At 68.7% G+C, this 113,767-nt stretch carries 99 protein-coding genes (2 of these 99 cut by a window edge); 55 read left to right on the top strand and 44 right to left on the bottom strand.

Annotated features, from left to right (window positions below; translation table 11 throughout):
• Positions 1-1,726 carry the 3' portion of a glycoside hydrolase family 15 protein gene (locus tag AC1RAA_RS23425; RefSeq protein ID WP_492732225.1) on the top strand. The gene continues 197 nt to the left of window position 1, outside the view, so only the last 1,726 of its 1,923 coding nucleotides appear in the window; its start codon lies off the left edge, out of view; its stop codon occupies positions 1,724-1,726.
• Positions 1,723-3,108, top strand: coding sequence for an alpha,alpha-trehalose-phosphate synthase (UDP-forming) (gene otsA / locus AC1RAA_RS23430; protein ID WP_307583131.1), 1,386 nt, complete (start codon positions 1,723-1,725; stop codon positions 3,106-3,108). Before AC1RAA_RS23425 ends, otsA begins: the two co-directional genes overlap by 4 nt.
• Positions 3,109-3,126: 18 nt before the next feature.
• Here the strand turns inward: otsA and AC1RAA_RS23435 are convergent, their stop codons facing one another.
• Complete coding sequence (locus AC1RAA_RS23435) at positions 3,127-3,609, bottom strand: Lrp/AsnC family transcriptional regulator (protein WP_492732223.1); 483 nt, start codon at positions 3,607-3,609, stop codon at positions 3,127-3,129.
• Positions 3,610-3,750: 141 nt separating this feature from the next.
• On the opposite strand from AC1RAA_RS23435, the gene glmS reads away from it, so the two are divergent.
• Positions 3,751-5,631, top strand: a complete 1,881-nt coding sequence (glmS, locus tag AC1RAA_RS23440; RefSeq protein ID WP_062481190.1) for a glutamine--fructose-6-phosphate transaminase (isomerizing) — start codon at positions 3,751-3,753, stop codon at positions 5,629-5,631.
• A gap of 245 nt (positions 5,632-5,876) precedes the next feature.
• Here the strand turns inward: glmS and AC1RAA_RS23445 are convergent, their stop codons facing one another.
• Entirely contained in the window at positions 5,877-6,683 is an 807-nt protein-coding gene (locus AC1RAA_RS23445) for a DUF1266 domain-containing protein (protein ID WP_492732222.1), read from the bottom strand.
• A 3-nt stretch (positions 6,684-6,686) separates the two neighbouring features.
• Complete coding sequence (locus tag AC1RAA_RS23450; protein ID WP_492732221.1) at positions 6,687-7,208, bottom strand: hypothetical protein; 522 nt, start codon at positions 7,206-7,208, stop codon at positions 6,687-6,689.
• Positions 7,209-7,523: 315 nt separating this feature from the next.
• Between AC1RAA_RS23450 and AC1RAA_RS23455 the strand changes: the two genes are divergently transcribed.
• From AC1RAA_RS23455 to AC1RAA_RS23475, 5 genes are all read left to right on the top strand, one after another.
• Complete coding sequence (locus tag AC1RAA_RS23455) at positions 7,524-7,910, top strand: hypothetical protein (RefSeq protein ID WP_492732220.1); 387 nt, start codon at positions 7,524-7,526, stop codon at positions 7,908-7,910.
• A 235-nt stretch (positions 7,911-8,145) separates the two neighbouring features.
• On the top strand, positions 8,146-8,829 hold the full coding sequence (locus AC1RAA_RS23460; RefSeq protein WP_159274070.1) for a response regulator transcription factor: 684 nt from the start codon (positions 8,146-8,148) through the stop codon (positions 8,827-8,829).
• The gene (locus tag AC1RAA_RS23465) at positions 8,826-10,199 is read left to right on the top strand and encodes a sensor histidine kinase (RefSeq protein ID WP_492732219.1); all 1,374 of its coding nucleotides are present in this window, start codon (positions 8,826-8,828) and stop codon (positions 10,197-10,199) included. Before AC1RAA_RS23460 ends, AC1RAA_RS23465 begins: the two co-directional genes overlap by 4 nt.
• A gap of 138 nt (positions 10,200-10,337) precedes the next feature.
• Complete coding sequence (locus AC1RAA_RS23470) at positions 10,338-10,826, top strand: tripartite tricarboxylate transporter TctB family protein (protein WP_062481184.1); 489 nt, start codon at positions 10,338-10,340, stop codon at positions 10,824-10,826.
• 33 nt (positions 10,827-10,859) lie between these two features.
• Positions 10,860-12,371 (top strand): tripartite tricarboxylate transporter permease, encoded by a 1,512-nt coding sequence (locus tag AC1RAA_RS23475; protein WP_492732217.1) that lies wholly within the window; start codon positions 10,860-10,862, stop codon positions 12,369-12,371.
• 29 nt (positions 12,372-12,400) lie between these two features.
• Here the strand turns inward: AC1RAA_RS23475 and AC1RAA_RS23480 are convergent, their stop codons facing one another.
• On the bottom strand, positions 12,401-12,913 hold the full coding sequence (locus tag AC1RAA_RS23480) for a bacteriohemerythrin (RefSeq protein ID WP_307695548.1): 513 nt from the start codon (positions 12,911-12,913) through the stop codon (positions 12,401-12,403).
• A 118-nt stretch (positions 12,914-13,031) separates the two neighbouring features.
• Here AC1RAA_RS23480 and AC1RAA_RS23485 point away from each other — a divergent pair, with 118 nt between their 5' ends.
• On the top strand, positions 13,032-13,463 hold the full coding sequence (locus AC1RAA_RS23485; RefSeq protein WP_370869682.1) for a YbaN family protein: 432 nt from the start codon (positions 13,032-13,034) through the stop codon (positions 13,461-13,463).
• On the opposite strand, the gene AC1RAA_RS23490 is transcribed toward AC1RAA_RS23485, so the two are convergent.
• Complete coding sequence (locus AC1RAA_RS23490) at positions 13,464-13,871, bottom strand: outer membrane protein assembly factor BamE (protein WP_159273917.1); 408 nt, start codon at positions 13,869-13,871, stop codon at positions 13,464-13,466. It lies immediately after the preceding gene.
• Between the two features lie 53 nt (positions 13,872-13,924).
• The gene (locus tag AC1RAA_RS23495; protein ID WP_492732215.1) at positions 13,925-15,394 is read right to left on the bottom strand and encodes a YadA family autotransporter adhesin; all 1,470 of its coding nucleotides are present in this window, start codon (positions 15,392-15,394) and stop codon (positions 13,925-13,927) included.
• A gap of 166 nt (positions 15,395-15,560) precedes the next feature.
• On the opposite strand from AC1RAA_RS23495, the gene AC1RAA_RS23500 reads away from it, so the two are divergent.
• Complete coding sequence (locus AC1RAA_RS23500) at positions 15,561-15,953, top strand: carboxymuconolactone decarboxylase family protein (RefSeq protein ID WP_062481171.1); 393 nt, start codon at positions 15,561-15,563, stop codon at positions 15,951-15,953.
• A gap of 6 nt (positions 15,954-15,959) precedes the next feature.
• Here AC1RAA_RS23500 and putA read toward each other — a convergent pair whose 3' ends face one another.
• Complete coding sequence (gene putA / locus AC1RAA_RS23505; protein WP_492732213.1) at positions 15,960-19,700, bottom strand: trifunctional transcriptional regulator/proline dehydrogenase/L-glutamate gamma-semialdehyde dehydrogenase; 3,741 nt, start codon at positions 19,698-19,700, stop codon at positions 15,960-15,962.
• A gap of 159 nt (positions 19,701-19,859) precedes the next feature.
• Between putA and AC1RAA_RS23510 the strand changes: the two genes are divergently transcribed.
• The 3 genes from AC1RAA_RS23510 to AC1RAA_RS23520 are packed head-to-tail and all read left to right on the top strand — an operon-like array spanning position 19,860 to position 21,425.
• Positions 19,860-20,462: a helix-turn-helix domain-containing protein gene (locus AC1RAA_RS23510; RefSeq protein WP_492732211.1), complete on the top strand. Its 603-nt coding sequence runs from the start codon at positions 19,860-19,862 to the stop codon at positions 20,460-20,462.
• Positions 20,463-20,464: 2 nt separating this feature from the next.
• Positions 20,465-20,995 (top strand): GNAT family N-acetyltransferase, encoded by a 531-nt coding sequence (locus AC1RAA_RS23515; RefSeq protein ID WP_235944231.1) that lies wholly within the window; start codon positions 20,465-20,467, stop codon positions 20,993-20,995.
• Between the two features lie 46 nt (positions 20,996-21,041).
• On the top strand, positions 21,042-21,425 hold the full coding sequence (locus AC1RAA_RS23520; protein ID WP_095743667.1) for a PaaI family thioesterase: 384 nt from the start codon (positions 21,042-21,044) through the stop codon (positions 21,423-21,425).
• Positions 21,426-21,428: 3 nt separating this feature from the next.
• On the opposite strand, the gene AC1RAA_RS23525 is transcribed toward AC1RAA_RS23520, so the two are convergent.
• Complete coding sequence (locus AC1RAA_RS23525; protein WP_492732209.1) at positions 21,429-22,403, bottom strand: DMT family transporter; 975 nt, start codon at positions 22,401-22,403, stop codon at positions 21,429-21,431.
• Positions 22,404-22,545: 142 nt separating this feature from the next.
• Here AC1RAA_RS23525 and AC1RAA_RS23530 point away from each other — a divergent pair, with 142 nt between their 5' ends.
• The 4 genes from AC1RAA_RS23530 (at position 22,546) to AC1RAA_RS23545 (ending at position 30,289) form a co-directional block, all read left to right on the top strand.
• A complete protein-coding gene (locus AC1RAA_RS23530) occupies positions 22,546-23,424 on the top strand; it encodes a LysR family transcriptional regulator (protein WP_492732207.1) in 879 nt (292 codons plus the stop codon).
• A gap of 81 nt (positions 23,425-23,505) precedes the next feature.
• Entirely contained in the window at positions 23,506-28,293 is a 4,788-nt protein-coding gene (locus AC1RAA_RS23535; RefSeq protein WP_492732205.1) for a CapA family protein, read from the top strand.
• On the top strand, positions 28,290-29,240 hold the full coding sequence (locus AC1RAA_RS23540) for an alpha/beta hydrolase family protein (protein WP_492686252.1): 951 nt from the start codon (positions 28,290-28,292) through the stop codon (positions 29,238-29,240). Before AC1RAA_RS23535 ends, AC1RAA_RS23540 begins: the two co-directional genes overlap by 4 nt.
• Positions 29,237-30,289 carry an aldose epimerase family protein gene (locus AC1RAA_RS23545; RefSeq protein WP_492732203.1) on the top strand — a complete coding sequence of 351 codons (1,053 nt, stop codon included), beginning with the start codon at positions 29,237-29,239 and terminating at the stop codon, positions 30,287-30,289. Before AC1RAA_RS23540 ends, AC1RAA_RS23545 begins: the two co-directional genes overlap by 4 nt.
• 7 nt (positions 30,290-30,296) lie before the next feature.
• On the opposite strand, the gene AC1RAA_RS23550 is transcribed toward AC1RAA_RS23545, so the two are convergent.
• Together AC1RAA_RS23550 and AC1RAA_RS23555 are read right to left on the bottom strand one after the other, a co-directional pair.
• Positions 30,297-30,542, bottom strand: a complete 246-nt coding sequence (locus AC1RAA_RS23550; RefSeq protein ID WP_487848034.1) for a DUF2798 domain-containing protein — start codon at positions 30,540-30,542, stop codon at positions 30,297-30,299.
• A complete protein-coding gene (locus AC1RAA_RS23555) occupies positions 30,539-30,664 on the bottom strand; it encodes a hypothetical protein (protein WP_492732201.1) in 126 nt (41 codons plus the stop codon). The genes AC1RAA_RS23550 and AC1RAA_RS23555 overlap by 4 nt, the downstream gene beginning before the upstream one ends.
• 124 nt (positions 30,665-30,788) lie before the next feature.
• On the opposite strand from AC1RAA_RS23555, the gene AC1RAA_RS23560 reads away from it, so the two are divergent.
• Positions 30,789-31,694 carry a LysR family transcriptional regulator gene (locus AC1RAA_RS23560; RefSeq protein ID WP_307583164.1) on the top strand — a complete coding sequence of 302 codons (906 nt, stop codon included), beginning with the start codon at positions 30,789-30,791 and terminating at the stop codon, positions 31,692-31,694.
• Here AC1RAA_RS23560 and AC1RAA_RS23565 read toward each other — a convergent pair.
• Positions 31,691-32,635 carry an SMP-30/gluconolactonase/LRE family protein gene (locus tag AC1RAA_RS23565; protein WP_492732199.1) on the bottom strand — a complete coding sequence of 315 codons (945 nt, stop codon included), beginning with the start codon at positions 32,633-32,635 and terminating at the stop codon, positions 31,691-31,693. The two genes, AC1RAA_RS23560 and AC1RAA_RS23565, sit on opposite strands and share 4 nt — an antisense overlap.
• A 108-nt stretch (positions 32,636-32,743) precedes the next feature.
• On the opposite strand from AC1RAA_RS23565, the gene AC1RAA_RS23570 reads away from it, so the two are divergent.
• Positions 32,744-33,544, top strand: a complete 801-nt coding sequence (locus AC1RAA_RS23570; protein ID WP_492732197.1) for an SDR family NAD(P)-dependent oxidoreductase — start codon at positions 32,744-32,746, stop codon at positions 33,542-33,544.
• On the opposite strand, the gene AC1RAA_RS23575 is transcribed toward AC1RAA_RS23570, so the two are convergent.
• Positions 33,545-34,504, bottom strand: a complete 960-nt coding sequence (locus AC1RAA_RS23575; RefSeq protein WP_062480583.1) for a LysR family transcriptional regulator — start codon at positions 34,502-34,504, stop codon at positions 33,545-33,547.
• Between the two features lie 147 nt (positions 34,505-34,651).
• On the opposite strand from AC1RAA_RS23575, the gene AC1RAA_RS23580 reads away from it, so the two are divergent.
• From AC1RAA_RS23580 to AC1RAA_RS23625, 10 genes are read left to right on the top strand one after another with little or no spacing between them, the layout of a single operon-like run.
• Positions 34,652-36,106, top strand: a complete 1,455-nt coding sequence (locus tag AC1RAA_RS23580) for an aldehyde dehydrogenase family protein (protein ID WP_492732195.1) — start codon at positions 34,652-34,654, stop codon at positions 36,104-36,106.
• 37 nt (positions 36,107-36,143) lie between these two features.
• Entirely contained in the window at positions 36,144-37,109 is a 966-nt protein-coding gene (locus AC1RAA_RS23585; protein ID WP_492732193.1) for an ABC transporter substrate-binding protein, read from the top strand.
• A 12-nt stretch (positions 37,110-37,121) separates the two neighbouring features.
• Positions 37,122-38,192, top strand: a complete 1,071-nt coding sequence (gene chvE, locus AC1RAA_RS23590) for a multiple monosaccharide ABC transporter substrate-binding protein (protein ID WP_095743676.1) — start codon at positions 37,122-37,124, stop codon at positions 38,190-38,192.
• A 32-nt stretch (positions 38,193-38,224) separates the two neighbouring features.
• Entirely contained in the window at positions 38,225-39,751 is a 1,527-nt protein-coding gene (gene mmsA, locus AC1RAA_RS23595; protein WP_492732252.1) for a multiple monosaccharide ABC transporter ATP-binding protein, read from the top strand.
• Complete coding sequence (mmsB, locus tag AC1RAA_RS23600; protein WP_492732191.1) at positions 39,738-40,946, top strand: multiple monosaccharide ABC transporter permease; 1,209 nt, start codon at positions 39,738-39,740, stop codon at positions 40,944-40,946. Before mmsA ends, mmsB begins: the two co-directional genes overlap by 14 nt.
• Before the next feature lie 4 nt (positions 40,947-40,950).
• Positions 40,951-42,471 carry a sugar ABC transporter ATP-binding protein gene (locus tag AC1RAA_RS23605; RefSeq protein WP_492697970.1) on the top strand — a complete coding sequence of 507 codons (1,521 nt, stop codon included), beginning with the start codon at positions 40,951-40,953 and terminating at the stop codon, positions 42,469-42,471.
• Complete coding sequence (locus AC1RAA_RS23610) at positions 42,468-43,502, top strand: ABC transporter permease (protein ID WP_492732189.1); 1,035 nt, start codon at positions 42,468-42,470, stop codon at positions 43,500-43,502. The genes AC1RAA_RS23605 and AC1RAA_RS23610 overlap by 4 nt, the downstream gene beginning before the upstream one ends.
• Positions 43,499-44,521: a galactofuranose ABC transporter, permease protein YjfF gene (gene yjfF / locus AC1RAA_RS23615; protein WP_492732187.1), complete on the top strand. Its 1,023-nt coding sequence runs from the start codon at positions 43,499-43,501 to the stop codon at positions 44,519-44,521. The genes AC1RAA_RS23610 and yjfF overlap by 4 nt, the downstream gene beginning before the upstream one ends.
• A gap of 10 nt (positions 44,522-44,531) precedes the next feature.
• Complete coding sequence (locus AC1RAA_RS23620; RefSeq protein ID WP_492732185.1) at positions 44,532-46,268, top strand: IlvD/Edd family dehydratase; 1,737 nt, start codon at positions 44,532-44,534, stop codon at positions 46,266-46,268.
• A 9-nt stretch (positions 46,269-46,277) separates the two neighbouring features.
• Positions 46,278-47,195 (top strand): dihydrodipicolinate synthase family protein, encoded by a 918-nt coding sequence (locus AC1RAA_RS23625; protein WP_369631308.1) that lies wholly within the window; start codon positions 46,278-46,280, stop codon positions 47,193-47,195.
• A gap of 38 nt (positions 47,196-47,233) precedes the next feature.
• Here AC1RAA_RS23625 and AC1RAA_RS23630 read toward each other — a convergent pair whose 3' ends face one another.
• The 5 genes from AC1RAA_RS23630 to AC1RAA_RS23650 form a co-directional block, all read right to left on the bottom strand.
• A complete protein-coding gene (locus AC1RAA_RS23630; protein ID WP_062480564.1) occupies positions 47,234-47,503 on the bottom strand; it encodes a hypothetical protein in 270 nt (89 codons plus the stop codon).
• A gap of 148 nt (positions 47,504-47,651) precedes the next feature.
• Complete coding sequence (locus AC1RAA_RS23635; RefSeq protein ID WP_307583190.1) at positions 47,652-48,140, bottom strand: hypothetical protein; 489 nt, start codon at positions 48,138-48,140, stop codon at positions 47,652-47,654.
• A gap of 47 nt (positions 48,141-48,187) precedes the next feature.
• The gene (locus tag AC1RAA_RS23640; protein ID WP_492732182.1) at positions 48,188-48,604 is read right to left on the bottom strand and encodes a hypothetical protein; all 417 of its coding nucleotides are present in this window, start codon (positions 48,602-48,604) and stop codon (positions 48,188-48,190) included.
• A 207-nt stretch (positions 48,605-48,811) separates the two neighbouring features.
• Entirely contained in the window at positions 48,812-51,379 is a 2,568-nt protein-coding gene (gene cphA / locus AC1RAA_RS23645) for a cyanophycin synthetase (protein WP_159273939.1), read from the bottom strand.
• A 119-nt stretch (positions 51,380-51,498) separates the two neighbouring features.
• Positions 51,499-53,742, bottom strand: a complete 2,244-nt coding sequence (locus AC1RAA_RS23650; RefSeq protein ID WP_235944232.1) for a cyanophycin synthetase — start codon at positions 53,740-53,742, stop codon at positions 51,499-51,501.
• 139 nt (positions 53,743-53,881) lie between these two features.
• Between AC1RAA_RS23650 and AC1RAA_RS23655 the strand changes: the two genes are divergently transcribed.
• The 3 genes from AC1RAA_RS23655 (at position 53,882) to queC (ending at position 57,446) form a co-directional block, all read left to right on the top strand.
• Complete coding sequence (locus tag AC1RAA_RS23655; RefSeq protein ID WP_492732180.1) at positions 53,882-56,170, top strand: cyanophycin metabolism-associated ABC transporter; 2,289 nt, start codon at positions 53,882-53,884, stop codon at positions 56,168-56,170.
• Positions 56,170-56,655, top strand: coding sequence for a cyanophycin metabolism-associated DUF1854 family protein (locus AC1RAA_RS23660; RefSeq protein ID WP_492732178.1), 486 nt, complete (start codon positions 56,170-56,172; stop codon positions 56,653-56,655). Before AC1RAA_RS23655 ends, AC1RAA_RS23660 begins: the two co-directional genes overlap by 1 nt.
• A gap of 86 nt (positions 56,656-56,741) precedes the next feature.
• Complete coding sequence (gene queC / locus AC1RAA_RS23665; protein ID WP_095743689.1) at positions 56,742-57,446, top strand: 7-cyano-7-deazaguanine synthase QueC; 705 nt, start codon at positions 56,742-56,744, stop codon at positions 57,444-57,446.
• On the opposite strand, the gene AC1RAA_RS23670 is transcribed toward queC, so the two are convergent.
• Complete coding sequence (locus AC1RAA_RS23670; RefSeq protein WP_492732176.1) at positions 57,428-59,239, bottom strand: ABC transporter ATP-binding protein/permease; 1,812 nt, start codon at positions 59,237-59,239, stop codon at positions 57,428-57,430. The two genes, queC and AC1RAA_RS23670, sit on opposite strands and share 19 nt — an antisense overlap.
• 97 nt (positions 59,240-59,336) lie before the next feature.
• Positions 59,337-59,897, bottom strand: coding sequence for a phosphonate degradation HD-domain oxygenase (locus tag AC1RAA_RS23675; RefSeq protein WP_447741256.1), 561 nt, complete (start codon positions 59,895-59,897; stop codon positions 59,337-59,339).
• 206 nt (positions 59,898-60,103) lie between these two features.
• Here AC1RAA_RS23675 and AC1RAA_RS23680 point away from each other — a divergent pair, with 206 nt between their 5' ends.
• The 6 genes from AC1RAA_RS23680 to AC1RAA_RS23705 all read left to right on the top strand — a co-directional run bounded on the left by AC1RAA_RS23680 (position 60,104) and on the right by AC1RAA_RS23705 (position 66,605).
• Positions 60,104-61,138 (top strand): putative 2-aminoethylphosphonate ABC transporter substrate-binding protein, encoded by a 1,035-nt coding sequence (locus AC1RAA_RS23680; protein WP_062481319.1) that lies wholly within the window; start codon positions 60,104-60,106, stop codon positions 61,136-61,138.
• Between the two features lie 118 nt (positions 61,139-61,256).
• Positions 61,257-62,330 (top strand): ABC transporter ATP-binding protein, encoded by a 1,074-nt coding sequence (locus AC1RAA_RS23685; protein WP_492732174.1) that lies wholly within the window; start codon positions 61,257-61,259, stop codon positions 62,328-62,330.
• Positions 62,331-62,657: 327 nt separating this feature from the next.
• Entirely contained in the window at positions 62,658-64,367 is a 1,710-nt protein-coding gene (locus AC1RAA_RS23690; protein ID WP_492732172.1) for a putative 2-aminoethylphosphonate ABC transporter permease subunit, read from the top strand.
• Positions 64,367-65,500 carry a TIGR03364 family FAD-dependent oxidoreductase gene (locus tag AC1RAA_RS23695; protein ID WP_492732170.1) on the top strand — a complete coding sequence of 378 codons (1,134 nt, stop codon included), beginning with the start codon at positions 64,367-64,369 and terminating at the stop codon, positions 65,498-65,500. Before AC1RAA_RS23690 ends, AC1RAA_RS23695 begins: the two co-directional genes overlap by 1 nt.
• A gap of 40 nt (positions 65,501-65,540) precedes the next feature.
• Entirely contained in the window at positions 65,541-66,374 is an 834-nt protein-coding gene (gene phnX / locus AC1RAA_RS23700) for a phosphonoacetaldehyde hydrolase (RefSeq protein WP_492732168.1), read from the top strand.
• A gap of 81 nt (positions 66,375-66,455) precedes the next feature.
• The gene (locus tag AC1RAA_RS23705; RefSeq protein ID WP_492732166.1) at positions 66,456-66,605 is read left to right on the top strand and encodes a hypothetical protein; all 150 of its coding nucleotides are present in this window, start codon (positions 66,456-66,458) and stop codon (positions 66,603-66,605) included.
• 40 nt (positions 66,606-66,645) lie between these two features.
• On the opposite strand, the gene AC1RAA_RS23710 is transcribed toward AC1RAA_RS23705, so the two are convergent.
• Entirely contained in the window at positions 66,646-67,098 is a 453-nt protein-coding gene (locus AC1RAA_RS23710) for a GNAT family N-acetyltransferase (protein WP_492732164.1), read from the bottom strand.
• Between the two features lie 95 nt (positions 67,099-67,193).
• Here AC1RAA_RS23710 and AC1RAA_RS23715 point away from each other — a divergent pair, with 95 nt between their 5' ends.
• Positions 67,194-68,459 carry an MFS transporter gene (locus AC1RAA_RS23715; protein ID WP_492732162.1) on the top strand — a complete coding sequence of 422 codons (1,266 nt, stop codon included), beginning with the start codon at positions 67,194-67,196 and terminating at the stop codon, positions 68,457-68,459.
• A 354-nt stretch (positions 68,460-68,813) separates the two neighbouring features.
• Here the strand turns inward: AC1RAA_RS23715 and AC1RAA_RS23720 are convergent, their stop codons facing one another.
• Positions 68,814-69,203, bottom strand: coding sequence for an energy transducer TonB (locus tag AC1RAA_RS23720; protein WP_492732159.1), 390 nt, complete (start codon positions 69,201-69,203; stop codon positions 68,814-68,816).
• Between the two features lie 224 nt (positions 69,204-69,427).
• Between AC1RAA_RS23720 and AC1RAA_RS23725 the strand changes: the two genes are divergently transcribed.
• Positions 69,428-69,850, top strand: a complete 423-nt coding sequence (locus tag AC1RAA_RS23725) for a tripartite tricarboxylate transporter TctB family protein (RefSeq protein WP_354345540.1) — start codon at positions 69,428-69,430, stop codon at positions 69,848-69,850.
• Between the two features lie 10 nt (positions 69,851-69,860).
• Complete coding sequence (locus AC1RAA_RS23730; protein ID WP_492732157.1) at positions 69,861-71,384, top strand: tripartite tricarboxylate transporter permease; 1,524 nt, start codon at positions 69,861-69,863, stop codon at positions 71,382-71,384.
• A 51-nt stretch (positions 71,385-71,435) separates the two neighbouring features.
• Here AC1RAA_RS23730 and AC1RAA_RS23735 read toward each other — a convergent pair whose 3' ends face one another.
• The gene (locus AC1RAA_RS23735) at positions 71,436-72,854 is read right to left on the bottom strand and encodes an aminotransferase-like domain-containing protein (RefSeq protein WP_492732155.1); all 1,419 of its coding nucleotides are present in this window, start codon (positions 72,852-72,854) and stop codon (positions 71,436-71,438) included.
• 99 nt (positions 72,855-72,953) lie between these two features.
• Between AC1RAA_RS23735 and AC1RAA_RS23740 the strand changes: the two genes are divergently transcribed.
• From AC1RAA_RS23740 to AC1RAA_RS23750, 3 genes are read left to right on the top strand one after another with little or no spacing between them, the layout of a single operon-like run.
• Complete coding sequence (locus AC1RAA_RS23740; protein WP_056573062.1) at positions 72,954-73,142, top strand: DUF2970 domain-containing protein; 189 nt, start codon at positions 72,954-72,956, stop codon at positions 73,140-73,142.
• A complete protein-coding gene (locus tag AC1RAA_RS23745) occupies positions 73,142-73,867 on the top strand; it encodes a c-type cytochrome (RefSeq protein WP_492732153.1) in 726 nt (241 codons plus the stop codon). The genes AC1RAA_RS23740 and AC1RAA_RS23745 overlap by 1 nt, the downstream gene beginning before the upstream one ends.
• Before the next feature lie 7 nt (positions 73,868-73,874).
• The gene (locus AC1RAA_RS23750; protein WP_492732151.1) at positions 73,875-75,173 is read left to right on the top strand and encodes a c-type cytochrome; all 1,299 of its coding nucleotides are present in this window, start codon (positions 73,875-73,877) and stop codon (positions 75,171-75,173) included.
• A 21-nt stretch (positions 75,174-75,194) separates the two neighbouring features.
• Here AC1RAA_RS23750 and AC1RAA_RS23755 read toward each other — a convergent pair whose 3' ends face one another.
• From AC1RAA_RS23755 to gspG, 19 genes are all read right to left on the bottom strand, one after another.
• Positions 75,195-76,631: an 8-oxoguanine deaminase gene (locus tag AC1RAA_RS23755; protein ID WP_492732150.1), complete on the bottom strand. Its 1,437-nt coding sequence runs from the start codon at positions 76,629-76,631 to the stop codon at positions 75,195-75,197.
• On the bottom strand, positions 76,628-78,043 hold the full coding sequence (locus tag AC1RAA_RS23760; RefSeq protein ID WP_492732148.1) for a nucleobase:cation symporter-2 family protein: 1,416 nt from the start codon (positions 78,041-78,043) through the stop codon (positions 76,628-76,630). The genes AC1RAA_RS23755 and AC1RAA_RS23760 overlap by 4 nt, the downstream gene beginning before the upstream one ends.
• A 118-nt stretch (positions 78,044-78,161) precedes the next feature.
• Entirely contained in the window at positions 78,162-79,064 is a 903-nt protein-coding gene (locus AC1RAA_RS23765) for a LysR substrate-binding domain-containing protein (RefSeq protein WP_492732146.1), read from the bottom strand.
• A 48-nt stretch (positions 79,065-79,112) separates the two neighbouring features.
• Entirely contained in the window at positions 79,113-81,356 is a 2,244-nt protein-coding gene (locus AC1RAA_RS23770; protein WP_492732144.1) for a phosphocholine-specific phospholipase C, read from the bottom strand.
• A 15-nt stretch (positions 81,357-81,371) separates the two neighbouring features.
• Positions 81,372-83,591: a phosphocholine-specific phospholipase C gene (locus tag AC1RAA_RS23775; RefSeq protein ID WP_492732251.1), complete on the bottom strand. Its 2,220-nt coding sequence runs from the start codon at positions 83,589-83,591 to the stop codon at positions 81,372-81,374.
• Positions 83,592-83,623: 32 nt separating this feature from the next.
• On the bottom strand, positions 83,624-83,800 hold the full coding sequence (locus AC1RAA_RS23780) for a hypothetical protein (RefSeq protein ID WP_492732142.1): 177 nt from the start codon (positions 83,798-83,800) through the stop codon (positions 83,624-83,626).
• Positions 83,801-83,850: 50 nt separating this feature from the next.
• Entirely contained in the window at positions 83,851-85,908 is a 2,058-nt protein-coding gene (locus AC1RAA_RS23785; RefSeq protein ID WP_492732140.1) for a LamG-like jellyroll fold domain-containing protein, read from the bottom strand.
• A 456-nt stretch (positions 85,909-86,364) separates the two neighbouring features.
• Positions 86,365-87,264, bottom strand: a complete 900-nt coding sequence (locus AC1RAA_RS23790; RefSeq protein WP_070060017.1) for a 5'-nucleotidase — start codon at positions 87,262-87,264, stop codon at positions 86,365-86,367.
• Between the two features lie 22 nt (positions 87,265-87,286).
• Positions 87,287-88,531, bottom strand: a complete 1,245-nt coding sequence (gene gspF / locus AC1RAA_RS23795; RefSeq protein WP_159278472.1) for a type II secretion system inner membrane protein GspF — start codon at positions 88,529-88,531, stop codon at positions 87,287-87,289.
• Positions 88,532-88,540: 9 nt separating this feature from the next.
• Positions 88,541-89,932: a GspE/PulE family protein gene (locus tag AC1RAA_RS23800; RefSeq protein WP_062472610.1), complete on the bottom strand. Its 1,392-nt coding sequence runs from the start codon at positions 89,930-89,932 to the stop codon at positions 88,541-88,543.
• A gap of 27 nt (positions 89,933-89,959) precedes the next feature.
• Complete coding sequence (gene gspD / locus AC1RAA_RS23805; RefSeq protein ID WP_492732138.1) at positions 89,960-92,293, bottom strand: type II secretion system secretin GspD; 2,334 nt, start codon at positions 92,291-92,293, stop codon at positions 89,960-89,962.
• 7 nt (positions 92,294-92,300) lie between these two features.
• On the bottom strand, positions 92,301-93,104 hold the full coding sequence (gspN, locus tag AC1RAA_RS23810; RefSeq protein WP_492732136.1) for a type II secretion system protein N: 804 nt from the start codon (positions 93,102-93,104) through the stop codon (positions 92,301-92,303).
• A gap of 22 nt (positions 93,105-93,126) precedes the next feature.
• Positions 93,127-93,678, bottom strand: a complete 552-nt coding sequence (locus AC1RAA_RS23815) for a type II secretion system protein M (RefSeq protein ID WP_062472615.1) — start codon at positions 93,676-93,678, stop codon at positions 93,127-93,129.
• Complete coding sequence (gene gspL, locus AC1RAA_RS23820; RefSeq protein WP_095743709.1) at positions 93,675-94,886, bottom strand: type II secretion system protein GspL; 1,212 nt, start codon at positions 94,884-94,886, stop codon at positions 93,675-93,677. The genes AC1RAA_RS23815 and gspL overlap by 4 nt, the downstream gene beginning before the upstream one ends.
• Before the next feature lie 131 nt (positions 94,887-95,017).
• Entirely contained in the window at positions 95,018-96,064 is a 1,047-nt protein-coding gene (gspK, locus tag AC1RAA_RS23825) for a type II secretion system minor pseudopilin GspK (protein ID WP_492732133.1), read from the bottom strand.
• Positions 96,061-96,753, bottom strand: coding sequence for a PulJ/GspJ family protein (locus AC1RAA_RS23830; RefSeq protein ID WP_159278467.1), 693 nt, complete (start codon positions 96,751-96,753; stop codon positions 96,061-96,063). The genes gspK and AC1RAA_RS23830 overlap by 4 nt, the downstream gene beginning before the upstream one ends.
• Positions 96,753-97,133, bottom strand: a complete 381-nt coding sequence (gspI, locus tag AC1RAA_RS23835; RefSeq protein WP_070060011.1) for a type II secretion system minor pseudopilin GspI — start codon at positions 97,131-97,133, stop codon at positions 96,753-96,755. Before gspI ends, AC1RAA_RS23830 begins: the two co-directional genes overlap by 1 nt.
• Entirely contained in the window at positions 97,130-97,636 is a 507-nt protein-coding gene (locus AC1RAA_RS23840; protein ID WP_070060010.1) for a prepilin-type N-terminal cleavage/methylation domain-containing protein, read from the bottom strand. Before AC1RAA_RS23840 ends, gspI begins: the two co-directional genes overlap by 4 nt.
• Positions 97,611-98,051 carry a type II secretion system major pseudopilin GspG gene (gene gspG, locus AC1RAA_RS23845; RefSeq protein WP_056573020.1) on the bottom strand — a complete coding sequence of 147 codons (441 nt, stop codon included), beginning with the start codon at positions 98,049-98,051 and terminating at the stop codon, positions 97,611-97,613. Before gspG ends, AC1RAA_RS23840 begins: the two co-directional genes overlap by 26 nt.
• 50 nt (positions 98,052-98,101) lie before the next feature.
• Between gspG and AC1RAA_RS23850 the strand changes: the two genes are divergently transcribed.
• Positions 98,102-98,734 carry a type II secretion system protein N gene (locus AC1RAA_RS23850; RefSeq protein WP_492732130.1) on the top strand — a complete coding sequence of 211 codons (633 nt, stop codon included), beginning with the start codon at positions 98,102-98,104 and terminating at the stop codon, positions 98,732-98,734.
• Between the two features lie 37 nt (positions 98,735-98,771).
• On the opposite strand, the gene ilvA is transcribed toward AC1RAA_RS23850, so the two are convergent.
• Entirely contained in the window at positions 98,772-100,337 is a 1,566-nt protein-coding gene (ilvA, locus tag AC1RAA_RS23855; protein ID WP_253252430.1) for a threonine ammonia-lyase, biosynthetic, read from the bottom strand.
• Positions 100,338-100,410: 73 nt separating this feature from the next.
• Here ilvA and AC1RAA_RS23860 point away from each other — a divergent pair, with 73 nt between their 5' ends.
• Positions 100,411-101,541: a site-specific integrase gene (locus AC1RAA_RS23860; RefSeq protein ID WP_159278464.1), complete on the top strand. Its 1,131-nt coding sequence runs from the start codon at positions 100,411-100,413 to the stop codon at positions 101,539-101,541.
• 94 nt (positions 101,542-101,635) lie between these two features.
• On the opposite strand, the gene AC1RAA_RS23865 is transcribed toward AC1RAA_RS23860, so the two are convergent.
• On the bottom strand, positions 101,636-102,916 hold the full coding sequence (locus AC1RAA_RS23865) for a porin (protein WP_492732249.1): 1,281 nt from the start codon (positions 102,914-102,916) through the stop codon (positions 101,636-101,638).
• 272 nt (positions 102,917-103,188) lie between these two features.
• On the opposite strand from AC1RAA_RS23865, the gene AC1RAA_RS23870 reads away from it, so the two are divergent.
• Positions 103,189-103,638, top strand: coding sequence for an OsmC family protein (locus tag AC1RAA_RS23870; RefSeq protein ID WP_062472691.1), 450 nt, complete (start codon positions 103,189-103,191; stop codon positions 103,636-103,638).
• A 27-nt stretch (positions 103,639-103,665) separates the two neighbouring features.
• Here AC1RAA_RS23870 and coq7 read toward each other — a convergent pair whose 3' ends face one another.
• Positions 103,666-104,295 carry a 2-polyprenyl-3-methyl-6-methoxy-1,4-benzoquinone monooxygenase gene (coq7, locus tag AC1RAA_RS23875; RefSeq protein WP_492732127.1) on the bottom strand — a complete coding sequence of 210 codons (630 nt, stop codon included), beginning with the start codon at positions 104,293-104,295 and terminating at the stop codon, positions 103,666-103,668.
• 282 nt (positions 104,296-104,577) lie between these two features.
• Between coq7 and AC1RAA_RS23880 the strand changes: the two genes are divergently transcribed.
• The 8 genes from AC1RAA_RS23880 to AC1RAA_RS23915 all read left to right on the top strand — a co-directional run.
• Positions 104,578-105,843: a porin gene (locus AC1RAA_RS23880; RefSeq protein ID WP_492732125.1), complete on the top strand. Its 1,266-nt coding sequence runs from the start codon at positions 104,578-104,580 to the stop codon at positions 105,841-105,843.
• A 184-nt stretch (positions 105,844-106,027) separates the two neighbouring features.
• Positions 106,028-107,008, top strand: coding sequence for an ABC transporter permease (locus tag AC1RAA_RS23885; RefSeq protein ID WP_056573001.1), 981 nt, complete (start codon positions 106,028-106,030; stop codon positions 107,006-107,008).
• A 1-nt stretch (position 107,009) separates the two neighbouring features.
• Entirely contained in the window at positions 107,010-108,284 is a 1,275-nt protein-coding gene (locus tag AC1RAA_RS23890) for a M20 aminoacylase family protein (RefSeq protein ID WP_070060001.1), read from the top strand.
• A gap of 31 nt (positions 108,285-108,315) precedes the next feature.
• The gene (locus tag AC1RAA_RS23895; protein WP_062472636.1) at positions 108,316-109,896 is read left to right on the top strand and encodes an ABC transporter substrate-binding protein; all 1,581 of its coding nucleotides are present in this window, start codon (positions 108,316-108,318) and stop codon (positions 109,894-109,896) included.
• 104 nt (positions 109,897-110,000) lie between these two features.
• The gene (locus tag AC1RAA_RS23900) at positions 110,001-110,912 is read left to right on the top strand and encodes an ABC transporter permease (RefSeq protein ID WP_095948286.1); all 912 of its coding nucleotides are present in this window, start codon (positions 110,001-110,003) and stop codon (positions 110,910-110,912) included.
• A 20-nt stretch (positions 110,913-110,932) separates the two neighbouring features.
• Positions 110,933-112,003 (top strand): ABC transporter ATP-binding protein, encoded by a 1,071-nt coding sequence (locus AC1RAA_RS23905; RefSeq protein ID WP_062472640.1) that lies wholly within the window; start codon positions 110,933-110,935, stop codon positions 112,001-112,003.
• Positions 112,000-113,046, top strand: coding sequence for an ABC transporter ATP-binding protein (locus AC1RAA_RS23910; RefSeq protein ID WP_307583274.1), 1,047 nt, complete (start codon positions 112,000-112,002; stop codon positions 113,044-113,046). Before AC1RAA_RS23905 ends, AC1RAA_RS23910 begins: the two co-directional genes overlap by 4 nt.
• Positions 113,043-113,767, top strand: the 5' portion of a protein-coding gene (locus AC1RAA_RS23915) for a glycosyltransferase family 2 protein (protein ID WP_492732123.1). 1,237 nt of this gene lie beyond the right edge of the window; only the first 725 of its 1,962 coding nucleotides appear in the window; the start codon lies at positions 113,043-113,045; its stop codon lies beyond the right edge, outside the window. Before AC1RAA_RS23910 ends, AC1RAA_RS23915 begins: the two co-directional genes overlap by 4 nt.

Consider the following 113,767-nt stretch of genomic DNA (forward strand, 5'->3'; position numbering starts at 1 on the left):
TGCGCGCGCCCGCGCCGTCTGGTGCTGCCTGCCGCGCTTCGACGGCGACCCGGTCTTCAACGCGCTGCTGCACCCCGGCGAGGAGGCCGGCGCCTGGGCCATCGAGATCGAGGACTTCGCCTCCAGCAAGCAGTGGTACGAGCCCAACACCGCCGTGCTGCGCACGCAGCTGTTCGACAGCGCGGGGCAGGGCATCGAGATCACCGACTTCGCGCCGCGCTTTCACAGCCGCTCGCGCTATTTCCGCCCGCTCATGATGGTGCGCCGCGTGCGCCCGATTGCCGGCGCGCCGCGCATCCGCGTGGCGCTCGACCCGCGCTTCCAGTGGGGCGCTTCGGCGCCGACCGAGGTCACGCGCGGCAGCAACCACATCCGCTATGTCGGGCCCGACGTGACCTTGCGGCTGAACACCGACGCGTCGATCTCGCACATCCTGTCGCGCCAGCCCTTCGTGATCTCGCGCGAGTACAACTTCATGTTCGGCGTGGACGAGACGCTGCTCGAAGGCATCGCCGACACCGCGCGCAAGTTCGAGCAGGAAACCATCGCCTACTGGCGCACCTGGAGCAAGCGCCTGGCCATTCCCTTCGAGTACCAGGACGCGGTGATCCGCGCGGCCATCACGCTCAAGCTCTCGCTGTACGAGGACACCGGCGCCATCGTGGCCGCCATGACCACCAGCATCCCCGAGGCGCCGGGCAGCCAGCGCAACTGGGACTACCGCTACTGCTGGCTGCGCGACGCCTTCTTCGTGGTGCGCGCGCTCAACTCGCTGAGCGAGGTGGGCACGATGGAAGACTATTTGCGCTGGCTCGGCAACGTGGTGATCGGCTCGCACGGCGAGCACATCCAGCCGCTGTACGGCATCGGGCTGGAGCGTGAGCTGCCCGAGTCCTTCGTCGAGGGCCTGCCCGGCTACCGCGGCATGGGTCCGGTGCGCGTGGGCAACCAGGCGCAGGAGCACTTCCAGCACGACGTGTACGGCAACATCGTGCTCGGCGCGGCGCAGGCTTTTCATGACCACCGGCTGCTGAGCCGCGCGGGCGTGGCCGAGTTTCCGCACCTGGAGGCCGTGGGCGAGCAGGCGGTGCGCGTGTACGGCACGCCCGACGCCGGCATGTGGGAGCTGCGCACGCGCGCCCGCGTGCACACCAGCTCGGCGCTCATGAGCTGGGCCGCCTGCGACCGCCTCGCCAAGATCGCGCGCACGCTGGAGCTACCCGAACGCGCCGCCTACTGGCACGGCCATGCGGCACGCATGAAGGAAGAAATCCTGGCCAAGTCATGGTGCGAAGAGCGCCAGGCCTTTGCCGAAAGCTTCGGCGGGCACGAGCTCGACGCGAGCATCCTGCTGATGGTCGAGGTGGGCCTGATCGATGCGCGCGACCCGCGCTTCATCTCCACCGTCGACGCCATGGAAAAGTCGCTGTGCGACGGCCCCTACATGCGCCGCTACGAAGCCGCCGACGACTTCGGCAAGCCCGAAACCGCCTTCAACATCTGCACCTTCTGGCGCATCGACGCGCTGGCCAAGATCGGCCGCAAGGCCGAGGCGCGCCAGATCTTCGAGACCATGCTCGCCGCACGCAACCCGCTGGGGCTGCTTTCGGAAGACACGCACCCGGTCACGGGCGAGATGTGGGGCAACTTTCCGCAGACCTATTCGATGGTCGGCATCATCAATGCGGCCGTGCGCCTGTCCGCTCCCTGGGATTCGTGCATATGAGTCGTCTCGTCGTTGTTTCGAACCGCGTGGCCGACCCGCGCAAGCCCGCCGCCGGCGGCCTGGCCGTGGCCCTGGGCGAGAGCCTGCAGCAAAGCGGCGGCCTGTGGTTCGGCTGGAGTGGGCAGATCGTCGAAGGCGGGCCCACGGGCGAAGGCGAGATGCACAAGCAGCAGGCCGGCAAGGTGACGCTGGCCACGCTCGACCTGAGCCGCGACGACCATGACAGCTACTACCTGGGCTACAGCAACGACGTGCTCTGGCCGGTGTTCCACAACCGCCTGGACCTGGCGCATTTCGATGCCGGCTTCATCGGCGGCTACCGGCGCGTGAACCAGCTGTTCGCGCGCAAGCTGATGCCGTTGCTGAAGGATGACGACATCATCTGGATCCACGACTACCACCTGATGCCGCTGGCCGCCGAGCTGCGCGCCATGGGCTGCAAGCAGCGCATCGGTTTCTTCCTGCACATTCCGCTGCCGCCGCAGATCATCATCGCGGCCATTCCGCAGCATGAATGGCTGATGCGCTCGCTGTTCTCGTACGACCTGATCGGCTTCCAGGCGCAGCAGGACGTGCAGCACTTCGAGCACTACGTGCGCAACGAGGCTCATGGCGAGTACCTGGGCAACGACATGTACCGCGCCTACGGGCAGACGGTGCGCTGCAACGCCTTCCCCATCGGCATCGACGTGGACGAGTTCGCGGCGCTCACGCACGCCAAGGAGTCGCGCGACATGTACGAGACCATGAAGCGCGAGTACTCGAGCCGCCGGCTGCTGCTGGGCATCGACCGGCTCGACTACTCGAAGGGCATTCCGCAGCGCGTTCGCTCGTTCCGCGAGCTGCTGGCCAACTACCCCGAGAACCGCCGCAGCGCCACGCTGATCCAGATCGCCTCGCCCACGCGCGAGACCGTCGACGCCTACGCCGACATCCGCAAGGAACTCGAATCGCTGTGCGGCGCCATCAACGGCGACTACGGCGAGCTCGACTGGATGCCCGTGCGCTACATCCACCGCATGGTGGCGCGGCGCCGCGTGCCCGGCCTGTGCCGCGCGGCGGCCGTGGGGCTGGTGACGCCGCTGCGCGACGGCATGAACCTCGTGGCCAAGGAATACATCGCGGCGCAGGACCCGGCCGACCCCGGCGTGCTGGTGCTGTCGCGCTTCGCCGGCGCGGCCGAGCAGCTGAAGGAAGCGCTGCTGGTGAATCCGTACGACACGCACGGCACGGCCGAGACGGTGCAGCAGGCGCTGCAGATGCCGCTGGAAGAGCGGCGCGAGCGACACCAGAAGCTGCTGTCGCGCATCCGGGCGCAGGACATCCACTGGTGGCGGCGCACCTTCCTCGAAGCGCTGCGCGAGGCGGCGAGCGAGCGCTGATCGGGTCGGGAACCCGCGTCAGCCCAGCGGCACGCGGGCCCCGAACTTCGCGCGCTTGAGGCTGAAGAACGCCTTCACGTTGCGCACGTTGGCGTCGGCCGTGAACAGCCGCTGCGTCAGCGCGCCGTAGCCGGGCATGTCGCGCGCCACCACCACCAGCACGAAATCGGGGCCCGGCGACACGCGCCAGCACTGCTGCACCGCATCGTCCGCGATCACGCGGGCCTCGAAGGCGTCGAGCGCGGCGGCGTCCTGCCGGTCCAATGAAATCTCCACCACCGCCTGCAGGCCGTGGCCCAGCACCGTGGCGAGGCGGTCGGGCGAGAGCAGGGCGACCTGGCGCTCGATGAGTCCTTCCTGCCGCAGGCGCTGCACACGGCGCAGGCAGGTCGGCGGCGAGATGCCGACCTCGGCCGCCAGGCGCTGGTTGGTCTGCGAGGCGTCGTTCTGGAGCGCGTCGAGCAGCTTGAGGTCGATGGCGTCGAGGGAGAATAATTCCATATGAGTTGAAATTATGGAATAAAACTCCATCTATGGGTTTTGGTGAAATAAAAGTCCGAAACTGAGGAAATTTAGACGCCATATTTCTTGGGCGTCTACCTACCATCGAGCCCTTCTGTTCTTCAAGACAAGGTACACCCCATGTGCGGCATCGTCGGCGCAGCCTCCCATCGCGACATCGTTCCGGTCCTGGTCCAGGGCCTTCAGCGGCTCGAGTACCGCGGCTATGACTCCTGCGGCGTCGCGGTGCATGCCGGCGGCCTGAGCCGCGCGCGCACCACCTCGCGCGTGGCCGACCTGCTGACCCAGGTGCGCGACGACAAGGTCGAAGGCCTCACCGGCATCGCCCACACGCGCTGGGCCACCCACGGCGCACCGGCCGTGCACAACGCGCACCCCCACTTCAGCCACGGCGTCGGCGCCGACGCGCCGGCCGCGCGCCCGGGCCGCATCGCGCTCGTACACAACGGCATCATCGAGAACCACGAGCCGCTGCGCGCCGCGCTCGAGGCCAAGGGCTACGTGTTCGAGAGCCAGACCGACACCGAGGTCATCGCCCACCTCGTCGACAGCCTCTACAACGGCGACCTGTTCGAAGCCGTCAAGGCCGCCGTGCTGCAACTGCATGGCGCCTACGCCATTGCCGTCATCTGCCGCGACGAACCGCAGCGCGTCATCGGTGCGCGCGCCGGCTCGCCGCTGATCCTGGGCGCGGGCAAGGACGGCACCGAAAACTTCCTGGCCAGCGACGCCATGGCACTGGCCGGCGTGACCGACCAGATCGTGTACCTCGAAGAAGGCGACGTGGTCGACCTGCAGCCGGGCAAGTACTGGATCGTCGACAAGAACCACAAGCCCGTCACCCGCACCGTGCGCACCGTGCACGCCCACAGCGGCGCGGCCGAACTGGGCCCGTACCGCCACTACATGCAAAAGGAAATCTTCGAGCAGCCGCGCGCCATCGGCGACACGCTCGAAGGCGTCGAGGGCATCGTGCCCGAGCTGTTCGACGGCATCGGGCAGGACGGCGCCACCGGCGCGAGCGCGCACCGCGTGTTCCAGGACATCGACAAGATCCTCATCCTGGCCTGCGGCACCAGCTACTACAGCGGCTGCACCGCCAAGTACTGGCTCGAGAGCATCGCGAAGATCTCCACCCAGGTCGAGATCGCCAGCGAGTACCGCTACCGCGACTCCGTGCCCGACCCTAAGACGCTGGTCGTCACCATCAGCCAGTCGGGCGAAACCGCCGACACGCTGGCCGCGCTCAAGCACGCGCGCTCGCTGGGCATGGAACAGACGCTGACCATCTGCAACGTCGCCACCAGCGCGATGGTGCGCGAGTGCAAGCTGGCCTACATCACGCGCGCCGGCGTCGAAATCGGCGTGGCCTCGACCAAGGCCTTCACCACCCAGCTCGCGGGCCTGTTCCTGCTCACGCTGGCCATCGCGCAGTCCAAGAACCGCCTGAGCGCGCTCGACGAGGCGCGCTACCTGAAGGAAATGCGCCACCTGCCCGTCGCGCTGCAGTCGGTGCTCGCGCTCGAGCCGCAGATCATCGGCTGGGCCGAAGACTTCGCGCGCAAGGACAACGCCCTGTTCCTGGGCCGCGGCCTGCACTACCCGATCGCGCTCGAAGGCGCGCTCAAGCTCAAGGAAGTGACCTACATCCACGCCGAGGCCTACGCCGCCGGCGAACTCAAGCACGGCCCGCTCGCGCTCGTCACCAGCGAGATGCCCGTGGTCGCCGTGGCGCCGAACGATGCGCTGCTCGAAAAGCTCAAGAGCAACCTGCAGGAAGTGCGCGCCCGCGGCGGCGTGCTCTACGTGCTGGCCGACGGCGACACGCAGATCGCCAGCGGCGAAGGCCTGCACGTGATCCGCATGCCCGAGCACTACGGCGCGTTGTCGCCGCTGCTGCACGTGGTGCCGCTGCAGCTGCTGGCGTACCACACGGCGTGCGCGCGCGGGACCGACGTGGACAAGCCGCGCAACCTCGCGAAAAGCGTGACGGTGGAGTGAGCGTGCGTGGGCGGCGCGATCCTGATGATCTCGCCAAATAAAGTCTTGAACGCGTAAATAGCGTCGTAAATACTTTGAATTTGTTGATTTCCGTTTACGAGTAATCCAGTCCTCCATGCGAACAACGGCCGCAAGACATTGCGGCCGGTCAGTTCGCGATGGAAAGGTGGATCAAGCGTCCACGGAAATCAACAGGGAGTGATCCGACGAGCTGGATCTTTTCCAGCGCTGTCGTCGAATGCGACTCACAGAGGCGACAGCACCCAAGGGCTCCGTTCATCGGTCATGAGATCTTCGGCAATGCCGATGATTCCGCCCAGCGTCATATTCTGACCCGCCCAACTGGCCCGGCCAATGATGTAGCTCTTTGCAAACTGCGGCCAGGACGAAAAATTCGAGCGCAATTCTTTGTCTGCATGCGAAAGAATGCGATCGAATTCAGCCTGCTCGATGTATTTGCGGTCCAATGACATCCTCGCAACCGTGACGAGGCGGCCCAGATCCCAGGCAAGGATGCCGGCGCTGTAATCCTTGGGAAGGTACGAGCCATTGACTTTGTCTTCGAGAAGACGAAAAACGGATCGCAAATTCTCCAGCATCTCCAAGGCCTGCTCCAAAGCCGAAAAAACGAGGTCTTTTTCCTCACACGGCCCCTGCGCGGCAATCTGCTCGCGCACCGTTTTCGGGGAGCCGTATCGACCGCTGGCGATCAAGGCCTCGAGAACCTCCTGGCGCTCCTCTCCTGAAGCACCATCGCTGTAAATACGAAAAACAATGTCGTAAAAAAAGCGATGGCCATGGCGACCGAGTGACGCCAGGGTTTCAGCAGCCTCCTGGGGCGAGCGTATGCCCCAGTGCGAGCCAAGTCCCTCGGCGAGCGCATCGTCCGACAGCCCCGTTGCGTAGCTGTCGCAATACGCCATGATCTGTTCGGAGTTGATGAGCCCCGCTTGAAGTGCGCGCTGCGCCGCCGGATCCGCGGCGGCCCCATCGGGGCAATTTCTGTATTTTTTGCCGGAAACTATCTGGAACAACTTCTTCAAGAAACCCATGGGTCAGATTTGCTTGAAGGTGGCATTGACGGCGCGATGCTTGAGCGCATTCACAAGAACTTCAAAGTCTGAATCCTTCACCATGTGAATGGCATCGAACTCATGCTTCTTGGGTGCCATCGACGGCGTGCTGATTTCTACTGTTTTCTCCGCACTCGATGTGGAGGTTTCCGGGATGTCCGTGATGGTGACTTGATTGATGGCGTCATAGCCCACGGTGGTCAGTACGCCCGAGAATTTCTTGACGGTCGTGAAAGACATGCCCTTTTCATCAAGAACAATGCTGGCGCCCTGGCTGTTGGCTGCGCGCTTCTTGAAAAGTGTTCCGACCGTAAGGTACGTGACGTAAGCCCCGATCAACATGAGAACGCCATTGGCCACGCCGGTCGGCAGGTGAAGCCGAAGGGTGCCTATTTTCAGATCCGCAATCGGATAAAAAATGGCGGCAATGATAATTGCCGGGCCAATCAGGCCGAAAACGTACTCGAGAATCGAGTACTCCATCTTGTAATTGATGGTGTGCATGTAGCATTTTTCCTTATAGTTGATTTGGCCGGGCGATCGCCCGGTAGGTAGTCGGTCCTGCAAAATTCCTCCAACCCCCGGACTAATGTAACAAATCGCGTCTTGGTGCCGCCGGCCTGCTTTACCTCCAATGCGCCTGCAGAGGCTTCGCCTGCCTTCGTGCGCAACACGTGCATCGCGATGGCGGTAAGCGCACTTCTGGCTGCTTGCGGTTCACACGATTCCCAGCCGCCCGAGCGAACGCGACCCGCGCCTGCTGCCTCCACCACGGTGGTGCTGCCGCCCGTCGCGTACGGACATGACCAGGGCCGCCGGATGTCCGAAGCCGATGACGCGTGCGGCGTGCCGGACCCGCTGCGTCAGGCCGTGCAAGATCAGTTGAAGGCGCGGTATGAGGTTGTGCGCCCCGTGCCGGGGCCCGGCAGGGAGGCCGCCCTTTTGCTGAAGATCGACATCATGGACATCGTGACCGTCAGCGCCGGCGGCCCCACGATCGTGGTCATCCATGCGGTGCTTGAACGACCGGGACTGCCCCCTGCGCAATTCAAGGCCCTGCGCCAAGTGCACATCCCCTACGCGGATATCACGGCGGAGACGACCGAATGCAGCGCAATGGACGCAGTGATTCAAGGGTTGGGCGTGGACGTTGCGAAATGGATGCGCAAGCCGGTGGACGGGGTGTCTCTGGTGAACGGAGAGTGAGTGTGGTCTTCGACTTGATGGGTCCAGATCAGCTCCTCGCACACGCGACCACGCGACCGCGCGGCCTTCATGGACAAACGGTAATGAAACGTGGGCCTTTCCCGCTTCCAGCTGGGCTAGGATTTGTGTCGCACGCCCCTGCATTCCAGGGGCCGCAACGTGAGCACAACCGCACCGCCATCCATGGGTATTTTTTGCCGTGGCCGCACCGACTGACGTGCTCGGCCCCACCGTCATCTGGAACTGCCTCATCGTCGAGGACGATGCCGACAACGCGCGCTACATCGCCGAAGGCTTCCGCTCGCTCGGCCACGTGGCGGTGATCAGCCGCGACGGCGCGGATGCGTTCGCGCGCGCCACGGGCGAGACGTGGGACCTGGTCATCCTCGACCGCATGCTGCCCAACGACGTGGACGGCCTGTCGATCCTCACCACGATGCGCGCCCTCGGCAAGAAGACGCCGGTGCTGGTGCTCAGCGCATTGAGCGCGCTCGACGAGCGCGTGCGCGGGCTCAAGGCCGGCGGCGACGACTACCTGGCCAAGCCCTTTGCTTTTTCCGAACTCGCGGCGCGCGCCGAGGCGCTGGTGCGCCGTTCGCGCAGCGGGCCCGAGATCCGCACGCTGCAGCTGGCCGACCTCACGCTCGACCTGGCGCGCCGCCACGTGGAGCGCGGCGGCCGGCCCATCGCGCTGCAGCCGCGCGAGTTCAGGCTGCTGGCCTATCTCATGATGCATCCGGGCCAGGTGGTCACGCGCACCATGCTGCTCGAGGCCGTGTGGGACTACCAGTTCGATCCGCAGACCAACGTGATCGACGTGCAGGTGAGCCGCCTGCGCGGCAAGCTCGATGCGGGCGGCGCGCCGACGCTGATCCACACCGTGCGCGGCGTGGGCTACACGCTGGCCGCGCCGCAATGACCCGGGCCTTGCGCCAGCTGTGGCGCTCGGTCGGCTTTCGCCTGGCCTTCTACTACGGCCTGCTCGTGGCCATCACGATGCTGGCCGCGCTGGCCATCGTCTACATGCAGACCGTGGGCGTGCTGCAGCAACGCATGGTGCGGCAGGTGGCTGCCAGCGTGCAGCAGCTGGTGGTGCGCTACGAAGCGCGCGGCGCCGAGGGCGTGGCGGGCGAGATCGCCCATGCGCTCTCCGACGGCCGCAACTCCGACAACGAGATCTACCTGCTCACCGACCGCGAGGGCCACAAGCGCGCGGGCAACCTCGACCAGATGCCCTCGCTGGCGCCCGATGCGGGCGACGGCGTGCACCGCCGCGTGGTGCGCGCGGGCCAGACTGTCATCGCCTATCTCGTGATGCGCCCGCTGCCCGACGGCGGCATGCTCGTGGTGGGGCACGACCTGCGCGATCAGGAGTCGATCGAATCATTGGTGGCCAGCGCCAGCGCGGCGGCGGGCATCGTGGCGGTGCTGCTGCTCATCGGCGGCACCTTCGTCTTCCGCCAGGAGCTGGAGCGCAGCGTGGGCGCGGTGCGGCGCACGGCCGCGCGCATCGCGGCGGGCGAGCTGCAGGAGCGCGTGGCGCCTTCGGGGCAGGAGGACGAGTTCGCGCTGCTGGAGGGCGACATCAACGCGATGCTCGACCGCATCCAGTCGCTGATGGACGGCGTGCGCCATGTGTCCAACACCATCGCGCACGACCTGCGCACGCCGCTCACGCGCGTGCTGGTGCGCCTGCGTGCGGTGGAGGCGGGGCTCGGCGACGCCCACCATCCGCAGCGCGAGCCTGTGGCCACCGCCATCCGCGAGCTCGAGGAGCTGGCGGTGATGTTCGAGAAGCTGCTGCAGATCGCTGAGGTCGAGGCCGGTGCGCGGCGCCAGCAGTTCGCGCCGGTGGCGCTGCATGTCATCGCCGACGACGTGGCGGAGCTGTACGAGGCGGTGGCCGAGGTGCGGGGCATCGCGCTGCTGCGCGAGCCGGCCGACCGCGCCATCGCGCTGGGCGACCGCGACCTGCTCGCGGGCGCGGCGGCCAACCTGCTCGACAACGCGCTGAAGTACGGCGGGGCCGGCGCCACCGTGCGCATCGGCACGCACACGGTCGACGGGCGTGCGCAGCTGTTCGTGCAGGACGACGGCCCCGGCATTCCGAGCGCCGAGTACGAGCGCCTGGGCGTGCGCTTCCATCGGCTGGACCACAGCACGCCGGGCCACGGCCTGGGGCTCGCGAGCGTGCAGGCGGTGGTGGCGCTGCACGGCGGTCGCCTGCAGTTCGGCGATGCCCGCCCGGGCCTGCGCGCCTGCATCGACCTGCCGACGGCGGACGGCTGAGCGGCGCCTTCACCGTCTTCTTGCGCCTCGAACATTGCCGAATGGCAATGCTTTGTTCATACACACCGCCGCGCTGAATTCCTAGGATCGCTGACGCACATCCTGTGCCGATCAACGCAGTTCCAGGAGACATCAACGGTGAGAATCAAGAGTCAGAGAGACTTCTGCTCGGGCGTGCTTTTCAGCGCCTTCGGCGTGGCCTTCGCATGGGGCGCCACGACCTACAACGTGGGCACCGGCGCCCGCATGGGCCCCGGCTACTTTCCGCTCATCGTGGGCATCCTCATCGCGTGCATGGGCGTGCTGATCACGTTCAAGGCCCTCACGGTCGAGACCGCCGACGGCGAACCCGTGGGCCGCATCGCATGGAAGCCGCTGCTGTTCATCATCGGCGCCAACCTGGTGTTCGGCGTGCTGCTCGGCGGGCTGCCGAGCATCGGCTTGCCGTCGATGGGGCTCATCGTCGCGATCTATGCGCTGACCTTCATCGCGAGCCTGGCGGGCGACAGCTTCGGCTGGAAGGGCGTGACCCTGCTGGCGACCGTGCTCGCGCTCGGCAGCTACCTGGCCTTCGTGGTGGCACTGAAGCTGCAGTTCCAGGTGTGGCCCACCTTCATCGCTGGCTGACCCGCGCAGAACAACAAGAAATCCAAGAGAACAATGGACCTGATTACCAATCTTTCGATCGGCTTCGGCGTGGCCTTCACCGCGCAGAACCTTGTCTATGCCTTCGTCGGCTGCCTGCTGGGCACGCTGATCGGCGTGCTCCCGGGCATCGGCCCCGTGGCCACCATCGCGATGCTGCTGCCCGCCACCTACGCGCTGCCGCCCGTGTCGGCGCTCATCATGCTGGCCGGCATCTATTACGGCGCGCAGTACGGCGGCTCGACCACCGCCATTCTGGTCAACCTGCCGGGTGAATCGTCGTCGGTGGTGACCGTGATCGACGGCTACCAGATGGCGCGCAAGGGCAGGGCCGGGCCGGCGCTCGCTGCGGCGGGCCTGGGCTCGTTCTTCGCGGGCTGCGTCGGCACGCTGATCCTGGCCGCCTTCGCGCCGCCGCTGACGGAGCTGGCCTTCAAGTTCGGTCCGGCCGAGTACTTCTCGCTGATGATCCTGGGCCTGATCGGCGCCGTGGTGCTGGCGTCGGGTTCGCTGCTCAAGGCCATCACGATGATCCTGCTCGGGCTGGCACTGGGCCTCGTGGGCACCGACGTCAACTCGGGCGTGGCGCGCTACAGCTTCGACATTCCCGAGCTGACCGACGGCATCGGCTTCATCGCGATCGCGATGGGCGTGTTCGGCTACGGCGAGATCATCGCCAACCTGGCCGTGCCCGAGCATGAGCGCGAGGTGTTCACCGCCAAGGTCAAGGGCCTGTGGCCCACCAAGGAAGACTTCCGACGCATGACGCCCGCTGTGCTGCGCGGCACCGCGCTGGGTTCGGCCCTGGGCATCCTGCCGGGCGGCGGTGCGCTGCTGTCGGCCTTCGCGGCCTACACCATCGAGAAGCGCATCAAGCTCAAGCAGGGCGAAGTGCCCTTCGGCAAGGGCAACATCCGCGGCGTGGCGGGGCCGGAGTCGGCCAACAACGCCGGTGCGCAGACCTCCTTCATTCCGCTGCTGACGCTGGGCATTCCGCCCAACGCGGTGATGGCGCTGATGGTCGGTGCGATGACCATCCACAACATCCAGCCGGGCCCGCAGGTGATGACCAGCAACCCCGAGCTGTTCTGGGGCCTGATCGCCTCGATGTGGATCGGCAACCTGATGCTCATCGTGCTGAACCTGCCGATGATCGGCATCTGGATCAAGCTGCTGACCATTCCCTACAAGTGGCTCTTTCCGTCGATCGTGCTGTTCTGCGCGGTGGGCGTGTACTCGGAGAACAACAACACCTTCGACGTGTGGATGGTCGCGATCTTCGGCATCGTGGGCTACCTGTTCCTCAAGCTCAAGTGCGAGCCCGCGCCGCTGCTGCTGGGCTTCATCCTCGGGCCGATGATGGAAGAGAACCTGCGCCGCGCGCTGCTGCTGTCGCGCGGCGACTGGAGCGTGTTCGTCATGCGCCCGCTGTCGGCGGGGCTGCTGGCCGCGGCGGCGCTGTTGCTCGTCGTGGTGCTGCTGCCTTCGGTGAAGGCCAAGCGCGAAGAAGCCTTCGTGGAGGAGTGATGCGGCGGTGGCGCGACGTCAGAGCCGCGTCACCCGCCGAACAGGCGCCGCATCCACCCCATCTTGACCTGCCCCGCGGCGCCGCCTTGCTGCACCGCCTTGCGCACCTGCGCGTGGACCAGCACTTCCGCGGACGAATCCGTCGTGTGCAGGTGCGCTTTCACGGTCGGCACGTAGGCGCCGTCCTCATGGCGGATGTGGTTGAACAGCCAGCGCGAGAGCATGTCGTGCAGCTCGGCCAGCACCTCTTCGCCGTGCTCGAAGCGCGTGCGGAATTCGGTGACGCGGCGCACGAAGATCTCGTGCACCTTCCGGTGCGGGCCCGTGAAGGGGTAGCCCGCGTCCTCGATCATGGCCTCCTCGAACGCGAAGTGCGAGGCGGTGTAGTCGATGGTCTCTTCGATGATCCGGCCCACGACTTTGCGGTCGTTCGTGCGGCGGGCATCGTCCAGCGCATTGATGTACTGCACGATGCGCTGGTGCTGCGTGTCGATCTCATGGATCCCCGTATTGAGCTCGGTCTTCCATACAAGGTGGGCCATGGTCTTCAGAACTTTGCAGGTGGATGTAAAAGTCCAGTATCGGCAGCCGAAAGCGGCGCGCGGTTGATCTGAATCAAGCGCGTCGGTGCGGTGAAAGAGAAAGAAAGACAATCGGCCCGTGACGCCCGCCGAAGACCCCCAGAACCCGCCCGCTGCCGTGGAGCCCCGGCCGTTGCCGCTGCTCGTGCGTTGGCTGCTGATGGTCTTTGCCGCGCTGTGCCTGGTGCTGGCCGCCATCGGCGTGGTCGCGCCGGGCATGCCGACCACGGTCTTCGTGCTGATGGCCGCCTGGGCCGCCGCGCGCAGCTCGCCGCGGCTGCACCGCTGGCTGCTGAATCACCGGCTCTTCGGGCCGCTGCTGCGTAACTGGGAGAACGGCCGCACCGTGAGCCGGCGCGCCAAGTGGAGCGCCACCGCGGCGATGGCGTTCTGCGCGGTCGTCATCGTATTGACGGCGCACAAGCCGTGGCTCGCGGGCGTCGCCATCGGCTCGATGGCGGTCGTGCTGACGTGGCTGTGGCGGCGGCCGGAGCCGCCGCAGGGCGGCTGATCAGCCCTTGGCCAGCTCGGCGCAGATCGCCGGGTTCCAGTGGAAGCTGCGCGCCTTGTAGGCCGTGTCGAAGATCACCTTGTAGCGGCAGCTCGTCGCACCGCCGCCCGAGCGGAAGTGAAAGACGTAGTCCCACTCGCGCACGGCGGCCATGCCTTCGTCGAAGTGCGGGCGGCCGATGAGCGCGTACAGCTGGTCCTTGGTGGCGCCGGGGCCGATGGCGCGCAGGTTCTCGCGGTTCGGAAAGCTGCCTTCGGTCTGCCAGGTCTGCTGCTGGTCGGCGCCGGGCCAGACGAGTTCGGTGGCCTTGCCGTCGCTGTCGATGCCGCGGCTCACGTACGAGGTGCAGCCGGCGAGCGTGAGCAAGGCCAGCAGCGCGGCGGTGGGCAGAAAAGAGGTGCGTGTCATGAAGGAGGAATGCGTGGGGCCTGGAGCGATGGCGGTTCTGGGGTTCATGCGGCTCACCACTGGTAGCCCGCGCCGGCCGAGACGCCGACCTTGCCGCGCGAGTTGGCCGAGCCGGTGAACTTCATCACCCACTTGCCGTTGTCCGAGATGCTCGAGAAGCCGACCGCGAGAGCGCTCTGCCCCTCGTAGCCGGCGATGCCGGCCGCGATCATGTTCTTGCCCGGCATGTAGGCCTGCGGCATGCCGGCCATGGCCATCGCACCGGCGGTGCCGGCGTTGGCGTCGCGCTGGTTCACGCGGATGGCGTCGCGCCACTGCGCACTCTGTGCGTTCAGCTGGTTGACGTTCACGGCGTCGGTGCCGGCCACGCCGGGCGCCACGTTGGACACGGTGGTGCCGTTGGGCGCCTGTCCGTTGCCCAGCACGATCTGGTTGTGGTTCACGCTGCCGTCCACGTTGGTCACGTAGTTGACCGCGCCGGCCTGCACGGCCTGCAGCTGGCGCACGTTGACCGCGTCGGTCGCCTGCGTGCCGCCCGCCACGTTGGTGATCTGCCGCTCGCCGCCCGCGCTGCCGACCGAGACCGCGCCCTGCGTGGAGCCCACGACGACGTTCGAGAAGCGCTCTTGCTGGCCGTTCATGCCCGCGCGGTCGGCGGTGGCGCCGGCGCCCAGCGCCACGCCGTTGATGGCGCTCGCCGTCGCGCCCGTGCCGATGGCGACGGCCGAGGCGGCCGAGGCCGTGCTCTGGCGGCCCACGGCCACGGCCGATTCGGCGCCCGCGGTGGCGCGGTCGCCCACGGCCACGGCGCTGTCGGCCAGCGCCTGCGTGTTCGCGCCCAGCGCGGCGGCGTTGATGCCGTCGGCGATCGCCTTGTCGCCGGCTGCCAGGCTGCTCTTCTTGCGCGCCTGCGTGTTGGCGCCGAGCGCGGTCGAATTGATGTCGCTCGCGGTGGCGCGGTCGCCCGCCGCCAGGCTGCTGGTAGCCACCGCGGTGGTGTTGGCGCCGATGGCCGTGGCGTTGGTGCCGAAGGCCTGGGCCACGTTGCCCACGGCCGTGCTGCTGACGCCCGCGGCCACGGTGGTGGAGCCGATGGCGGTGGCGTAGGTTTCGGTGGCGCGCGCGTCGGAGCCCGCCGCCACGCTGCCGAAGCCGGTGGCCTTGGCGGCCGTGCCGCCGAGCAGCAGCGCGTCGCCGCCGAGGTTGCCGCTCACCATGCCTTGCAAGGCCGCGGCATCGGGGCCGCCGTTTACGGGGTCGGTCGGCACGCCGGTGATGAGCGCGAAGCCGCCGCTGCCGTTGGGCACCTGGCAGGCCCACGTGGGACCGGCGCCGCCCGAACTGCAGACCGCGCCCGAGCCGGTGGTGTAGCTGGTGCCGCCCAGGCTCACATCGGCCCAGGCCGACGGGCCGGCGAGGCCGGCGGCCAGTGCGAGCACGGCGCCCGCGATGCCTCTGGTTTTCTTCTTGCAGACGAATGCGGCGCGCGCACCGCCCCCCACGTGCTGTGTGACGTGTTCCATGGTTCTCTCTTCTCCCTGAGATGGCGCCTGATGGCGCGCTTGATGTGTGACGCTTCGACTGTATGAACCGCAGGGCGCGTGAACCTAGGACCTAATTCACAATAAATGTGAAGGTACCGAAAGCAAATGTTGCTTTCCATCCCGCATTCACACTTCAGGAGATCGCATGAAACCCCAGCCCATCGAGCACGCCGCCGCTTCCGACGAGGTCCGCGCGGTGTTCGACGACATCAAGGCCTCGCGCAACGTGCCCGACGTCAACAATTTCTGGAAGTACCTGGCCAACGACCCGGCCACGCTGAAGCGCACCTGGGCCAGCCTCAAGGAGGTGATGGCGCCGGGCGCGCTCGACCCGGTGGTCAAGGAAATGATCTATCTCGCGGTGAGCGTCACCAACAACTGCGGCTACTGCATCGCGAGCCACCACGCGGGCGCGGAAAAGGCCGGCATGACGCCGGCCATGTTCGCCGAGTTGATGGCCGTGGTGGGCATGGCGAACGAGACGAACCGGCTGGTGAACGGCTACCGCGTGCCGATCGACCCGGCGTTCGACAAATAAGCCTGCTCAACCGATCGTCATCAGGCTCGCATTGCCGCCGGCCGCGGCCGTGTTGACGCTGAGCGCGCGCTCCAGCACCAGGCTTTCGAGCGGGATGCCCGTATCGCCGGGCGCGAAGCCGCGCACGCCGACGATGGGGCCGGGCCGCGCCGCCACCTGCTGCAGCACGCTGGCAAGGTGGCCGGCGTCGCCGTGGTGCAGCACGGCATCGAAGACCACGGTGGGCGCGCGCCAGTCGTTGGCGAGCACGACCGCGTGGCGCGCCTCGTCGGGCAGCGCGGCCAGCAGCGCGTGCGCGCCGGGCGCATCGGCGGGCCAGATGGCGGTGCTGCCGACCGACAGCACGGCCGCCAGCTGCACGAGCCGGTCGGCCTGCGCATCGGCGAGGCACAGCACGGCCTCGCGCGGCTGCAGCGTGTAGACGTTGCGCTCGCCGGTCGGGCCGGCCAGCGTGCGTGCGCGGCCGACGTGGACCAGACCGGCGAAGCGGCGGCACTGCGCGGCCAGCGCGTCGCGGCCCGTGTCGCGCGCCCAGCCTTCGAGCGCCGCGAGGCCGCTGGCAGGTGCAACGGGGCGGTCTTCGGCCACGGCGCGCGCCAGCACGTCGTCGGGCCGCGCCGACAGCAGGCGCGCCATGTACAGCGGCCCGCCGGCCTTCGGCCCGGTGCCCGACAGCCCTTCGCCGCCGAAGGGCTGCACGCCCACCACGGCGCCGACCATGTTGCGGTTCACGTAGACATTGCCGGCCTGCGCCTGTGCCACCACCTGCGCAATGGTCTCGTCGATGCGCGTGTGCACGCCCAGCGTGAGGCCGTAGCCGCTGCCGTTGATCTGGCCGATGAGCGCGCCCAGGTCGCGGCGGCGGTAGCGCAGCAGGTGCAGCACGGGGCCGAACACCTCGCGCTGCAGCTCACCCAGGTGTTCCAGCTCGACCAGCGTGGGCAGCACGAAGGTGCCGTGGCGCGTGTCGTGGCCGAACTCGCGGCCCTGGCGGAACACGCGCCGGCCGCGCCCGCGCATGCCGGCGATGTGGCGCTCGATGCCGTCGCGCGCCTCATCGTCGATGACCGGGCCCACGTCCACCGCGAGCCGCGCGGGGTTGCCGATGCAGCTCTCGGCCATCGCGCCCTGCAGCATCGCCACGAGGCGGTCGGCCGCTTCTTCCTGCACGCACAGCACGCGCAGCGCCGAGCAACGCTGGCCGGCGCTGTCGAAGGCCGAGGCCATCACGTCGGCCACCACCTGCTCCACGAGCGCGGACGAGTCCACGATCATCGCGTTCTGCCCGCCGGTCTCGGCGATCAGCGGCACCGGCGCGCCGTGCGCGCCGAGGCGCGCAGCCAGCGTCTTCTGCAGCAGGCGCGCGACCTCGGTCGAACCCGTGAACATCACGCCCTGCACGCGCGCGTCGCCGACCAGCGCGGCGCCGACGGTCTCGCCGCGCCCCGGCAGCAGCTGCACCGCCGCGCGCGGCACGCCGGCCTCCCACAGCACACGCACCGCCTCGGCCGCGACCAGCGGCGTCTGCTCGGCCGGCTTGGCCAACACGGGGTTGCCCGCCGCGAGCGCCGCGGCCACCTGGCCGGTGAAGATCGCCAGCGGAAAATTCCACGGGCTGATGCACACCACCGGCCCGAGCGGGCGGTGCGTGGCGTTGGCGAAGTCGGTGCGCGCCTGCGCCGCGTAGTAGCGCAGGAAGTCGACCGCCTCGCGCACCTCGGCGATGGCGTTGGCGCCGCTCTTGCCGGCCTCGCGCATCAACAGGCCGAGCAGGCGCGGCTGCTGCGCTTCGAGCGATGCGGCGGCACGCTCGAGCGCGGCGGCGCGTTCGGCGGGTGGCGTGGCGGCCCACGCGGCGGCGATGGCTTCGGCCTGGGCAATGGCCGAGGCCACATCGCCCGGCACCGCGTCCTGCACCTGCCCGACGAGGTCGCGGCGGTCGGCCGGGTTGCGCACGTCGGCCCAGGTGCGACCGGCCTCGTCTTCGGCGCGTGGCGCAGCGAGCATCGGCGTGGCGCGCCACGGCTCGGTCGCGCTGGCGCGCAGCGTGGCCGCGAGCGCATGCAACGTGTCTTCGCTCGCGAGGTCGAGGCCTTGCGAGTTCGCACGCTGCGTGCCGTAAAGAGCGGCCGGCAGCGGAATGGCCGCATGCGGCAGGCCCATCGCGCTTTCCTGCGCAGCCATGCGCTCGACGGTCGCGACCGGGTCTTCCACCAGCGTGTCGAGCGGAATCGATGCATCGGCGATGCGGTTCACGAACGAGGTGTTGGCGCCGTTCTCCAGCAGCCGCCGCACCAGGTAGGCCAGCAGCGTCTCGTGCGTGCCCACCGGCGCGTAGATGCGGCAGGGCCGCCCGAGCGGGCCCACCACCTGCTCGTACAGCGGCTCGCCCATGCCGTGCAGGCACTGGAATTCGTACTGCCCCGGCGTGTAGCGCGACGGGTCGGCCATCGTGTAGATCGCGGCCAGCGTGTGGGCGTTGTGCGTCGCGAACTGCGGGTACACCGCGTCGGGCGCATCGAGCAGGCGGCGCGCGCACGCGAGGTACGACACATCGGTGTAGGCCTTGCGCGTGTAGACCGGGTAGCCCGCGAGCCCGTCGAGCTGCGCGCGCTTGATCTCGCTGTCCCAGTAGGCGCCTTTCACGAGCCGGACCATGAGCCGGTGGCCGCTGCGGCGCGCGAGGTCGATCACCCAGTCGATCACGAAGGGGCAGCGCTTCTGGTAGCCCTGCACCACGAAGCCGATGCCTTGCCAGCCCGCCAGCGCGGGCTCGAAGCACAGGCGCTCCAGCAGGTCGAGCGAGAGCTCGAGCCGGTCGGCTTCTTCGGCGTCGATGTTCAGGCCGATGTCGTAGTGCAGCGCCAGCAGCGCCAGGTCGCGCAGCACCGGGTACAGCTCGGCCATCACGCGCGTGTACTGCGCACGGCTGTAGCGCGGGTGCAGCGCCGACAGCTTGATCGAGATGCCCGGCCCGCCGTACACGCCGCGCCCGTTCGAGGCGCGGCCGATGGCGTGGATCGCGTCTTCGTACGCGGCGCGGTAGCGGCGCGCGTCGTCGGCCGTGAGCGCGGCCTCGCCGAGCATGTCGTACGAATAGCGAAAGCCCTGCGCCTCGAGCGTGCGCGCGTGCGCCAGCGCCTGCGCGATGGTTTCGCCGGTGACGAACTGCTCGCCCATCATGCGCATCGCCATGTCCACGCCCTTGCGGATCAGCGGCTCGCCGCCCTTGCCGATCAGCCGCGTGAGCGTGGCCGACAGGCCCGTCTCGCTGTGCGTGGCCACCAGCCTGCCCGTGAGCAGCAGGCCCCAGGTGGCGGCGTTGACGAACACCGACGGGCTGTGCCCCGCGTGCGCCTGCCACTGGCCCTGGGCGATCTTGTCGCGGATGAGCGCGTCGCGCGTGTCGGCGTCGGGAATGCGCAGCAGCGCCTCGGCCAGGCACATCAGCGCGACGCCTTCCTGCGACGACAGCGCGTACTCCTGCAGCAGGCCCTGCACGAGGCCCGAGCGGCCGCCGCCATTTTTGCGCTGGCGCAGCTGGTGGGCGATGCGATGGGCGAGGGCGTGGGCTTCGGCGGCCTGGTCGGCCGGCAGCCGGGCCTGTGTGAGCAGCGGTGCCAGCGCTTCCGATTCGGTCGGCCGGCAGGCGGCCGTGATGCGGGCGCGCAGCGCGGACGGCGCGGCGGGGCCGTCGGCGAAGGTGGCGAAGGTCGAGGGCAGGGGGGCGGGATCGTTGGCGCTCATGGTGCGTCGGTGGTGGTGATGTGTTGGATGATTTCAGCGATCGGCATGAATATTTCTCCAAAGAACAGTCACTTCGACGAGCAAGTCTCTGCGGCCAAGACGAGCCGCTTCGACCCCGGGGTTGACTGAATTTCTATTTTATTGGACATTTAATCCAATATGAAAGAAGAATCAGCTTCGCCCCCCAGCCTCAACGACCGCATCGCCCAGCGTGTGCGCGCCCTGCGCGCCGCGCGCGATCTCTCGCTCGACGCCCTGGCCACGCACTGCGGCGTCAGCCGCTCCATGATCTCTCTGATCGAGCGCGGCGAGAGCAGCCCGACGGCCGTGCTGCTCGAAAAACTCGCGACCGGCCTGGGCGTGCCGCTGGCCTCGCTGTTCGAGTCCGACGCGCCGGCCGCCAGCCCGGTGTCGCGCCGCGCCGACCAGCTCGAATGGCGCGATCCGCATTCGGGCTACCTGCGTCGCAACGTCTCGGCCGGCGGCGATGCCTCGCCGATCCAGATCGTCGAGGTGCTGTTTCCGTCCGGCGCGCGCGTGGCCTACGAAACCGGCGCGCGCGAGCCGCGCATCCACCAGCAGGTGTGGGTGCTCGAAGGCTGCATCGAACTCGCGGTCGGCGACCAGCAGCACCGGCTCGAAGCGGGCGACTGCCTCGCGCTCGTGCTCGACCGGCCGACGAGCTACTTCAACCCCACTGACGAGACGGCGCGCTACGCGGTCGTCATCACCAGCGCGCCTTCTCACGCCAACCGGAAATGACCATGACTGCTGCCACCACCCCGCGCCTGCGCGCCCTTTCTTCCGTCACCGAGGCCGAGCTGAACGCGCTGGCCGACGTGCTCATCGACTGCGTCGAGGGCGGCGCCTCGGTGAGCTTCATGCAGCCGCTCACGCCCGAGCGCGCGCGGGCCTTCTGGCGCCACGTGGCCGACGGCGTGGCGCGCGGTGAGCGCGAGCTGCTCGTGGCCGAGGACGACGCAGGCATCGTCGGCACCGTGCAGCTGGTGCTGGCGCAGCCCGAGAACCAGCCGCACCGCGGCGAGGTCGCGAAGATGCTGGTGCACCGCCGCGCACGCCGCCACGGCCTCGGCGCGCTGCTGATGAAGGGCGCCGAACAGCGCGCGCGCGACCACGGCAAGACCCTGCTGGTGCTCGACACCTCCAGCCCCGAGGCCGAGCGGCTGTACACCCGCTGCGGCTGGCTGCGCGTGGGCACCATCCCCGGCTACGCGCTGCTGCCCGACGGCACGCCGTGCGGCACCACCTACTTCTATCGCGCGCTCGGCGACTGACGGCCGTGCGGTCTACAGTCGGCCGGTCCGTTCATTTCCCGTCGCCATGAAACACCCCTTCGCCGAACTGATCGACCTGCACTGCGAGCAAGCCACCGCCGGCGCCAGCACCATGACGCTGGTCGTCGCGCCGCAGCACCTGAACCCGCACGAGGTGGTGCACGGCGCCGTGCTGTATGCGCTGGCCGACACGGGCATGGGCACGGCGCTGTACCCCACGCTCGAGGCGGGCGAGATCTGCGCCACCATCGAGATCAAGATGAACTACTTCAAACCCGTGTTCGAAGGCCAGGTCGTCTGCAGGACCACGCTGCTCAACCGCGGGCGCACCGTCGCCAACCTGGAGTCGCGGCTGTACGTGGGCGAGGTGCTCGTGGGGATGGCGAACGGCAACTACGCGATCTTCCGGCGCAGCCGCGCCGAGGGCTGATGTTCATGGCGTGACGCCGCAGGTGCGCTGGCCTGGCGCCGGCATGCGGACCGGCGCCACCGGCGTCGCCGCCCGCTTCGCTGCTGCCACATGCAGCAGCAGCGCCACCACCACCATCGCCACGCCGACGATCTCGTGCGTCGCGGGCGGCTTGCCCAGCGCCACGCCCATCAGCAACGCCGACACCGGCACGAAGTTCAGGAAGGCCGTGCCCGTGACCGCGCCGAGCGCGCGCACGCCGTGGTTGAAAGCCAGCACCGCGAGCGCCGACGGCACCAGCCCCACGTACAGCAGCACCTGCCACGACAGGCGCAGCCCCTGCGCGTCGGGCGCGGGCGAGGCGCCCAGCGCGGTCATGCCCACCGCCACGGCCAGCAGCAGCGGCCACGAGGCCAGCACCGTGAGCGCGGTGTAGTCCACCGTGTCCAGCGTCGGGAAGCGCGCCGCACCGCGCGTGTAGACGACCCAGCCCAGCGTGCCGACGAAGGCGATGGCATCGCCGAGCAGCGTGTCGTGCGACAGGCCTGCGCCACCGGGCGACAGCAGCCCGGCCACCGTCGCCACGCCGGCCAGCGCCAGCGCGGCGGTCAGCAAGGTAGTGCGCGTCGGGCGCACGCCGTCGAGCCACCAGCGCAGCAGCTGCGTGGTGATCGGCGTGGTGGCGATCAGCACCGCGCCGTGCGAGGGCACCGAGTGCGAGAGCCCGACGAACAGCAGGATGCTGAACACGCCGAAGCCCGCAAAGCCGTGCAGCGCCAGCGGCACCGCATGCTGCCGCAGCTTGTGCCAGCCGCCGCTGCCGCGCAGGCCGAGCAGCGCGGCGAACACCAGCGCCGACAGGGTGTAGCGGATGAGCGTGAGCCACACCGGCGCCACGTGCTGCAGCACGCCCTTGCCGACGAGGAACAGGCTGCCCCAGCTGGCGGTGGCGAAGAGCAGGGCCGCGATGCCCGGCAGGCGTGAGGGAGGGGAGGACACGGGAAAACCTTTCAAGGAAACAGGGGAGTGCGTGGCCTGAAGGATGGGGACGGGCCGCCGCGAAGGCCATTCGTTTCTTTGGACAGGGGCTTCCGAAAAAGCGAACGGACGACTGCGTCGCACGCGCTCACAATCCGCGGTCATGGAGCTGTACCAACTGAAGACCTTCGTTGCCATCGCGAAGGAGGGCAACCTGACCCGCGCCGCCGAACGCGTGTTCACCAGCGCCCCGGCCGCCAGCGCGCAGCTCAAGGCGCTGGAAGACGAACTCGGCGTGCGCCTGTTCGAGCGCACGCCGCGCGGCATGTCGCCCACCGCGGCCGGCCAGCGCCTGCTCGAAGAGGCCGAGCGCACGCTGGCCTCGGCGATGCGCATGCAGTCGGCCGCCGACCAGCTGCGCGGCGCGGCGCAGGGCGTGGTGCGCTTCGGCACGGTGGTCGATCCGGTGGCGCTGCGACTGGGCAGCGTGCTGGTCACGCTGGCGCAGCAGCATCCGCAGGTCACGCTGCAGCTCAAGCAGGGGCTGTCGTACGAAACCCTGGCGGCCGTGCAGCGCGGCGAACTCGACTGCGCCTATGTGCTCAGCGATGCCGAGCGGCTCGAAGGCTTCGAGCTGCGCCGCCTGGGCGTGGTCGACCTGGCCGTGGGCCTGCCGCTGGCGGTGGCGCAGGCGCACCCGGATCTCACGCTCGAACAGCTCACCGACCTGACCTGGGTCGGCACGCCGCCCTCGTGCATCCTGCGCGCGCACCTCGAGAAGCTGTTCGCCTCGGCCGGGCGCGACTACCGCCAGGGCGTCACCGCCGACGGCGAGAGCGCCATCCGCAGCATGGTCGCCAGCGGCATGGGCGCGGGCCTGATGCGGCTGGACCAGGCCGAGCAGGGCGAGCGCCAGGGTGAGCTCGTGGTCTGGAACGGTTGGCGCTCACACACCTGGCTGTGCTGGGTCGCGCCGGCCGGCGGCCAGCGATCGGCGGCGGTCGAGGCCGTGCGCGGCGCGGTGTTCGACGCCTGGGCGTGACCCGGGCCTGATCCGGGTCTGACGCCGCCCCGGATTTCCGCAGTGGCAGGCCGCGCCCTGGCCTGTCATCATTCGCGGCGCATGACTCACCAAGCTCCCGTCCCCCTCGTCGATCTGTTGAACCGCGCCAGGCAGGCCCTGGCCACCCCGGACGGGGCGCTGCCCCCGGCCCCGCCCGCCACCGACGAGGCCGGCTGCGTGGTGTTCCTCGCGATGGGCGAGGGCGAAAGCCGCGCCCGCGTGGTCATGGGCCGCGGCCCCGACACCGAAGCCGCGTGGCAGGCCGCGGCCGAGGCGCTGGCCGTGAAGGCCCAGCGCGCCGAGCGGCCCGCGCAGCGGCTGCGCGCGGAGATCGTCGAGCGCGCCACGCCCATGACCTGGGGCGAACTGAAGGCGCGGCTGGCGCAGACCAAACGCAACTACTTCAACGAAGGCATCGCGCTCGACGCGCGCTTCGAGACCGCGCTGCTCGCGCAGGAGATGCACGGCAGCGCCGTGCTCTACAACGGCACGGTCGACCACGCGGAGCCCAACAACGGCAACCTGCGCACGCACACCAAGCGCCGCTTCGGCGACGAGCGCGACTTTCCCGCCGACGACGCCGCGCCCGTGTGGTGCTTCACCACGCGCGCCGTGTACGTCGATGCCGAGGGCGCCTGGCCGCTCACGGCCGAAGGACAGGCCGCGGGCTTTCGCACGCTCACCGACTGGAACGCGGCGCAGGTGCGCGCGCTGGTCGATTCGGCGAGCGACTACCTGGCCGAGCAGGTCAAGCCCACGGGCGAGTTCCACTACGGCTGGTTCCCCTGCTTCGACCGCGCGATTCCCACCTACAACACGCTGCGCCACGCCAGCTCCACCTACGCCATGCTCGAAGGCTGGGAGCTCACGCGCAGCGACGTGCAGAAGGCCGCCATCGACCGCGCGCTGGCCTTCCTGAGCCAGCGCCTCATCCGCCGCGCCACGCTGGCCGACGGCACGCAGGCCGCGTTCCTGGTCGACATCGGCAACGAGATCAAGCTCGGCGGCAACGCCGTGTGCCTGCTGGCGCTGGTGAAGTACACCGAGCTCACCGGCGATGCGCAGTACCAGCCGCTGATGGAGCAACTCGCGCTGGGCATCCGCTCCATGCAGGACGCGCAGACCGGCCGCTTCGTGCACGTGCTCAACCACCCGGGGCTCGACGTGAAGGAGCCCTACCGCATCATCTACTACGACGGCGAGGCGGCCTTCGGGCTGATGCGGCTGTACGGCCTCACGCGCGACGCGCGCTGGCTCGCGGTGGTCGAGAAAGCCTTCGAGCACTTCATTGCCGCGGGCCACTGGCGCGCGCACGACCACTGGCTGAGCTACTGCGTCAACGAGCTCACGCGCTTCAAGCCCGAGACGCGCTACTACCAGTTCGGCCTGCAGAACATGGCGGGCCACCTGGACTTCGTGCTGGAGCGCATCACCACCTTCCCCACGCTGCTCGAGTTGATGATGGCCGCGCGCGAGATGGTGCTGCGGCTCGAAGCCGACCCTGCCCTGCGCCCGCTGCTCGCGGGGCTTGATCGCCACAAGTTCGACCGCGCGCTGGAGCACCGCGCGCGCTACCTCGCCAACGGCCACTTCTGGCCCGAGCTGGCGATGTTCTTCCGCCATCCCGACCGCATCGCGGGCTCGTTCTTCATCAAGCACCACAGCTTCCGCGTGCGCATCGACGACGTGGAGCACTACCTGTCGGGCTACGTGGCCTACCACCGGCTGCTCGAAGCGCGCGAGGCGCAGCAGCAGAGCGCGCAGCTCACGCTGGCCACGGCCGAGCCCACCGCGCCGCGCGGTGCCGAGGGCATCGTGCTGTGGGGCGGCGACGTCAACCTGGGCCGGCGCCAGCACTACCGCATGCACGACCTCGGCGGCCCGGCCCGCATGCTGGGCGACATCCCCGCGCTGCGCGAGGCCGACCTGCGCATCGTCAACCTCGAATGCGTGGTCGCCACCACGGGCGAGCAGGGCGTCGAGAAGGACGAGGGCGGCCCCTACTACTACCGCGCGCGGCCCGAGATGCTCGCGGTGCTGACCGAGGCCGGCATCGACATGGTCGCCACGGCCAACAACCACAGCGGCGACTACGGCCCCGAGGCGCTGCTGGAGCAGCACGGGCTGCTCAACGCCGCCGCCATCGCCTTCGCCGGTACGGGGCCTGATCTCGACTCGGCGCTGCGCCCCGCCTTCCGGCAAGCCGGTGGGCTGCGCGTCGCGCTGTTCTCGCTCGACGCCACGCAGCCGCGCTTCGCCGCCACCGCGCAGCGCCCCGGCGCGGCCTGGCTGTCGCTCGACGACCCGGCGGCATGGCGCGCCACGCTTGCGCCGCGCATCGCCGCCGCGCGCCATGAAGCCGACGTGGTGCTGGTGGCCGTGCACTGGGGCGAGAACCTGGAGACCGCGCCCTCGCGCGCCGAGATCGCCGTCGGCCATGCCATCGTCGAAGCCGGCGCCGACGCGGTGCTCGGCACCTCGGCCCACGTGCTGCAGGGCATCGAGGTCTACCAGGGCCGGCCGATCCTGCACGACGCGGGCGACCTGCTGTTCGACGCCATCCGCAACGACCTCGCGGACTCCGGCGTGTTCTCGCTGCGCCTGGGACCGCACGGCGTGGAAGAGGTGGTGTTCACGCCGGTGGGCGTGGGCTTCGCTTTCTCGCAGCAGCTCGCGGGTGAGGCGGCCGAAGCCGCCAGCGCGCGCTTCGCTGAACTGTGCCGCGCGCTCGGCACCGAGATGACGGCGCGGCCCGACGGGCGTTGCGCGCTGCAGCTGTCGCCGCCCGAACGCACCGCGCCGGCCGGGCGCCCGCCGCTGGCGCCGCTGTCGGCGTCGCGCCCGCCCGCGCTGGTCGGCCCCGTGCTCGCGGCCCGGCCCGAGTGGTCGGTCGATGCCGTGCCCGAGGACGCCAGGATTCGCCCGCTGCAGTTCGGCCCGCTGCGCCTCGTGGGCATCCGCCTCGCGCCGACGCAGATCATCGGGCGGCGCCTGCTGTGGGTCGAGTCGTTCTGGACCGCCGATGCGCCCGTGAGCGCCGACCTGCGCGTGCAGTTCCGCGCGCTGCCGATGCGCAGCACCACCATGCCGGCCTGGGGCGAGGCCATGGACCACGACCCCTGCGACTGGATGTGGCCCACCAGCCGCTGGACGCCGGGGCGCATCTACCGTGACCGCTACGGCCTGCGCGCGCCGCGCCTGGGCCTGCTCGAGAACGACGCGCTGCAGATCGAGGTGCGCGTGCGCGGCAGCATGCCCGACCTGCCGGGCGCGCGCCGGCTGCCCGTGTGGTGCGGGCTGCGCGTGCCGAAGTTTCCGACGCCACTGCCCGAGCGCCCCGTGCCCGTGCTCGCGGCGCTGCGCCCCGGTGCCCCGCCGCAGCCGTCGCCCGTGTGGACCGCCGACGAGCTGCAGCGCGTGGTCGGCGGGCACTGGCTGGTGCCGCCGCCGCCGGGCTGGTTCGTGAACGCGGTGGTGCGCGGACCGACGCACATGGCGCGGCTGCCGAAGCCGGCGCTGTTCATCGCGTCCGACTACCGCACGCTCGCCAAGCACGAGAACTACAGCAAGCCGCGCGCCGACAACCCCGACCGCCATGAAGACGTGCCCGTGCTGCAGCACGCGCTCGCGGGCGCCGTGGTCGCGCACCCGGTGGACGGGCTCGACCCGTCGTTCCCGCTGCTGCAGGTGGAGGACCCGATCCGCGCCATGATCGACCTGGGCGTGGCCGCGCGTGCGCGCTTCAAGGGCCGTGTGGTGGGCGTGACCGGCACGGTCGGCAAGTCGTCCACCATCGCCATGCTGCGCGACCTGCTGCCCGAGGCGGCGCGCGTGCACACCACCATCGACAACTACAACTCGCGCGTGGGCGTGCCGGCGATGCTGGCCAACCTCGCGGCCGATGCCGACGTGTGCGTGCTCGAGATGGCGCAGAGCGCGCTGTGGATGGACCGCGGCCCGATCTCGCTCGTGGCGCGCCCGCACGTGGCCATCCTCACCGAGATCGGCCTGTCGCAGACCCGCCAGACCGCCACGCTCGAGCAGACGGCCGAGTTCAAGTCGCGCATCTTCCTGGGCCTGGAGCCCGGCGGCGTGGCCATCGTGCCCGACCACATCCCCTGCCTGATGCAGGTGGTGCGGGCGGCCGCGCGCACGGCGGGCGCCATCTGGGTGGTGGGCAGCAGCCCCGACGCCAACATCCGCATCGTCGACACCCGGCCCGAGCCCGATGGCGGTTGCCGCGTGCGCATCGCGCTGCCGGGGCGCACGGTGGAGTACCTGTTTCCGATCGCGAGCGCCGGGCTGGTGCGCAATTCGGCGCTGGCCTTTGCGGCGCTGCTGGCGCTGGGCTTCGACGCCGAGGCCGCGTGCGCGCGCATGCCTTTCGTGCGCCTGCCGGCCTCGGTGATGCAGCTGCGCCCGCTGCGCACGCAGGGCGGCGTGCAGGCCACGCTCATCGACGACAGCTGGAACGCCGAGGTCATGTCGATGCGCAACGCGATGGAGTTCGTGCGCACCTGCCAGCATGCGGCGCACGGGCCGGTGACGCGCAAGATCGGCGTGCTCGGGCGCATCATCAACCTCGACAAGGAAGCCGAAGCGATGCACCGCAGCCTCGCCGCGCCGCTGCTGGCCTCGGGCATCCAGCACCTCGTGACGCACGGCGCCGAGATGCGCTGGCTGCGCGAGGAGGTGCCGGCCGAGCTGCTCGGCCCGCACTTCGAAGACGCCGCGCAGCTCACCGGCTACCTCGGCGAATTCCTGCGCGACGGCGACCTGGTGCTGGTGAAGGGCGACCGCCAGCAGTCGGACTTCGGCCTCATCTCCGAACTGCTGCAGAAGCTATGAGCCCCCGCGCGCGCCTGGCCTGTGTGCTCCTTGCCCTCGTGCAGACGGCCTGCGCGCAGCGTGCCGATGCGCCGAAGGCCGCAGCGCCGCGCGAGCCCGCAGCCTCCGCGTCGGCCGAGGGCGCACTGCTGCACTGGAACCAGCCCGCCGTGCGCGCCAACTGCCCCGACCGCCCGGGCTTTCTCTGGGTGCAGGCGGTCGAGGGGCCGTCGTGCATCCGCTACTTCGCCAGCCGCGACATCGACGACGCGCGCATCGCCATCGTGCAGTTCTCGGGCGACCGCGACAGCGTGATGAACCTGTCGCCCACGCGCATTCCCGGCAACACCGAACCGCTGCGCACGCTCGACGCGCAGGCCGCGAGCGACCGCGCGGGCATGCCGTGGATCTTCATGGCGCGCCCCGGCACCTACGGCTCGTCGGGCGACCACCGCCAGCGGCGCGAGGCGGTGGAGTTCCATGCGCTCGATGCGGCGCTCGAAGCGCTGATGCAGCGCCACCGGCTGCAGCGCGTGGTGCTCTTCGGCCACAGCGGCGGCGCCACGGCCGGCGCCGCGCTGCTCACGCTCGGGCGCACGCGCGTGGCCTGCGCGGTGCTCACGTCAGGCGCCTTCGACCTGCTGGAGCGCGCGCGGCTGCTCGGCCGCTCGAAGAATGGGCGCACCGACACCACGGGCAGCGCGCAGGTCTACGACCCGCTGGACCATGTGGCCGGCATCCCGCGCGACCCGCAGCGGCGCATCGTGCTCATCGGCAACCCCGGCGACCGCAACACGCCGTTCGCGCTGCAGCAGCGCTTTGCCGACGCGGTGGGCAAGGCGGGCCATCGCGTCGAGGTGATGACGCACGACGCCGAGCCACCGACCTTCCACGACCTGAAAGACCGCATCGGCCTGCGCACCGCATCGCAGTGCGCGCGCGAGGCGCTGCAGTCGCAAGCCCGATGATCGAACCCCTCACTTCGCGCCCCTTCGGCGCCATGCCCGACGGCCGGCCCGTCACTGAATACACGCTCGACAACGGCCACGGCCTGCGCCTGAGCGCCATCAACCTCGGCGGCATCGTCACCGCGCTGCACGTGCCCGACCGGCAGGGGCGCAGCGCGAACGTGGTGCTGGGTTTGCCGTCGCTGGCCGACTACCTGAAGCCGCACCCGCACTTCGGCACCATCGTCGGCCGCTACGCGAACCGCATCGCGGCGGGCCGCTTCACGCTCGATGGCACCGCTCACCAGCTGGGCCTGAACGACGGCGTGAACACGCTGCATGGCGGCGCCACGGGCTTCGGCAAACGGTACTGGGAGATCGTGCCGGTGCCTCATGAACTCGCGCTCGAGCTGCGCTACACCAGCGCCGACGGCGAAGAGGGCTACCCCGGCGAGGTGCAGCTGACGGTGCGCTACACCTTGAGTGCCACCGCCAACACCTGGCGCATCGACTACCGCGCCACCACCGACCGGCCCACGGTGCTCAACCTGAGCCACCACGACTACTTCAACCTCGCCGGCAGCGGCTCGGTGATGGACCATGTGCTGACGCTGCCCGCGAGCCGCTACTGCCCGGTCGATGCCACGCTCATCCCGCTCGGGCTGGGCGAGGTGGCCGGCACGCCTTTCGATTTCCGCACGCCGACGCGCATCGGCGCGCGCATCCGCGACGGGCACGAGCAGCTGCTGCGCGCGCATGGCTACGACCACAACTGGGTGCTCGATCGCAGCGGCACGGGCCTGGCGTTTGCGGCGCGCCTTGCCCACGAGGCCTCGGGCCGCGTGATGGACGTGCACACCACCGAGCCCGGCGTGCAGTTCTATTCGGGCAACTTCCTCGATGGCAGCCTGCTTGGCAGCGCGGGCGCGAGCCTGCGCCAGGGCGACGGCCTGTGCCTGGAGACGCAGCACTTTCCCGATGCGCCGAACCGGCCGGCGTTTGCGTCGACCGTGCTGCGCCCCGGCGAGGTGTTCGCCAGCACGACCGAGCACCGCTTCGGCATCGGCTGACCACGGATCAGCGGGTCGGGCTCTGCACCGTCGCCGCGACGATCCGGCGCACCACCGGCAGCACCACGAGCAGCGAGGGAAACGCGGCCAGCCACGACACGCCCCATGCGGCCATCCACATCTGGAACAGGCCCGAGGCCAGCCCCACGCTCTTGAGCGTGGAGATGCCCGCCACGATGCACGACATGAAGATCGACAGCAGGAAGGGCATGGCGATGCCCGCATAGCGGGCCGGCAGTTTTCGGGTGGTCATGATTGGGCAAGCTCCTGGATGTCGTTGTTGTTCAATGTGCGCGGACGAGGTTGCAGCCCCTCTGCGCCGGTGGCGCCGTCGGTGCCGACCACCCGCACGGTGGGTCTGTGTCGTTGTTTCATGGAATGATTCCTTCGTTTTTTGGCAATGCGGCCTGCGACCGCGAGGCCTCGAAGATACGAACGGCAGGCGCCATCGGGAATCCACGCGCGCCGCCATAGACCTTCATCCAGACCGAGAGAATCCATGGACCAGATTCAGGACATCCGGGCCTTCGTGGCCATCGTCGACCACGGCAGCCAGAGCGCGGCGGCACGGCAACTGGGGCGCTCGGTGCAGTCGATCAGCCGCTCGCTGAGCGTGCTCGAGCGCAGCCTGGGCGTGCAGCTCCTTCGCCGCACGACGCGGCAGTCGTCGGTCACCGAAGTGGGGCTGGCCTACCACCGGCGCGTGCGGGCTGCGCTGGCGGAGTTCGATGCGGCGGCCGTCGAGGCCAGCAGCCAGCTCGACTCGCCGCGGGGCTTGCTGCGCGTGGCCGCGCCGGTGCAGTTCGCGCCGGCCTTCGTGGTGCCGCTGATCGGCGCGTTCATGCAGCGCTACCCGGACATGGAGGTCGAACTCACGGCCTCCGACCGTTTCGTGGACCTGATCGAAGGCGAGCTGGACCTGGCCATCCGCATCGGCGAGCTGCCCGATTCCGAACTGGCGGCCAAGCCGCTCGGCGAGCTGCGGCTGGTGGTGTTCGGCTCGCCGGCGTACTTCGCGCGGCACGGGCGGCCACAGCGGCCCGAAGACCTGGCCGACCACCAGTGCGTGGTGCGCACCACGCACGGCAGCGACGCGCACTGGCCCTTCACGGTCGACGGCACGCTGCAGCGCGTCAAGGTGACGGGGCGCTTCCGGGCCGACAACACGGCCGCGATCTATGCGGCCGTGCTGAGCGGGCTGGGCCTGTTCTTCACGCCGCTGTGGCAGATCCGCGACCTGCTCGACAGCGGGCAGGCCGAACTGGTGCTGACCGAGTTCGAGTCGCCGAGGATTCCGGTCCACGCGGTGTGGCCCTCGTCCCGTGGCAGCTTCGCGCGGGCCCGGCTGTTCGCCGATTTCGCGGCGGCGCACCTGCCGTCGCTGCAGCCGCGCGAGGGCGCCTAGCCGGCGAACAGCGCCGCCGGCACGCCCGGGCTGTCGATGCGCACCGAGAAGAGCCCACCGGCCAGCGGCTCGCTCTTCAGCTGTTCTTCGGTGCGGCTGTTGCGCGCCGTCGTGATGTAGAGCGTCTGCAGGTCCGCGCCGCCGAAGGCGCAGTCGGTCACGTTGCTCGCGGGCAGCGCGATGCGGCACAGCTCGGCAGCGCTCACCGGGTCGTGGCAGGTGACGCAGGCGCCGTCCCAGTGCGCGATCCACAGGCGGCCGGCCGCGTCGGTGGTCATGCCGTCGGGCAGGCCGTCGCCCTTCGGGAAGCGGTGCCACACGCGCTTGTTCGACACCGCGCCGGCGTCCATGTCGAAGTCGTAGGCGTACATCGTGTTGATCGCCGTGTTGTTGAAGTACATGGTGCGGCCGTCGCCCGACCACGTCGGCCCGTTGGTCACCTCGAAGCCGTCGTCGTGCCGGGTGCATCGGCCCTCGGCGTCGAAGCGGTAGAGCGCGCCGGTGGGCGCCTTGCAGTCGAAGTCCATGCTGCCGGCCCAGAAGCGGCCGCGGCTGTCGCACTTGCCGTCGTTGAAGCGGTTGCCGGTGCGCTCGGGCTCGGGCTGGTGCAGGTAGCGCGGCTTGGCGGTGTCGCCGGGCGCGGTGGTGTCGAACAGCGCGAAGCCGCGGCGCAGCGTGAGGAACAGGCCCGGCGCCGACGCGCGCTCGGCGATGGCGGTGATCTCTTCGTCGAAGTGCCAGGTGCGCTGCGCGCCCGTGGCCGGGTCGTAGCGGAACAGGCGGGGCTGCAGGATGTCGATCCAGTACAGCGCCTGCTCGCGCACCGACCACAGCGTGCCTTCGCCGAGGTCGGCGGCGGCCGGCCAGAGGCATTCGGGGGTGCCGAGCACGCGGGGCGCTGCGAGCGGCGAAGAAGGGGTGCTTGTCTCTTGCATGTTCATTTGTTCTTTCTGTAGGTCATGTCGCCTTGACGCGGCGGATCGTATCAAGGCATATTGATAATAGAAATTTAAAATAACTGCATCGATTGATATGTGTTTTGCAATGTCATGAGATGCCCCCTGGAGACCTTGTCCTTGAATTCCCCCCAGCTTTCCATCCATCCCAGCCTGAAGGGCCGCACCGTGTTCGTCACCGGCGGCGGCAGCGGCATCGGCGCGGCCATCGTCGCTGCTTTTGCGGCGCAGGGCGCGCGCGTGGCCTTCGTTGATATTGCAGAAGGTGCCAGCGCAGCGCTCGCCGCGCAGATCGCCGGGGCCGGCCACGCCGCGCCGTGGTGGCGCGCCTGCGACGTGCGCGACATCGGCGCGCTGCAGCAGGCCATGGCCGACGCGGCCGCCGAGCTCGGCGACTTCGCGGTGCTGGTCAACAACGTGGCGAGCGACGATCGCCACACGCTCGCATCGGTCACGCCCGACTACTACGACAACCGCATGGCCATCAACGAGCGACCGGCGCTGTTCGCGATCCAGTCGGTGGTGCCGGGCATGAAGCGCCTGGGCTTCGGTTCGGTGATCAACCTCGGCTCCACGGGCTGGCAGACCAAGGGCTCGGGCTACCCCTGCTACGCGATCGCCAAGTCGTCGGTGAACGGTCTCACGCGCGGGCTCGCGGTGGAGCTGGGCAAGGATCGCATCCGCATCAACACCGTCTCGCCCGGCTGGGTGATGACCGAACGGCAGGTGGCGCTGTGGCTCGACGAGGAGGGCGAAAAGGCGCTGCACCGCAACCAGTGCCTGCCCGACAAACTGATGCCGGAAGACATCGCGCGCATGGTGCTGTTCCTCGCGTCGGACGACGCGAAGATGTGCACCGCGCAGGAGTTCACGGTGGACGCGGGCTGGACCTGATCAGTCCATCTCGAGCTTGCGTCCGTAGACGCTCATGCTCGCCGTCTTCAGCGCCTTCATCATCACCTTCGCGGCCGGCGACAGCAGCCGGTCGGTGCGCGTGATGATGCCGAAGGCGTCCATGTGGCAGGGCATGTCCAGCGGCAGCAGCGACACGATGCCGTGCGCCGCGTAGTAGCGCGCCACGTCGGTCGCCAGCACCGCGACCATGTCGCTCTGCTGCAGCATGCGCGTGATGAACAGCAGCGCCGGGCTCTCGATGATGTTGCCCGGCGGCGCCAGGCCTTCCTCCTGGAACATCAGCTCGAAGCGGTGGCGCAGCACGCTGCCCGCGGGCGGCACGATCCAGCCGGCGCCCACCACGTCGCGCAGCGTGAGGCCGCTCACGCCCAGCAGCGGATGGCCGGGGCGCACCAGCGCGCACACGGGCTCCTCGGTGAGCGCCTCGTAGCGCAGCTGCGACTTGTCGTGCTCGGCGAACAGCCGCGCCACGAGGATGTCGAGCTTGCCCTGCTCGAGCCGCTCGAGCAGCACCGGGCTGGTCTCGATCTCCAGTGACACGCGCAGGTCGGGCTGCTCGCGCTTGACCATCGCCACGGCCGGCGGCATCAGCGTGAGGCCCGGCGCGGTGATGGCGCCCACGTTCACCTGGCCGAGGCGCCCGGCCTTCAACGCGGTGAGCTCGTCGTGCGCCTGGTTCAGGCTGGCCAGTGCCACGCGGGCGTGGCGGATCATGGTCTCGCCGTACCAGGTCGGGCGCATGCCGCGCGGCAGCCGCTCGAACAGCGGCACCTCGAGCACGTCTTCCAGGTCCTTCAGCAATTTCGACGCGGCGGGCTGCGTCATGTTGAGCACCTGCGCCGCGCGGTGGATGTTGCCTTCCTCGGCCAGCGCTACGAGCAACAGCAGCTGGCGGGTCTTGAGGCGGGCGCGGATGAACCAGTGGTTGTAGGTGTTCATGAAGAGGCTGCGAACGAAGGTCTGACGGGGTTTTCCAGAATCCACCGATTGATATGCATTTTGTCTAAAAAACGATTGGATCGATATCGAAATCATTCCTAGACTTCCGCCCCAGTCCCATAACAACAGAGACAAGGCAACGCCACGGTGATCCACGGCGAGCTTCGGCAGAGCGTGCGCCAGTACATCAACGGCCGCTGGGAAACCAGCGCGACCACCGGTGTCAGCGTCAATCCATCGGACACCAGCGAAGTGGTGGCCGAGTACGCACGTGCCGACCGGCGCCAGGTCGAGCTGGCGATCCGCGCGGCCAGCGAGGCCTTCGCGCACTGGAGCCACAGCACGCCGCAGCGGCGCGCCGACGTGCTCGACCGCATCGGCGCCGAGTTGCTCGCCCGCAAGGACGAGCTGGGCCTGCTGCTGGCGCGCGAGGTCGGCAAGACGCTGCCCGAGGCCGTGGCCGAGGTGGCGCGCGCCGGCCAGATCTTCAAGTTCTTCGCGGGCGAGGCCCTGCGCGGCGGCGGTGGCGAGAACGTGGCCTCGGTGCGCGCCGGCGTGCAGGTCGACGTGACGCGCGAGCCGGTCGGCGTGGTGGGCCTCATCACGCCGTGGAACACGCCCTTCGCGGTGCCGGCCTCCAAGATTGCCGCGGCGCTGGCGCATGGCAACAGCGTGGTCTTCAAGCCGGCCGAGCTGGTGCCGGCCTGCGGCTGGGCGCTCACCGACATCATCGGCCGCGCCACGCTGCCGGCCGGCGTGTTCAACCTCGTGATGGGCAGCGGCCGCGAAGCGGGCCAGGCGCTGGTCGACAGCCCGCTGGTCGATGCGCTGAGCTTCACCGGCTCGGCCGCCAACGGCGAACGCGTGCTGCAGGCCGCGGCCGCACGGCGCGCCAAGGTGCAGCTGGAGATGGGCGGCAAGAACACGCTCGTGGTGCTGGCCGACGCCGACCTGGACCGCGCCGTCGACTGCGCGGTGCAGGGCGCCTACTTTTCCAACGGTCAGCGCTGCACCGCATCGAGCCGCCTCATCGTCGAAGCCGCCGTGCACGACGCCTTCGTGGCGCAACTGCGTCAGCGCCTGAAGACGCTGAAGATCGGCCACGCGCTGGAACGCGGCATCGACATCGGCCCCGTGGCCGACGAAGAGCGGCTGGCGCAGAACCTCGCGTGGATCGACATCGCGCGCGAAGAGGGCGCAGAGCACGTGTGGGGCGGCGAGGCGCTGCAGCGCGCCACCGCCGGCCACTACATGAGCCCCGCGCTCTTCCTGGCCCAACCCGAACACCGCATCGCACGCGAAGAGATCTTCGGGCCGCTGGCCTGCGTGCTGCGCGCCGGCGACTACGACGAAGCGCTCGCGCTGTGCAACGACACGCCCTTCGGCCTGTGCGCGGGCCTCTGCACCAACTCGCTGAAGCACGCGATGCACTTCAGGCGCCATGCCGTGGTCGGCATGACGATGGTCAATCTGCCGACCGCGGGGGTGGACTTTCATGTGCCCTTCGGCGGCCGCAAGGGGTCGGGCTACGGGCCGCGCGAACAAGGGCGCCACGCCGCGGAGTTCTACACGACGGTGAAGACCGGCTACATGCTGGCCTGACCGAACACATCACAGACGCATCAAGAAGGAGACAACCATGACCATGAATCGCCGCACCCTCAACACCGCGCTCGCCGCCGCAGCCCTGGGCAGCATGCTGCCCGTGTCCGCCCTCGCGCAGAAGAAACTCGTGCTCGGCTTCGCGCAGGTGGGCGCCGAGAGCGAATGGCGCACGGCCAACACCGAGTCGATCAAGTCCTCGGCCAAGGAGGCGGGCATCGAGCTCAAGTTCTCCGACGCGCAGCAGAAGCAGGAAAACCAGATCAAGGCCATCCGCTCGTACATCGCGCAGAAGGTCGACGTGATCGCGTTCTCGCCTGTGGTCGAGTCGGGCTGGGAAACCGTGCTGCGCGAAGCCAAGGCCGCCAAGATCCCGGTGGTGCTGACCGACCGCTCCGTGAACACCAAGGACGACTCGCTCTACGTGACCTTCATGGGCTCCGACTTCACCGAGGAAGGCCGCAAGGCCGGCCGCTGGCTGGTCGAGAAGATGAAGGGCCAGAAGGGCGATGTGAACATCGTCGAGCTGCAGGGCACCGTGGGCTCGGCGCCGGCCATCGACCGCAAGAAGGGCTTCGAGGAAATCATCAAGGCCGACCCGAAGTTCAAGATCACCCGCTCGCAGACCGGCGACTTCACGCGCGCCAAGGGCAAGGAGGTGATGGAAGCCTTCCTCAAGGCCGAGGGCAAGAAGATCAACGTGCTCTACGCGCACAACGACGACATGGCCATCGGCGCGATCCAGGCCATCGAAGAGGCCGGCATGAAGCCCGCGAAGGACATCACCATCATCTCCATCGACGGGGTGAAGGGCGCCTTCGAAGCCATGATCGCCGGCAAGCTCAACGTGTCGGTGGAATGCAGCCCGCTGCTCGGGCCGCAGCTCATGAGCGCGGTGAAGGACATCAAGGCCGGCAAGACGCTGCCCAAGCGCATCGTGACCGAAGAAGGCATCTTCCCCATGGAAGTCGCCGCCAAAGAGTTTCCCAATCGCAAGTACTGAGGACCGACCGACATGAAACGCAACTTCCTCAAGGCCTCGCTCGCGGGCCTGGCCTTCGCCGTCGTCGGCTTCACGCCGCTGGCCCACGCGCAGGACAAGGGCCTGATCGCCATCTCGATGCCCACCAAGTCGTCGGCGCGCTGGATTGCCGACGGCGCGAACATGGTCAAGTACTTCAAGGACAAGGGCTACAAGACCGACCTGCAGTACGCGGACGACGACATTCCCAATCAGCTTGCGCAGATCGAGAACATGGTGACGAAGGGCTCGAAGGTCTTGGTCATTGCCGCCATCGACGGCACCACGCTGTCCGACGTGCTGCAAAAGGCTGCTGACAAGGGCGTGAAGGTCATCGCCTACGACCGGCTCATCAAGGGCTCGAAGAACGTCGACTACTACGCCACCTTCGACAACTTCCAGGTCGGCGTGCTGCAGGCGCAATCCATCGAGGCGGCGCTGGGCCTGAAGAGCGGCAAGGGCCCGTTCAACATCGAGCTGTTCGGCGGCTCGCCCGACGACAACAACGCCTTCTTCTTCTACAACGGCGCGATGTCGGTGCTCGATCCGTACATCAAGAGCGGCAAGCTCGTGGTGCGCAGCAAGCAGATGGGCATGGACAAGGTCGGCACGCTGCGCTGGGACGGCGCGGTGGCGCAGGCGCGCATGGACAACCTGCTGTCGGCCTACTACACGAAGGACCGCGTCGATGCGGTGCTGTCGCCGTACGACGGTCTTTCCATCGGCATCCTCTCGTCGCTCAAGGGCGTGGGCTATGGCTCGGGTTCGCAGGCGATGCCCATCGTGTCGGGCCAGGACGCCGAGGTGCCGTCGGTCAAGTCGATCCTGCGCAAGGAGCAGACCTCCACCGTGTTCAAGGACACGCGCGAGCTGGCCAAGGTGACGGTGGCGATGGTCGACGCCATGCTCTCGGGCAAGGCGCCCGAGGTGAACGACACCAAGACCTACAACAACGGCATCAAGGTCGTGCCCTCGTACCTGCTCAAGCCGGTGAGCGTGGACGGCTCCAACTGGAAGCAGGTGCTGGTGGACAGCGGCTACTACAAGGAAAGCCAGGTCAAGTGAGCCCGACCGGCGAAGCGCGCACGATCCTTGAGATGCGCGGGATCACCAAGACGTTCCCGGGCGTGAAGGCCCTGAGCAACGTCAACCTCGCCGTGCGCGCGGGGGAGATCCACGCGGTGGTCGGCGAGAACGGCGCGGGCAAGTCGACGCTCATGAAGGTCCTGAGCGGCGTCTACCCGTGCGACTCGTACACCGGCGAGATCCATTTCGAGGGCGAGCTGCGCCGCTTCAAGGGCATTGCCGACAGCGAGAAGCTGGGCATCATCATCATCCACCAGGAGCTGGCGCTGGTGCCGCTGCTGTCGATTGCCGAGAACATCTTCCTGGGCAACGAGATCGCGAGCGGCGGCGTCATCGACTGGTTCGCCGCTTATGCGAAGACGCGCGAGCTGCTCGCCAAGGTGGGCCTGAAGGAGCCGCCCACCACGCTGGTGACCGACCTGGGCGTGGGCAAGCAGCAGCTGGTGGAAATCGCCAAGGCGCTGGCGAAGGAGGTGAAGCTGCTGATCCTCGACGAGCCCACCGCGAGCCTGAACGAGAACGACAGCGATGCGCTGCTGGCGCTGTTGCTCGAGCTGAAGCGCCAGGGCATCGCGTCGATCCTCATCTCGCACAAGCTCAACGAGATCGCCAAGGTGGCCGATTCGATCACCGTGCTGCGCGACGGCGCGACGGTGGAAACCATCGACTGCCGCAGCGACCCGATCAGCGAAGACCGCATCATCCGCGGCATGGTGGGCCGCGACATGGAACACCGCTACCCGCAGCGCTCGCCGAAGATCGGCGAGACGGTGCTGGAGGTGCGCGACTGGCGCGTGCACCACGCGCTGCACGCCGACCGCGAACAGATCAAGGGCGTGAACCTGCAGGTGCACCAGGGCGAGATCGTCGGCATCGCGGGCCTCATGGGCGCGGGGCGCACCGAACTGGCGATGAGCGTGTTCGGCAAGTCCTACGGCCAGCGCATCAGCGGCTCGGTGCTGATGCACGGCCAGCCGGTGGACGTGAGCACCGTGCGCAAGGCCATCGACCACGGCATCGCCTACGTCACCGAAGACCGCAAGGGCCTCGGGCTGGTGCTGGAGGAAGGCATCCGAAAGAACATCAGCCTCGCGAACCTCGATGCGATTGCCGAACGCGCGGTGATCGACGACGGTCGGGAGTTCAAGGTGGCCAACGACTTCAGGAAGGCACTGAACATCCGCTGCTCGGGCGTCGAGCAGCTGGTGGTCAACCTGTCGGGCGGCAACCAGCAGAAGGTGGTGCTGAGCAAGTGGCTCTTCACCAAGCCGGAACTGCTGATATTGGACGAACCCACGCGCGGTATCGACGTGGGCGCCAAGTACGAGATCTACACCATCATCGACCAGCTCGCGAGCGAGGGCAAAGGCATTCTCATGATTTCTTCCGAACTGCCCGAGCTGCTGGGCATGTGCGACCGCATCTACGTGATGAACGAGGGGCGCTTCGTGGCCGAGTTCACCGCGGCCGAGGCGTCGCAGGAACGCATCATGCATGCGATCGTGAGCGCGGGGAGCTCTGTCCATGTCGCTGCCTGAAGCCAACGCGGTGCAGGGCGCCGCACCCGCCGCCACACCGAAGCTCCATGTAGGCTTCCTGAAGAACAACCTGCGCGAATACGGCATGCTGATCTCGCTGGTCGCGATCATGGTGCTGTTCCAGGTGCTGACCGACGGCACGCTCTTGCGGCCGCTGAACCTCACCAACCTGCTGCTGCAGAACAGCTACGTGGTCATCATGGCGCTGGGCATGCTGCTGGTGATCGTGGCGGGGCACATCGACCTGTCGGTGGGTTCGGTCTGCGGCTTCATCGGCGCGCTCGCGGCGGTGCTGATGGTGGAGTACGAGTGGCACTTCGTGCCGACGGCCCTCATCAGCATCGCAGCCGGTGCGGTGATCGGCGCCGCGCAGGGCTGGTTCGTCGCGTTCCGCAAGATCCCCTCGTTCATCGTCACGCTCGCGGGCATGCTGGTGTTCAAGGGGCTCACGCTGGCGCTGCTGGCGGGGCAGTCGGTGGGGCCGTTTCCGGTCGAGTTCCAGCGCCTGAGTTCGGGCTTCATTCCCGATCCGCTCGGTGGAGACACGCTGCGCACCACCTCGCTGATCGTGGGCGCGCTGGCGGCCGCGGCACTGGTGTTCTTCAAGCTGCGCGGGCGCGCCAAGCTCAAGGCGCATGGCATGGAGCAGGAGCCGTACGCCTTCTTCCTCGTGAAGAACCTGTTCTTCGCGGCGATCATTCTTTTCTTCAGCTACCTGCTCTCGACCTACAAGGGCCTGCCCAACGTGCTGGTGGTGATGGCGGTGCTGATCGTGGTGTACGACTTCGTCACCAACCGCACGACCATCGGCCGGCGCATCTATGCGTTGGGCGGCAACGAGAAGGCGGCGCGGCTGTCGGGCGTGAAGACGCAGCGGCTGGCGTTCCTCACCTTCGTGAACATGGGTGCGCTGGCGGCGCTCGCGGGCCTCGTGTTCGCGGCGCGCCTGAACACCGCCACGCCCAAGGCGGGCCTCGGCTTCGAGCTCGACGTGATCGCTGCCTGTTTCATCGGCGGCGCCTCGGCCTCGGGTGGCGTGGGCCGCGTGATGGGCGCGGTGATCGGCGCCTTCATCATGGGCGTGATGAACAACGGCATGTCGATCCTGGGTATCGGCATCGACTACCAGCAGGTCATCAAGGGGCTGGTGCTGCTCGCGGCGGTGTTCATCGACGTCTACAACAAGAACAAGTGAACGCATGACCGACAGCGGCGTCACCCCCGTGCTGGAGTTGCGGGGCATCCACAAGCAGTTCGCCGGCATCCCGGTGCTGAACGGCGTGCAGCTCAAGCTCTACCCGGGCGAGATCCATGCGCTCATGGGGCAGAACGGCGCGGGCAAGTCCACGCTCATCAAGGTGCTCACGGGCGTGCTGCCTTCGAGCGGCGGCGAGATGTTCCTGGGCGGCGAAGCCATCCGTCCCGCCTCGCCGCTGGAAGCGCAGAAGCTGGGCATCAGCACGGTCTACCAGGAGGTGAACCTGTGCCCGAACCTCTCGGTGGCGGAGAACGTGTTCGCGGGGCGCTATCCGCGCTGCGGCGCGCTGCAGGGCTTTCGCATCGACTGGGCGGCGGTGAACCGCCGGGCGTCGGAGCTGCTGGCGCGCATCGGGCTCGACATCGACGTGACGCGACTCCTGTCGAGCTATTCGGTCGCGGTGCAGCAGATGGTGGCGATCGCACGGGCGCTCGGCGTGTCGTCGAAGGTGCTGATCCTCGACGAGCCGACGTCGAGCCTCGATGACGATGAAGTCGAGAAGCTGTTCGAGGTGCTGCGTCGGCTGCGCGGCGAGGGCCTCGCCATCGTCTTCGTGACGCACTTCCTGAACCAGATGTACGCGGTGTCCGACCGCATCACCGTGCTGCGCAATGGCAACTGGGTGGGCGAGTGGAAGGCGGCGGACCTCGGACCGCAAGCCTTGATCGCGGCGATGCTGGGTCGCGAGTTGGCGGCGCAGTCGGCACGACCTGCCGCGCTGCCCGCGTTCGATGAAGCAGCGCCCGCGCTCCTGCAATCCGAAGGACTGGGGCAGGCCGGCCAGTTGCAGGCCACCGATCTGCGCGTGCGTGCCGGCGAGGTCGTCGGCATCGCCGGCCTGCTTGGCGCGGGCCGCACCGAACTGGCGCGCCTGCTGTTCGGCCTCGAATCGCCCGACCGTGGCGTGCTGAAGATCGACGGCCGCTCCGTCAGCTTTTCGAACCCGGCCGATGCGATCCGCGAAGGCCTTGCGCTGTGCCCTGAAGAGCGCAAGACCGACGGCATCGTGGCCGAGCTGTCGGTGCGCGAGAACATCGCGCTCGCGCTGCAGGCCCGCCTGGGCACGCGGAAGTTTCTTTCGCATGCCGAGCAGACTGCGATGGCCGAGCGCTTCGTCGCCTCGCTGGGCATCAAGACCGCCAGTGTCGAAACGCCCATCGGCCTGCTCTCGGGCGGCAACCAGCAGAAAGCCATGATCGCGCGCTGGCTCGCGACCGAGCCGCGTCTGCTGATCCTGGACGAACCCACGCGCGGCATCGACGTGGCTGCCAAGCAGGAAATCATGGAAGAGATCCTGCGGCTCGCGCGCGCCGGCATGGCGGTGATCTTCATCTCGTCGGAGATGAGCGAGGTGGTGCGCGTGGCGCACCGCATCGTGGTGCTGCGAGACCGGCAGAAGGTGGGCGAGCTGCCGGGCGGCTCGACCGAGGACGAGGTCTACGAAATGATCGCTGCAGCATGAACCGCCTTTCGTCCCTCATGAGCCACCGGCTCGCCTGGCCCGTCATCACGCTGCTGTTGCTGCTCGCCATCAACACCGCATTCAACGCGAGCTTCCTGCACCTCGAATGGCGCGACGGCCATCTCTATGGCAGCCTCATCGACATCGTGAACCGCGCGGCGCCGCTGGTGCTGGTCTCGCTCGGCATGACGCTGGTGATCGCCACGCGCGGCATCGACATCTCGGTGGGCGCGGTGGTGGCCATCGCGGCGGCGGTCGCGGCCTGGATGATCGGCGGCTCGGTGTCCAGCGACGTGAGCCGCTTCCCGATGCCGCTCGCGATCCTCGCGGCGCTCGGTGTCGCGCTGCTGTGCGGCCTGTGGAACGGGTTGCTGGTCGCCAAGGTCGGCATGCAGCCGATCATCGCGACGTTGATCCTCATGGTGGCGGGGCGCGGCATCGCGCAGCTGGTCGCGGATGGGCAGATCATCACGATCTACTACAAGCCCTTCTTCTTCCTCGGCAGCGGCTACCTGCTGGGGCTGCCGTTCTCGCTGTTCATCGTGGCGGCGGTGTTCGCGCTGCTGTACCTGGCGATCACGCGCACGGCGCTCGGTCTGTTCATCCAGGCCGTGGGCATCAACCCGACGGCCGCGCGTGTCGCGGGCATCCAGGCGCGGCGTCTCGTCGTCGGCGCGTATGCGTTCTGCGGCGTGTGCGCGGGCGTGGCGGGTTTGTTGATCAGCTCGAACGTGAAGAGCGCGGACGGCAACAACGCCGGCCAGCTGCTGGAGTTGGACGCGATCCTCGCGGTCACGCTCGGCGGCACGGCGCTCACGGGTGGGCGCTTCAGCCTCGTGGGCAGCGTGATCGGCGCGCTCATCATCCAGACGCTCACCTACGCGATCTATTCGCTGGGCGTGCCGCCGGAGATCAACCTCGTGGTGAAGGCGGTGGTGGTGTTCGTGGTGATGCTGATGCAGTCGCCGGAGTTCCGGGCGGAGGTTCGCACGCTGGTGCAGCGGCCGGTGCATGACGGGAGCAGGGCATGAGCGCAGTGATCGAGGCCGCACCCTCGGCCCCACCCGCTCCCGCGCGTGGGAGCAGGGCAAGGCTCAATCCGAAGTACCTGCCGCTGACCGCGACCATCTCGCTGTTCGTGCTGATGGCGACGCTGGGCTCGGTGTTCTACGACGGCTTCTTCTCGGCGCAGGTGTTCCTCAACCTGCTGATCGACAACGCCTTTCTGATCGTCGTCGCGGTCGGCATGACCTTCGTGATCCTCTCGGGCGGCATCGACCTCTCGGTGGGCTCGGTGATCGCGCTCACGACGATGGTGTCGGCCTCGCTGGTCGAGAAGCACGGCTGGAGCCCGGCGGTCGTGATTCCGCTGGTGCTGGCGATGGGCACGGCCTTCGGCGCGTTCATGGGCCTGCTCATCGAGCGCTTCCGGCTGCAGCCCTTCATCGTCACGCTGGCGGGCATGTTCCTCGCGCGGGGGCTGTGCTACCTCATCAGCATCGACTCGATCAGCATCACGAACGCCTTCTACTCGGAGGTCTCGCAGATCCGCATTCCGATCTGGGGCGAGGCCTCGGTGTCGGTCAGCGCGGTGATCGCCATCGCCGTGCTGCTGGCCGCGATCTTCATCGCGCATTGCACGCCGTTCGGGCGCGCGGTGTACGCCATCGGCGGCAGCGAGCATTCGGCCATGCTCATGGGCCTGCCGGTGCGCCGCACGCTCGTGGGCGTGTACACGCTCTCGGGTTTCTGCTCGGCGCTGGCGGGCGTGATCTTCACCTTCTACATGCTCTCGGGCTACGGCCTGCATGCGCTCGGTCTGGAGCTCGATGCCATCGCGGCGGTGGTGATCGGCGGCACGCTGCTCACCGGCGGCGTGGGGTACGTGGCGGGCACGCTCTTCGGCGTGCTGATGCTCGGGATCATCCAGACGCTGATTTCCTTCGACGGCACGCTGAGCTCGTGGTGGACGCGCATCGTGGTCGGCGCGCTGCTCTTCGTGTTCTGCCTGCTCCAACGCTTCTTCACCTCGCGCGCCCCGCGCCGCTGACCACTTCCCCATGACAAAGAAACTGCGCTCGACCGAATGGTTCGGCTCCGCCGACAAGAACGGCTTCATGTACCGCAGCTGGATGAAGAACCAGGGCATCCCGGACCACGAGTTCGACGGCCGCCCCATCGTCGGCATCTGCAACACCTGGTCGGAACTCACGCCGTGCAACGCGCACTTCCGCAAGATCGCCGAGCACGTCAAGCGCGGCATCTCGGAGGCGGGCGGCTTCCCGGTCGAGTTCCCGGTGTTCTCGAACGGCGAATCGAACCTGCGGCCCACCGCGATGCTCACGCGCAACCTCGCGAGCATGGACGTGGAAGAAGCCATTCGCGGCAACCCGGTGGATGCGGTGGTGCTGCTCACGGGCTGCGACAAGACCACGCCCGCGCTGCTGATGGGCGCGGCCAGCTGCGACATCCCGGCCATCGTGGTCACGGGCGGGCCGATGCTCAACGGCAAGCTCGACGGCAAGGACATTGGCTCGGGCACGGCCGTGTGGCAGCTGCACGAATCGCTGAAGGCGGGGGAGATCAATCTGCACCAGTTCCTCTCGGCCGAGGGAGGCATGTCGCGCTCGGCGGGCACCTGCAACACGATGGGCACGGCCTCCACCATGGCCTGCATGGCCGAGGCGCTGGGCACTTCGCTGCCGCACAACGCGGCGATTCCGGCGGTCGATGCGCGGCGCTACGTGCTGGCGCAGATGTCGGGTGCGCGCGCGGTGCAGATGGCCAAGGACGGGCTCACGCTGTCGAAGATTCTCACGCGCGAGGCCTTCGAGAACGCGATCCGCGTGAACGCGGCCATCGGCGGATCGACCAACGCGGTGATCCACCTGAAGGCGATCGCGGGGCGCATCGGCGTCGAGCTCGAACTGGAAGACTGGACGCGCATCGGCAGCCACACGCCGACCATCGTGGACCTCATGCCTTCGGGGCGCTTCCTGATGGAAGAGTTCTATTACGCGGGCGGCCTGCCCGCCGTGCTGCGCCGCCTCGGCGAGAACGGGCTGCTGCCGCACCCCGGTGCGCTCACCGTCAATGGCCAATCGCTCTGGGACAACGTGCGCGAGGCGCCGAGCCTCAACGACGAGGTGATCCGCCCGCTCGACAACCCGCTGATCGCCGACGGCGGCATCCGCATCCTGCGCGGCAACCTCTCGCCGCGCGGCGCGGTGCTCAAGCCCTCGGCCGCCACGCCCGATCTGCTCAAGCACCGGGGCCGCGCCGTGGTGTTCGAGAACCTGGAGCACTACAAGGCACGCATCGTCGATGAAGACCTCGACATCGACGCGAGCTGCGTGATGGTGCTGAAGAACTGCGGCCCCAAGGGCTACCCCGGCATGGCCGAGGTGGGCAACATGGGCCTGCCGCCGAAGCTGCTGCGCCAGGGCGTGAAGGACATGGTGCGCATCTCCGACGCGCGCATGAGCGGCACGGCGTACGGCACGGTGGTGCTGCATGTCGCACCCGAAGCGGCCGACGGCGGGCCGCTCGCGGCGGTGCGCGATGGCGACTGGATCGAGCTCGATTGCGATGCGGGGCGGCTGCACCTGGACATCAGCGACGAGGAACTGGCGTCGCGGCTCGCTTCGTTGTCCGCATCCGATGCGCAGCCGATGAGCACGCGCGGCGGCGGCTACCAGAAGCTCTACGTGAACCACGTGCTGCAGGCCGATGAAGGTTGCGATTTCGATTTCCTCGTCGGTTGCCGCGGCGCCGCCGTTCCCCGCCACTCCCACTGACCCCACACCATGACCCCCCGATACCGCGGCATCTTCCCGGTGGTGCCCACCACCTTCACCGAACAGGGCGCGCTCGATCTCGAAAGCCAGAAGCGCTGCGTCGATTTCATGATCGACGCGGGCTCCGACGGGCTGTGCATCCTGGCGAATTTCTCCGAGCAGTTCGTGCTGTCCGACGAGGAGCGCGAGGTGCTCACGCGCACGATCCTCGAGCACGTGAAGGGCCGCGTGCCGGTGATCGTGACCACCACGCACTACAGCACCCAGGTCTGCGCCGAGCGCAGCCGCCGCGCGCAGGACATGGGGGCGGCGATGCTGATGGTGATGCCGCCGTACCACGGCGCGACTTTCCGCGTGCCCGAGCCGCAGATCTACGAGTTCTACGCGCGGCTCTCGGATGCGGTGACGATTCCGATCATGATTCAGGACGCACCCGCGAGCGGCACGGTGCTGTCGGCGCCGTTCCTCGCACGCATGGCGAAGGAGATCGAGCAGGTCGCGTACTTCAAGATCGAGACGGCCGGCGCCGCGTCGAAGCTGCGCGAGCTGATCCGCCTGGGCGGCGATGCCATCGAAGGGCCGTGGGACGGCGAAGAAGCGATCACGCTGATGTCCGACCTCGATGCCGGTGCGACCGGTGCGATGACCGGCGGCGGCTATCCCGACGGCATCCGCCCGATCATCGAGGCGCACCGTTCAGGCGACCGCGACCAGGCCTTCGCGCTGTACCAGCGGTGGCTGCCGCTCATCAACTGCGAGAACCGCCAGGCGGGCCTGCTGGCCTGCAAGGCGCTCATGAAGGAAGGCGGCGTGATCGCCTGCGAAGCGCCGCGGCACCCGCTGCCCGCGCTGCATCCCGAGACGCGCGCCGGCCTCATCGAGACGGCGCGGCGGCTCGATCCGTTGGTGTTGCGCTGGGGGAAGTGAAAAGGCGGGCCCGAGGGCCGGGCCGCCATGGGACGGGCTCAGGAAGCGGCGCTGTTGCCCGCTTCGAGCTCGGTGACTTGCAGCGAGAGATCGAACAGCTTGGACTTGCTGGCGTAGTAGCGGTCCAGGCGCCACTCCTTCAGGATGTCCATCGCAAGCTGGAAGCTCTTGTAGTCGAGGCTGTAGAGCGTGATCAACTCGAAGCTGCGTTCGGCTTCGAGCGCCAGCACGAGTTGGGCAAGGATCTTGGCCGATTCGTTGGCCGGGTCCGTTTCAATGAATCGGCGAGCGACCTTGATGGCATTCATGGGAAAGTGTTCCTCGGTTGGCAGGGACCGGGAACTATAGCTAGCACATGCCTGTATTTTGTGACGATTTGATGACAAACGAGGGCATCGCCCGCGAACGTGTCGTCGGTGTTATCACCGAGGCGCATTCCGGGCGATGCGCACCGGGTCACTGCACCGGCACGGGGCGTGGCATGGGCATCGGCATCGGTTCCGCAGGCATCGGTGCCGGCATCGGGGCGGCCATCGGCGGCGGCAGCGTGGCGGCCGGTATGTTCACCACGCGGGTCGAGACCGATTCGCGGATCACGCCGCCACCCATCACGCTGCCATCGACATTGCTGCGGATGTTGCCTGCGCTGCCCAGCACGCGGGCTTCGCAGTCGGCACGCTCGGCCGGCGGCTGCAGGCCGCAGCGGGCCACGGCGTTGGCGCGGTAGTCGGGCGCGGAGGTGAGGCCGCCGCGCGCCGCGGCCTGGCGCGCGGCCCCGGCTTCGCGGATGCAGGCGGCACGGTCCTGCTGGTTGTGGCCGCAGACCGCAATCTCCTGCTGGTAGGTGCTGCCGCCGTCGCCCCGGGCGGCCGTGGCGATGGTGGTGGTGGCCAGCCCGCTGAGTGCGAGCAGGGCAAAGATCATCGAACGCGCATTGTTTGGCATGGTGTGCTCCTTGTTGGCGTATCGGGGTGAAGGCCGGCCTCGCTCGGTCAGCGCGCCGGCTGCACGGGCTGCGGCGGCAGCGGGGTGACGGTTTCGCGGATCACGCCGCCGCCCATCACGCTGCCTTCGGTGGAGGTGCGTGCACCGCCGCGGATGCGCGCTTCGCAATCGGCGCGGTCGGCCACGGGTTGTTCGCGGCAGCGTGCGAGCGCGTTGGCGTCTTCGCGTTCCGCACCGGGGGTGGTCAGGCCGTGGCGACCGGCTTCCTGGCGCGCGGCGCCGGCTTCGCGCAGGCAGGCCGCGCGGTCCTGTTGCACGCCGTCACAGGTGGCGCGTTCCTTTTGCATCCGCGCGTCGCTGCCGGGCGCCTGGGCCGAGGCCAGCGGCGCACAGGCCATGAAGAAGCCGCCGACGGCCACGAGGGCAGCGGTTGAAAGCGTGGAACGGAAGGTGTGGGTCGTCATCGGGGCTCCTGAAGGGGCGCGCCGTGCGAACAGAAAACAGAAAACAAAAGAACGCAGGGCGCGACCGGTGACCCAGTGTGGGCCGGCCGGTGGCGCGGGGCTGTGGGACAAGCCGCACGCCGTGGAGCGGGCCGGACGCGCCCCTGCGTGTGGGACACGTCCGTCAGCGCAAGGAGGGCGGGCCTCCTGCGCTGCGGGGCGGGCGGATCAGCCCTGCGCGATGCGCTGCGCGAGGTGGGCCAGCGCCTCTTCGACCTGGTCGACGAGGATGAGCGACAGGTCGCCCGGCTGCAGCCGCGCCAGCGCGGCGTCGATGGCGACGAACTCGCCGCGGATCTCGTCGATCTGGCGCGTGCGCGAGGCGCCCTGCAGGCCCTGGCGCAGCAGCGCCATGACTTCGCCGTCGGCCCGGCCGCGCTGCGCCGCGTCCTGGTACAGGATCACGTCGTCGAAGGCCTGGCCGAGGATCGCGGTCTGGTCGCGGATGTCGGAGTCGCGCCGGTCGCCCGCGCCGCTGATGACCACCGAACGCTTGTTGGCGGGCATGGTGTCCACGGCCGACACCAGCGCCTTCATGGCGTCGGTGTTGTGGCCGTAGTCGGCGATCACGGTGGCGCCGCGGTAGTCCATGACATTGAAGCGCCCGGGCACGCCGGCCGCGTCGTTCATGAAGCTCGACAGGCCGCTGCGGATGGTGTCCCAGTCGAGGCCCACGGCCCACGCGGCGGCCACCGAGGCCATCACGTTGTCGACCTGGAAACCGATGGTGCCGCCGCGCGTGATGGGCACGTCGCGCAGCGCGATGCGTTCGCGCCACGAGCCTTCGGCGGCCACCAGCGTGTCCTGGTCGACGTACACGGTGCGCTTGCCCTGTGCGCGGTGCGTGGCCATCACCGGGTGCATGCGGTCGGCGGTGAAGAAGATCACGTTGCCGGGACAGCCCGCCGCCATGGCGGCGACGTTCACGTCGGCCGCGTTGAGCACCGCGTAGCCGTCAGGCGCCACGTTGCGCACGATCACGCGCTTGAGCACCGCCAGGTCTTCGACCGTGGTGATGTAGTTCAGGCCCAGGTGGTCGCCGCTGCCGATGTTGGTGACCACGGCCACCTCGCAGCGGTCGAAGCCCAGGCCCTCGCGCAGCACGCCGCCGCGGGCCACTTCGAACACGGCCGCGTCGACGTCGGGGTGCATCAGCACGTTGCGCGCGCTCTTGGGGCCGCTGCAGTCGCCGCTGTCGGTCTGGCGGCCGTTGACGTACACGCCGTCGGTGTTCGTCATGCCGGTGCGCAGGCCGCTGGAGGCAATGATGTGGTTGATCAGGCGCGCGGTGGTGGTCTTGCCGTTGGTGCCGGTGACGGCCACCACGGGAATGCGGCCGTCGTCGCCGGGGGCGAACAGCGTGTCCATCACCGCCTCGCCGACCGCGCGGCCGCGGCCGAACGAGGGCGAGATGTGCATGCGCAGGCCGGGCGCGGCGTTCACTTCGACCACGCCGCCGTGCTGTTCCTCGAGCGGGCGCAGCACGTTCTCGCAGACCATGTCGACGCCGCAGATGTGCAGGCCGACCATCTGCGCCGCATCGACGGCGCGCGCGGCCACTTCGGGGTGCACGGTGTCGGTGACGTCGGTGGCGGTGCCGCCGGTCGAGAGGTTGGCGTTGTTGCGCAGCACGACGCGCTGGCCCAGCTCGGGCACGCTCTCGGGCGTGAGGCCCTGCGACTCGAGCCGGCCGATGGCGATGTCGTCCAGGCGGATCTTGGTGAGCGAGGTGGCGTGGCCCTCGCCGCGGCGCGGGTCGAGGTTCACGGTGTCGACCAGCTGGCGCACGGTGGAGCTGCCGTCGCCGATCACCTGCGGCGGGTCGCGCCGCGCGGCGGCCACGAGGCGGTCGCCCACCACCAGCAGGCGGAAGTCGAAGCCGGGCAGGAATTTCTCGACCATCACCTCGCCGTACACGGCGGCCGAGTCGTAGGCCGAGGTCAGCTGCTCGCGCGTGGTGATGTTCACCGTCACGCCCTTGCCCTGGTTGCCGTCCTGCGGCTTGACCACGACCGGCAGGCCGATTTCTTCCGCGGCGGCCCAGCCGTCGTCGGCGCTGGACACGGGGCGGCCCAGCGGCACCGGCACGCCGGCGGCGTTGAGCAGCTGCTTGGTGAGTTCCTTGTCCTGCGCGATCGATTCGGCCACGCCGCTGGTGCTGTCGATCTCGGCGGCCTGGATGCGGCGCTGCTTGGAGCCCCAGCCGAACTGCACCAGGCTGCCGCTGGTGAGGCGGCGGTACGGAATGCCGCGCGCCACGGCGGCGTCGACGATGGAGCCGGTGCTCGGGCCCAGGCGCTCCGACTCGTCGAGGTCGCGCAGCTCGGTGATGGCGGCGTCGGCGTCGAAGGCGGTGTCGGCCAGCGCGGCCTGGATCAGTTCCTCGGCCAGGGCGAGGGCGCGGCGGCCCACGTCTTCCTCGGTGTACTGCACGGTGACCTGGTAGACGCCTTCTTCGGTCGTGGGCGCGGTGTTGCCGAAGTTGACGGCGCAGCCGGCCTGGGCCTGCAGCGCCACGGCGGCGTTCTCGAGCACGTGGGCCAGCGCCAGCGGCTGGCCGAGCACCATCGGGTGCAGCTCGCCGATGGTCGGGAAGCGGGCGCGCAGGCGGGCTTCGAACCCGTCGAGCTTGCCGACGGCGTTCTCGTCGCCTTCGCAGGCCACGACGGCCTCGATGGTGGTGTGGCGGCTCCAGAGATTGGGGCCGCGCAGGGCGCGGATGCGGGTGACTTTCATGGCACGAAGTTCTTATTCAAGGAACACCGTGGAACCGGCTTTGCCGGGCCACTGGTGTTGCCCCCGGGAGGGGGTTGGCGAAGCGACACGAAGTGCGCGGAGCCTGGGGGCGGGCATTGTTAGGCCAGTTGTAGTTGGGGCGAAAGGGGCGAGGCCTGCGACAGCTGCAGCGAGGCCAGGGCCGCCTGCAGGTCGGCTTCGAAGGCCTCGACGCCGGCGCCGATCAGGTTGAGCGGAATGCCCATGGCCCAGGCGGCGGCCACGGCGGCCAGCAGGCTTTCGAGGCTCACGCCGACGTGGGTCGCGCGCCAGATGGTCAGGCGGCCCAGGCCGGGCAGGAACGATTCGCTCGTGCCGTTGGCCAGCACCACGCGGTCCTGGCGCACCAGCACGGCCTTGCCGCCTTCGGCCTGGTGCGCGGCGAGCGCGGCGGCCTGCGGGTCGGCCGCATAGAGGATGACGGCGCCATCGCACAGCGGCGCCAGCGCGGCGATGCGCGGCTCGTCGGCATTGAGCACGGCCGTGCCTTCGCCCAGCACCACGTCGACCTGGGTGCGCAGCACCTTGACCATCTGGTCGCTCTCGGTGATGTCGTAGTCGGCCAGGGCTTCGCAGCCTTCGAGGTCGGTCACGATGCCGACTTCGCAGCGGTCGTAGGCCAGGCCGTCGCGCAGGATGGTCTCGGCGCCGTTCTCGATCACCACGGCCTCGACGGCGCGGTTCACGAGCAGGCGGTGGCCGGCGTCCCAGTTGGCGCTGTCGCGTGCGTCGACGCGGCGGCGTTCCAGGAACAGGCCGTCGCGGCAGGCCAGGCCGGTGTGGCGCCCGCCGAGGTTGATGAGCCAGGCCACCAATCGTGCGAGCACGGCGGTGTCGCGCGAACCGGCCACGCCCACCACGGGGATGCGGCCGGGCGCGTCGTTCGGGAACAGGTGGTCGCAGATGGCGCGGCCCACGGGGCGCGGCGAACCGATGGCCGGCTTCAGGTGCATCAGCAGGCCGGGGCCGGCGTTCACCTCGACGATCGCGCCGCCCTGCGGGCCCAGCGGCTTGGAAATATCTTGCGCGACCATGTCGATGCCCGCGATGTCCAGGCCGACCACGCGGGCGGCGAGCACGGCGGCGTGCGCCACCTCGGGGTGCACGAGGTCGGTGCAGTCGTAGGCCATGTTGCCGTTGCGCTGGATCGTGACCACGCGGCCGGCGGCGGGCACCGAGTTGCCGTCCAGTTCCTGGCGCTTGAGCTCCAGCTGCAGCTTGGCGTCGGTGGCCAGCACGATCACGTCGAGCGGGAATTCTTCTTCGGCGCCGCGGCGCGGGTCGCTGTTGAGCTGCTTGTCGATCAGCCCGGCCACGGTGTTCGTGCCGTCGCCGGTCACGGTGATGATCTCGCCGCGCGCGGCCGCCACCACCTCGCCGCCCACCACCAGCAGGCGGTGTTCGTGGCCGCGGATGAAGCGCTCGACCATCACGTCGCTGCCTTCGGGCTCGGCGACCGCGAAGGCGGCCATGACTTCCTCGCGCGTGGTCAGCTCGAGCGACACGCCGCGGCCGTGGTTGGCGTCCGACGGCTTCACGACCACGGGCAGGCCGATGTCCTCGGCGGCTTCCCAGGCTTCCTCGGGCGACTCGACCACCTGGCCGTGCGGCACCGGCACGCCGCAGCTGGCGAGCAGCGACTTGGTCAGTTCCTTGTCGCTGGCGATCGATTCGCCGATGGCGCTGGTGTAGTCGGTTTCTGCGGTCCAGATGCGCTGCTGGTTGGCGCCGTAGCCCAGCTGCACCAGGTTGCCGCTGTTCAGGCGCATGTGCGGAATGCCGCGGTCGGTGGCGGCAGACACGATGGCGGCGGTGCTCGGGCCGAGGTAGCAGTCTTCGACCTTGGCCTTGACGGCCTCGACGGCGGTCTGCACGTCGGCGGCGGTGAACGGGTCGTTGTTGATGGCCGCCATCAGCAGGCGGTGGCCTTCGGTGAGCGCCACGCGGGCGACCTGCTCGTCACGCGCGCGGAACACCATGCGGTACACGCCGTGCTCCGAGGTGCTGCGGGTTTGCCCGAAGCCGGTCGGCATGCCGGCCAGGTTCAGCAGTTCGATCACGACGTGCTCCAGCACGTGGCCCGACCAGGTGCCTTCGGTGAGGCGCTGGATGAACCCGCCGCGCTCGCCCACGCCGCAGTGGTGCTCGATGAGCGCCGGCAGCAGGGTGGTCAGCCGGTCGGTGAAACCGTCGATCTTGTTGGAGGGGAAGTCTTCCAGTTGGCCCAGGTCGAGCCAGACTTCGAGCACCGGACGGTAGGTCCAGAGGTTGGGACCGCGCAAATAGTTGATGCGCAGCAATTGGATGTCGTCGAAACGGGTCATGCAAACGTTCGATGTGCTTTGGCCGAGCACCACGGCGCCTTCAAGCGCACCCATGGCGATCGGTCAGAATCGGCGCCCGACCAAGGACGCCATGACGCGGTCCCAGCGGCCCGCGACGGGCAAGAGTCAAATAAACACAATGCAACATCACGATCCAGTCGGCGCCCAGGCGGGCGAAACGGAGGCGGTCTCAGGCGTGCTGAAAAGCCGACTCGCAGGCGCTGAAAACGTTTCGGTAACACTTGCGGTTGACCTCGACGACCAACTTCGCTTCGCCACCGGCCTCGTCGCCCTGACCGACCAGCGGCTCGTGGCCTTGGAGCCGGGTGGCGAGTGGCGTGAGTGGCCACTCACCGAGCAGGCCTTGGAAATGCGTCTTTCCGACCATGCAGGCGTCGGAACCCTCGACCTCATCGGCCCCGCCGGACAGCTCGCCCGCTGGCGCTACACCCTGGCCGGCCAGCCGGCGGCGCTCAAGCTGCTCAAGCTGTTCGGCCAGCGCGCCGCATCCGCTGTCGCGAAGGCGACAGAGGAGGTGCCCGAACTTCTCGACGTCGACGGCACCGACACCGAGCTGCAGACCCCGCCCTCGACCTGGGTGCTGTTGCGCCTGGGCCGCTTTGCCGGGCCGTACCGCAAGCAGCTGATCCTCGGGTTTGTCCTGACCCTGATTTCCACCGCCGCCACGCTGGTGCCGCCGTACTTGACCATCCCGCTGATGGACGACATCCTGATCCCGTTCCAGAACGGGCAGAAGATCGATTCCGGCCGGGTCGGCCTCTACCTGGGCGGCCTGCTGATTGCGGCGCTGGTTGGCTGGGGGCTGGGCTGGGCGCGCACCTACCTCTTGGCGCTGGTCTCGGAACGCATCGGCGCCGACCTGCGCACCACCACCTACGAGCACCTGCTGACCCTGCCGCTGGACTACTTCGGCGGCAAGCGCACCGGCGACCTCATGGCGCGCATCGGCTCGGAAACCGACCGCATCAACGTCTTCTTGTCGCTGCACGCGCTCGATTTCGCCAACGACGTGCTGATGATCGTCATGACGGCGGCCATCCTCATCTCGATCAACCCGCTGCTGGCCGTGGTCACGCTGGTGCCGCTGCCCTTCATCGCCTGGATGATCCACGTCGTGCGCGACCGCCTGCGCACCGGCTTCGAGAAGATCGACCGCGTCTGGTCCGAAGTGACCAACGTGCTGGCCGACACCATTCCCGGCATCCGCGTGGTCAAGGCCTTTGCGCAGGAGCGCCGCGAAGCCGAGCGCTTCCGCGTGGCCAACGCCTACAACCTGCAGGTCAACGACAAGCTCAACCGCACCTGGTCGCTGTTCACGCCGACCGTGTCGCTGCTGACCGAAATCGGCCTGCTTGTGGTCTGGGCCTTCGGCATCTGGCAGGTGGCGCGCGGCAGCATCACGGTGGGCGTGCTCACCGCCTTCATCGCCTACATCGGCCGTTTCTACACGCGGCTCGATTCGATGAGCCGCATCGTCTCGGTCACGCAGAAGGCCGCCGCCGGCGCCAAGCGCATCTTCGACATCCTCGACCACGTGAGCAACGTGCCCGAGCCGGCCAACCCGGTGAAGGTGGAGCGCGTGCAGGGCCGCATCGAGATGAGCGGCCTCGGTTTCCGCTACGGCTCGCGCGCCGTCATCCACGACCTCGACCTGACCATCGAGCCCGGCGAGATGATCGGCCTCGTGGGCCACAGCGGCTCGGGCAAGAGCACGCTGGTCAACCTGATCTGCCGCTTCTACGACGTGACCGACGGCGCCATCAAGGTCGACGGCACCGACATCCGCCGCTTCGCCGTGGCCGACTACCGCCGCCACGTCGGGCTGGTGCTGCAGGAGCCGTTCCTGTTCTTCGGCACCATCGCGCAGAACATCGCCTACGGCAAGCCCGACGCCACGCGCGAAGAGGTGGTGGCGGCGGCCCGCGCGGCCCACGCGCACGACTTCATCCTGCGCCTGCCGCACGGCTACGACTCGCTGGTGGGCGAGCGCGGCCAGGGCCTGTCGGGCGGCGAGCGCCAGCGCATCAGCATCGCGCGCGCCTTGCTCATCGACCCGCGCATCCTGATCCTCGACGAGGCCACCTCGGCCGTCGACACCGAGACCGAGAAGGAAATCCAGAAGGCGCTCGACAACCTCGTGCAGGGCCGCACCACCATCGCCATCGCGCACCGCCTGTCCACGCTGCGCAAGGCCGACCGGCTCGTGGTCATGGACCGCGGCGAGGTGGTCGAGGTCGGGCCGCACGACGCGCTCATGGCCAAGCAGGGCGCCTACTGGCGCCTCTACCAGGCGCAGCTGCGCCAGGGCGACGAAGACGATGTGAGCGAAGGCGCCGCCGACGAGCGCGCCAACGCCCAGGCGCCGCTGGCCGTGAGCCACGCCGCCCATCCGGCAGGGGACGTGTGATGAGCAGCAGCACCAATACCACCATCAGCTTCGAACTCGCCCGCGACACCTTCGGGCGCCTCGTGCTGACCGACGCTCAGGGCGAGCGCCACGTGGGCGTGACACCCGTGCGCGCCTTTCCGCTCAGCGCGCCCAACGAGGGCGTGTCGCTGGTCGGCAGCGAAGGCCGCGAACTCGTGTGGGTCGACCGCGTCGACCAGCTGCCCGCGCCCACTCAGGCGCTGCTGACCGAAGAACTCGCCGTGCGCGACTTCGCGCCCACCTTGCTGAAGCTGCACGGCGTGTCCAGCTTCGGCGTGCCCAGCACCTGGACCGTGAGCACCGACCGCGGCGACACCAGCTTCGTGCTCAAGGCCGAGGAAGACATCCGCCGCCTCGACGGCGGCGCGCTGCTGATCGCCAGCGCGCACGGCGTGCAGTTCCGCATTCCCGATGCGAAGGCGCTGGATCGCGCCTCGCGCAAGCTGCTGGAGCGCTTTCTCTAGAAGCACCGCAGAACAGGGCGGCCCGCAGCATCGATCGGCTGCGAAAATCGCGCATTTGCACTACAACGGCCCCGCCGTTGACGGACATGCCCCTGCACACCACCGCCCTCGTTCTCTTCTCCGGCGGCCAGGACTCGGCCACCTGCCTGGCCGAGGCCCTGTCCAAGTACCAGCGTGTCGAAACGCTGGGCTTCGATTACGGCCAGCGCCACCGCGTCGAGCTCGACGTGCGCGGCACCGTGCTCGCGAAGATGCGCGAGCGCTTTCCCGAATGGGCGCCGCGCCTGGGCGAAGACCACGTGCTCACGCTGGCCGCGCTGGCGCAGCTCGGCGGCTCCTCGCTCACCGAAGAAGTCGCCTTCGCCATGCAGGCCGACGGCCTGCCCAATACCTTCGTGCCGGGGCGCAACCTGCTGTTCCTCACGCTGGCGGGCGCGCTGGCCTACCGGCGCGGGCTGCAGGTGATCGTCACCGGCGTGTGCGAAACCGACTTCTCGGGCTACCCCGACTGCCGCGACGACACCATGAAGGCCATGCAGCTGGCGCTGTCGCTCGGCCTGGAGCGCCGCCTCGTGATCGAGACGCCGCTCATGTGGATCGACAAGGCCGAGACCTGGGCGCTGGCCCACCGCCTGGGCGGCCAGCCGCTGGTCGACCTGATCGTGGAAGAAACCCACACCTGCTACCTCGGCGACCGCGAACACCGCCAGGCCTGGGGCTACGGCTGCGGCGAATGCCCGGCCTGCGATCTGCGCAAGAAGGGCTGGGAGCGTTACGTCGCTGCGGCCTGAGCCGCTGTAGAGGTATCGAGCCGGTAGCGCGCGCCGCCGGCTGCGCTTTCGTCCTGTGGCACCAGCGTCCACCGCTGGCCATGGAAATCGCCCACCGCCGGCCGGTGCGCAATCGACACCATCGCACCGCCGCCCGCGCGCACCGTGTCGGCCAGCCGCCGGTAGAGCACGGCTTCGGCCGGTGCATCGAGCGCGCTGGTCACTTCGTCGGCGAAGAGCCATGCCGGCTTCTTCAGCAGCACCCGCGCGATGGCCAGCCGCTGCTGCTCGCCGCCCGAGAGCTTCTGGCTCCAGGCGTCGCTGTCGTCGAGCCGGTTCACCAGGTCGGGCAGCAGCGCATCGGCCAGGGCCTGGCGCAGCTGGTCGTCGCTGAAGCCGGCGGCCGGGTGCGGGTAGGTCAGCGCCTCGCGCAGCTTGCCGTCGGGCAGGTAGGGGCGCTGCGGCATGAAGACCGCGTCGGCCGGGGCCTGCACCTTGCCGCGCGCAAACGGCCAGATGCCCGCGAAGGCGCGGAACAGCGTCGACTTGCCGCTGCCCGAAGGGCCTTGCAGCAGCACGCTGTCGCCGGGGCGCACCGCCAGCGCGGCGCCGGCCAGCAGCTGCGTGCCGTTGGGCAGCGCGAGCGTGAGGTCGCTGGTGCCCAGCGCGGCGGCGCCTTCTTCGCGCTGCAGGGCGTCTTCGCGCGCGGCGTGGGCGCGCATCGCGTCGTCGAAGCTGATCAGGCGGTCGGTGGTGGCGCGCCAGACGGCCACGCGGTCGTAGTTGGTCACGAACCAGCTCAGCGAATCCTGCACCTTTTCAAAAGCGGTCGAGATCTGGATCAGCGCGCCCAGCTGGATGGCGCCGCTGAAGAAGCGCGGCGCCGACACGATGAACGGAAAGATCACCGACGCCTGTCCGAACATCGCGGTGAAGGTGACCAGGTTCTTCTGCTTCTTGATCAGCTGCAGGTAGTTGCGCAGCACGGCGCCGAAGCGCGTGTCGAGTTGGCCGCGCTCCACCGTCTCGCCGCGGTCGAGCGCGATGGCTTCGCTGTACTCGCGCACGCGCACCAGGTGGTGGCGGAAGTCGGCCTCGAAGCGCTGCTGGCGGAAGTTCAGGCCGATCAGCGGCCGGCCGATGAAGTGCGTGATGACCGTGCCGACCACGCAGTAGACCAGCGCCAGCCACACCATCGAGCCCGCGACCTGGTAGGTGCTGCCGCCCAGCGACAGGTCGAAGGTGCCCGACAGGCCCCACAGGATGCCGATGAAGCTCAGCAGCGTGACCACCGCGTTCAGGATCTCCATCGACAGCGTCATGGTCGCGTTGGTGAACATCTGCATGTCCTCCTGGATGCGCTGGTCGGGGTTGTCGGGCGTGGCGCCGTCGGCGTGCGCGTAGCGCGCCAGTTCCAGGTGATAGAAGGCGCGGTCGGCCATCCAGCGGCCGAGGTAGTGGCGGGTCATCCACGAGCGCCAGCGCAGCTGCAGCAGCTGCGTCAGGTAGAACTTCGCCACCTGGATCGCGATGTTGAAGAAGGCCAGCACGGCGAACACGCGGATCTCGCGCCAGAACACCACCGCGTCCTTGTTCTGCAGCCCGTCATAGAAGCGGCCGTACCACTGGTTGAAGAGCACCAGCGCGTACACGTACGCCAGGTTCAGCGCCACGATGCCCGCGAACATGAGGCGCGCCCGCCATTTTTCTTCGTCCGAGCTGAAGTAGGGCGCCGCGAGCCGCAGCACGCGGCGCAGGACCTGGACGAACGCGCCGGCACGCGCCGCGATGGTGGGGGATGGAACAGATGACATGCGGATTTCCTCGCAGGCGCAGGGGCGCCGGACCTCGTGAGGAAACCATCGTAGACAAATGTTTCTTAAACGGGGCTGAAAGTCGGCCCGCCGGCCCTCAGCGCAGCATCACGCGCGCCGCCGTCGCCAGGAAATGCGCCAGCGGCGGCGTTCGCAGCCCCTCGGCCTTGGCCGCTTCGTCCCACAGCCGCAGCCGCACCGCGTCGCCCGACCACGGCAGGCCCGCAAAGCGCTGCGCCGCCTCGTCGTCCATCACGCCGCCCTGCAGCGCCAGGCTGCGCACCGAATCGGGCGAGAGCTTCGACACGTAGCCCGGTCGCGTCGCGCACAGGTAGCGCTTGGCGTCCACGTGCAGCCGGATCGGTTCGCGCACCGCCACGTCGAAGGCGCCGCGCAGCAGCGGCAGCGCGATGTACTGGTGGCGGTCGTCAATGCCCAGTTCGGTGGGCGAGAGCGACAGCGTCTGGTGCTCGGCGATCAGCAGGTGCCCCAGGTCGTGCAGCAATGCGGCCGTCACGAGCGTGTCGCCGGCGCCGGCCTGTTCGGCCAGCCAGGCGCATTGCAACGCGTGTTCGAGCTGCGACACCGGCTCGCCCGCGTACGCCAGGCCGCCGCGTTCGGCGAACAGGCGAGCGATCTCGGCGAGGTCGAGTGTCATGGGATTGCAAAAGAACGGGTGCGACAGCCTGTGCAGGCTCGCGCCGCTCGATGACAGCCGTGTGACGAAAGTGCAAACGCCGCAGCGCGGGTACGGCCGTGTGACAAACCTTTGTCACATAGCGCTGCGAGCATCGCTGCGTTCACGGCCCCGGCCGTGTTTTCTTTTTGCGTACACCGCCAGTTCTTACCTCGAGGGAATCTCCCATGCTGCATCGTCGTCTGATGTGGGCCGCCGTGCCCGCCGCCTTGTTCTCGCTGGCTTTCGCCGCCTCGGCCCAGGGCCGCACCGAGCTGCTGGTCTACACCGCGCTCGAAGCCGACCAGGTGCAGGCCTACAAGGCCGCCTTCGAAAAGGAGAACCCGGCCATCGAGCTGAAGTTCGTGCGCGACTCCACCGGCATCGTCACCGCCAAGCTGCTGGCCGAAAAGGCCAACCCCCAGGCCGACGTGGTGTGGGGCCTGGCCGCCACCTCGCTGATGCTGCTCGACAAGGAAGGCATGCTCCAGCCCTACGCCCCCAAGGGCCTGGACGCCATCAAGCCCACCATGCGCGACACCGCCAACCCGCCCAAGTGGGTCGGCATGGACGTGTGGTCGTCGGCCATCTGCTTCAACACCGCCGAAGCCACGAAGAAGAACCTGCCCAAGCCCACCAGCTGGGCCGACCTGACCAACCCGGTCTACAAGGGCCAGATCACCATGCCCAACCCGGCCGCCTCGGGCACCGGCTACCTCATGGTGTCGGGCTGGATCCAGATGATGGGCGAGGACAAGGCCTGGAAGTACATGGACGCGCTGCACCAGAACATCGGCGTGTACAGCCTGTCGGGCAGCAAGCCCTGCCGCCAGGCCGGCGCCGGCGAGTTCGCGCTCGGCATGTCGTTCGAATACCGCGCCAACAAGACCAAGCGCGACGGCGCCCCCATCGACATCGTGCTGCCCAAGGAAGGCCTGGGCTGGGACATGGAAGCCACCGGCATCATCAAGACCAGCAAGAAGCAGGACGCCGCCAAGGCCCTGGCCGACTGGGCCGTGACGAAGCAGGCCAACGAGCTGTACGCGAAGAACTTCGCCGTGCTCGCACTGCCGGGCATCCAGGAAAAGCTGGAGTTCGTGCCGGGCGACGTCGAGAAGCTGCTGGCCAAGAACGACTTCAACTGGGCTGCCGCCAACCGCGACCGCATCCTGACGGAATGGTCGAAGCGCTACGACGCCAAGGCCGAAAAGAAGCCGATGTAATGGGCTCTCCCCCGGTCTTCGCGCACTTCGTGTCGCTACGCCAACCCCCTCACCGGGGGCAACACCAGCGGCCCGGCAAAGCCGGTTCCGCGGTGTTTCTCGACTGGGGCCACTGAACATGACCAGTTTTCTTTCTCTTCGCGGCATCGGCAAGTCCTTTGGCGCCACGCGCGTGCTCGACGGCATCGACCTGGACATCGAGTCCGGCGAGTTCGTCTGCCTGCTCGGTCCTTCGGGCTGCGGCAAGACCACGCTGCTGCGCATCGTGTGCGGCATCGAGCGCGCCGACAGCGGGCAAATTCTGCTCGGCGGCCAGGACATCGCGGGCCTGCCGCCCGCGGCGCGTGGTTTCGGCGTGGTGTTCCAGTCGTACGCGCTGTTCCCCAACCTCACGGCGGCGCAGAACATCGCCTACGGCCTGCACCCCACGGGCGCGCTGGCGCGCGAGATGGCCAAGCGGTCGCGCGAGATGCTCGACCTCGTCGGCCTCACCGCGCATGCCGACAAGTACCCCGTGCAGCTCTCGGGCGGCCAGCAGCAGCGCATCGCCTTGGCGCGCGCCCTGGCGCCCAACCCGCGCCTGCTGCTGCTCGACGAGCCGCTCTCCGCGCTCGACGCGCAGGTGCGCGCCACGCTGCGCAGCGAAATCCGCGCGCTGCAGAAGCGTCTGGGCATCGTCACCATCATGGTCACGCACGACCAGGAAGAAGCCCTCTCGATGGCCGACCGCGTGGTGCTGATGCACAACGGCCGCATCGAGCAGGCCGGCACGCCCGACGAGCTGTACCGCAAGCCGCGCACCCGCTTCGTGGCGGGCTTCGTGGGCCGCATGAACATGCTGCCCGCCACCGTGCTGGCCGACGGCAAGGTGCGCGTGCGCGACAGCGAACTGTTCTGCGCGCCCGGCAGCCTCAGCGTGGGTTCGCAGGCCACCGTGGGCATCCGCCCCGAGCACGTGGTGGTGAAGCGCTTCGGTTCCGAACTCGGCACCAACAGCTTCGCCGCACGCCTGCTCGACACCGAGTTCTTCGGCAACCGCACCTCGGCCCGCCTGGCCTGCGAGCCACTGGGCATCGAGATCGAGGCCGAGCTGCCCGCCGATGCGCGCAGCGGCGGCGAAGAGCCGCTGGTGCCCAGCAGCATGGTGCACATCCAGCTTCCCTTGAACGCGCTGTCGGTCCTGGCGCAATGACATGACATCGCGTGTGCGGGGTCCTTGTCGCGTGGTGCGCAGTCCTTCGGGGCGCGCTCCCGCCGACGGGGTACCTTGCTCCGCGAATGTCCCCCGCCCTTCGGGCTCCTCCTTGATTTCGCTGCGCAAGGCACCCCATCGGCGTGAGCGTTGGGCAGTGCGGCTGTTGATCGAACAGCACAACGACCGCGCTCGGTGTGCGCAGGACACCGGGTGCTTCCCGCAGCGAAATCAAGGAGGAGGGCGAAGCCCGGGGGACATTCGCGGAGGGAAGTACCCGGTGGCCTGTGCACGCGCCCTGAACAACGAAACCAAAACAAGAACAACATGAGCAGTTCCACAGAAGCCCTCGCCCCGATCGCGATCCCGCGTTCGAATCACTTCGACCGCGAACGCTGGTTCACCGGCGCCGCCGTGCTGCTGGTCGTGCTGTTGCTCGTCGTGATCGTCGCACTCCCCGTCGGCGCGCTGGTCGGCCAGAGCTTCTACGACCGCGCAGGCAGCTTCGTCGGCCTGACCAACTTCGCGCGCTACCTCGAGAGCCCCGCGCTCGTGCAGTCGGCCTTCAACAGCGTGCTGCTCGCCGTGATCAGCGCCGTGCTGTGCACCGCCATCGCCTACGTGTACGCCTACGGCCTCACGCTCTCGTGCATGCCCGCCAAGGGCCTGCTGCGTGCCGTGGCGCTCATGCCGCTGCTCGCGCCTTCGCTGCTGCCGGCCATCAGCCTGATCTACCTGTTCGGCAACCAGGGCCTGTTCAAGGGGCTGCTGGGCGACCTGTCGATCTACGGACCGCTGGGCATCGTGCTCGGCTCGGTGTTCTGGACGCTGCCGCATGCGCTGCTGATCCTGACCACCGCCATGGCCACCTCGGACGGGCGTCTGTACGAAGCCGCGCAGACCCTGGGCGCCTCGCGCTGGCGCATCTTCCGCACCGTCACGTTGCCGTCGTCGCGCTACGGCCTCATCGTGGCCGCGATGGTCGTGTTCGTGCTCGTCATCACCGACTTCGGCGTGCCCAAGGTCGTGGGCGGGCAGACCAGCGTGCTCGCGACCGACATCTACAAGCAGGTGGTCGGCCAGCAGAACTTCCAGATGGGCGCGGTGGTCGGCCTCGTGCTGCTGATTCCGGCCGTGCTGTCGTTCCTCGTCGAGCGGCGCGTGCGGCGCAAGCAGGCCGCGGCGCTGTCGGCGCGCGCCACGCCCTACCAGCCCGAGCCCGTGACATCGCGCGACCGCGCACTGCTCGTGTTCTGTACGCTCACCGCCATCGCCATCGTCGTGATGATCGGCATGGCTGTGTTCGCCTCGCTCGCCAGCTACTGGCCCTACAAGCTCACGCCCTCGCTGAAGAACTACGACTTCAGCAACATGGACGGCGGCGGCTGGGGCAGCTACGGCAACTCGCTGCGCCTGGCGCTGTGCGCGGCCGTGGCGGGCGCGCTCGCCACCTTCGTGTCGGCCTACTTCGTGGAGAAGCCGCGCCACTTCGGCCTGCTGCGCGAGCTGCTGAACCTGCTGGCCAACCTGCCGCTCGCCGTGCCGGGGCTCGTGCTCGGCGTGGGCTACATCTTCTTCTTCAACTCGGCCGCGAACCCACTGCACGGCCTCTACGGCGGCATGGCGATCCTCGTGATCTGCACCGTGGCGCACTTCTTCTCGGTGGCGCACCTCACCTCGCTCACCGCACTGCGCCAGCTCGACCGCGAGTACGAGCTGGTGTCCGAGTCGATGGGCGTGCCGTTCTGGCGCACGCTGTGGCGCGTGCACCTGCCGGTGGCGCTGCCCACCGTGCTCAACGTGGCCGGCTACTTCTTCGTCAACGCGATGACCACCGTGTCGGCCGTCGTGTTCCTCTACTCGCCGCAGACCACGCTGGCCGCCATCGCCGTGCTCAACATGGACGACGCCGGCGATGTGGCACCTGCCGCCGCCATGGCCTCGCTCATCATGCTCACGGCCGCCATCGGCCGCGGCCTGTTCGCGCTGGCCGGGCACTGGGCGCTGAAGCGCACGCAAGCCTGGAGACAACGTTGATGAACCCCAGCATGTCGTTCGAGAGTTTCGATGTGATCGTGGTCGGTGCCGGCATCGTCGGCCTGGCCCATGCCTACACCGCCGCGCAGCGCGGCCTGCGCGTGTGCGTGGTCGAGCGCGATGCCGCGTGCCTGGGCGCATCGATCCGCAACTTCGGCTTCATCACCGTCACCGGCCAGGCGCCGGGCGACATGTGGCGCCGCGCGATGCATTCGCGCGACGTGTGGCAGGCCATCGCGCCGCAGGCCGGCATCGACATCGTGCACCGCCACCTCTGGCTTGCGGCCTACCGGCCCGAAGCGCATGCCGTGCTCGAAGCCTTCCTGCGCACGCCGATGGCCGAGGCCTGCGCGCTCATCGACGCCGCCGATGCGCAGGCGAGGGCGCCCGGCCTCAACCTCGCGCAGGCGCGCTCGGTGCTGTTCAGCCCGCACGAGTTGCGCGTCGAATCGCGCACCGCCGTCGGCCTGCTCGCGCGCTGGCTGGCCGAAGCGCACGGCGTGGTGTTCCGCTTCGGCGAGACCGTGCACGAGGTCGAAACCCCGCGCGTGCGCACCTCGCGCGGCACGCTGCGCGGCGAACGCGTGGTGGTCTGCACCAACACCGAGCTGCATGGCCTCTTCGCCGGCCGCATCGCCGCGCACGACCTCACGCTGTGCCGCCTGCAGATGCTGCGCGTGCAGCCCGAGGCCGGCTTTCGCCTGCCGGGCGCGGTCATGACCGACCTGAGCCTGGTGCGCTACGAGGGCTACAGCAGCTTGCCCGAAGCAGCCGCGCTGCGCGAACGGCTGATGCAGGAAGAGCGCGCCTCCCTCGACCACGGCATCCACCTCATCGTGGTGCAGAGCGCCGACGGCTCGCTGGTGGTCGGCGACTCGCATCACTACGGCGACGCACCCGAACCCTTCGCCATCGAGGCGGTCGACCAGCTCATCCTGCGCCACCTGCGCAGCACGCTCAACCTCGAGACCGCGCAGGTCACCGAACGCTGGACCGGCGTGTACCCGTCGTCGAAGACCACGCCCTGCGTGATCGACGCGCCCGACGACGCCACGCGCGTGGTGCTGGTCACCAGCGGCAGCGGCGCGAGCACGGGCTTCGGCATTGCCGCCGACGTGTTCGACGCGTGGTGAGCGCCGCTCCCTTCTTCATCCTCTGTCTTCTTTCGTTGCCATGAACGCCCACCATCATTCCAAGCTGCAAGCCGTCGTCTTCGATTGGGCCGGCACCATCCTCGACTTCGGTTCCTGCGCGCCGATGGGCGCCTTCGTGAAGCTGTTCGCACAGTTCGGCATCGACATCACCATCGACGAAGCACGCGCTCCGATGGGCATGGCCAAGTGGGACCACATCAAGGCGCTGGGCACGCAGCCGCGCATCGCCGCGCAGTGGGAAGCCAGGCACGGCCATGCCTTCAGCGACGCCGACGTCGACCGCCTGTACGAGGTGTTCACGCCGATGAACGCGGCCAGCGTGCGCGACCACACCGACTTCATTCCGGGCGCCCTCGAGGCCGTCCACGCGGCGCGTGAGCGCGGCCTGAAGATCGGTTCGACCACCGGCTACAACCGGCCGATCATGGACGTCGTCACGCCGCTCGCCGCAGCCGGCGGCTACGAGCCCGACAACCTCGTGTGCGCGGGCGACCTCGCGGCGGGCCGCCCGTCGCCGCTCATGATGTACCGCTGCTTCGCCGACCTCGGCGTGTGGCCGCCGCACGCCGTCGTCAAGGTCGACGACACCGGCGTGGGCCTGCAGGAAGGCCTCAACGCCGGCACCTGGGCCGTCGGCGTGTCGGTCAGCGGCAACGTCAACGGCCTGACGCTGGCCGAATGGCAGGCGCTCGACGCCGACAGCCAGCAGGCCCGCCGCGCCCGTGCCACCGCCGAACTGCAGGCCGCCGGCGCGCACTACGTGATCGACAGCGTGGCCGACCTGCCGAACGTGCTGGAAGACATCGAGCGCCGCCTGCAGGCCGGCGAGCGGCCGGAAGTCCTTTTGCGCTGAAGCAGAAAGCTCGCTTTACCGACGGTGGCTGGCGCTGCCGTCCGACTTGACGCGTCACTTCGCGGGCTTAGCATGCGCCGCATGCGAAGCACAGCCTTTGTTCTTCTGCTCTGTCTCGGCCTGCTGACCGCGGCCTGCGACGGCAAGCGCAAGCCCGGCATTCCGATGCCGAAGGCCTTCTTGTCGTCGAGCGTCGTGGTGGTGACGGCACCTGCGCCGTTCGTGGGTTGAGGCTGCCGGAGCGTCCAGCGCACCGGCCGCGGCGAACGTCTCAGGACGGGATGTACGCCAGCACTTCATCGCCCGCTGCATCGAATTCGCCCGTGGGCTTCCAGCCCAGGTGCCGGTAGAACCCGTGCGAGCGCACCTGCGGGTCGGGCGAACAGCCCAGGAAGAGCCGCTGGAAGCCCAGCCCCTTGAACTCTTCGACCATCCGTGCGAGCAGCGCCTTGCCGATGCCCAAGCCTTCGTACGCAGGCAGCAGGGCCAGCACCGCGATCTCGCCGGTGTCGCGCTCGCCGAAGCAATAGCCCGCCAACTCGCCATCGACGAGCGCAACGTAGCCGGGCAGGGAGCCGTCGGCGATGCCGGCTTGCCAGCTCTCCAGGGTGATGCCGAGCGCCTCGAGTTCGTCGACCGAGAAGGCGTTCTCTCGCGTGCGGCCGCGCAGGTCGAGGCACGCGGGCGTGTCTTCGGGAATGGCTTGTCTGTAGGTGATGGGCATGCTTCGGGTGCTCGAGGGCGCGCGCAGCAGGCGGCGCGGCCTTCCGCGAGAATGCCACACGACATGCGCCGCCCGATGCATGCGTGGAGACAAGAATGAAGACGCAAGAGACACCCATCGTCCACCAGCCCGACTCGCGCTATGCCATGGTGCGCCTGGCGCTCACGCTGCTGGTCATGACGGTCGGCAGCAGCGGCATGTACGTGGTGTCGGTCATGCTGCCCGCCGTGCAGGCCGAGTTCGGCGTGGCGCGCGCCGATGCCTCCATGCCCTATACCCTGTTGATGCTGGGCTTCGGTTTCGGCGGCGTGCTCATGGGCAAGCTGGCCGACCGCATCGGCGTGATGAAGCCGTTGCTGATGGGCTCGGTCTTCCTGGCCGCCGGCTACATCGCCACGGGCCTGTCGCAAGGCATCGTGTCTTTCACCATCGCGCAGGCGCTGCTGGTCGGCCTGCTTGGCAGCTCGGTGGCCTTTGCGCCGCTGGTGGCCGACACCTCGCTGTGGTTCGTCAAGCGGCGCGGCATCGCGGTGGCGGTGTGCGCCAGCGGCAACTACCTCGCGGGCGCCGTGTGGCCGCCCATCGCGCAGCACTTCGTCGAGCAGGTGGGCTGGCGCCAGACCTACATCGGCATGGGCATCTTCTGTGGCGTGACGATGGCGCTGCTGGCGCTGTTCTTCCGCGCACGGCCACCGGCACTGGCCGAGGTGGCGCCGGTGTCGCAGGTGGCGGGCAGCACCCTGGTGCGCGACATGACACGGCCCTTCGGCCTGAGCATGGGCACGGCGCAGGGCCTGCTGTGCGTGGCAGGCGTGGCCTGCTGCGTGGCGATGGCGATGCCGCAGGTGCACATCGTGGCCTACTGCGGCGACCTGGGCTACGGCCCGGCGCAGGGCGCGATGATGCTGTCGCTGATGCTGGGCTTCGGCATCGTGAGCCGGCTGGTGTCGGGCGCCATCTGCGACCGCATCGGCGGGCTGCGAACGCTGATGCTGGGCGGCGTGCTGCAGTGCGTGGCGCTGCTGCTGTTCCTGCCCTTCGACGGGCTGGTGCCGCTGTACGTGATCTCGGCGCTGTTCGGCCTGTTCCAGGGCGGCATCGTGCCCTCGTACGCGATCATCGTGCGCGAGCACTTTCCGCCCAAGGAAGCCGGCGCGCGCGTGGGCACGGTGCTGATGTTCACGCTGTTCGGCATGGCGCTGGGCGGCTGGATGTCGGGCAAGGTGTTCGACCTGACGGGCAGCTACCACGCGGCCTTCCTGAACGGCGTCGGATGGAACCTGGTGAACGTGAGCATCGCGGCGTTCCTGCTGTTCAGGGTGCGCCGGATGCGACGGGGTGGGGTGGCGGTGGCTGCTTGAAGTTGCCCGTCCGGCCCCGGGCGAAGGTCACAACATGCGTTGCTTCGAGCGAAGGAACAGACGGGCCAGCAGTCCGCCAACGACGGCACCACCGGTAGCAAAAGCGTAGAGCTCGCGATCGTCAAGCCATGGGGGCGCCAGGACAAACTTCAGAAGCGTTGCGACGACACAAAACCCGAAAAAGGCGCCGACGCCTCCATACACGCGAGCGTCCATGGAGTCCGTGGTTTTTCGATAGACCTCCGAGTGCCCCAGGGCCTCGTGGATCAACGTAGTGCCGCATCGGATGCAGCGAACGTCTGTCGCTGCGTTGAGATGATTGCAAGTGGGGCATGACATCGTGCTTCGTCCCTCCTAGTTGAACGTCGGCTGCTGCGGCGGCGACGTGATGAAGAACCGGATCGGCACTTCCCGCCACACCACCGTGCCATCGTCCGGCGTCGGCTTGAAGCGCCATGTGCGGACGGTCTCGACGGCCGAGCGGTCCAGCCGTGCATGGCCGCTCGATTCCTTCACCTCGACGCTCGCGGGCAGGCCGGCCGGCGTGGTGCGCACGCGCAGCAGCACCATGCCTTGCTCCCCGTTCATCCGCGATTCGGCCGGGTAGGGCGCGTTCGGGTTGGGGGGCTGCGGCGACCATTCGCCGGGCGCTGGCGGCGGCGGTGCCGCGCAGGCGACGAGCAGCGCGGCGGTGGTGGCGCCCGCCAGGAGCGCGTGTCGGGGAGCGTGGCGTGGTGTCTTCATCGGTGTTCCGCAATCCTTCGAAAGGAGGCCCCGCGCATTGTGACCCGGGCGCGTTCACCGCCTTCGCGCCCGGTACGTAGTTCCCCTCGCGGCTGCGTCAGATTCCGATCAGCTTGCAAAAAGAGCATCGATCCGTCCGGAACTTCCCTCCGGACGGAGACACGCCCGCACCGGTTCTTCCAGTCGCGGGCGCATTCGAATCACAACACTCCGTGAGCGTATGAATGAAAAATAGAAACCTTGTCAGAGGTCTGTTCCTCATGGCGATCGCGCTGGCCTTCGGCCTGACCGCGCTGCGCTACCCCATCGGCGACTTCAGCCGGGCGGGGCCGGGCCTGTTCCCCGTGATGGTGAGCAGCCTGCTGCTGCTGATCGGCGTGGCCACCGTGGTCCGGTCGTTCGTGGTGGCGCCGGTGACGCTGGACCTGAACTTCAAGAACATCGGACTCATCCTTTCGAGCCTGTGCGGGTTCGCGCTGATCTCGATGTACGTGAACATGATCGCGGGCATCGTCTTCATGGTGTTCTGTTCGGCCTTCGCGGGCAGCTCCAATTCGTGGCTGCGCAACGTGAAGATCTCGGCGGGCCTGATCGCCATGGCGCTGGCGCTGCAGAAGCTGCTCGGCCTGAACCTGCCGCTGTTCTGAGGCCACGACCATGACGGAAGTTTTGAACAACCTGGCGTTCGGTTTCTCGCACGCCCTGACACTGCACAACCTGATGTACTGCGCCATCGGCTGCACGGTGGGCACGCTGGTCGGCCTGCTGCCGGGCCTGGGGCCGCTGGCCACCATCAGCCTGCTGCTGCCGCTGACGTATTCGATTCCCACCACCGGCGCGCTGATCATGCTGGCCGGCATCTACTACGGTGCGCAGTACGGCGACAGCGTGAGCGCGATCACGATGAAGATCCCGCACGCCAGCAGCATCGTGGCCTGCATCGACGGCTACGCGATGACGCTCAAGGGCAAGACGGGCCTGGCGCTGTTCACGGCGGGCTTCTCCAGCTTCATCGGCGGCACGGTGGCGATCCTGGTGCTGTCGTTCCTGGCGCCGACGCTGGGCGAGGTGGCCTTCCTGTTCGGCCCGGCGGACTACGTCGCGATGATGCTGGTGGGCTTCGTGTGCGTGAGCTTCGTGACCACGGGCAGCCTGCTGAACGGGCTGGCGATGTGCATGATCGGCGTGCTGCTGGGCACCATCGGCACCGACGTGAACAGCGGCATGGCGCGCTTCACGATGGACATGCCGTTCCTGACCGACGGCGTGGGCATCGTGAGCATCGCGCTGGGCTGCTTCGGCATCGCCGAGATCACCAAGAACCTCGACTCGCGCGAGGAGCGCTCGCCCTTCAACGGCAAGATCAACCTCATCCCGACCTGGGCGGAGTTCAAGCGGATCATTCCCAGCGCGCTGCGCGGCAGCGTGGTCGGCTCCATCCTGGGCATCCTGCCCGGCGGCGGCCCGACCATTGCGCAGTTCGCGGCGTACGCGCTGGACAAGAAGGTCAGCAAGTACAAGCACGAGATCGGCACCGGCTGCATCGAGGGCGTGGCCGGCCAGGCGGCGGCCGACGAGGCGGCGGCGCGCACGAGCTTCATTCCACTCATGAGCATCGGCGTTCCCGAGAACGCGGTCATGGCGCTGATGCTGGCGGCCTTCATCATCAAGGGCATCCAGCCGGGCCCGAACATGATCGCCAGCCACCCCGAGCTGTTCTGGGGCCTGGTGGCCAGCATGTGGATCGGCAACGTGTTCCTGCTGGTGCTGAACGTGCCGCTGGTGCGCTACTGGCTGTCGGTGTTCAAGATCCCGTACAGCGTGCTGTTCCCGTCGATCCTGTTCTTCTGCTGTATCGGCACCTACAGCGTGAACAACAACCTGCAGGACGTGTTCATCACCGCCGCGTTCGGCTTCATGGGCTACATGTTCATGCGGCTGGAGCTCGACGCCGCGCCGCTCATGCTGGGCTTCATCCTCGGGCCGATGCTCGAGGAGAACTTCCGCCGCGCGATGCTGCTCAGCCGCGGCGGCTTCGGCACCTTCGTGTCGCGGCCCATCAGCGGCACGCTGCTGGGGCTGATCGCGGTCTTCGTGGTGTGGCAGCTGGTGGCGTTCGTGCTGCAGGCGCGCAAGAAGAACGGGGCGCCGGCGCCGGTGGCGCTGGAACCGCAGGAGTAAGCGACGCGACAGCGCTGAACAACGCCCGCCCCTTCGGCGGGCGTTGTCGTTTCAGCTCGCTTCGGCCACCAGCCGCCCGAGCGTCTGCAAGGCCTGCTCGCTGTGCGCGTCCCACGCGTGGCCGTAGTTCAGCCTCAGGCAGTTCGAGAACCCACGCGTGGCCGAGAAGATCGGCCCGGGCGCCACGCTGATGCCGCGCTCCAGCGCCAGGCGATGGATCTCCAGCGCATCCACCTGCGATGGCAATTCGACCCACAGGAAGTACCCGCCCAGTGGCCGCGTGGCGCGCGTGCCCGCCGGAAAGTAATGCCCCACGGCCTGCGCGAAGGTGGCCTGCTGCATCGCCAGCGTCTGGCGCAGCTTGCGCAGGTGCTTGTCGAAGCCGCCCTTCTCGAGGTAGTCGGCCAGCGCCAGCTGCGCGGGCACGGAGGTGCTGAGCGTGGTCGTGAGCTTTTGCCGCGCCACCTTGCGTGCGAAGCGCCCGGCCGAGGCCCAGCCGATGCGGTAGCCGGGCGCGAGGCTTTTCGAGAACGACGAGCAGTGCAGCACCAGCCCCTGCGTGTCGAAGGCCTTGGCCGGCGGCGGGCGGCGCTCGCCGAAGTAGAGCTCGGCGTACACGTCGTCTTCGATGAGCGGCAGTTCGTGGCGCGCGAGCAGTTCGACCAGCGCCTTCTTCTTCGCATCGGGCATCAGGCTGCCCAGCGGGTTCTGGAAAGTGGTCATGAGCCAGCAGGCGGTCGGCTTGTGTGCGGCGATGGCCTGCGCCAGCGCGTCGAGGTCGATGCCTTCGCCCGGGTGCGTCGGCACCTCGATGGCGCGCAGGCCCATGCGTTCGAGCGCCTGCAGCGCGGCATAGAAGGTGGGCGACTCGACGATCACCGCGTCGCCTGGCCGCGTCACGGCCGAGAGGCAGAGGTTGAGCGCCTCGAGCGCGCCGTTGGTGACCACGATCTCCTCGGCCGGCACCGGCAGGCCGTCGGCCAGGTAGCGCAGCGCGATCTGCCGGCGCAGGGCCGCGCTGCCGGGCGTGAGGTCGTCCACGGTGCGCCACGGGTCGAGCGACTTGGCGCTGGCCGCCATGAACTGGCCCAGCCGGGCCAGCGGAAACAGCAGCGGGCTCGGAAAGGCCGAGCCGAAGGGCACGACCTGGCGCGACATGCTGGCTTCGAGGATGTCGAACACCTGGTCGCTCACCTCGAGCGCGCGCGGGCCTTCGGCGGGGCGCGAGGTGAGGGTGGTCTCGGGCGGCGCGTCGCGCAGGCCGCCGCCGGCCACGTAGTAGCCCGAGCGGTCGCGCGCGCGCACCAGCCCGCGCGCCTCCAGCAGGTAGTAGGCTTGGAACACGGTGGAGGCGCTCACGCCGCGGCTGCTGCCCGTGTGACGCACGGAGGGCAGGCGGTCGCCGGTCTTGAGGGTGCCGTTGCGGATCGAGGCCTCGATGTCCGAGGCCAGGGCTTCATAACGCTTCATCGGTGGGCCGTTGTCATTCGCGGGGACTCTAATCTGATATGGTGAATCGAGCTGGATCTGCATCTGTTTTTTTTGCCCCGTTTGCGCGACAGTGGACCCATGTTCAATCTGATGCGCGCGGTGCGCGCCGTACTCTGGAGCTTCATCGGGCTGGGCGGCCGCCGGGCCGACGCCGACAAGCGGACCGCCCAGCTGGGCATCCTGCCGCTGATCGGCGTGGGGCTGTGCATGGCCCTGCTGCTGATCGCGGGCCTGCTGGCCCTGGCGCATTTCGCGGCAGGCACGTGATGAAGGCCGTGCTCCACTGGGCCGCGCTGGCCCTGGCGCTGCTGTTGCCGCTTGCCCCGATTGCGGCGCAGGCCGCCACCACCACCGTGCCCGACACCATCGAGCAGCGCGTGGCCGCCTGCATCGCCTGCCACGGGCGCGAGGGCGCCACCACCAACGCCGGTTTCTTCCCGCGCCTGGCGGGCAAGCCGGCGGGCTACCTGTTCAACCAGCTCGTGAGTTTTCGCGACGGGCGCCGCTTCAACAGCGACATGACCTACATGGTCCAGCACCTGTCGGACGACTACCTGCGCGAGATGGCCGACTACTTCGCCAACCTGTCGCTGCCGTACGCGGCGGTCTCGCCGCAGAGCGACGCCTCGCCCGAGCAGCTGCGCCGTGGCCGCCAGCTGGCGCTCGAAGGCGATGCCGCGCGCCAGATCCCGGCCTGCGTGCAGTGTCACGGCGCCGCGCTCACGGGCGTGCAGCCGGCCATTCCGGGCCTGCTGGGCCTGCCGCGGCTGTATGTGTCGTCGCAGCTCGGCGCCTGGCTCACCAAGGAGCGCCACGCGCCCGCGCCCGACTGCATGGCGCAGATCGGCCAGCGCATGACCACCGCCGACATCAACGCCGTGGCCAGCTGGCTGGCCGTGCAACCGATGCCGGCCGACACCCGCCCGGCAGCCTCGCTGCCCGCGCCGCTGCCCGTGACCTGCGGCGGCATGCCCACCGCGGCGAAACCCTGAGAACCCGATGACCGCGCGACTGAGACATTTCGGCTGGGCCCTGTTGGGCCTGGTCACCCTGGCGGCCGTGTTGGCCGGCGTCGTGCTGGCGCTGAACCTGCGCGGCGAAGACCCGCTGCCCGAACGCGCCGAAGCCTTCGAAGTCACGCCGCAGCTGGTCGAGCGCGGGCGCTACCTCGCGCTGGCGGGCAACTGCGCCGGCTGCCACACCACGCGCGGCGGCCAGCCCTACGCGGGCGGCGTGCCGCTCGAAACGCCGTTCGGCACCATCTACGCGACCAACCTCACGCCCGATGCGACGCACGGCATCGGAGGCTGGAGCAGCGCGCATTTCTGGCGCGCCATGCACAACGGCCGCAGCAAGGACGGGCGCCTGCTGTACCCGGCCTTCCCGTACCCGAACTTCACGCAGGTCACGCGCGAAGACTCCGACGCCCTGTACGCCTACCTGCGCAGCGTGGCGCCCGCCACCACGGAAAACAAGGCGCACCGCCTGCGCTTCCCGTACGACACGCAGGCCGCGCTCGCGGTGTGGCGCGCGCTCTCGTTCAAGCCGCAGCCCTTCGTGGCGAACGCGAACAAGCCGGCCGAATGGAACCGCGGCGCCTACCTCGTGGGCGGGCTGGGCCACTGCATCGCCTGCCACGGCAGCCGCAACTCGCTGGGCGCGACCGAAACCAAGCTGGGGCTCTCGGGCGGCCTGATCGCGGTGGAGAACTGGTACGCGCCCTCGCTGGCCGATCCGCACGAAGCGGGTGTGGCCGACTGGCCTGCGGCCGATGTCGTGGCGCTGCTCAAGACCGGCACCGCCCCGCGGGGCTCGGTGATGGGCCCGATGGCCGACGTCGTGTTCCGCAGCACGCAGTACCTGAGCGACGCCGATCTGGGCGCGATGGCGATCTATCTGAAGGACCTGCCCGAGGCCGTGAAGCAGGATGCGCCCGCAGCCCAGAAGGCCCCCGCCACGCCGGTGCGGCGCGACGCCGGCGCCATGGTGCGCGGCGCGAAGATCTACGATCAGCGCTGCGCCTACTGCCACGGCGACCAGGGCCAGGGCGCGGCCGGCGCCTACCCACCGCTCGCCGGCAACCGCGCGGTGACGATGGCGCGGCCCACCAACCTCATCCAGGTGGTCGCGCACGGCGGCTTCCTGCCCGCGACGGCCGGCAACCCGCGCCCCTACGGCATGCCGCCGTTCGGACACGCGCTCGACGCCACCGAGGTGGCCGAGGTGCTCACCTACATCCGCGGCTCGTGGGGCAACAACGCCGCGCCGGTCACGCAGCTGGACACGATGCGGCGCTGACGCGCACGGCGCACCGCTTTTTCAGGCGGTGTGCGGATGCCGCGCGCTGTCGTACAGCGTGCGCGCCAGGTCGCGGTGCGTGGCCAGCAGCGGCGCCAGCTCGAAGCCCGTGAAGCGCCCGTCGCGGATGCGGACCACGCCGTCGATCACGCTCAGCGCGGCCGCCACCGGCGTGCAGAACACCAGTGCCGCGACCGGGTCGTGCCACGCGCCCGCGTGGTCCACGCCGCGCATGTCGAAGGCCACGAGGTCGGCCGACATGCCCGGTGCCAGCGCGCCGATGTCGTCGCGCCCGAGTACGCGGGCGCCACCGCGCGTGGCGATCTCCAGCGCCTCGCGCGCCGTCATGGCGGCGGGGCCGTAGCCCACGCGCTGCAGCAGCATGGCCTGGCGCGCCTCGCCCAGCATGTGCGCGCCGTCGTTCGACGCGCTGCCGTCCACGCCCAGGCCCACGGGCACGCCGGCGCGCCGCATCGCCCCGATGGGCGCGATGCCCGAGGCCAGCCGCATGTTCGAGCACGGGCAGTGCGCCACGCCGGTGCCGGTGCGCCCGAAGAGCGCGATGCCGGCGTCGTCGAGCTTCACGCAGTGCGCGTGCCACACGTCGGGGCCCACCCAGCCCAGGTCTTCGGCGTATTCGGCCGGCGTCATGCCGAACTTCTCGCGCGAGTAGGCGACGTCGTTGTCGTTCTCGGCCAGGTGCGTGTGCAGCGACACGCCGCGTGCGCGCGCCAGCTCGGCCGACAACCGCATCAGGTCGCGCGACACCGAGAACGGCGAGCAGGGCGCCAGCACGATGCGGCGCATCGAATGGCGCGCGGGGTTGTGCCAGCGGTCGATGAGGCGTTCGCTGTCGCGCAGGATCGCCGCTTCGGTCTCCACCACCTCGTCGGGCGGCAGGCCGCCGGCGCTGCGGCCCACGCTCATGCTGCCGCGTGCCGCGTGAAAGCGCATGCCCATGGCGTCGGCGGCCTCGATCGAGTCGTCGAGCCGCGACCCGTTCGGGAACAGGTAGAGGTGGTCGCTGGTGGTGGTGCAGCCCGAGCGCATGAGCTCGGCCATGGCGGTCTGCGTCGACACGCGGATCATCTCGGGCGTGAGCCGCGCCCACAGCAGGTACAGGTTCGTGAGCCAGCCGAAGAGCTCCGCGTCCTGCGCCTCGGGCACGGCACGCGTGAGGCTCTGGTACATGTGGTGGTGCGTGTTGACCAGTCCGGGCATCACGACATGGCCGTGCATGTCGATGGCCTCGGCCTGGCCGCTGCGCAGCGCGTCGAGGTACGGCGCCGGCAGCTCGGCCGTGGCGCCCACCCAGGCGACGGCGGGGCCGTCCATCACCACGGCGCCGTCGGCGATCTCGCGCCGGGCGGCGTCCATGGTGACGAGCACGTCGGCGTGGCGCACGATCAGCAGCGGCGGGCGCTGCGGTGAAGAGGACGAAGGGTTCTGGAAGGTCATTCGGTACCGTGCGAAGTGCGCGCCGCCATCGCGAAGGAGCGTTCCTTCGACAGCACGCCGTTGTAGAAAAGATTGAGCAGCACCGCGGCCAGCGTGCCCAGCACGATGCCGCTGTGCGTCAGCGGATGGGTCCAGGCGGGGAAGTGCTGGAAGAAGTTGGGCGACAGCGTGGGCACCAGGCCCAGCCCGATGGAGATGGCGATCACGTACAGCGCGTGGCGGTTGTGCGCATAGTCGATCGCGCCCAGGATGCGCACGCCCGTGGCGGCCACCATGCCGAACATCACGATGCCCGCGCCGCCGAGCACGAACTGCGGCACCGAGGCCACGATGTGCGCGATCTTCGGAAAGAGCGCCAGCGCGATCAGCATCAGGCCACCGCCCGCCGCCACGTAGCGCGAGCGCACGCCCGTCACCGTGACCAGCCCCACGTTCTGCGAGAACGAGGTGTAGGGAAAGGTGTTGAACACGCCGCCGATGACCGTGCCCAGCCCGTCGGCGCGCAGCCCGCGCGTGAGCGCGTCGGTCGTCACCTTGCGGCCGGTGATCTCGCCCAGCGCGAGGAACATGCCGGTCGATTCGACCAGCGTGATGAGCATCACGATGCACATCGAGGCGATGGCCGTGAGCTCGAAGCGCGGCAGGCCGAAGTGAAAGGGCGTGGTCACGGCCATCCAGCTGGCTTCCTCGAGCCCGTCGAAGTGCATGCGCCCGAGCGCCAGCGACAGGCCCACGCCGAACACGATGCCCAGCAGCACCGCGATGTTGGCGATGAGGCCTTTGCCGAAGCGCGTGATCGCGATGATCACCGCCAGCACCGCCGCGGCAATCGCCAGGTTCACCGGCTCGCCGTAGGCCGGGTTGGCCACCGCGTGCGCCACGCCGTCGACCATGCGGGTCGCGGTGGGCTGGCCGCCCGCGGCCCAGTTGATGGCCACGCCCATGAGCGACACGCCGATCAGCGTGATGACCGTGCCCGTGACGAGCGGCGGAAACACGCCCAGCACGCGGCCCATGAGCGGCGCGACGAGCATGCCGAACACGCCCGCCACGATGGTCGCGCCGTAGATCGCGGGCAGCCCGAGCGAGGGGTCCATGCCGATGGCGATCATCGGCCCGACGGCCGCGAAGGTCACGCCCATCATCACCGGCATGCGGATGCCGAAGCGCCAGAAGCCGATGGCCTGCACCAGCGTGGCGATGCCGGCGGCGAACAGGTCGGCGTTGATGAGGAAGGCGATGTCGGCCTTCGAGAGGCCGAGCGCGCCACCCACGATGAGCGGCACGGCCACCGTGCCGGCATACATCACGAGCACGTGCTGCAGGCTCAATGCGCCGCAGCGGGCAAGCGGAAGCTTCTGGTCGACCCCTTCGCCGTCTCCTGCGGGGGTCTTTTTATCGTTCGAGAACATGGGAACCTTTCCTGCCGATGAACCGGCGCGGCAGTCTAGGAGCGATGTCTTTGCACATGCAAAGTCAATAAATGACGCGCCCTGTGCACAAAAAGTGGACGGTCATTCAGGGTGCATGTCAGGGCGCCAGCAGGTCGTCCAGGCAGGCCACGACATGGTTCGCGAACAGCTCGGCCGCCGCGCTCGGCGCCTGCGCGGCGCGGGTCTCGAGCGTGAGCGTCTGCGCGCGTAGCGTGGTGTCGCGCAGCGGCACGAAGACCAGGGTGCCGTCGTTGCGCTCCTCGTCCACGTCCAGGCGGTTCAGCAGTGTGATGCCGCCGCCGTCGCGCACCAGCCGGCGCATCAGCGCGGTGGAGGTGGTCTCGACCACCGGCGACACGCGGATGGCCGAGCGCTCGAAGGCGGCATCGAGGATCGGGCGGATCGACAGCGAGGGCGCGGGCAGGATCAGCGGATAGCCCACGCACTCCGCCAGCAGCGCGGTCGCATGCGCCGTGAGCGGATGGCCCGGCGGCACCACCGCGCCGATCGGCCACTCGCTGCTGAACAGCGTGCGAAAGCCGGCCGTGCCGGGCACGTCGTAGGCCAGCGCCAGGTCGGCATCGCCTTCGGCCACGCTGCGCAGCACGGCCGCGATGGGCAGGCCCAGCAGCTTCAGCTGGATGCCCGGGTGCGCGGCGCGAAAGCGCTGCACCACGGCCGGCAGGAAGGCGTCGGCCAGGCCGGCCGTGGTGGCCAGCGTGACCTCGCCCTGGCGCAGGCCGCGCACGTCCTCGATGCGCTGGCGCATGAGGTCGAACTCGCGCAGCGTGCCGCGCGCATGCGCCAGCACGATCTCGCCCACGGGCGTGAGCTTGAGCGTGTTGTGGATGCGCTCGAACAGCGGCGCGCCCAGTTCTTCCTCGAGGTTGAGGATCTGGCGGTTGACGGCCGTGGGCACCACGTGCAGCTGCTCGGCCGCCTTGCGGATCGAGCCCGCGCGAACCACTTCGACGAAGTACCGGATGACCTTGGCGTGCATGAATTCCCCCGCGCCGCTGGCGGGCGCGGGGGGATCATGCCTACGTCTTCAGAGGTCGGGCAAGCCCATCGCCGGATCGCTGACCGTGTGCTTGCCGGTTTCCACGCGGCCGGCGAAGCGGCGGTAGAAGGCCGGATCGCTGTCGCAGGTGACGGCGAAGTCGTACCACTGGCCGCTGGCGGCGAGCTCCCAGTGCTGCTCGGCCTGGGCGCCGCCGTTCACCGTCGCGTTCCACGGGCCGTCGTCGCGGTAGGCCTTGGCGCGCACCGTGAACTTGCAAGGGGCCTTGCCGTCGTTGCGCATCTGCAGGTAGACGTTGCCGTTGGCGATGTCGTAGCAGACACGCACCTCGGGCGCGGCCACGCCGCCGGCGCGCAGGCGGTTGAGGTCGCCCTTGAAGTGGCGGTGGTAGCCGTTGGGGCCGAGCACCCAGAGGTCGTAGAAGCCGCTGTTGTCGATCGCAGCGGTCCAGCTGTCGTCGAGTGTCTTGCCGGGCTCGACCATGTAGCGGCGCGGCAGGCGGTCGAGGTTGAGCTTGTCGTACACATGGAACACGGCGGCGGCCTTGCCGGTGTTCGAGAAGATCAGCTTCACAGTGCCGGCGAGGGTGTCGGCCTTGGCGCTCGTGTGCAGCTCGTAGGGCAGGGCGCGCGATGGGCGCGTGCCGGTGGCCTGGCGCGGCAGCTGCGGATCGGTCGGCAGCGGCACCAGCGGCAACGCCTGCTGGTCGTTGCGCACCTTGTCGGCGTCCGTCCTGCTCAGTTTGCCCGCGAGAGTGGGCAGGGCCTCGGTGTTCGGCGTGGCGAAGTTGAAGGCGCTCGTGAGGTCGCCGCACACCGCGCGTCGGAACGGCGAGATGTTGGGCTCCTTCACGCCGAAGCGCGTTTCGAGGAAGCGCAGCACCGAGGTGTGGTCGAAGGCCTGCGAGCTGACCCAGCCGCCGCGGCTCCAGGGCGAGATCACGTACAGCGGCACGCGCGGGCCGGGGCCGAAGACGCGGTTGTCGGGCTTCGGCTGCGAGGTGCTGCCGTCGGGTGCCGGCTGCGTGAAGTACTCGGGCTTCAGGGCGTCGGCGGCGAGCGTGGTCTTGCCGGCCGGCGTCTTGTCGGGGTTGAGCGAAGGCGCCGAGGGCGAGGGCATGTGGTCGAAGTAGCCGTCGTTCTCGTCGAAGTTGACCAGCAGCACGGTCTTGCTCCACACCTCGGGCACGGCGGTGAGCGCATCGAGGATTTCCTGGAGGAACCATGCGCCCTGCACCGGGCTGGACGGGCCCGGATGCTCGCAGTAGGCGGAGGGCGCATTGATCCAGCTGACCTGCGGCAGGCGGCCGGCCTTGATGTCGCGCCGGAACGCGTCCAGGTAGTCCTCGGGCTTGTCGCCGGGCAGCGTGTTGGCGATGCCCTTGTACAGCGGGTTGCCGGGGTTGTCGCTGGCCGCGTCGTAGGCGTGGAAGGGAAGCTTCTGGCCCGTGTCGGAAAACGGCGCCTTGTAGTAGCCGCTGGTCACCGGGTAGGGCGACGCGCGGTTGGCGCGGCGGAACTGGCGGAACGCGCCCAGCATGTTGTCGCCCCATTCGTCGGGCATGTTCTGGTAGCAGATCCAGCTCACGCCGGCATCTTCGAGGCGCTCGGCGTAGGTCTTCCACGTGTAGCCGGTGTCGACCTTGCTGGGGGTGGCGTCCAGCCAGTCCCACTCGTTGCTGACGAAGGCCACGTTCTGCGCGGTCGGGCCGTTGGTGCCGGTGATGTGGAACGAGCGGTTCGCATCGGTGCCGGTGTGCATCGCGCAGTGGTACGCGTCGCACAACGTGAAGGCATCGGCCAGCGCGAACTGGAACGGAATCTCGGCCTGCTTGTGGTAGCCCATGGCCTTGGGCGTCTTGTAGCGCGCCCATTCGTTCATGCGGCCGCCGCCCCAGGCCTGCTGGCTGTCGTCCCAGTCGTGCGGCGTGCCGCCGTCGCGCTGTGCGTTGCCCTTGCGGCTGTCGAAGTGGTATGGCAGCACCACGTTGCCGTTGGCATCGCTTTGCTGCCAGACGTTGAGGCCCTTGGGCAGCGGAATGGGGAAGCGGTCGCCGAAGCCACGCACGCCGGCGAGCGTGCCGAAGTAGTGGTCGAACGAACGGTTCTCCTGCATCAGGATCACGACGTGCTCGACGTCCTTGATCGTGCCGGTCTTGTTGTTGGCCGGAATGGCCAGCGCGCGGCGGATGCTCGGCGGAAAGGCCGAGAGCGCGAGCGCGGCGGCACCGGTGGTGGCGGTGCCGGTGAGGAAGGTGCGGCGGGAGGTCATGGTGTCACCCTGGCCTCAGGCGGCGGCCGTGCCCATGGCCGGGTCACTCACCGAATGCCGGCCGGTTTCCACGCGGCCCGCGAAGCGGCGGTAGTAGCTGGTGTCGGCGTCGCAGGTCACTTCGAAGTCGTACCAGGCGCCGCTGGCGGCCAGGTCCCAGTGCTGCTCGGCCGAGGTGCCGCCGGCCACGGTCGCGGTCCAGGGGCCGTCGGTGCGGTAGGCCCGGGGGCGCACGGTGAACTTGCAGGCGTTGCGACCGCCGTTGAGCATCTGCAGGTAGACATTGCCGTTGGCGATGTCGTAGCACACGCGCACTTCGGGGTTGGGCGCATCGCCGGCGCGCAGGCTGTTCAGGTCGCCGCGGAAATGGCGGTGGAAGCCGTTGGGGCCGAGCACCCACAGGTCGTAGAAGCCCGTGTTGTCGAGCATCGCGTTCCAGGTGTCGTCCAGCGTCTTGCCGGCCTCGACCATGTAGCGGCGCGGCAGGCGTTCCAGGTTGAGCTTGTCGTACACATGGAACACGGCGGCGGCCTTGCCGGTGTTGGCGAACAGCAGCCGCACCTTGCCGCTGGTGGCGTCGTTGCGCGCGCTCACGTGCAGCTCGTAGGGCAGGGCGCGCGAAGGGCGCGTGCCGGTGGCCTGGCGTGGCAGTTGGGGCGTGGCGGGCATGGGCACCTGCGCCTGGGCTTCCTGCGCCGCGCGCTTGTCGTTCGCCTGCGTCTTGGTCGTGCGGCCGGCCAGCGTGGGCAGCGCCTCGCTGTTGGGCGTGGCGAAGTTGAAGGCGCTCGTCAGGTCGCCGCACACCGCGCGGCGGAACGCGCTGATGTTGGGCTCTTTCACGCCGAAGCGCGCCTCGATGAAGCGGATCACCGAGGTGTGGTCGAAGGCCTGCGAGTTGACCCAGCCGCCGCGGCTCCAGGGCGAGATCACGTACATCGGCACGCGCACGCCGGGGCCGTACACGCGGCCGTCGGGCGTGGGTTGGCGGGTGGTGCCCGGCGGCTTGGGGTGCGTGAAGCGCTCGAAGGCAATGTCGGCTTCGGGCAGCGTCGTCTTGCCCGCGGCCGAGCCGTCGGGGTTGAGCGAGGGCGCGGCCGGCGACGGGTAGTGGTCGAAGTAGCCGTCGTTCTCGTCGAAGTTGATGAGCAGCACGGTCTTGCTCCACACCTCGGGCACGGCGGTGAGGGCATCGAGCGTTTCCTGGATGTACCAGCCGCCTTCCACCGGGCTCGACGGTCCGGGGTGCTCCGAGTAGGTGGCGGGCGCGATGATCCACGACACCTGCGGCAGCTTGCCGTTCTTCACGTCGTTGCGGAAGGCGTTCAGGTACTCGTCCACGTTGGCGCCGGGCATCGTGTTGGCGATGCCCTTGTACAGCGGGTTGCCGGCGTCGTCGCTGGCCGGGTCGTAGGCCGGCACCGGGCCGGTGTTCTTGATCGGCTTGCCCGAGGCCTCGCTGGCCTGGCGGTACTGCTTGAAGCCGACCAGCGGGTTGTCGCCGAAGTTGTCGCGCATGTTTTCATACACGATCCAGCTGACGCCGGCGGCCTGCAGGCGCTCGGGGAAGGTCTTCCACTCGTAGCCGGTGGTCGAGGGCGGCGTGTAGCTGTCGTCCCACTCGTTGGTGACCGAGGCCACGTTCGCACCCGTGGGGCCGTTGGTGCCGGTCCAGTGGAACATGCGGTTCGAGTTGGTGCCGGTGTGCATGCTGCAGTGGTAGCCGTCGCACAGCGTGAAGGCGTTGGCCAGCGCGAACTGGTACGGCAGTTCGGCCTGCTCGAGGTAGCCCATGGCCTGGGTGTACGGCGCGGTGCCGGTCTTCTTGTACCTGACCCATTGGTACGCGCGGCCGCCGTCCCAGGCGTTCTGGCCGTCGTTCCAGTCGTGCGGTGTGCCGGCGACGCGCTGTGCGTTGCCCTTGGTCTGGTCCAGGTGGTAGGGCAGCACGGGCGTGCCCGTCTCGTCGGCCTGCTGCCAGACGTTGCGACCGCCCGGCAGCGGAATCGTGAAGCGGTCGCCGAAGCCGCGCACGCCCATGAGCGTGCCGAAGTAGTGGTCGAACGAACGGTTCTCCTGCATCAGGATGACGATGTGCTCGACGTCCTTGATGGTGCCGGTCTTGTTGTTGGCCGGAATGGCCAGGGCGCGGCGGATGCTCGGCGGGAAGGCCGAGAGGGCGAGGGCGGCCGCGCCGGTGGTGGCGGTGCCCGTGAGGAATTTGCGGCGTGAATTCATGGTCTTGTCGTGGGATGTCATGACGTCGCCTGTCACGGTGCGCAGCGCATTTCGGGCTTCACGCCGGGTTCGGGCTGGGGCTGCGGTGGCGGCGTGATGATGGGCGGAATGCCGCCACCGCCGTTGTCGCTGCCGCCGCAGGCGGACAGCGTGCAGACCAGGAGGAAGGCGGCCAGCAGGCGCGCGGGGAGGGAAGCTTGGAGCAGCATGGGGTGATCCTCTCTTTGTGATGTCGTGGAGTTCGGGGTGATCGGAGTAATCAGGGCGCCAGTGCCGACAGCGGCTGGCCCGAGGTGTAGATGGCCGTGAGCTCTTCGGCGGTGAGCGCGCGGTTCCAGATCGCGAAGTCGTTGAAGTCCATCGCGCCGCGCGGCGAGGCCGACCAGCGCTGGTAGTACAGGCCGGTGGCGTCTTCGTTCAGGGCGATGCCCTTGCCCAGGCCGCCGAGTGCGGCGACCAGCGCATTCGAGAGCGCGACGCTGCCGGTCTGCGTGCCCTTCACGGGGTCGAACACATAGCCGCTCATGTTCTTGCCGGCCTTGTCGACGACCATCGCCACGTAGGCCCAGCGGCCCGCGCTCAGGAAGTGCTTGCCCTTGATCTCGCCGCGGCCGCTGCCGGTGCCGGTGTTGAAGCGCAGCTCGCAGTTGCTGAACAGGCCGAGCGCCAGGCCGGCGTTGTCGCCGGTGTCGTAGTTCTTGTTGGCGATGACCGAGGCGCCGTTGCTCACGCCCTGGCTGCAGGTGGCGTCGGTGCGCAGCCAGAAGCCGAAGGTGAAGGCGGCCACGGCGGGGGCGGTGGTCACGTCGCGCGTCTGCAGCAGCTTGTAGCCGGCCATGCCGCCCGCGTTCTTCACGCGGCTGTCCACGCGCAACGCCTGCACGCGGTAGGGTGGAAGGAAGTTGTCGTCGGCCACGAGTGAGGCACTGTCCGAATCCGTAGCCATGGGCACGAGCGTCGCGGTCGCGTTGAGGTCCAGCGCGGGCAGCGCGTCGAGCGGGAAGAGGTTGACCAGGCCCACCTTCACGTAGGCGATCTGCGCGGAGACCGAGACGTTGGCGCCACCGGCGGCGACCGTGTACTGGAACGCGTAGAGGCCGTCGGCCGCGGCCTTGACCGGGTCGGTGTAGCGCGTGGCGCCGGCCGGCAGCGTGGCGATGGACTTGCCGTCGCGCAGCACCTGCACCGGGCCGCCGAGGTCGCCCGCGAGGGTCCACGAGAGTTCGATGCTGCTGCGGTCGGCGCTGGTGCGGGCCGCGAGCTGCTGCACGGCGGTGGTGGCCTGCAGGGCCTGGCCGTTGAGGTTGTAGGCCGCAGTCGCGGGCAGCGCGCCGAGGTGGCGCAGCACTGTGGGCGCGATGTCGGTCGCGGCGGCCGACTGGCGCAGCGCGGTGTCGTCGGCCGGCGAGGCGGCGCCGACGGCGGGCAGTGAGGGCAGGGTCTTGTTGCTGGCGATGAAGACGGTCTTGTTGTCGACGTCCTTCAGGCTGGTGACGCCGCCGAAGGCATCGAGGCCATGGCCGGTCGTGAGGATCACGAGCCAGTCTTCCTTCGCGTCGTTGGCCGTGCGTTGCGCGATGCGCGCGAGCAGCTGGCCGACGGCCGTTGCGGTGTCGGAGACGGCGCGCTGGTACGTTTCGCTGCGCAGGCCGTTGGCGGCTGCGGCGGCGGGCGCGCTGTACTGCGCCACGAGCAGGTCGTAGCCCGCGCCGATCAGGCGCGTGGTGTTGGCAGTCACGCAGGCGTCGGCGCCGGCGCAGTCGACGGCAGTGTCGAGCGTGCCGGTTTCCGCGAGCAGAAGGTTCGGATAGAGCGTGTTGGCGGTGACCGATGCGGTGAGGTAGCCCGCGTCCTTCTTCTGCTTCGCGAAGGCGAAGACCGAGGGTGCGAGCTTGGCGTCGATGCGTTGGTCCGCGGTGTCGGCGCGCACTGCATGGCGCGGCACCCAGGTGCCGGTCAGCAGCGTGGCCCAGCCGGGGCCGTCGGTGGCGGGCTGCTCGCTGAGCGCGCCATCGGTGCCGCCGGTCCATGCGGGAGCGAGTTGCAGCGACTGCAGCGCGGCCGGCACCTTCTTCTGTGCGATGGTGTCGCGCAGGACGGCATGCGTGAGCCCGTCGATCTCGACGATCAGCGCCTTGGGGCCGCTCTTGCCTTCGTTGGGCGTGTTGCTCGGGGGCGGCGTCGGGGTGCCGCTGATCGGGGGAAAGGCAACGTCACCGCCGCCTCCACCGCCGCAGGCCGCGAGCGCGGCGGAAATCGCAAGGGGCAACAGCCAGCGCGTGAGAGGCGCGGCGTGCGTGAGGGAGTTCGGACGCATCGAAAAAGCCGTTCGGTTCTTGTTGTCTGTCGAGGGAGGTGAAAGGCCGGCGCGAAAAAAAAAGTGCCACGAAGGCACTGCGCACCGGACAGGCGACAAGACTAGGGAGAACCCGTTACTCGGCAGTGAACGAGCGATGACAGTGGGACGAAACGCGTGTGACAACGCGCTGGTCTTTGAGGTAGCGAGAGAAGGGCTGGGCGCGTGCCCAGGCCACCGGGTACTTCCCTCCGCGAATGTCCCCCGGCCTGCGGCCTCCTCCTTGATTTCGCTGCGGGAAGCACCCAGTGCCCTGGGCACGGGAAGCAGCGCGGGTGTGCGGCCGGTCAACGACCGCACGGCCCATCGATCACGTCGATGGGGTGCCTTGCGCAGCGAAATTAAGGGGGAGGCCGAAGGCCGGAGGACATTCGCGGAGCAAGGTGCCCCGTCGGCGGGATCGCGCCCTGAACGGCGTCAGGGCTCGTTGCTAATGCCGCTCGACACATGCCCCGCAGGCACATGCCGCGAGGCCGCGTCGACGTGACCGGTCTGGTCGTCGAAGAAGAAGTCGGGCTCGAATTCGCGCAGAAACTCGCCCTTGGGCAGGCCGCCGAGGAACATCGCTTCGTCGACGCGGATGTTCCACTTCATGAGCGTGCGGATCGCGCGCTCGTGCGCCGGTGCACTGCGCGCCGTGACCAGTGCGGTGCGGATGCGCATCTGCGCATTGCCCGCCATCTGCAGCCGGTGCAAGGCCATCAGCAGCGGCTTGAACGGGCCTTCGGGCAGGGGCAGGTCGGCCTTGCTGAGTTCGTGCGCCTGGAAGGCATCGAGGCCCTCGGCCTGGAACACGCGCTCGGCCTCGTCGCTGAAGAGCACCGCGTCGCCGTCGAAGGCGATGCGCACTTCGTTCGGCCACGCATCGCTGGCCTTGACCGACTCGACCAGCACGCGCGCGGCGGGGAAGCCTGCGGCGAGTGCCTCGCGCACGTCTTGCGCGTTGACCGACAGGAACAGGTGCGCGCGCAGCGGGCGCAGGTAGCCGAAGGGCGGGCGGCCTTGGGTGAACACGCCGCGCTGCAGCTTGATGTCGGCCGCGGCGCTTGACTTGAAGATGCGCATGCCCGACACCGGATCGTTGCGCGAAAGAATGACTACCTCGACGCGCTGCACGCCGTCTTCGTTGAAGCGCAGCAGCTTGCGGATCAGCGACGACGCGATGCCGGGGGCGGCCGGTTCATCGATGCGGTCGAGCTGCAGCTTCATGTAGCCCTCGTTGTCGCCGGCCTCGAAGATCTTGTTTTCTTCTTCGAGGTTGAACAGGGCCCGCGAGGAGATCGCGACCACGAGTTTGTCTTCGAGCGTTACGGGCATGTGAGGGGCTCCCCGTCCGTCGTCACTTGACGAACTGGTTCAGCTGAATGATAGGCAGCATGACGGCCAGCACGATGAGCATCACCACGCCGCCCATGGCGACGATGAGCAGCGGCTCGAGGATGGTGGCCAAGTGCATCGCGCGGCGCTGCACTTCGGCGCCCAGCTGGTTGGCGGCGCGTTGCAGCATCACGGGCAGCGTGCCGGTCTGCTCGCCCAGGCGCGCGAACATCGACACCAGCCCCGGAAAGCGTTTCTTCTGTGCCAGCGCGGAGGCCAGCGGCGCGCCTTCGCGCACAAGCACCAGCGCGTCGAGCGCGTCGGCGCGCATGGCACGGTTGCCCAGCGTTTCGGAGGCGGCCTGCAGCGCGCGCAGGATCGGCACGCCGGCCGTGGCCAGCATGGCGAGCGTGCTGGCGAAGCGCGCCGCGTTGTAGCCGCGCGCGAGCTTGCCGACCAGCGGCAGCTTGAGCCAGGCGGCATCGAACTTCAGGCGGAAGGCCTCCTGCGCCAGCGCGATGCGCGCACCGATGGCCGCGATCACCACGGCGCCCAGCATCCACCAGCCGTAGTTGCGCACGGCCGCGCTCAGCGACAGCATCACGGTCGTGAGGAAGGGCAGCGAGCGCTTGGTGCCCGCGAACACCTGCGCCACCTGCGGCACCACGTAGCTCACGAGGAAGATCACGATCACGATCGCCACCAGCGTGACGATGGCCGGGTACAGCGCGGCGCCGATCAGCTTCTGCTGCAGCACCTGGCGCTCTTCGAGGTCGTCGGCGAGGCGTTCGAGCACCAGCCCGAGGTTGCCGCTTTGCTCGCCGGCGCCGATCACGGCGGTGTAGATGGGCGAGAACTCGCGCGGGTGCGCCGACAGCGCGCGCGCAAAGGGCGAGCCCGCGTTGACCTCGGCGCGCAGCGAGGCCACGAGGTTGCGCTGCGGTTCCGATTCGGCTTCGTCGGTGAGCGCCGTGAGCGCGCGTTCCAGCGGCAGGCCGGCCGAGATGAGGCCGGCGAGCTGGCGTGTCCACACGGCGAGGTTCGTCGAGTTGAAGACCCGCTTGCCGCCGCCGAGCCAGCGCGTGAGCGTGCTGCCTGCGCTGCCGCCACCGCCGGCCGCATCGCCGCCGCCGACCGGCTTGACCGACAGCGGGATGAGCGCCTGCGCCCGCAGCAGGCCGCGTGCGGCGCGCGCGGTGTCGGCCTCGAGCACGCCTTCGCGCGACTGGCCGCTGGCATCGATGGCTTCGAAGGAATAGGCGGGCATCGCGGGTCGCTACTCGCGGGTGACGCGCAGCAGTTCGGCACGCGAGGTGATGCCGGCCTGCACCAGCCGTTCGCCGTCTTCGCGCATGGAGCGCAGGCCGCCGCGCGCGCCGGCTTCGAACAGCGCGCTCTCGGCGGCCTTGCCGTGGATGAGCGCCTGCACTTCGTCGTCGGCCACGAGCAGCTCGAAGATGCCGGTGCGGCCCTGGTAGCCGGTCTGGCCGCAGGCCTCGCAGCCCGCGCCGCCGCAGGCCGTGCAGACCTTGCGCACGAGGCGCTGCGCCAGAACGCCGAGCAGCGACGAGCTCAGGAGGAAGGGCTCCACGCCCATGTCGGTCAGCCGCGTGACGGCGCTCACTGAATCGTTGGTGTGCAGCGTGGCCAGCACGAGGTGGCCGGTGAGCGAGGCCTGGATGGCGATCTGCGCGGTTTCGAAGTCGCGGATTTCGCCGATCATGATCACGTCGGGGTCCTGCCGCAGGATGGCGCGCAGGGCCTTGGCGAAGGTGAGTTCGATCTTGGCGTTGATCTGCGTCTGGCCCACGCCCGGCAGCTCGTACTCGATCGGGTCTTCCACCGTCATGATGTTGCTGCGGCTCGCGTCGAGCCGGGCCAGCGCGGCGTACAGCGTGGTGGTCTTGCCCGAGCCGGTGGGGCCGGTCACGAGGATGATGCCGTGCGGCTGCGCAATGAGCTTTTCGAAGCGCGCCAGCGAGTCGCCCTGCATGCCGACCGATTCGAGCGTGAGCTTCGATTCGCTCTTGTCCAAGAGGCGCAGCACGGCGCGTTCGCCGTGCGCGCTGGGCAGCGTCGACACCCGCACGTCGACCGCGCGCGTGCCGATGCGCAGGCTGATGCGCCCGTCCTGCGGCAGCCGCTTCTCGGAGATGTCGAGGTCGGCCATGATCTTCAGGCGCGAGATCAGCGCGGCGTGCAGCGCGCGGTTGGGCTGCACCACCTCGCGCAGCGTGCCGTCGATGCGAAAGCGCACCGACGACGTGCGCTCGTAGGGCTCGATGTGGATGTCGCTGGCGCCGTCGCGCGCCGCCTGCGTGAGCAGCGCGTTCAGCATGCGGATGATGGGCGCGTCGCCGGCGCTGGCCAGCAGGTCTTCGACCGCGGGCAGCTCCTGCATCATGCGCGAGAGGTCGGCGTCGTTCTGCACTTCGCTGACCACCGCGGCGGCGCTCGACTCGCCCTGCGCGTAGGCGGCGCTGATGCGCTGCGCGAGCGGGCCGTCGTCGAGCACCTCGAAGGCCTGCACGCCGTACTTGCGGGTCACTTCACCGACCGCGCTGCGTGCCGGATGGGAAGACATCCACAGCGTGTGGCGGCCGTCGTCCGTGGCTTCGAGCAGCAGTTGCTGGCTGCGTGCGAACGCGTAGGGCAGGGGATAGCGCATGGGGGGATGGCGTGTGCGAAACGGGGCTCAGGGCAGCTCGCGCGAGCTGGTCGGGTCGGCGGTGGGCGGCAGCGCGCCGCGCAGCGGGCTGGGCGCGAGCCGGCGGTTGTCGGTGGCGGGGCGCGGCGGCGGGATCAGCTGCGTGCCTTCCATGCGGGTCTCGCTGCCCTTCTTGCCGCTGTCGTTGCTGTTCAGGCGGTTGATGCGCACCAGCGGCGCCTCGGGCAGCACGGGCGCCGAGTCGACACCGCGCAGCATGATGTTGTCGGTGTTGGGCTGCGTGCGCTGCTGCATGCCGCGGATCTCGTCGTAGCGGTCGTAGGCGAAGGCTTCGGTGGAGGCGCCGTCGCGCATCACGGCGGGGCGCAGGAACATCATGAGGTTGCTCTTGTCGCGCGTGCGCACCTCATTCTTGAACAGGTTGCCGAGCACCGGGATGTCGCCGGCCACGGGCACCTTCTCGACGGTATTGCCGTAGTTGTCCGACAGCAGGCCGCCGAGCATCACGAGGCCGCCGTCTTCCACCAGCACGCTCGACTCGATGGAGCGCTTGTTGGTGGTCGGGCCGTTGGGGTCCTTGGCCGTGTTCTGGTCGACCGTGGAGGTCTCCTGGAAGATGGTCATCTTCACGGTGCCGTTCTCGTTGATGGTCGGGCGCACGCGCAGCGTGAGGCCCACGTCCTTGCGCTCCACCGTGGTGAACGGGTTGATGCCGACCGAGCCCGAGGTGCTGGCGTACTGGCCGGTCACGAAGGGCACGTTCTGGCCGATGACGATCTTGGCTTCTTCGTTGTCCAGCGTCAGCAGGTTGGGCGTGGACAGCACGTTGGCGTCGCCGTCGCTGTTGAAGAAGTTGGCGATGGCGCCCAGGATGTACTGGCCGCCGATCTTGCCGGCGATGCCCAGGTTCAGGCCGGTGGAGGGCCGCACGTTGGCCACGTCGCGCGTGGCCAGGGCCTGCGTCAGCGCCAGGATGTTGGCGCTGGCCAGGCTGGAGTTGGTGCCGATGACGGCGTTGTTGCCCAGCGCGCTTTGCCACTGCACGCCGAAGTTGGCGGCCTTCTTGGCGCTGACCTCGACGATGAGCGCCTCGATCATCACCTGCGCGCGGCGCCCGTCGAGCTTGTCGATCACGGCGCGCATCTGGCGGTACTGCGGCTCGGGCGCGGTGATGATGAGCGAGTTGGTGCTCGGGTCGGCCTGGATCTGGCCGCCGGTGGACGGCTGGTTGGCGTTGTTCAGCGGCGCGTTGGCGGCGGCCGAACCGCCGCCCTGGGTGTTGTTGCCGCCGAAGCTGGCCTGCGTCATCGGCATGCTGGCCGGCGGCACCGACGAGCCGGCGCTGCCCGCGGCGCCGGGCGCGCCCGGCACCTGCGACTGCTGCTGGCTCGCGGCCATGGCGGCGCGCAGCGTGGCTGCGAGGCGCACCGCATCGGCGTTCTTCAGGTAGACCACGTAGATGTTGCCGGCCGCGCCGTTGCTGCTTTCGGCCGGCGCACGGTCGAGCTTCTCGACCAGCGTGCGCACGAGTTGCGCGCGCGCGGGGTTGGCAGCGCGAAGAATCAGCGAGTTGCTGCGCGGGTCGGCCATCAGCGTGGTGCGGAACGAGGCGTCGGCCCCGCCCGGTGCGGCGGCGCCCGGCGCACCCGCACCGCCGCCTTCGACCAGCCGCGTGACCAGCGGCACCATGTCGGTGGCCACCGAATGCTTGAGCTGGATCACCTCGATGTCGGACGCGTTGGGCACGTCGAGCGACGCGATGATGCGCGCCAGCCGACGCATGTTGTCGGCGTAGTCGGTGATCACGAGCGAGTTGTTGCCCGGGTTCACGTTGATGGTGTTGTTCGGCGGGATCAGCGGGCGCAGCACCGGCAGCAGGCTGTTGGCCGACTCGTAGTTCAGGCGAAAGATCTGCGTGACGATCTGGTTGCCCGCGGCCGCGCTGGCGCCGCCGATGGAGGTGTTGACGGTGCTGGTCTGCAGCTTGGCGTCGGCCTCGGGCACCACCTTGTAGAGGCCGTCGGCTTCCACCACCGCAAAGCCCTGCAGGCGCAGCGCGGCGGCAAACTGGTTGAAGGCGGCGGCCGGCGCCAGCGGGCGGTCGGTGACCAGGTTCATGGTGCCCTTGACGCGCGGATCGACCACCACGTCGCGCCCCGTGACCACGGCCATGGTGCGGGCCACGGCTTCGATGTCGGCGGCGGCAAAGTTCAGCGTGATCGGTTCGCCGCGCCGCGGGGCGTCGCCGGTCTGCGCATAGGCGGGCGGCAGCACCGGCACGAACGACGCCGCGATCAGCAGGCGCACCGCGAGCGCGACGAGGCCGGGGCGGGCGCCGGACGAGGACAGAGGCTTCTTCATGGTCGGATCAACCCAGGGTGATGATCGAGCGCGCACCGTCGCGCCGCCCGATGATGTTCAACAAATTGGAAAGTGCGTCTTCGCGGCCCGGTGCCGCACTGGCTTCGCCGTTGAAGCGCAACGCGGTGCCGCTCCAGTCGCCGCTGCCGTTCAGTTCGAGGCTGCCTTCGCGCGTGCTCAGCAGCAGCGTGGGGCGCGTGCCGCCTTCGAGCGACAGGCGGTAGCTGCCCATCGGCCGCAAGGTCGACAGGGCGGATGACACATCGGTGGCGTCGAGCGTGGCCTGGCCCTCGATGCGCAATGCGGGGCCGTCCCACTGCATGGCGAAAGCGCGGGTGTTGAGGTCCAGCGCGCCTTCGAGCTTGAGCGTGTTCCAGGGCGCGCCCAGGCCGGTGAGCAGCGTGGCGGGCCAGCGCGAGCGGGCGTCCTGCCAGGCGAGCTGCAGGCCGTTGGCGCGCGGGCTGGCCTGAAGACCAAGGGGCTGCGCCGCGCAGCAGGAAAGATCAAGGCGTGCCGAGAGGCCGCGCCAGTTCGGCCACATGCGCCAGTTCAGCAGGCCGGGCAGCGAGACGGCCTGCGTGCCGCCCGCGCCGCTGGCGAACACGACGGCGGCGGTGCCGTTCCAGACCGTGCCGCGCGGGTTGACCAGCAGCAGGCGGCCCTGCGTCCAGCCCGAGAGTGCCGAGGCGAGCCAGCGCGCCGGTGCGAACAGAACGACCGCGACCAGCATGCCGGTGGCGGCGCCGAGCACGGCCCAGCGCCAGCTGCCGCGGCGCGGCTGGAGGTCGGGGGCCGAAGGACGTCTCGCCATGCCGTGCGGTGCGTGGGGGGCTTCAGCGCGGGGCGGGCAGCGCCATCACGAGCGTGCCGTCCCAGCGGGGTTGCGGAGGTTGGTCGGGCGTGGCGGGCGCGGGCTTGGCGCCTGGCGGCGGCGGTGCGATGGGCGCGCGCGTCAGGTGCACTTCGCGCGGCACGGCGTGGGCATTGCCGCGCGCCTGTGCGAGCCATTGCGCCAGGTTCTGGGCGGGCGCGCCGCGCAGCGTGACGGTGGCGGCGCCGTCGCCACCGGCCGTCATGAGCTGGGCGTTCGTGACGCCCAGGCCGTCGCGCACCGAGCTTTCGAGCGCGCGCAGGGCGTCGTCGCGTGCCAGGCGCGGTTGCGACTGCAGCGCCTTCGCGCGGTTCTGCAAGGTGGCCATCTGCTGGAGCTGGGCGTCGAGCCGCGCGTGTTCGGCCGGTGCCGCGGCCAGCGTGCGCAGCGCGGGGGCGAGCGCGATCCACCAGAGCAAGGCCAGTGCCACCAGCGCGACGGCGCCGATGACGAGGCGGCGCTCGCGCATCCCGAGGACGGCCCAGCGGGCCTTGAGTTGTTCGCTGAAGTTCATCGGTTGGCCTCGGCCTGCACCAGCAGCAGGTCGCCCTCGGTGCGCACCTGGTAGCCGCGCGGCGACAGCGCGGCGGTGATCTGCGTGACCTCCTGCGGCTGCAGCCCGAGGCCGCGCAGGCGCAGCTGGCCGGCGCTGAAGTCGATGGCGCTCGGCGAGCGCCCGGGCGGCAGGGCGGTGGCGATGGCGCCGACCATGGGTTCGAAATCGCTCGGCGCCACGTCGCCCACGGCCTGCTGCAGCGCGGCCACCTCGCGGCCCATCTGCAGCGGCGCGTCGACCACGATCTTCACCGAGGGAAAGGTCTGCGTCAGGATGGCGCGCGTGGCCTGGCGCTTGGACTCGAGCGCGTTGCGCTCCTTCCAGGCCCAGGCGTTCAGGCCGATCAATTGCGTCAGCAACAGCACCACGACGCCCCAGCGTGCGGCGCGCCATTCGGGCGCGAAGCGCAGGGTTTGAAGCACCGAGGCGAACTTCTTGCCGGCGCGCGCGCGGCCCGTCACGGCGAGGTCGAACTGCGCGAGCTCCCACGGCGTGCGCGTGGCGTGCAGCCAGCGCTGCGGCGCCTGCACGATCGGCACGCGGCGCTGCAGCAGGTGCTCGGCGGCTTCGGCCACGGCGGGTTCGGTGGTGATGACGGCGGTGTCCAGCGGCAGGCCGTTCGACAGGGCCAGGCCCGCGCCGGCCAGCGGCAGCGAGACCACGCCGTCGCCGTCGCACACCGTGAGCTGCGGCGCCTCGGGCTCGCCCGTGACCTGCAGCAGCGGCGGCGCGTCGGCCGGCTGCGGCGTGAATTCGGGAACGATGCGCACGACGCGCCGGCCGGCGGCTTCGAGCCCCTGCACGACGCTGCGCAGCCAGATGCGGTTGCAGGCCGCGACCCACACCGGCTCGCCGGCCTTGGCGTCGGGTGCGAGCGCGAAGTGCAGGGCTTCCGGGTCGTCGAGCAGGTGCTCTTCGAGCAGGCCGTCGAGCACGGCGCGCAGCTTCGAGGTGCTGCCCATGCTGCCCTTGGGCAGCGTGACGCGGTGCCACGACAGCGCCGCGGACGGGATGCCGAGCGTGACCTCGGGGCCCGACGGCAACAGCGTCAGCAGCGCGCGGCCCTGGTCGCGCAGGGCGATGCCGTCCTCACCGGCCTGGGCCCAGTCGTACTCGCCCGCGGCATCGGCCGGAGGGAGGGGGGCAAGGAGCAGCAGCGGGGTCATGTCGGGGGGTGTCGGAAAAGCCGGTGATTGTAGGAGGGTGGCTTACAAGTTTTTGCTATTGTTTGAATAGCATATCTTGCAGAGACTACGTGCGTTTGACGGTGTTTTGATCAGAGAAAAGGAAACCGGCGTCAGGGTTTTGCCGGGGGCATGGTGGCGCCCGCGCCACGGGTGCGCCAGACGGTGGTCACGGCCAGGCCCTTGCGAAAGAGCAGCGAATGCTCCTCGACCCAGGTGCGGTCCAGCCGCAGCCGGCCGTACACCTCGAAATACTGCGTGCCCACGCCGTGCTGGGCCGCGTTGAAGCGGGAGCCGCCGCTGGGCAGGCCGGCATTGGCTTCCTCGATGTTCTTGAAGAAGGAGCGGGTGCGTCGCTCCACCAGCTGACGCGCGCTGGCGATGCCCAGCGATTCGACGCTCGCGCTGATGGCCTCGGCGCTGGCCGTGTTGAGGTTGAGCGTGGTGCGCTCCGGCAGGATCGTCACGTAGGGCTCGAGCGCGGCGGCGGTGGCGGGCGAGAGGCCGAGCCACACCAGCTGCGCGACCTCCTGCGGCATCAGCGGGGCGGCGCCGGTGTCGGCGCTGGCATCGCCACCGCCGCTGCTGCCGCCACCGCCGCTACCGCCTGAGGCGGCGTCGGTGCTGCCGGTGTGCAGCGCGCTCGCGAGCCGCGCGGTCATCTGGGTCAGCTCGCCCGCCGGCAGGCCCAGCAGGTTGAAGAGGCGCGTGAAGGTCGCGACGCTGGCCGGCACCGGCTTGCCGGCGTCCACCAGCGACAGCACGTTGAGCTTGGACTGCGCATCGATGATGCGGCCCGACAGGAAGGCGTCGGGCAGGCCTTCGAGGTTGTCGCTGGCCACGTTCTTCTCGGCCGACAGGAAGCTGGTGAGGCGGGCTTCCTCGAGCGGCACGGCCCACGGCTCGCCGAGGTGGTCGGGGCCGCCGGCGCGGCCGTCTTCGCCGAGGATCAGGCGCGACCAGTCGAGCGCGCCGATCAGCACCCAGGCCGCCTGCACGCGCGCGCGCTCGGCGCCTTCGACCTCGGCGGAGCGCCACTGCTGCCAGAGCGCGGCTGCGGAAAAGGTGGCGACCAGCATCACGGTCAGCATGGCGGCGAGCAGCGCGGCGCCGCGCTGGCGGCGTGTGCTGGCCACGCGATGGCGTTGCGGCGCGGTCATGAGCGCGGCCCCCCGAGCGTCGGGCGCACCCAGTCGCGCGTGAGCGTGCCCGAGAGCCCGTCGCCGGGCGGCAGGGTCAGCACCAGCCGCACGCCGTCGGGCATGGCGATGAGCGCGCCGGCCGGGTTGGACGGGTTCGCCGCCGCCACGGGCAGCGGCTCCGCCGGCACCCAGGCGTTGTTGCGGAAGTACGCGAGCTGCCAGCTGTTGACGGGCATCAGCGCCACGTCGGTGGCGCCGCCGGTGGGTGCGGCGCCGTCCTGCGCCCACGCCGCGGCCAGGTTCCAGGCCTGCACCCATTCGCCGCGCGTGGCGAAAGGCGCCGACTGCCAGCGCCGCCAACGCGTGCCGTCCGCGCCGGGGCGCAGCGTCCAGGCGACGACCTGCACGGTCGGCGTGCTGGTGTCGCTGCCGCGGCGCGTCATGCGCAGCACGCGGCCGTCCCAGTCGATCGGGCGGGTCTGCGCGAGCAGGGTGATGGCGTCGAGGTCGGCGCTCCATTGCGCGAGCGTGGCCTGCAGCGTGAGCACCGCGTCGGCGCGCTGCTGGTTCTGCGTGGTGGCGCGCGACATGCTGTCCAGGCCGCGCCAGCTCACCAGCGCGAGCAGCGCCATCACCGCGATGGCGACCAGCAGCTCGATCAGCGTGAAGCCGCGTGCGCGCGGGGGCTTGCGGCTGAGCTTCGTCATCAGACGCGCCCCACCACGGTCGACACGCGCAGCAGCGGTGCGCTGCCTTCGTCGCGCACCTGCACGTCGACGCGCCGGAAATTCGGGTTGAGCGTGGGCACGGTCGTGGTCGTCACCAGGAAGGTGAGGCCGGCCTGCAGGCAGATGGAGCCCGAGTCGCCGACGGCCGGCATCTGCCGCGACAGGCGCGCCTTGGCGAGTTCGTTTTCCGCGCACAGGCCGGCCAGCACGAGGTCGGACTGGCGCTGCGCATTGCGCGTGAGCGACATCGTGGCCTGCGAGCCGGCCGCCAGCGCGAGCGCGACGATGCCCAGCGCGATCAGCACCTCGACCAGCGTGAAGCCATGGCTGGAGCCGGCGCGCCGCAGCCGTTGCGTCATGGCACGGCGAACACGGTGAAGGGCCGCAGCCCGTCGGTCGCGACGCGCAGCACGCGCGCGGGCGGGCCGTCGCTGTGCAGCATGACCTGCTGCGCCGGAATGATGGGGTCGGGCCCGAGTTGCAGCGCCGCCACCGGCGTGTCGCCGCCCAGCATGGGCTGGGCCGTGATGCCTGCGTGGGTCCAGCCGGTGGGCAGCGCGTCGGCGGGCAGGCCGTCGAAGACGAAGCCGCCGCCTTCGACGAGACGCCAGCGCACCATGACGCCGCTGGCGCGCGACTGGGCGCGGGCCGATTCGAGCAGGGCGGCGAGGCGGTCGGCCTCGCGGTCGAGCGCGGCGGCGTTGGTGTCGCGCATCGCGAAGCTCACGCTGGCGGTCGCGATGGCGATGATCGCGATCACCACGATCAGCTCCAGCAGCGTGAAGCCACGCGCTGCGCGAGGCGGTGGCAGCACCACGCGGCCGGGGGCGATGCGCTTACTGCCAGCTGCCGATGTCGGCATTCTTGCCCTCGCCGCCGCTCTGTCCGTCGGCGCCGAAGGAGAGCACGTCGATTTCGCCCTTGATGCCGGGGTTCATGTACTGGTACGGATGGCCCCAGGGGTCGTTGGGCAGCTTCTCGACGTAGGGCTTCCAGTTGGGCGCGGCCGGGCCCGCGGTGGGGCGGGTCAGCAGCGACTGCAGGCCCTGCTCGGCGGTCGGGTAGCGCTGGTTGTCGAGGCGGTAGAGCTTGAGGGCCTGCATCAGGTTGTTGATGTCGGTGCGGGCGGCGGTGACGCGGGCGTCGTCGGCGCGCTCGATCACGTTCGGCACGATCAGCGCAGCGAGCACGCCGATGATGACAAGCACCACCATGAGTTCGATCAGCGTGAAGCCGCGCTGGGCGGTGCGGGAGACGGAACGAAGGAGTTTGTTCATAGCTTGCGGGGACATGAGGCGGTAAGCGCGCTGCATGATAATCCGCGGCCATGACAAGTCCTTACTCCGCAGCCCGCTGGCATGCCCCACTTGCAACGACGGGGCTTTGGGCGTTGGCCGCGGGCGCCGCGGTGTTCTGGGCGCTGCGGCTGGCCTCGCCGGCCGACGCCGTGGCCGCTGCGGCCACGATGCCGCGCGCACCGGTCGCGGCCGATGCCGAGGCGGTGGCCCGGTTGCTGGGTGTGGTCACGGTGACGTCGAACGCCCCCGTGGCGCCGGAGGCCGCGAGCCGCTTCGCGCTGTCGGGCGTGGTGGCGGACCCGTCGAACCAGGGGGCGGCGCTGATCTCGATCGACGGCAAGCCGCCGCGGCCGTTCCGCGTCGGCTCGAAGGTCGGCGAGAGCTATGTGCTGCAGTCGGTGGGCGTGCGCGCGGCGACGCTCGGTGCCCAGCGCGACGGGCCCGCGGCGTTCACGCTGCAGCTGCCGGTGCGTGCGCCGCTGAGCATGGGGCTTCCGACGCCGCCTGGCGGTCTGTCGTCGGTGCAGTCACCTGCGCCAGCCGGGCCGTTGCCGGCCACGATGCCCACGATGGTGATGCCGCCGCCGCAGCAGCAGCAACTTCCCGCCACGGCGGGCGCCGCGATGGAGCCACCGCCGCAGGCGCAGACCCCCGCGCAGTAAGCGCAGCGGTCTTTTTCTTTCTCTTCTCTTCTTTGCTTCAGGCCTGGAGGAACAGGCGGTAGGCCGGGTTGGCCGTTTCCTCGACACAGGGGTAGCCCAGCGTTTCGAGGAAGCTGTCGAAGGCCGCCGACTCCTCGGCCGGCACCTGCAGGCCCACGAGGATGCGCCCGTAGTCGGCGCCCTGGTTGCGGTAATGGAACAGGCTGATGTTCCAGTTCGGCCGCATCAGGCTCAGGAACTTGAGCAGCGCACCCGGACGTTCGGGGAACACGAAGCGCAGCAGGCGCTCGTCGTGCGCCAGCCCCGTGCGGCCGCCCACCAGATGGCGCAGATGCTCCTTGGCGAGTTCGTCGTGCGTGAGGTCGAGCGCGTCGAAGCCGTGCTCGATGAAGACCTTCGCGATGGTGGCCGACTCGCCACGCGCCGAGGTCGTGAGACCGACGAACACGTGGGCCTTGGCGGCATCGCTGATGCGGTAGTTGAACTCGGTCACGTTGCGCGGCGCGCCGCCGGCCGGCAGCTGGCTGATGAGTTCGCAGAAACGGCGGAAGCTGCCGCGCTCTTCGGGGATGGTCACGGCGAACAGCGCCTCGCGCTCCTCGCCGACCTCGGCCCGCTCGGCCACGAAGCGCAGCCGGTCGAAGTTCATGTTGGCGCCGCACAAAATCGCCGCGTAGGTCTCGCCTTGCCGGCCGTGCTCGGCGGCGTACTGCTTGATGGCCGCCACCGCCAGCGCACCGGCCGGCTCGACGATGCTGCGCGTGTCGACGAAGACATCCTTGATCGCGGCGCACACGGCATCGGTGTCGACCGAGATGTAGCTGTCGACCAGGTTCTGCGCGATGCGGAAGGTTTCCTCGCCGACCAGCTTGACGGCCGTGCCATCGGAGAACAGGCCCACGTCGGGCAGGTTCACGCGCTGGTGCGCGGCGACCGATTGCATCATCGCGTCGGAGTCGTTCATCTGGACGCCGATCACCTTGATCTCGGGCCGCACGGCCTTGATGTAGTTGGCCACGCCGGAGATGAGGCCGCCGCCGCCGATCGCCACGAACACCGCGTCGAGCGGGCCCTGGTGCTGGCGCAGGATTTCCATCGCGATGGTGCCCTGGCCCGCGATGACGTCGGGATCGTCGAAGGGATGGACGAAGGTCAGGTTCTGCTGCGTCTGCAATTCGAGCGCATGCAGGTAGGCGTCGGAATAGCTGTCGCCATGCAGCACGATCTCGCCGCCGAAACCACGCACCGCATCGATCTTCAATTGCGGCGTGGTCACGGGCATCACGATCACGGCGCGCGTGCCGAGCTTGCGCGCACCGAGCGCAACGCCTTGCGCGTGATTGCCGGCCGATGCGCAAATCACACCGCTCGCCAATTGCGCTTTGCTCAGGTGCGCCATCTTGTTATAGGCACCGCGCAGTTTGAAACTGAATACGGGTTGCTGGTCCTCGCGCTTGAGCAACACGGTATTGCCAAGTCGCTCGCTGAGCGCGCGCGCCTTCTCCAACGCAGACTCGACGGCCACGTCGTAGACCCGCGCATTGAGGATTTTTCTGAGATAGTCGGCGGGCGTTAACGCCGCAGTAACGGGTGCATTGCGCAAGATCTTTTCCAGGGAGTTTTCATTTGCTAACCATCAATCATAAGAGGCATCGGTATTGCATGCGGGGAATGGCATGGACACAAATGTCATAAACCTATTCCGCAAGGCTCCTGCTGCAAATGATTCCGGTTTTTTTGCGCGCACCTATCCCGCGATTCATACGCCCGCTAATTCACTAACAGTTGGGCAGAATTTGTTATCAGTTTCTGTCAGTGACCTTTCGAAGGGACTGATGCAGGCCGAGGCTGCGCGCGTGCAACGCGGCGAAATCGGACGGCCCACATGGCAGGTCATGGGCAACAGATTGCGTGCGCACATCGTTCCGTTGCTGGGCGATGTGCCGGTGGCTGTGTTCGCGACCGCGGACGTGCAGCGCCTGATCGATCACCTCGGGGAACAAGGCTTTACGAGCACGACGATCGCGCAGTACCTCGTGTTGCTCCGCAAGGTGGTCATGCATGGCGTGCACGTCGGTGCATTGCGCGAGGCCCCCGTGTTCCCGAAGGTCAAGGTGCGCAGCCAGCCGCGCGGCAGCTTCAGCGTGGCGGAGTACCGTGCGCTGATCGCGGCGGCGCGCAGCTTGCGCGGCCATTCGCACCCGGTGCTGGATCGGCTGACGGCCGGCGAACGTTTCTGGATTGCTCGTGAGTTGCTCGTCATGCCCGACGAGCTGCCGTGGCTGATCCGCTGGATGGTCAACACCTTCGTGCGCCCCAGCGACATCAAGCTCATGAAGCACAAGCACATCGAGGTGGTGCGAGGCAAGCATGTCTACCTGCGGATGAACCTGCCGGAGACCAAGCGGCACAGCCAGCCCATCGTGAGCCTGCGACCTGCCGTTCGTGTCTATGAATGCCTGGTCGCGTACCGCGAGACCCATGGTTTCGGCGGGGCGGAAGACTACATCTTCATGCCGCACCTGAAGAACCGCGAGCACGCGCTGGCGGTTCTCAATTTCTTCTTTCACTGGGTGCTCGAAAAGACCGGTCTCGAGAAAGGACCGCTGGGTCAGTCGAGGACGCTGTACTGCTTGCGCCATACGGCCATCACGTTGCGGCTCTTGTATGGACAGGGGATCGACATGCTGACGCTGGCGCGCAATGCACGAACGAGTGTCAACATGGTCGAGCGTTTCTACGCATCGGTGCTGAGCGGAGAAATGAATGTGGGGCTGCTGCAGAGCAGGCGTGGCCGGATGAATTGAGGAAGGACAAAAAGCCGCCCGGCTTGAACCGGGCGGCTTGAGCGTTTGCAGATTCAAACTGGCGTGGGCCAGCATGTGAATCGACAGCGAACGATCAGAAGGCGTGACGGATGCCGAAGTCGTAGCCCGTCGAGGTCTTCGGCGTGAAGCCGTTCCCGGTGCCTTGGAAGCCCGGGCCGCCGACGGTCAGCGATGCGCCGTTCTTGTTGCTCACGCGGGCAACGGTGGCGTACAGGGCCGTGCGCTTCGACAGGTTGTGCACGTAGCCGATGGCCAGCTTGTTGGCCTTCTTGTCGGCGGGCAGCACTTCCCACGGGTTGCGGGCAACCAGGTTCTCGTCGTACTTGACGCTCGAGTATGAAGCGCGGATTAGGCCAGCACCGACCGGCACGGTCACGCCCAGCAGGTAGCCGGTCAGGTCGATGTCCGGACGGCCGCCGAGGTACGGTTCGACTTCGTAGTCAACCTTGTTCTTGGCGCGCGACAGTTCACCGAACAGCTTCACGGGACCGAAGTCGTACGAAGCGCCCAGGTTCAGCGTGTTGACCTTGGTGGTCGTGCCGACGTAGAACTGGTCACCCACGGTGCTGCTGCCATAAGCCAGCGCAACGTCCAGGGGGCCGTTGGCGTAGCCGAAGCGACCGCCGACATAGCGACCGGTGCGCGATGCGTTTTCCGCGAGGGGCGTTGCGGTGCCGGGGCTGTACTTTGTCTTCTCGTGGAAGCCGTACATCACCTGGCCGTAGAAACCACCCAGGTTCGGCGGCAGGAAGTAGCCGATGCTGTTGCCGGCGCGAACGTAGTTGCTGCCACCAGCATCGGGGAGTTGCGGAACGTTCTTGAGGGCATCGGGGAGCTTCTTGCCGTCGGCATAGCCGGTGAAGCCGCCGAATGCGCCATTGGCTGTGTTGACCAGGTTGGAGCCGACGCCATTGGTGCCGAACGGGTCGAACACGGTGTCGTTCCAGAACGTCGGGGTGTAGTCGCGGCCGAGGCGGACTTCACCGAACCCGCCCGACAGGCTCACGGTCGAACGGCGCGTGAATGTCGAGACGCCCGTCTGGCCATCGTCGTTGCTGATCGGGGCTTCGAGCCAGAAGCTGGCGGCCAGGCCACCACCGAGGTCTTCCGTGCCACGGAAGCCCAGGCGGCTGGAGTTGTAGCCCGAGTGGGCCAGTTCACGGCGGCTCGCCTTGATGCTGCCACGGTTCAGGTAGAACGGGTTGTAGATGGGGAAGCCCAGCCTGTCGTACGTGACGCCATTGCCCAGGTCCCGCGAGGTGGACGAGTAGCCGCTGATCGACGCGTCGACCACACCAAACAGCGTGACGGACGACTGAGCCGAGGCAACACCGGCAACAGCCAGGGCAGCCAGAGCAGCTGCCCTTTCGCAGTGGACGGCTAGAGCGGCGCGGCCATCGGGGCGCACAAAGAAAAAAGCCCCGAGTCTTGCGACTCGGGGCTAAATCCACCAATTGGAAGGGTGGAGGAGACAACTGGGTGCGCACCATGAAGTGCGCAGCAATGAAATAGAGTATACCCACCCTTTGTTGCGATGCAACAAGCAGGCGATGCTTTTCCCACACACAAGTTGATGTTTGGTGCGCATTTTTCCGCACGAATTCATCCCAATTGGAGCTGAACACCATGGAATGCACAGTAAGTTGGACCGGTGACGCAGGCACCCGATCGGCCATGGGCTTCGTGGCCGAGACCGGCAGCGGCCATGTCCTGATGATGGACGGCGCCCCGGATGCGGCCAAGCCCGAGAACGGCGGCCAGAACCTGGCGGCGCGGCCGATGGAAACCGTGCTCGCGGGCACGGGCGGTTGCACCGCCTACGACGTGGTGCTCATATTGAAGAGGGGGCGCCATCGCGTCGAGCGCTGCAGCGTCAAGCTGACCAGCGAGCGCGCCGAGAAGGATCCCAAGGTCTTCACGAAGATCCACATGCACTTCACCGTGGCGGGCAAGGGCATTCCGGCCACCGCTGTGGAGCGGGCGATCGCTCTCAGCCACGAAACCTACTGCTCCGCCAGCATCATGTTGGCGAAGACGGCGGAAATCACGACCAGCTTCGACCTGATCGAGACCTGAAGCGCCGGGCGGCGGCGCCCCGGGGCCTCAAATCCGGTGTGCGACGGTCGTCATGACCCGCGATGCCAGACGCATCAGGGCCTTGGCCGGGGCCGGCAGTTCCGCGGCGCCAGCGTCGACGGCTTGCGTGGCATGGCGGGCCTCGTCAATCTTCATCTGCTCGACCACGGCGCGGGACGCGTGATCGGTCGACGGCAGGCGGTCCAGGTGGCTTTCGAGGTGCGCTTCCACCTGCCGTTCGGTTTCGGCAACAAAACCGAGGCTCAAGGGGTCGCCCAAGCGTCCGGCAATCAGGCCGAGACCGAAGGCACCTGCATACCAGAGTGGGTTCAGGAGGGACGGGCGGGCGCTCAGGTCGTCCAGCCGCTGCCGTGTCCAGGCCAGGTGATCGGTTTCCTCATGCGCTGCTTCCAGGAAGTGCGCGCGCAGCGCCGGGTCCCGCGCCACGGCGGCCTGGGCGGTGTACAGCGCCTGTGCACAGACTTCGCCGACATGGTTCACGCGCATCAGCGCACCGGCCTCGCGGCGCTCCGACTCGCTCAATTCACCTTGCGGCTGGATCGCGGGCGGAAGCGCCCGGGTGGCGTGAGATCGGGCAAAAAGCGTGCGCAAAGCCGCATCGGCGGCAGTCAGGGCGGGGTCGAGCAGGGCGGTCATGGGTCTATTTGACCGCACCTGTCCGGCGATGCAAGGACAGCACATTTCGTTTCATATCGTGGCAAAACCAACCGTCTAAGTCCTTTGTTGCACGACTGCAACGAAACACGCGGGGCTTCCAAGATTTAGGGCGATTTGTTTTGCCCTGCCGCAGCGGCTCTGGTGCAATAGCATCAACTTCCCAAAAGGAGGTTGGCCCGGGGTCCGGTGGGAGCACAAAAGTGCCAGTCACGGTGAGCCCTTCGCACCGGAGCCCTATGTTTAACCTTGGAGAAACTTGCAATGAAAAAATCTCTAGTTGCTCTGGCTGCCCTGGCTGTTGCCGGTGTTGCCTCGGCTCAGTCGTCCGTCACGCTGTTTGGTGTGGTCGACGCGTCGATCAGCGGCTACTCGAACACCGCACGCGATGACCGTGCGACCGTTTTCCCCAACGCTTTCGGCATCCCCGTCTACCTGAACCAAGGTTCGGTCAAGGCAAGCCGTCGTGAGCTGGCTAACTCTGGCTACAACTCCAGCCGTCTGGGCTTCCGTGGTACGGAAGACCTGGGTGGTGGCTTGGCAGCCAGCTTCTGGCTCGAAGCTCCGATCACCAACGACAACGGCCAAGAAGGCATCGCCACGTTCGCACGTCGTTCGACCGTGAGCCTGTCGGGCGGTTTCGGTGAAATCCGTCTGGGCCGTGACTACACCCCGACGTTCTGGAACGACACCGTGTTCGATCCGTTCGGCACCAACGGCGTTGGCACCAACCTGATCTCGACGGCCAACGGCCAGTTCGGCGCATTCGGCACCCCCGCTGCTTCGACCGCTCCGTTCACCAACACTGGCACCAGCAACTACGTTCGCGCCAGCAACACCATCGGCTACTTCCTGCCGCCGAACCTGGGTGGTTTCTACGGTCAAGTGCAGTACGGCTTCGCTGAGAAGACCAAGTACAGCCCTGGCCTGGCAACGCCTGATGTGGCTAACAGCCAGCGTCAAGGTCGTTACGTCGGCGGTCGCTTCGGCTACGCCAACGGCCCCCTGGACGTCGCTCTGGCTTACGGCAGCAGCACCGTTGGTGACCAGTTCTACGTGGGCACGACCACCAAGGTCAACACGCTGAACCTGGGCGCTTCGTACGACTTCGGTCCCGTGAAGCTGTTCGGTGAACTGTCGCGCGCCAAGAACAAGATCGACTACGAAGTGACGCCGACCCTGCTGGGTGGTCGTCCTGACATCGATCTGACTGGCTACCTGCTCGGCGTGACCGTGCCGGTCGGCGCTGGCCTGATCCGCGCTTCGTGGTCGCACGTCAAGCTCGATCGGAACCTGCCGAACAACCCGTTCGCTCTGAACACGCCTGATCCCAAGGCCAACAAGATCGCTCTGGGCTACGTGCACAACCTGTCGAAGCGCACGGCTCTGTACGCTACCGTCGCTCGCGTGAGCAACAAGAACGGTGCTGGCTACACGGTCGGCGGCCCGGCGTTCTACAACAACGCAGCTGGCGCCTTCACCCCGAAGAGCTCCACCGGCTACGACTTCGGTATCCGTCACGCTTTCTAATTTGATGCTGGCGCAAGCCAGCTTCGAATCGAAAGACTGAAAGCCACCCGGCGCAAGCCGGGTGGCTTTTTCTTTTGGCGCGCGCCTGTTCTCACTCGTAAAAATTGCGCCTCCACCCCCGGGGAACCCCCGTGCGGGCACGCTGCTTGCACTGCTAGCATGCCGCGATCACTCTTGTTGCTGAATGACTGCCTTTGTACTGCGCCGCCTGATCCAGGCCGTGATCGTGATGATCGCGGTTGCGTTCATTGCCTTCCTCCTCTTTCAATATGTCGGCGACCCGGTCGTGTTCCTGCTGGGGCAGGATGCCAAGCCCGACCAGATCCGTGAAATGCGCGCCGCATTGGGGCTCGACCGACCCTTCTTCGTGCAGTTCTGGCATTTCCTCGTCAACGCCGCACAGGGCGAATTCGGGCTGAGCCTGCGCCAGGGCGCCAAGGTGTCGCGCCTGATCGGCGAGCGCTTCCCGGCCACGCTCGAACTCGCACTCGTGGCCGCGGCCCTGGCGCTGTTCGTCGGCATTCCGATGGGCGTGTACACCGCCCTGCGCCGTGGCACCTTCATGAGCCAGGTGTTCATGACCGTCTCGCTGCTCGGCGTGTCGCTGCCCACCTTCCTCATCGGCATCCTGCTGATCCTGGTCTTCGCCGTGACGCTCGGCTGGTTCCCGAGCTTCGGGCGCGGCGACACCGTGCAGTTCGGCTGGTGGACCAGCGGCCTGTTCAAGGCCGACGGCTGGCACCACATCATCCTGCCGGCGGTGACGCTGGCGATCTTCCAGCTCACGCTGATCATGCGGCTGGTGCGCGCCGAGATGCTCGAGGTGCTGCGCACCGACTACATCAAGTTCGCGCGTGCACGGGGCCTGTCGAACCGCGCGATCCACTTCGGCCATGCGCTCAAGAACACGCTGGTGCCGGTCATGACCATCACGGGCTTGCAGCTCGGCGGCCTGATCGCTTTTGCCATCATCACCGAGTCGGTGTTCCAGTGGCCCGGCATGGGGCTGCTCTTCATCCAGGCCGTGACCTTCGCGGACATTCCGGTGATGGCCGCCTATCTGTGCCTGATCGCACTGATCTTCGTGGTGATCAACCTCGTGGTCGACCTGTTGTACTTCGTGGTCGATCCCCGGCTGCGCGTGGGCAAGGCGGGAGGCCATTGAGGTGAGTGTCGCAACCGCTGCCGCAACGCCGCGCCTGCAGGCCTCCGGCCGGGCCTTCGCGCACATCGCCAGCTTCTACCCCGAGATCACGGCCTTTCGCCGCGACCTGCACGCCCACCCCGAGCTCGGCTTCGAAGAGGTCTACACGGCGGGCCGTGTGCGCGAGGCGCTGCGCGCCTGCGGCGTGGACGAGATCCACGAGGGCATCGGCAAGACCGGTGTCGTCGGCGTCATCCGCGGCAAGTCGACCGCCAGCGGCCGCATGATCGGCCTGCGTGCCGACATGGACGCGCTGCCCATGCGCGAGGACAACGACTTCGGCTGGCGCTCCGCCAACGATGGCCTCATGCACGGCTGCGGCCACGACGGCCACACCGCCATGCTGGTCGGCGCCGCGCGCTACCTGGCCGAGACGCGCGACTTCGACGGCACCGCCGTGCTGATCTTCCAGCCCGGCGAAGAAGGCCTTGCCGGTGCGCGCGTGATGATTGAAGACGGCCTGTTCGACCGCTTCCCGGTGAACGCTGTCTATGCGATGCACAACTGGCCCGCGATGCCGGCCGGCACCGTCGGCATCAACCGCGGCGCGATGATGGCCGCGGCCGACCGCGTGACGATCGAGATCAAGGGCAAGGGCGGCCATGGCGCGCATGCCTACCAGACCATCGATCCCGTCGTGGTGGCTGCGCACATCATCACTGCGGCGCAGACCATCGTGTCGCGCAGCGTGCGTCCCATCGACGCGGCCGTCGTCAGCATCTGCGCCGTGCAGGCCGGCGACCTCGGCGCGATGAGCGTGATCCCGGGCGAGGCCACGCTGGTCGGCACCGTGCGCACCTTCAGCGCGCGCGTGCAGGCGCAGGTCGAGCAGCGACTGAGCGAGCTGTGCACGGCCATTGCCACCGGCTTTGGCGCGACCGCGACGATCAAGTACGAACGCATCTACCCGGCCACGATCAACACCGCGCCCGAAGCGATGTTCGCGGCCGATGTGGCGCAGGCGCTGGTCGGCGCGAAGAACGTCGATCGCAACCTGGAGCCCAGCATGGGCGCCGAAGATTTTTCCTTCATGCTGCAGAAGAAGGCCGGTGCCTATCTGCGCATCGGCCAGGACGCCCGCAGCGGCGCCTTCCTGCACAACAGCCGTTACGACTTCAATGACGAGATCCTGCCGCTGGGCGCCGCATTGCATGCGGGCCTGATCGAGCAGGGCATGCCGCTGGCTGCTACCCGCAGCCTGCAGCCAGGGAAAGCCGCCGCCACCGCGGCGCCGTGATGTGTTCGATTTCAACCCGAGGAGTGTTCCCATGAGTTTCAAGAAGCAAGCGGCTGCGGTCGCTGTCCTGTGCGCTCTGAGCGCCGTCAGCATGGTCGCCAGCGCGCAGACCATCCGCATCGCGAACCAGGGCGACGCCCTGTCGCTCGACCCGCACTCGCTCAACGAGTCGCTGCAACTGAGCGTCACCGCCAACGTCTATGAAACTCTCGTGGGCCGCAACAAGGACCTGAGCCTGGCGCCGCTGCTGGCCACGAGCTGGAAGCAGACCTCGCCGAACGTGTGGCGCTTCGAACTGCGCAAGGGCGTGGTGTTCCATGACGGCACGCCGTTCAGCGCCGACGACGTCGTGTTCAGCTTCGCGCGTGCGCAGGGCGACGGCTCCGACATGAAGGCCACGCTCAGCGAGATCAAGGCCGTGCGCAAGGTCGGCGACCTCGCCGTCGAAATCGAAACCAACGGCCCGTTCCCGATCCTGCCCGACGTGATCTCGCTCACCATGATCATGAGCAAGAAGTGGTGCGAGGAAAACCAGGCCACCAAGCCCGTCGACCGCCGCAAGGGCATCGAGAACACCGCCTCATTCAAGGCCAACGGCACCGGCCCGTTCCGCGTGCGCGAACGCCAGCCCAACGTGCGCACCGTGTTCACGCGCAACGGCACCTACTGGGGCAAGATCGACGGTAACGCGCAGGAGATCGTGTTCACGCCCATCGCCAACCCCGCGACCCGTGTGGCCGCGCTGGTCTCCGGCGAAGTCGACGTGATGGAGCCCGTGCCCGTGCAGGACATCGCGCGCATCAACGCCGCGCCCAACGCCCGCGTCATCACCGGCCCCGAGATGCGCACCATCTTCCTGGGCATGGACCAGAAGCGCGACGAGCTGCAGTACTCGAACGTGAAGGGCAAGAACCCCTTCAAGGACAAGCGCGTGCGCCAGGCCTTCTACCAGGCCATCGACATCGCCGGCATCCAGCGCACCGTGATGCGCGGCGCCTCCAAGCCCACCGCGCTGCTCGTCGGCCCGGGCATCAACGGCTGGACCGCCGACCAGGACAAGCGCTTGCCCTTCGATGTCGATGCCGCCAAGAAGCTGCTGACCGAAGCCGGCTACCCCAACGGCTTCGAAGTCTCGATGAACTGCCCGAACGACCGCTACGTCAATGACGGCCAGATCTGTCAGAGCGTGGCCGCCAACCTGGCCAAGATCGGCGTCAAGATCAACCTCGTGGCCGAGACCAAGGGCACCTACTTCCCGAAGATCCTGCGCCGCGACACCAGCTTCTACATGCTGGGCTGGACCCCGACCACCTACGACTCGCACAACGCGCTGAGCTCGCTCACCTCGTGTCCCGACGACAAGGGCACGGGCCAGTTCAACCTGGGCGCCTACTGCAACCCGAAGCTGGACGAGCTGACCAAGAAGATCCAGTCCGAGTCGGACAAGGCCAAGCGCAACGAGATGATCAAGGAAGCCTTCAAGGTCCACACCGACGACATCGGCCACCTGCCGCTGCATCAGCAGTCGCTGGCCTGGGGCGTGAGCAAGAAGGTCGAGCTGGTGCAACTGGCCGACAACTTCATGTACTTCAAGTGGATGAGCATCAAGTAAGTCGACCGTGGGCCGCTGCCTGAGCGGCCCGACCATGGGCCCGCTTCTTGCGGGCCCATTCTTTTTTGCCTCACGATGAAAAATAACCCCCACGCGGCCCGGCGATGAAAAAAACCCTTGCTCGCTGGCTCGACAGCGATGTCGGCTACAGCTTCCGCACCTCGCCGGTGGCGATCGCCGCCGCCGTCATTGCGCTGGTGTGCGTCTTCTGTTCGGTGTTCGCCGGATGGGTGTCGCCGCACAACCCCTTCGACCTCGCCACCCTCGAACTTGGTGACGCCCGCCTGCCGCCGGCGTGGAGCGCTGAAGGCTCCACCAAATACATCCTCGGCACCGACGACCAGGGCCGCGACATTCTTTCGGCCGTGATCTACGGCGCCCGCATCTCGCTGATCGTCGGCGTGGTGTCGGTGGTGCTGTCGGTCGTCGTCGGCGTGGTGCTCGGCCTGCTGGCCGGCTTCTTCGGCGGCTGGCTCGACTCCTTCCTCATGCGCGTGTGCGACGTGATGCTGTCGTTCCCGCCCATCCTCGTCGCGCTGCTCATCGCCGGCGTCGGCCGCGCGCTCTTTCCGGGCGCGCACGAATCGCTGGCCTTCGGCGTGCTGATCATCTCGATCTCGCTCACGGGCTGGGTGCAGTACGCGCGCACCGTGCGCGGCTCCACGCTGGTGGAGCGCAACAAGGAGTACGTGCAGGCCGCGCGCGTCACCGGTGTGGCGCCGCTGCGCATCATGCTGCGCCACGTGCTGCCCAACGTGATGGGGCCGGTGATGGTGCTGGCCACCATCCAGGTCGCGACCGCGATCATCACCGAGGCCACGCTGTCGTTCCTGGGCGTCGGCGTGCCGCCGACCTCGCCTTCGCTGGGCACGCTCATCAGCATCGGCAACCAGTACCTGTTCTCGGGCGAATGGTGGATCACGGTGTTCCCGGGCCTGATGCTGGTGCTCATCGCACTCAGCGTGAACCTGCTCGGCGACTGGCTGCGCGACGCGCTCAATCCGCGCTTGCGCTGAACAGAAAAGGAGAACGCCTCATGACGCTGCTCCAGGTCAAAGACCTCGTCGTCGAATTTCCGAACCGCCGCGGCACGCTGCGCGCGCTCGACCGCATTTCCTTCGACATCGCGCCCGGGGAAATCCTCGGCGTGGTGGGTGAGTCGGGTGCGGGCAAGTCGCTCACCGGCGCGGCCATCATCGGCTTGCTCGAGCCGCCAGGCCGCGTGGCCGGCGGCGAGATCCTGCTCGAAGGCCAGCGCATCGACAACCTCGGTTTCGATGCGATGCGCCCCATCCGCGGCCGCAAGATCGGCGCGATCTTTCAAGATCCGCTGACCTCGCTGAACCCGCTGTACACCGTGGGCCGCCAGCTCATCGAGACCATCCGCACCCACCTGCCCGTGACCGAGTCGGAAGCGCGCAAGCGTGCCATCGGCCTGCTGCAGGACACCGGCATTCCCGCCGCCGAACAGCGCATCGACCACTTCCCGCACCAGTTCTCGGGCGGCATGCGCCAGCGCGTGGTGATTGCCCTGGCGCTCGCGGCCGAGCCCAAGCTCATCGTGGCCGACGAGCCGACCACCGCGCTCGACGTGTCGATCCAGGCGCAGATCATCCAGCTGCTCAAGCAGGTCTGCAAGGAGCGCGGCGCGGCGGTGATGCTCATCACGCACGACATGGGCGTGATCGCCGAAACCTGCGACCGCGTGGCCGTGATGTATGCGGGCCGCATCGCCGAGATCGGCCCGGTGCACGAGGTGATCCACCAACCCGCGCACCCCTACACCTCGGGCCTGATGGCGTCGATCCCCGACATGACCAGCGACCGCGAACGGCTCAACCAGATCGACGGCGCCATGCCGCGGCTCAATGCCATCCCCACCGGCTGTGCCTACAACCCGCGCTGCCCGCGCACCTTCGCACGCTGTCTGACCGAACGGCCCGAGCTGATGCACGCGGGCGCCACGCGCGCCTCCTGCTGGCTGCACGACGCCGCCGACCCGCATGCGGGGCAGGCCGAGATCGCCGCGCAGCACCACGACGCCCTGGCGGCCGGCGAGCGCGCCACGCCCGAGGCGGCCGAACCCCTGGCGGAGGTGACCCGATGAGCGCCGTGATCGAACCCCGCAAGGACGCTGCGGCAGCAAAGACCAAGACCGGCGAGCCGCTCGTGGTCGCGCATGACCTCGCGCGCACCTTCGACGTGTCGCCGCCCTGGCTCAACCGCGTGCTCGAACGCAAGCCGCGCGTGCTGCTGCATGCCGTGGACGGCGTGAGCTTTTCCATCGAGCGCGGCAAGACGCTCGCGCTGGTCGGCGAATCGGGCTGCGGCAAGAGCACCGTGGCGCGCCTGCTGGTGGGCCTGTATGCGCCCACGCGCGGCGGCCTGCAGTTCGACGGGCAGGACGCGCACGCCGCGTTCAAGACGCCCGAAGGCCGGCAGCTGCGCCGCCGCATCCAGATGATCTTCCAGGACCCCTACGCGAGCCTCAACCCGCGCTGGATCGTCGAGGACATCATCGGCGAGCCGCTGCGCGAGCACGGCATCCTGAGCGACAAGGACGCGCTACGCCAGCGCGTGGGCGAGCTGCTGCAGTCGGTCGGCCTCTCGCCGCTGGACATGAGCAAGTACCCGCACCAGTTCTCGGGCGGCCAGCGCCAGCGCATCTCCATCGCGCGCGCGCTCGCCACGCAGCCCGAGTTCCTGGTGTGCGACGAACCCACCTCGGCGCTCGACGTGAGCGTGCAGGCGCAGGTGCTCAACATCATGAAGGACCTGCAGCGCGAGCAGGGCCTGACCTACCTCTTCATCTCGCACAACCTCGCGGTGGTGCGTCACGTGGCCGACCAGGTCGGCGTGATGTACCTGGGCCGGCTGGTCGAGGTGGCGGACAAGCAGAAGCTCTTCGCCGAGCCGCAGCATCCGTACACCCGCATGCTGCTCGACGCGATCCCGCAGATGAAGCACACCGGCCGTGCGCGCACGCCGGTGCAAGGCGAAGTGCCGAACCCGCTGAACCCGCCGACCGGTTGCGCCTTTCATCCGCGCTGCCCGCATGCGAATGCGCGCTGCTCGACCGAGCGGCCGCAGCTGCTGAGCCTGAAGGGCGTGCAGGTGGCTTGCCACGCGGTGGAGGAAGGCCGCTTGTGAGTGAAGGCGGCAGCCCGCAGGGCTGGCCGACAGACTTTCCGTACCGGCCGCACCTGCGCTTCTGCTCGCTGGGCAACGAGAACGTGCGGGAGGTGATGGAGGGCTTTCGCCTCGCCTGCGAACGCCTCGGCTACACCACAAGCATTGCGCCGGGCCCGGGTGTCGACAACGACGACATCAACCTCTTCTTCTTCGCGATGGGCCTGAGCCTGCCCTCGGACGACGAGCTGCCGCCGAACGCGATCGTCGTCAACTTCGAGCCGGCCCTGCCTGCGTTGCTCGCGGAGATGCCCGGCTACCAACGGCTGCTGCAGCGCGCCCACGTGTGGGAGTACAGCCTCGAGAACATGGTGCACCACCCGGCGCTGGGCATCCATCGGTCGGATTACGTGGGGCCGGGCTTCGAGCCGCTGGCCACGCCGCTGCTGCCGGCGTCCGCGGTGCTGGACGATGCGCAGCAGGACATCGACGTCATCTTCTTCGGCGAGACGACGCCCCGGCGGCTGCAGGTGCTGGAGGCGCTGACGGCCGCCGGACTGCGGGTGGCCTACCCTTTTGGAAAGGCCTGGACGCCGGCGCAGCGCGACGCTTTGCTGCCGCGCGCCAAGGTCGGGCTGAACATGCGCAAGGCCGACCACTCCAGCACGGTGGAGCTGCCGCGGCTGTCGATCCTGCTGCGGCATCGCAAGGCCGTGGTGTCGGAGCTGTATCCCCATTCCGA

The sequence above is a fragment of the Variovorax sp. GW823-FHT04F07 genome (assembly GCF_058795995.1).

Coding starts and splice junctions, on each gene's coding strand:
- AC1RAA_RS23475 (WP_492732217.1), top strand. CDS start 10,860: ATGGACCTGATTACCAATCTTTCGATCGGCTTCGGCGTGGCCTTCACC.
- AC1RAA_RS23785 (WP_492732140.1), bottom strand. CDS start 85,908: ATGCGTCCGAACTCCCTCACGCACGCCGCGCCTCTCACGCGCTGGCTG.
- AC1RAA_RS23445 (WP_492732222.1), bottom strand. CDS start 6,683: ATGGGTTTCTTGAAGAAGTTGTTCCAGATAGTTTCCGGCAAAAAATAC.
- yjfF (WP_492732187.1), top strand. CDS start 43,499: ATGAGCGCAGTGATCGAGGCCGCACCCTCGGCCCCACCCGCTCCCGCG.
- AC1RAA_RS23610 (WP_492732189.1), top strand. CDS start 42,468: ATGAACCGCCTTTCGTCCCTCATGAGCCACCGGCTCGCCTGGCCCGTC.
- mmsB (WP_492732191.1), top strand. CDS start 39,738: ATGTCGCTGCCTGAAGCCAACGCGGTGCAGGGCGCCGCACCCGCCGCC.
- AC1RAA_RS23625 (WP_369631308.1), top strand. CDS start 46,278: ATGACCCCCCGATACCGCGGCATCTTCCCGGTGGTGCCCACCACCTTC.
- AC1RAA_RS23465 (WP_492732219.1), top strand. CDS start 8,826: ATGACCCGGGCCTTGCGCCAGCTGTGGCGCTCGGTCGGCTTTCGCCTG.
- AC1RAA_RS23750 (WP_492732151.1), top strand. CDS start 73,875: ATGACCGCGCGACTGAGACATTTCGGCTGGGCCCTGTTGGGCCTGGTC.
- gspF (WP_159278472.1), bottom strand. CDS start 88,531: ATGCCCGCCTATTCCTTCGAAGCCATCGATGCCAGCGGCCAGTCGCGC.
- AC1RAA_RS23585 (WP_492732193.1), top strand. CDS start 36,144: ATGACCATGAATCGCCGCACCCTCAACACCGCGCTCGCCGCCGCAGCC.
- AC1RAA_RS23735 (WP_492732155.1), bottom strand. CDS start 72,854: ATGAAGCGTTATGAAGCCCTGGCCTCGGACATCGAGGCCTCGATCCGC.
- AC1RAA_RS23605 (WP_492697970.1), top strand. CDS start 40,951: ATGACCGACAGCGGCGTCACCCCCGTGCTGGAGTTGCGGGGCATCCAC.
- AC1RAA_RS23800 (WP_062472610.1), bottom strand. CDS start 89,932: ATGCGCTATCCCCTGCCCTACGCGTTCGCACGCAGCCAGCAACTGCTG.
- AC1RAA_RS23655 (WP_492732180.1), top strand. CDS start 53,882: ATGCAACATCACGATCCAGTCGGCGCCCAGGCGGGCGAAACGGAGGCG.
- AC1RAA_RS23500 (WP_062481171.1), top strand. CDS start 15,561: ATGAAACCCCAGCCCATCGAGCACGCCGCCGCTTCCGACGAGGTCCGC.
- chvE (WP_095743676.1), top strand. CDS start 37,122: ATGAAACGCAACTTCCTCAAGGCCTCGCTCGCGGGCCTGGCCTTCGCC.
- AC1RAA_RS23905 (WP_062472640.1), top strand. CDS start 110,933: ATGACGCTGCTCCAGGTCAAAGACCTCGTCGTCGAATTTCCGAACCGC.
- AC1RAA_RS23755 (WP_492732150.1), bottom strand. CDS start 76,631: ATGACCTTCCAGAACCCTTCGTCCTCTTCACCGCAGCGCCCGCCGCTG.
- AC1RAA_RS23630 (WP_062480564.1), bottom strand. CDS start 47,503: ATGAATGCCATCAAGGTCGCTCGCCGATTCATTGAAACGGACCCGGCC.
- AC1RAA_RS23860 (WP_159278464.1), top strand. CDS start 100,411: ATGGACACAAATGTCATAAACCTATTCCGCAAGGCTCCTGCTGCAAAT.
- AC1RAA_RS23535 (WP_492732205.1), top strand. CDS start 23,506: ATGACTCACCAAGCTCCCGTCCCCCTCGTCGATCTGTTGAACCGCGCC.
- gspK (WP_492732133.1), bottom strand. CDS start 96,064: ATGACCGCGCCGCAACGCCATCGCGTGGCCAGCACACGCCGCCAGCGC.
- gspL (WP_095743709.1), bottom strand. CDS start 94,886: ATGACCCCGCTGCTGCTCCTTGCCCCCCTCCCTCCGGCCGATGCCGCG.
- AC1RAA_RS23715 (WP_492732162.1), top strand. CDS start 67,194: ATGAAGACGCAAGAGACACCCATCGTCCACCAGCCCGACTCGCGCTAT.
- AC1RAA_RS23560 (WP_307583164.1), top strand. CDS start 30,789: ATGGACCAGATTCAGGACATCCGGGCCTTCGTGGCCATCGTCGACCAC.
- AC1RAA_RS23520 (WP_095743667.1), top strand. CDS start 21,042: ATGAAACACCCCTTCGCCGAACTGATCGACCTGCACTGCGAGCAAGCC.
- AC1RAA_RS23670 (WP_492732176.1), bottom strand. CDS start 59,239: ATGTCATCTGTTCCATCCCCCACCATCGCGGCGCGTGCCGGCGCGTTC.
- AC1RAA_RS23495 (WP_492732215.1), bottom strand. CDS start 15,394: ATGGAACACGTCACACAGCACGTGGGGGGCGGTGCGCGCGCCGCATTC.
- AC1RAA_RS23675 (WP_447741256.1), bottom strand. CDS start 59,897: ATGACACTCGACCTCGCCGAGATCGCTCGCCTGTTCGCCGAACGCGGC.
- AC1RAA_RS23565 (WP_492732199.1), bottom strand. CDS start 32,635: ATGAACATGCAAGAGACAAGCACCCCTTCTTCGCCGCTCGCAGCGCCC.
- AC1RAA_RS23705 (WP_492732166.1), top strand. CDS start 66,456: ATGCGAAGCACAGCCTTTGTTCTTCTGCTCTGTCTCGGCCTGCTGACC.
- otsA (WP_307583131.1), top strand. CDS start 1,723: ATGAGTCGTCTCGTCGTTGTTTCGAACCGCGTGGCCGACCCGCGCAAG.
- cphA (WP_159273939.1), bottom strand. CDS start 51,379: ATGAAAGTCACCCGCATCCGCGCCCTGCGCGGCCCCAATCTCTGGAGC.
- AC1RAA_RS23515 (WP_235944231.1), top strand. CDS start 20,465: ATGACTGCTGCCACCACCCCGCGCCTGCGCGCCCTTTCTTCCGTCACC.
- AC1RAA_RS23555 (WP_492732201.1), bottom strand. CDS start 30,664: ATGAAACAACGACACAGACCCACCGTGCGGGTGGTCGGCACCGACGGC.
- AC1RAA_RS23725 (WP_354345540.1), top strand. CDS start 69,428: ATGAAAAATAGAAACCTTGTCAGAGGTCTGTTCCTCATGGCGATCGCG.
- AC1RAA_RS23740 (WP_056573062.1), top strand. CDS start 72,954: ATGTTCAATCTGATGCGCGCGGTGCGCGCCGTACTCTGGAGCTTCATC.
- queC (WP_095743689.1), top strand. CDS start 56,742: ATGCCCCTGCACACCACCGCCCTCGTTCTCTTCTCCGGCGGCCAGGAC.
- AC1RAA_RS23455 (WP_492732220.1), top strand. CDS start 7,524: ATGTCCGAAGCCGATGACGCGTGCGGCGTGCCGGACCCGCTGCGTCAG.
- AC1RAA_RS23490 (WP_159273917.1), bottom strand. CDS start 13,871: ATGACACGCACCTCTTTTCTGCCCACCGCCGCGCTGCTGGCCTTGCTC.
- AC1RAA_RS23510 (WP_492732211.1), top strand. CDS start 19,860: ATGAAAGAAGAATCAGCTTCGCCCCCCAGCCTCAACGACCGCATCGCC.
- AC1RAA_RS23775 (WP_492732251.1), bottom strand. CDS start 83,591: ATGAATTCACGCCGCAAATTCCTCACGGGCACCGCCACCACCGGCGCG.
- AC1RAA_RS23770 (WP_492732144.1), bottom strand. CDS start 81,356: ATGACCTCCCGCCGCACCTTCCTCACCGGCACCGCCACCACCGGTGCC.
- AC1RAA_RS23685 (WP_492732174.1), top strand. CDS start 61,257: ATGACCAGTTTTCTTTCTCTTCGCGGCATCGGCAAGTCCTTTGGCGCC.
- putA (WP_492732213.1), bottom strand. CDS start 19,700: ATGAGCGCCAACGATCCCGCCCCCCTGCCCTCGACCTTCGCCACCTTC.
- AC1RAA_RS23730 (WP_492732157.1), top strand. CDS start 69,861: ATGACGGAAGTTTTGAACAACCTGGCGTTCGGTTTCTCGCACGCCCTG.
- AC1RAA_RS23815 (WP_062472615.1), bottom strand. CDS start 93,678: ATGAACTTCAGCGAACAACTCAAGGCCCGCTGGGCCGTCCTCGGGATG.
- AC1RAA_RS23840 (WP_070060010.1), bottom strand. CDS start 97,636: ATGCCGACATCGGCAGCTGGCAGTAAGCGCATCGCCCCCGGCCGCGTG.
- AC1RAA_RS23745 (WP_492732153.1), top strand. CDS start 73,142: ATGAAGGCCGTGCTCCACTGGGCCGCGCTGGCCCTGGCGCTGCTGTTG.
- phnX (WP_492732168.1), top strand. CDS start 65,541: ATGAACGCCCACCATCATTCCAAGCTGCAAGCCGTCGTCTTCGATTGG.
- AC1RAA_RS23570 (WP_492732197.1), top strand. CDS start 32,744: ATGAGATGCCCCCTGGAGACCTTGTCCTTGAATTCCCCCCAGCTTTCC.
- AC1RAA_RS23900 (WP_095948286.1), top strand. CDS start 110,001: ATGAAAAAAACCCTTGCTCGCTGGCTCGACAGCGATGTCGGCTACAGC.
- AC1RAA_RS23760 (WP_492732148.1), bottom strand. CDS start 78,043: ATGTTCTCGAACGATAAAAAGACCCCCGCAGGAGACGGCGAAGGGGTC.
- AC1RAA_RS23530 (WP_492732207.1), top strand. CDS start 22,546: ATGGAGCTGTACCAACTGAAGACCTTCGTTGCCATCGCGAAGGAGGGC.
- AC1RAA_RS23780 (WP_492732142.1), bottom strand. CDS start 83,800: ATGCTGCTCCAAGCTTCCCTCCCCGCGCGCCTGCTGGCCGCCTTCCTC.
- AC1RAA_RS23640 (WP_492732182.1), bottom strand. CDS start 48,604: ATGACGACCCACACCTTCCGTTCCACGCTTTCAACCGCTGCCCTCGTG.
- AC1RAA_RS23910 (WP_307583274.1), top strand. CDS start 112,000: ATGAGCGCCGTGATCGAACCCCGCAAGGACGCTGCGGCAGCAAAGACC.
- AC1RAA_RS23575 (WP_062480583.1), bottom strand. CDS start 34,504: ATGAACACCTACAACCACTGGTTCATCCGCGCCCGCCTCAAGACCCGC.
- gspD (WP_492732138.1), bottom strand. CDS start 92,293: ATGAAGAAGCCTCTGTCCTCGTCCGGCGCCCGCCCCGGCCTCGTCGCG.
- AC1RAA_RS23660 (WP_492732178.1), top strand. CDS start 56,170: ATGAGCAGCAGCACCAATACCACCATCAGCTTCGAACTCGCCCGCGAC.
- AC1RAA_RS23680 (WP_062481319.1), top strand. CDS start 60,104: ATGCTGCATCGTCGTCTGATGTGGGCCGCCGTGCCCGCCGCCTTGTTC.
- mmsA (WP_492732252.1), top strand. CDS start 38,225: ATGCGCGGGATCACCAAGACGTTCCCGGGCGTGAAGGCCCTGAGCAAC.
- AC1RAA_RS23885 (WP_056573001.1), top strand. CDS start 106,028: ATGACTGCCTTTGTACTGCGCCGCCTGATCCAGGCCGTGATCGTGATG.
- AC1RAA_RS23650 (WP_235944232.1), bottom strand. CDS start 53,742: ATGACCCGTTTCGACGACATCCAATTGCTGCGCATCAACTATTTGCGC.
- AC1RAA_RS23765 (WP_492732146.1), bottom strand. CDS start 79,064: ATGCACGCCAAGGTCATCCGGTACTTCGTCGAAGTGGTTCGCGCGGGC.
- AC1RAA_RS23480 (WP_307695548.1), bottom strand. CDS start 12,913: ATGGCCCACCTTGTATGGAAGACCGAGCTCAATACGGGGATCCATGAG.
- AC1RAA_RS23710 (WP_492732164.1), bottom strand. CDS start 67,098: ATGCCCATCACCTACAGACAAGCCATTCCCGAAGACACGCCCGCGTGC.
- AC1RAA_RS23720 (WP_492732159.1), bottom strand. CDS start 69,203: ATGAAGACACCACGCCACGCTCCCCGACACGCGCTCCTGGCGGGCGCC.
- AC1RAA_RS23545 (WP_492732203.1), top strand. CDS start 29,237: ATGATCGAACCCCTCACTTCGCGCCCCTTCGGCGCCATGCCCGACGGC.
- AC1RAA_RS23450 (WP_492732221.1), bottom strand. CDS start 7,208: ATGCACACCATCAATTACAAGATGGAGTACTCGATTCTCGAGTACGTT.
- AC1RAA_RS23435 (WP_492732223.1), bottom strand. CDS start 3,609: ATGGAATTATTCTCCCTCGACGCCATCGACCTCAAGCTGCTCGACGCG.
- AC1RAA_RS23790 (WP_070060017.1), bottom strand. CDS start 87,264: ATGCCCGTAACGCTCGAAGACAAACTCGTGGTCGCGATCTCCTCGCGG.
- gspN (WP_492732136.1), bottom strand. CDS start 93,104: ATGGCGAGACGTCCTTCGGCCCCCGACCTCCAGCCGCGCCGCGGCAGC.
- AC1RAA_RS23830 (WP_159278467.1), bottom strand. CDS start 96,753: ATGACGAAGCTCAGCCGCAAGCCCCCGCGCGCACGCGGCTTCACGCTG.
- AC1RAA_RS23880 (WP_492732125.1), top strand. CDS start 104,578: ATGAAAAAATCTCTAGTTGCTCTGGCTGCCCTGGCTGTTGCCGGTGTT.
- AC1RAA_RS23895 (WP_062472636.1), top strand. CDS start 108,316: ATGAGTTTCAAGAAGCAAGCGGCTGCGGTCGCTGTCCTGTGCGCTCTG.
- AC1RAA_RS23550 (WP_487848034.1), bottom strand. CDS start 30,542: ATGACCACCCGAAAACTGCCGGCCCGCTATGCGGGCATCGCCATGCCC.
- gspG (WP_056573020.1), bottom strand. CDS start 98,051: ATGAACAAACTCCTTCGTTCCGTCTCCCGCACCGCCCAGCGCGGCTTC.
- gspI (WP_070060011.1), bottom strand. CDS start 97,133: ATGACGCAACGGCTGCGGCGCGCCGGCTCCAGCCATGGCTTCACGCTG.
- AC1RAA_RS23620 (WP_492732185.1), top strand. CDS start 44,532: ATGACAAAGAAACTGCGCTCGACCGAATGGTTCGGCTCCGCCGACAAG.
- coq7 (WP_492732127.1), bottom strand. CDS start 104,295: ATGACCGCCCTGCTCGACCCCGCCCTGACTGCCGCCGATGCGGCTTTG.
- AC1RAA_RS23540 (WP_492686252.1), top strand. CDS start 28,290: ATGAGCCCCCGCGCGCGCCTGGCCTGTGTGCTCCTTGCCCTCGTGCAG.
- AC1RAA_RS23695 (WP_492732170.1), top strand. CDS start 64,367: ATGAACCCCAGCATGTCGTTCGAGAGTTTCGATGTGATCGTGGTCGGT.
- AC1RAA_RS23635 (WP_307583190.1), bottom strand. CDS start 48,140: ATGCCAAACAATGCGCGTTCGATGATCTTTGCCCTGCTCGCACTCAGC.
- AC1RAA_RS23690 (WP_492732172.1), top strand. CDS start 62,658: ATGAGCAGTTCCACAGAAGCCCTCGCCCCGATCGCGATCCCGCGTTCG.
- AC1RAA_RS23870 (WP_062472691.1), top strand. CDS start 103,189: ATGGAATGCACAGTAAGTTGGACCGGTGACGCAGGCACCCGATCGGCC.
- AC1RAA_RS23850 (WP_492732130.1), top strand. CDS start 98,102: ATGACAAGTCCTTACTCCGCAGCCCGCTGGCATGCCCCACTTGCAACG.
- glmS (WP_062481190.1), top strand. CDS start 3,751: ATGTGCGGCATCGTCGGCGCAGCCTCCCATCGCGACATCGTTCCGGTC.